We start from the raw sequence: 113839 nt of genomic DNA, 5'->3' as shown, positions 1-113839 counted from the left end.
ATGTGATCACGGCGCAGCCGGGTGCGTTCGGCGTCGGACAGGTCGGTGGCCTCGACGCCCGCCACGGTCACCTTTCCGGAGTCGGGACGCAACAGCAGGGCGGCGACGGCGAGCAGGGTGGACTTACCCGAACCGGAGGCGCCGGTGAGCGCCACAACCTCGCCGGGTTCGACGCTCAGTGATATCTCGTCGCAGATTGTCCGGGTGTCGCGCCCGTCGGGCACGGTCACGGTGACCGAATCGAGGTGCAGGTTCATGCCATCCGTCCTTCGTGGTGGCGGGCGCGATTCACGGCTGGCTCCGCAACGCCATGATCGGGTCGACCGAGGTGATCCGTCTGACGGCGATCAGACAGCCGATCATGCCGAAGAGGATGAGCAGGCCGATCGTGGAAAGGATGGGGCCGGCTGCCAGCCGGAACGGGGCGTTGGTGCTGACGAGCGAGCCGATGGCGACCGCCAGGAGCGACCCGAGCATCGCAGTGGACACCAAGACGATCGCCATCTGCCCGAGGGCGTCGCGCAGCACGTAGGACCTGGAGGCACCCAGTGCCCTGAGCAGCGCGATCTGGGAGGCCCGCTGCACGGTCCATACCGTGAAGAACGCCCCAACGATCAGGGCCGAGATCACCAACAGGAAGTTCTGGATCAGGCTCATCGTGGACGTTTCACCGGTGTAGCCGGGAGAGCCGGCGTAGGCGGCGTCCTTGGTCTCCGCCTCGGTGTCCGATGCCTGCTCGGCGGCGGCAAAGTTGGTCCCGTCGTCGGCCTTCAGGGCGATGGCGGAGAAGCGACCTTTGGCGTTGTCGCCGTACAGCAGGTCCTGCCAGGTCTCGAGCGACGTAAAGGCGATCGGCACGTGCCCGTACGACCCGGAGTAGGTGAACCCGAGCACCGGCAGTTCCTCGTCGATGCCGACGACGGTCAGCAGGTCGCCCACCTTGATGCCGTCGGTTTGGAACTCGTCGCTGAGCACCAGACCGGGTCGTCCCGCAAGCGCCTGTCGGGCTTCACCCCGGGGTGCAAGAAAGCTGTCCTCCGGGATGCCAAACAGTGCCATGTCGATCGTCGAGCCGTTGGCGCGCTTGGCGTTGAAGAACGACACGCCCAGCGCCGATGCCTCCACGCCGTCGAGCTTCTCGTACGGCTCGACGTTTACATCGGTCAGGGTCGAGCGACTGAACGTGCTGTCCGCACCGGGCTGGAAGGCCAGGTGCGTCAGGGGCAGCGCTCGCAACCCGGAGATGCCGTCGTCGACCAGCCCGTTGGCCAGGCCGGACAGCAGCGTGGCCATCAAAGCGACCAACCCGATCACCAGGCCGACCAAGGCGAAGCGGCCCCGGGCAAACTTCAGGTCTCGTAGGGCGAGGAACACAGGGCCTCCTCGGCAGGTGGGGGAATGAGTGGGGAGCCGGAGGTCGATCTGGCTCTGGCCGACGGCAACGCGACGAGGAGACTCTAACGATCTCGATCGCCCGGGTAGCCACGCGCCGGTCGAGCACCGTGCGGCGTTCGCTGGTTACCCTGCGGCAATGCGCCCAACCAAGTGGTTCGTTCCGTTCGTCGCTCTGCTGATGGTTGTCGCCGGGTGTTCCGACTCGGACGAGGCGGCGCCAGACAGCGCGAACTCCGGGGAAGCGGCTTCGACGACCAGCGCAGCGGACGTTGGCGCCGACGCGGCCTACGCCGAGCGTGGTCCGAACGAGGTGGGTACCATCGCATTCAAGCTGGACGACGGCCGCCGAGTGCAGGCCTGGTACCCGGCCGCCGACAGCGCCACCGACCTGCCGCTCGAGTCATTTGACCTCGCCGGGCTGCTCAACCCAGGGCTGCAGGCCCAGATCCCCGCCGACAAGCGCCCCCTGTATGAGATCGCCGCCCACCCCGACGCCGATGCCGGCGCAGACGGCCCCTATCCGGTCGTGCTGTTCAGCCACGGCTTCGCCGGCTTTCCCGAGCAGTCCGCCGACCTGGTCACCCACCTGGCGTCCTGGGGCTTTGTCGTCGTTGCACCCGACCACGTCGAGCGCAGCCTGGGCGGACAGCTGGGGACGGCGGCCGAGGGGGTTGCAGAGCGGGAGGATCCCGAGGTGCTGTCCGCCTCACTCGATGCAGCGCTGGCGCTGAAGGACTCGCCCCTCACCGGCCTGCTCGACGAGGACATGGTGACCGTGGCCGGCCACTCGGCGGGCGCGGGCGCCGCCTACCGTGAGGCGAGCGCCGAGCCGCGCGTGAAGGCATTCATCGCCTACTCGATCGGCAACCGCACTGAGGACGGTGAAGCGCCACCGCCGGTGCCCGACGTCCCGGGCATGGTGATGGCCGGCACCAAGGACAACATCATCCCGTTCACCGCCAGTGAAGAGGTGTACGACGGAATGCGGCCGCCCAAATACTTGGTGAAGATCGAAGGTGCGGGGCACCTGGTGTTCTCCGACATCTGCCTGATCGGGAAGGACCAGGGCGGGTTGGTCGGGCTGGTCGGCGAGATCGGCTTGGACCTGCCCGACAACCTGCTGGCTCTGGCCTCCGACGGCTGCGAGGACGATCAGCTCGACCCCGCCAAGGCGTTCGAGGCGATCGATCACTTCAGCGTGGCCTTCCTGCGCTACAGCCTGGGGATCGACCCCGAGCCGGTGGGGCTCGACCCGGCGGTCACCGAGAACTTCACCGACGCCACCGTCATCCTGACCGCCGACCCCGGGTAGAGGGGATCCACAACGACAGAGCGGCCCGGCCGACGAATCGACCGGGCCGCTTCATGGTCTTGGATTGCTCGTTCCGTTCGGCAACGGACGGAACGGCCTTGGGTCAGCTGGCTGGTTCTGAGATCGTACCGACCAGGAAGCTGAGGTTGACCGAGTTGTCCGGTCCTCCGAGCAGGTCACCGAAGATGCCACCCAGTCCACCGCAGTCCGTCTCGGCAGGGGGGTTGACACCAAAGCCGTCCCGGCCCACGTCGAGCATTCCGGTGTCGGGGTCGATCTGTCCGCCGAGCGACATGCCGAATTCCAGGTCACACGGTTGAGAGATCGGGCCCAGAGCGTCGACCTCGTCGACGGTGAAGACGATGCTCGTGTCAAAGCCGCCAATGCCCGTTTGCGGTTGGAACTGACCGTACCCGGTGGCAACGTTGTTGATGCTGTAGGTGACCGTCAGGGTTCCGAGGCCCGGGACCTCCAGCGGGAACGAACCGCCGTCGAGAGCAAGTTCCACGTCGAAAAAGCCTGTGTCCGCTTGGTCCCAAGCGCCGGTTGCCTGGCCGGTGACAGGGATGTCGACGGGAATGATCTCATCTGCGGTCGGCGGCTCGGCGTCCGGATCGCCCGGCACCGTTACGTCGATGTGGATATTCCCGGAAACGGCGGAGTCGAACCCCGGTGCCGGCGCCGGTGCACACGCTGCGGCAATGAGCGTCAACAGTGCCAGTACGGTCACCGCCAAGCCGGTTCGCGTGGACGTAAGCCTTCGTTGTTTCATGTGGTCTCCCCTGATGGGCCGGCGAGCACATCCCGCTCGCACAACGATCGCTCTGACCGTTGTCCAACGATCAGTGTGATCGTTGGACAGCACGGGCGACCATAGGAATGGAGGTACTGGGTGTCAAGCGACCCGATCGGCCAGGGTGAGGATTAGCCGACGAGGAAGCTGACGGTGACCGAGTTGTCCGGTGCGCCGAACAGTAGGGCGACGAGCCTCTGGAGTTCGCCGCAGTCCGACGGACCCGGGGGCGTGACGTCGAAGCCGTTCTGGCTTGCGTTCAGCATGCCGGTATTCGGATCGATCTGGCCGACGAGCGACATATCGTAGGTCAGGTCGCATGGCGGTCGGATCACGCCGCTCAACGCGGTGAGATCGGTGACGGTGAAGACGATGCTGGTGTCAAAGCCGCCGGTGCCCGTTTGCGGGTCGAAGGTCCCCGTCCCGATTGCGGCGTCGGCGATGCGGTAATGGAACCATAAGGTTGGGAGGCCCGGGCCATCGATCGGGAACGCGCCGTCGTCCATCGCCAGGTTCACATCGAGCTGGCCGGTGTCCCCCGCGTTCCAGCTTCCCACCGCCTGGCCGGCCAACGGGATGTCGAAGTGGAGCGGCTGATCGGCGGTCGGTGGATTGGCGTTTGGGTTGCCGGGCACCGTCACATCGATGTGGATGTTCATGGTGACGGCGGAGTCGAACGTCGCAGGCGGTGCCGGTGAACACGCTGTGGCGACGAGTGTGAGCACCGCCAGCACGGCCACTGCCATCCCGCTTCGCGTCGAAGTCAGCCTTCGCTTGCTCATGCCATTTCCCCCTGTTTGGCTGTCACGGAAGCCCCCGCTTGCTCAACGAACCCTCCGATCGTCAAGCAGCAATCGAGATCCCTGGGCAGCGTCTCTGACAGTAGGAAGAGACCTCAATAATGTCAACGGCCCGATCGGACCGCCGAAGCACACGGCCGAACTCGCACAGGGGTCGCCCCCATGACGAAGCGGCCCGGCCGACGAATCGACCGGGCCGCTTCTTGACAGTGGTTTTCCTGGTTCCATTCGACAACGGATGGAACGGCCTCGGATCAGCTCCCTGGTTCCAGGACCGGACCAACCTGGAAGCTGAGGGTGACCGAGTTGTCCGGTCCGCCCAGCAGGTCACCGAAGATGCCACCCAGTCCACCGCAGTCCGTCTCGGCAGGGGGCGTGACAGCAAAGCCGTCCTGGCCCACGCCGAGCATCCCGGTGCCGGGGTCGATCATTCCGTTGAGCGACATGCCGAATGCCAGGTCGCACGGTGGAGGGATCGGGCCCAGAAGGTCGACCGAGTCGACGGTGAAGACGATGCTGGTGCCAAAGCCGCCGATGCCCGTTTGTGGGTCAAAGCTCCCCGACCCGGTTGCGACGTCGTTGATGCTGTAGGTGATCGTCAGGGTGCCGATGCCCGGGACGTCAAGCGGGAACGAGCCGCTGTCGAGCGCCAGGTCCACATCGAACTGGCCGGTGTCTCCCGTGTCCCAGGTGCCCGATGCCACGCCGGTGAGCGGGATGTCGACGGGGAGCGTCTGATCCTGGGTCGGTGGATCGGCGTCCGGGTCGCCCGGCACCGTCACGTTGATACGGATGCTACCTAACGCATCCGAGGAGAAAACGGTCGCCGCTGTAGGTGCCGGCGCACACGCTGCGGCAATCAGTGTGAGCAACGCAAGAACGGTCACCGCCATACCGGTTCGAGTCGAAGTAAGCCTTTGCTTGTTCATGTATTCCCCCTTGTTGTGCTGGTGCGCAAGCCCCGCTTGCGCAACGATCGCTGTGATCGTTGAACAACAACCTTCTTGGTCGTCGCACAGCGCGCCTGACATTAGGAATCACTTTCAGGTCTGCCAAATGAGACACGACGGCACTCGGGGCGGCCCGCGTCACGACAGGTCGGCGAGGTCGACGGTGCGGGTGATCTCGATCGCCTCCAGAAACCGGCGGTCGTGCGTGATCAGCAGCAGCGTCCCATCCCACGACTCCAGCGCCGACTCGAGCTGTTCGATGGCGGGCAGGTCCAAGTGGTTGGTCGGCTCATCGAGCACCAGGCAGTTCACCTGTCGGGCCATCAACAGCGCCAGCGCTGCCCTGGTTCGTTCACCCGGCGATAGCTCGACGGAGCGTCGCTCGACGTCGCCCGCACCGAGGTCAAACTTGGCCAGTAACGACCGAGCCTCGGAGATCGCCAGGCCCGAGGCATTGATGAAGCCGTCGAGCAGCGTGGCGGGGCTACTGCTGTTGGTCTCCCCCTCGTCGTCGTCGCCGCCGAACTGATCGCGCGCCTGGTTCAGCTCGCCGACCACGACCGACCGCCCCAGCCGGGACTCGCCGGATTCGAGCGGAAGCCGCCCGAGAAGCGCGTTCAACAGGGTGGTCTTGCCCGATCCGTTGGGCCCCACGATCGCCACCCGTTCGGCCCAGGAGATCTCGAGGTCAACGGGTCCAAGCACGAAGTCGTCGCGACGGATCGTGGCGTGGCTCAGCATGGCCACCATGTCGCCGCTGCGAGCGGTCGACGTCAGGTTCATCCGCAGGTCCCAGCCCTCCCACGGCTTGTCGACGACATCGAGACGCTCAAGGGCCCGGTCCAGCCGGGCCGCCTTCCCAGCCAACTTCTCGCTCTGGGCCAGGTTGTGGGCCTTGATGAACTTGTCGCCGTCCCGGGGGTTGCGCCCGGCGCGCCTGGCACCGTCGGTGGCCCAGTCGCGCGTGCGTTGGGCGCGCTGCACCAGGTCGGCGCGGGTGGAGTCGTAGGTGGAAAACGCCTGCTCGGCGTGGCGTCGCTCGACGGCGCGTTCGGTCAGGTAGCCGGTCCATCCGCCGGCGAAATACGAGCCGGTGTGGGCATGCTCGTCCAGTTCGAGCACACCGGTGATCGTCCGCTCCAGAAATGAGCGATCGTGGCTGACGATCACGATGGCGCTGTCGCTGCCTTCGACGTAGGCCTCAAGAAAGTCCAAACCATCGAAGTCGAGGTCGTTGGTCGGTTCGTCGAGCAGGACAACGTCGGCGCGCGTGAGCAGGATCGACGCCAGCGCTGCCCGACCGGCTTGGCCACCCGACAACGTCGAAGTCGCCTGATCGAGGAGCGCTGCGCTGTGGCCGAGCCTGGCCCAGGTCTCCACGCAGCGGGTCGGAAAGTCTGCGGCGCCCACCTCCATCCAACGGTCGTAGGCCGCCTGGTAGGCGTCGTCCGCGCCGGGCCTCCCCTCGGCGAGGAGGGCGGTGGCCGCCTGAAACCTCGCCTCGGCTTCGGCAGTGCCCGAACGCCGGGCCAGCATCGCCCGTACGGTTTCGCCCGTTCGGCGCTCCCGTTCCTGGGCGAGCAGCGCGATGCTGGCGTTGGGCGGAGCCGGCGTCACGGTGCCGGAGTCGGGGCGCAAGGAGCCCGACAGTGCGGCGAGCAGCGTTGATTTGCCCACACCGTTGGGTCCGACGATGCCGAGGCGGTCGCCGGTCGAGACGCTCAGATCGATCGCGTCGAGCACGGCGATGCCGCCACGTTCGGCCGACAGGTTGCGCGCCGTGAGGGTGACATGGCGAATTGGGGGATGAACAGGCATGAAGCGGCTTTCGACGAGTGGTACCGGGAGGGGCATCGGCCCGGAGGAACCGGGCATGGGTCGTTGCGCTGCTCACTTCACGTGGGCGAATCTACCCCACCACGCTGGGTCGGGCGAGCGAATTTGTCGGCCCGCCGCCGCCGGAGGCAGCGGTCGCTCTCAGCGGGTGGCCGACCGGTAGCGGAACGACTCGGCGATGCGGTCGGCCAGTGCCTCGGGGTTGTCCCACAGCGAATCGTCGACCCCCAGTATGGCGACGTGATCGTCGACCGACGGGCCGCCGGTCGCTTCCGGCGGGGCCTCACCGGACTCGACAATGGTGAGGACGCCGTTCGTGCGGTCCGGGTGTTGGACGGTCAGCCTGGCTACCAGCAGGGCGCTCCGTCCGGCGCCGACGTAGGAGGCCCACGGCAGCTCCAAGTGCCGCAGCAGCGCAAACACGTCCTCGGTCGTCAGCGCACGCGTGAAGTCATCTGCGGTCCAGGCGGTGATCGCCCGGAAGCCGTCGAACGCAAGCGCCGCCAACACGTTGCGCCATTCGACGTCTCGGCCCGGGGGCGTGCCCAACAGGACGACCGCGTCGCGATCGAACGGGCCGCGCTCCTGGTAACCCACTGCGCCGTCGTTGTGCTCGATCGTCCCGCCGGTCGCCGGGTACAGGTCGTCGAGGTCGGCCTCGAACCCGGTCACGGTGGCCCCGCCGACGGCGACGGGCGAGAAGTCGGCGCGGTCCTCTTCCGGCGCCGCAGCGCGGATGAACATCCGCGCGACGGCGAAGAGTCCGGCGGTGCTGTAGGCGACGGCCATCGAGACGAACAGTGCTCCCGGGCCCACCCGGCCCACCAACGCCGCGCCGACAACCGGCCCGGCAATCGCTCCGACGCCCTGCAACAGCACCATGCGGGCGCCGGCGGCAACGGTGAGGTGATCGTCCAAGTAGTCGTTAGCGTGCGCCAGCGTGAGGGAGTACAGCGAGAAGGTGGCGCCGCCGGCCACGGTGGTGAGGGCGATGATGATCAACCGGTGGGTCGGCCCCACTACGGCCACAGCCAGGCTCGCAGCGGCCCCACCCGCCGTCGCGACGGCGATTACCAAGCGGCGGTCGACCCGGTCCGACCATCGGCCCAACGGCACCTGAAGGGCCACGCCACCCAGGAGCGCGGCTCCGATGAACGCACCGGTGGCCTGGCGGTCCAGCCCCGCTTCGGCGGCGTACACCACCCCGCCGCTCAGCATGGCCGCGACGACAAACCCCGAGGCGATCGCGCCAACCGGGGCAAGCGGGGCTACCTCGATGAGGTGGCCCCAAGGCATGCGGCTCGGCTCCGGCGCCTCTGGGGCTTTGAAGCTGGCCAACGACACGGGAACTACCGCCAATGACACCAGCACCGATGCCATCACGAACGCGCCTACCCCGGCGGGATCGGACGCTGCGTAGAGCATCTGCCCGGAAAACACCCCGGCGCCAACCACCGCCATGTAGGTAGCGAGCAACGTGCCACGCGACTCGTTGGTCGCTGCGCCGTTCAGCCAGGTCTCGGACACGACATACAGGCCGGCGATGCACAGCCCCGAGACGGCACGGAGCGCAAACCACGTGACGGCGTCCGGAGTGACCAGGTGAATCAGCAGTGCGCCCGAACCCAACGAGGCCAGGCCGGCGAACACCCGCACGTGCCCCACCCGCTCGATCGCCCCGGGGGTGGTCATCGAGCCGACCACGAACCCGACGTAGTAGCCGGACAACACGATGCCGATGACGGTCGGAGAGAAGCCGATCAGTCCGGCCCGGGTGCCGAGGAGGGTTGAGCTGAGCCCGTTGCCCACCATCAGCAGGGCCACGCCGATCAGAAGCGGGGCGGCGTTTCGCAGGGCGGCGTTCGTGCCCGTCGGGCTGGTGGTGGCGATGGCGGTCACGGCCCGATCCTGGCACTCGGGCGGGCCCGACGGGCCGACTGCCAGGCGTGGCCTGGGCCAACACCCGACCAAACTCGGCGCTGACCGGCCCGTACGTTGGTCCGATGTCACGCTCCCGGTTCAGATTCCTCGGCCTGTTTGTTCTCGTTGCGCTCGTCGGCGCGGCCTGCGGCGACTCAGGCGACGCGAGCTCCGGGGATACAGCCTCCGGTGACAGCGCCAACGGGGCTGCGGCCGCAACCAGCGGCGAGCGAATCGACACCGGCGCCGGCGAGGCAGTCCTCTGGGGCGACGGCAGCTACGGGGTGGTGCTCGCCCACGGTGCGGCGTTCGACGCTGCGAGCTGGGAGGACCAGGCCACGGCGATCGCCGCCCAGGACGCCACCGTTGTTGCGGTCGAGGACATCAGCCCCGAGGGCATCGAGGCTGCGGTCACCTACCTCAACGAGGAGCGCAACATCGCCGACGTGGCGCTGCTCGGAGCGAGCGCAGGGGCCGGCGGGACGATGGGACTCGTTTCCCAGCAGCCCGACCTGCCCGATCAGATCATCTTGTTGTCGCCCAACTCGGTGGTCGACGGGCTGGGCGCCTCCCCGAAGCTGTTCATCGCCAGCGAGGACGAGCCGGTGGCCGACGTCTCCACCCAGATGGCAGACACCGCCGAGGGCGACGACAATGAGGCGATCATTCTGCCCGGGTCTGCTCACGCCCAGAACATCTTCGACACCGACCAGGCCGAGCCCACCATGACCGCCATCCTCGACCGGCTGAACGAGTTCGCCAACTGACCCCCTCCACCGTTCGGTGACGCTCGCCACCTCCGGTGCACTGCCAACTCCGGAAGCACTGCCAACTCGGGAGTGCAGGTGACCGTCTGGGCGCGCTGTGGGCTCCCCGGTTCGGGCAGGGTGGGGGTGCTGCCGGCAACTCGGGAGTGCAGGTGACCGTCAGACCGCGCTGTGGGCTCCCCGGTTCGGGGGTGTTGGTGAACTCGGACGGTCCCCGTTACGAGCCCAGCGCTCGGTCGAGCGCGCCGACGATCTCGTCCCTAGGCACGCCGATGGAGCGGGCGCCGTCGACGTAGGTGCGAACCAGTTCTTCGAGGCGCTGCGTTCGGGCGTCGGGCACCACGTCGGTCGCTTGGTCGCGCACGAACGTGCCTCGCCGACCCCGGACTCGAGCACGCCGTCGGCCAGTAGCTCACGGTAGGCCCGGGCAACGGTGTTGTTTGCCAGCCCCAGGTCGCCTGCCAGCTGACGGATCGTCGGCAGCCGGGTGCCAGGTGGCAGCGCACCGGTGGCGATGGCATCCAGTATCTGGCTGCGCACCTGGGCATAGGGCGGAATCTCCGCTGCCGCATCGACGGTGATGATCATGCGCCGACCGATTTCGTGGTCGGATCCGGGTGGGTCTTCGGTGCGAGCTGTAGCGGCCGTCGCCACGTCGGTGCCCACGGTTGTTGAGTGATGATGGCGGCGAAGACGATGTAGGTGAGTCCTCCGACGATCACCATCGCCGGCAACCCCACCCAGGCCCGTTGCCCTGAACCCAACGAGACTCGAATCGCCGAACCGAGCGTGATGAGCGACATCATGATGGCCGAGGCGACGGCTGCCGTGGCGCCGGTGGACCGCAGCGCGTCGTCGGCCGCCCTCCTGGTGGCGCTTCCGGTCATTTGGGGTTGGCGCCCGATCACCCGAAGCGCCACCTCGGCCAGCGCGGCGACCGCCACTGCAGTCAACAGTTGGGGGACCTGCGCCCGCACCGACAACGCATACATGGGTGGAAACGCTTTGGCCAGCCCGAAGAGGATAATGGCAGTGGACAGCACGAGCCACGGAGCCAGCCGGGCTCGGGGTTGGGCGTATCGGGACGGTAAACGGGGGGATAGCTCGGCGGCACGGACGTTGCCTGGCTTTTCCGGCTGTGAGACGGCGGCCAACATGGAGCCGAGCATGTACCCGGTGAGCGGAATCCAGGCGGCGCCGTCAATCCAACCGGGAAGGGGCTTCGTCAGGATCGTGGGAAGGGCGAAGATCCACCAGAAGGGGAGGCTGACCAGGGACCGGTAGCGACGCGCTCGACCGAGTCGGTCCCGGATCATGTCGTCGTTGTGCGTGGTGATCGTGACCTGCGCCTGCGTGGCCCAGCGGGTCATCTGCTTCCAGGTCGGGCTTCGAAACGCCAGGACGAGCAGGACTCCGGGCACCAGGATGCCGGGAACTGCGAACCAGAACAGGGAGGCAACGTCGGTGTCCATCGTGCTCCTTCGCTGGTCCCTTAGGGTTGTTCGCTCAATGTATCAAATGTGGCGATACAAACAAGACGGCATATCGGTCGGCCGGCCTAGCGCCAGCATGCGTCCCCGGCAACTCGGGAGTGCAGATGACCGTCTGGGCGCGCTTTGGGCTCCCCGGTTCGGGCAGGGTGGGGGTGCTGCCGGCAACTCGGGAGTGCAGACGACCGTCTGAGCGCGCTTTGGGCTCCCCGGTTCGGGCAGGGTGGGGGTGCTGCCGGCAACTCGGGAGTGGAAACGACCGTCTGAGCGCGCTTTGGGCTCCCGACTTCGGGGGTGGGGGGTGGGGTGGGGTGGGGTGGTGGTAAGGGTGTTCTAGGGCTCGATGATGTTTGCGGTCTGGAACACGTCGAGGGCCGAAAGGAACTCGGCGGCGACCGCGGCGTCGCCGGACTCGATCGTGATCGTGCCGTCGTCGACCAGCGGGCCGAAGCGCTCGGCCTCGTCGGTGATCGTCACCATCGTCGCCCGATCGAGGCCGACGACCACGTCCACCGCTGGGACGCCGGCGCCGCCCGGCACGGCATCGAGGGGGAGACGCCGCTGCGAGATGGCGTGGTTGCTCACCTCGATCAGCTGCGTCTCGTCCAGGTCGGTCAACCGCCACAGGATTGAGGCTCGATCCCGAAACCTGGCCGGGTTGAAGCGGACGCCCATCGCATCGATCAGCAGGTCGCCGGTCATCGCCCGGGCCATCGCCGGCTGGCGGGCACGGCCGAGCTGGAGCGAGCCGTGGCGCAGTTCGAAGGCTCCCCACAGGTAGGCGTTGCGCCAGGTGGCCGACTCGGACTGGTAGCCCAGCTGCTCCATCGCGTCGGCGGACAGCCGCCGCGCCTCGGCGTTGGCGGGATCGTCGAAGACCACGTGGTTGAGCACCTGGGCCACCCAGCGGTACTCGCCCTCCGAGTAGGCCCGACGGGCACCCGCGATCACATTGTCGGCGCCGCCCATCATCTCGACGTAGCGACCAGCGGCCTCGACCGGGGGCAGCGGGTGCAGGTTGGCCGGGTTGCCGTCGTACCAACCCAGGTAGCGGTTGTACACCGAGCGCACGTTGTGGCTGACCGTGCCGTAGTAGCCCTGCACGTGGCTCTGGTGGGAGAAGCACTCGGGCAGGCTGAGTTCGTCGGCGATCTCGTCGGGGGTGTGGCCGTGGTTGGCCAAGCGCAGCGTCTGGTCGTGCATCCAGCGGTAGACGTCGCGTTGCAGGGCGATGAACGCGCGGGCGTCGTCGCCGCCGAAGCGTGGCCAGTGGTGGCTGGCGAAGCAGATGTCGGTGTGGTCGCCCCACATCACCAGCGCCTCCTGGAGGTATTTGCTCCAGGCGAGCGCGTCTCGGGTTTGGGCGCCGCGGATCGGATACAGGTTGTGCAGGTTGTGGGTGCAGTTCTCGGCCAGGCACAAGAGCGACTTGTCGGGGAAGAAGAAGTTCATTTCCGCTGGCGCCTCGGCGTCGGGGGTGTTCTGGAACACGATGCGGATACCGTCGACGTTGAGCTCCTCGCCGGTGGCGGCGATCGTCTCGGTGGGGGCCAACAGGTTGGAGGCCCCGAGGGGGAGCGCCTGACCCAACCCGGCGTCCACCTGGCCCCGGGGGCCCGGGGCCAGTAGCGGACCGAACTGGTACAGCGCCCGGCGCGACATGATCGGCCCGGCGTGGCCGTTCTCCTTCACCGCCTCCTCGAGGAACCCGTCGGGGGCGATGATGCGCACGTCGCCGGCGTTGACCGCGTCCTCCGTGGTGACGCCGAGCACGCCGCCGAAGTGGTCGACGTGGCTGTGGGTGTAGATCACAGCGGTCACCGGTCGCTCGCCCAGGGTGTCGTTGGCGAGGGCCAGGCAGGCGGCGGCGGTCGCCTCGGTGGTGAGCGGGTCGATTATCAGCCAGCCGGAGTCGGCCGCCATGAAGGTGATGTTGGAGATGTCGTAGCCGCGGGCCTGCCACACGCCGTCGGCCACCTCGAACAGGCCGTGATTGGAGTTGAGGCGGCCCTGGCGCCACAGGCCAGGATGCACGGTCGCAGGCGGCGCCTCATCGGTGCGCAGAAAGTCGTGGCTGGCGACGTCCCACACGGCATTGCCGTCCTGTTCGACCCGGCCGCCGGGCAGCTGCGCCACCAGGCCGCGCCGAGCGGCTGCGAAGTCGACCTCGTCGTCGAAGTTGACGACGGCGGCGGAGTTGGCCGCCTCGGTGAACCCGCTGGCCGGGTGCGGATCGAGATCGCTCACGTGGTTTCCCCCCTTGGTGGGTACCCCGAGGGGAGGGTAGCGGCCCGGCCGTTCGCTTAGCGCTGCGTTTTGGTGCGCCCCGGAGCGACCGACTTGGTGCCGGCCGCCTTCCTGGCGTTCACCGCCTGCCAGATGGCGGTGACGATGAGGGCGCCGACCAGCGAACCGATCAGCCCGCTCGGGCCGAGCTTGAGCCCGTCGCCGTTGATCAGGTTGATGATCAGGCCGCCGATGAACGATCCGGCGATGCCGGCGACGAAGGCCATCGTCCAGTCGACCTGGCCGCCTTCGCGTCCGAGGATGAACTGCGCCGCAGCGCCGACGACCATGCCTGTGATGATGATTCCGATGAGGAGCACCCGGACACGCTACCGGCTCAGCCTCCTCGTCGGGGAGAGCGGCCGAAGGTGGTGCGCCATTCTCGACAGGTCGGCCGACCTGCGGGCGGTCAGCTCAGGATCAGATCGACCGCAACCACCACGCTGACGGCGGTGAACGCAACCGTGGTCCACCCGACCGCTCGGGCCGCACCCGGGTGGACCACTCGGTCCCCGCCGTGTTCGATCGGGCCGTGCAGGTGGCGGTAATGGAACCCGGCCCAGACGAGCACCGCCGAACCGATCACGGTCTGAACCAGCCCGGCCAGAGCGATCGCCCAGTGCCCGCCCTTCGATCCGGCTCGTGCCAGCACAACGCCGAGCAGCAGCATCGAGATGGCGGTGCGCTCCCAGGCCAGGGCGTTCCGCTCGGGCTGAAGCCCCGGCTTGTCCAGTTCGGGGGCGAGCCGCGGTTTCTGGCTCACAGCTTGCCCACGATGACGAGCACGCTGGCAGCGATCGCCACCAGCGCCGTGCCGATCGTCATCACCTGGGGGAGGATCGATGGGGGCAGCGGCCGCTCGAGGCGAATCGATCGTTCGTTGGCCGACCAGCGCCGATACGAGGTGGCGGCGGTGATGAAGCTGAGGCCGAGCAACATGAGGCCCAATAACTCCTGGCCGTAAAATGTATCGATCACCGTGATCGTTCCCAGCCCGCCGGCCGCCAGTGCGAGGGCCGTGCGGATCCAGGCGAGGTACGTGCGCTCGTTGGCCAGCGTGAACCTGTAGTCGGGTTCGGATCCCACCAGCCTGGGGTCGGTTCCGAAGCTGTTGGTGATCGCCTGGCGGGTGGGTCCGACCCGCCGGCGAGGCCGGGATGGTGCTGGGGTCGTCATTGCGCCCGACGCTACCCGGCCACGTCGTAGGTTGGTGTTTATGGGGACCTCCGAGTTCGATGGCGGCGGCGGCGGCGACGCCGACGACGCTGCGCCCAGCCGCGATGACCGTGACCTTGGAGGGGACACGGCGCGCCGAGATGGCGCAGCGCCCCGAGATGGCGCGGAGCCCCCGGATGCGATGGCGGCTCGGCGCAACGCGATGGTGCAGCGCCAACTGGTGGATCGAGGGCTCGTCGACCAGCGCGTGCTCAAAGCGATGGGTGAGGTGCCCCGGGAGCGCTTCGTGCCGAGGAACCTGCGCCGCCGGTCCTACGACGACGGTCCGCTGCCGATCGCCGAGGGCCAGACGATCTCTCAGCCCTTCATCGTGGCGGCGATGACCGAGAGCGCCCAGGTGGCCCCGTCCGATCGTGCCCTGGAGATCGGCACCGGCTCGGGGTACGGGGCCGCGGTGCTCAGCCGGGTGGCCGCCGACGTGGTGAGCGTCGAGCGCCATGGCCTGCTGGCGAAGAGCGCTGCGGACCTACTGGCTTCGCTCGGCTACGACAACGTCACGGTGGTGACCGACGACGGGTCGCTCGGGTACGCCGACGGGGCGCCCTACGACGCCATCATCGTCACGGCGGCCGGACCGAGCGTGCCCGACGCCCTCCTCGAGCAGCTGGCCGACGGCGGCCGGCTGGTGATGCCGGTCGAGCGGGAGCCTGGCGACCAGCGGCTGGTGCAGGTCACCCGACACGGCGATGAGTTGGTGGAGGCAGACCTGGGGGCGGTGCGCTTCGTGCCGTTGATCGGCGATCAGGGGTGGCCCGACCAGGGTGGTCAGCGCTGATCGGCGCCGGGATGTGCCGGGACACGTTCCTCCGGGGCCGAAGCGGACGAGGGGTTCCTCACCCGCATCGCTCGAACCGTGCAACGCATCGGTGACGAGGGCCGCATTCTCCATTGTCGATCTGTAGAACGAACACATCCGAGCGTCCTCACAGCGATGGGCGCGGCAGCGCCGGCGTTTAACCTGTCCTGATGGCGGGCATTGGGCAGGAACCGATGGCGGCCGAAGCCGACCAGCGAGGCATGAAGGAATGACATGAGCGAACACAAGAAGACCTCACCACTTGATCCGGCCGCTGTGCTGGGTGAACACGACGATCGGGTGTTCGGGATTATCGATAACCCCGACGTCGACGTTCCCGAGCTGATGTCCAAACTGGCCGACCTCGACGTCGACCCCGAACTGGTTCACGTCTATCAAGGACAAAAGGGACTGGAACAGTTGTCTCCCGGCTTTGACGGCGCTGACGGTGGCGTTGGTGTTGGTGGTGGCGGTGGCGTGCTGCGGGGCATCAAGCGCGCCATCCAGAGCCTCGGCGAGGAAGGTCGGTACGTCGAACGGATTCAGGAGGAACTGAAGGCGGGCCATGGTCTGGTCACGGTCTCGGTTGGCGAGAACAACCGGTCTCGGGTCATCGCAGCGATGAAGGAGCAGGGCGCTCACCACATGTACCGATACGGCAAACTGACGATCATCGATCTCTGAGAACGGACGCAACTATGAACGCATGGGCCTGGGTCATCGTCGCCGTGGTGGTCGCCATCATCTTGATCATTGCGGTGCTGATGATCCTGCGGTCGCGCCGACGGGGTTCGGTGTTGGCCGCCTCCGCAAGCAAGGGGGAACGGCGATGACGCACCTGCTGAGGGCGGGCGATCTGATCGGACTCCCGGTGGTGTCGATCGCCACCGGCGAGGACCTCGCCGAAGTTCGAGACGTCATCTACGACGGCAGCGAACACCGGCTGCTCGGGTTCACGCTGAACAAGCGAGGAATGTTTGCGGGACGCCTCAAGGAGGTGCTCACCGCCGAGTCGGTCACCGGCATCGGTGCCGATGCGCTGATGATCGATGACACGACGGCGATCGACGAGGCGGCAGCCGACGAGGAGTCGCTTCGCCATCTCAAGGCGGCCAAGCCGGTCGTCGGCAACCGGGTGGTGTCCTCCGACGGCAATGCCCTGGGCGAGGTCGTCGGTGTGGTGTTGAGCACCGGGCGCCGGCCGGAGGCGGTGGGCTACGAGGTGAGCGCACCCGACTTGGACGGCACCGCCTTCGTGCCGATCAGCGACCAGATGGCGCTGTCGGGCGACAACCTGTTGGTCCCGGTGGAATCGACCGAGTTCATACGCAACGACCTGGCCGGCTTCGGGGCGGCGGTGACGGAGTATCGAGAGCGGATGATGAACGCATCGCCCGTCACCGAACGTCCCACCGACGAGGGAGGCCCTCAGTGATCGATACCTTCAACGCGGCGGACAAGCGCACGGTGGTTGCCGGAGACTCGGCCGACAACATCGGCAAGATCCGTGGCTTCATCATCGACCCGGGTGCTAACCGGGTCGAAGCGGTGCACATCTCCGGTCGAGGAAAGAACGCCGACATCGTCGAGTGGGGTCGGCTTCGCTTCGGTGGCGACGCGGTGATCGTCGACTCCGAGGATGCCGTCGAGCGGGTGGATGAGGAACGCGAGGTGCTTGCGGTCAAGGGCAAGCTGGCGATCCGGGGCAGCCGGGTGCTGGACACGGCCGGTTTCGAGCTGGGCACCGTCGAGGATGTGAGCTTCGACAGCGACACCGGCCAGCTGATGACCGTGCGGACAACCACCGGCGAGGTGGATGCTGCGCGCCTGTGCTCCCTGGGCTCCTACGCGCTTGTGGTCGACGCCGAGGAGTAGTCCGACGGCCGACCGTGGCCAGGAAGCTTGCCGCCGACACGGCGACAAGCATCCAGCCGCTCACACCTTGTCGCTCACACGCTGGCGGTCGCGCCCGGGTTGACGAGCACGCAGCGGGTACCCGAGTAGATCGTCGGCAGACACTTGTTGCAGTGAACGCACAGGCCGTTGTGATGTTTGGGCTCGTCCCGCATCAGGTTGGGCAGGTCGGGCTGGCGCAGCAGCGCCCGGGCCATCGCCGTCATCTCGAACCCCTCGTCGAGCGCGTTCTCGATCGTGTCGCGCCGGTTGATGCCACCGAGCAGCACCAGCGGCATCGACAGGGCCTCACGGAACTGCCGGGCGAACGGCAGGAAGAAGGCTTCCTCGAAGGGCAGCTCGGGAAAGATCCTGCTGCCGAGCACCCGCAGACCCAGGCCGACCACCTTGGACTGGGTGGCGATGAACTCCTCCATCGGCACGTCACCCCGGAAGAAGTACATGCCGTTGAGCAGCGAGCTGCCGCCGGTGAGAACGAGTGCGTCGAGCTGACCGTCCTCCTCGAGCATCGATGCGAACTGCAGGGACTCCTCCAGCCACAGGCCCCTTTCGACGCCGTCGGCCATGTTGAACTTGGCGATCACCGCCACGCGGTCGTCGACAGCACCGCGCACGGCATCGATGATCTGGCGGATGAAGCGCAGCCGGTTCTCCAGGCTGCCGCCGTAGCGGTCGGTGCGCTTGTTGAGGTTGGGGCTGAGGAAGGACGACGGCAGGTAGTTGTGGCCGAGGTGGATCTCGACGGCGTCGAAGCCGGCGTTCTCGGCGACGGTGGCGGCGGCAGCGAACTGCGCGGTCACCTCGTCCAGCTGGGCCACGGTTGCGCCCTTGACGATGCTCATGGCCGGGTTGCTCCAGCGGGTGGAGGGGGCCAGGGTGTGGGCGCGGTTGGAGTGAACGTTGGCCACCATGCCGGCGTGACCGAGCTGAGCGGAGACGGCGGCCCCCTCTTCGTGCACAGCGTTGGTGAGCCGCTCGAGGTCGGCGGTGACCTCGGGGCGCATCACCAACGTGTTGCGATGCACCCGGCCGCCCATCGAGACCGAGCAGTACGCCACCGTCGACATGGCGGCGCCGCCGGCGGCCACCTGACGATGGAACTCGATCAGCTCGTCGGTCACGGCCCCACGGGGCATGACCCCCTCGAAGGTGGCCGCCTTGATGATGCGGTTGCGCAGGCGGATCGGCCCGAGCTGGTAGGGATCGAACGGGCTCGGCGTCGGATCGGGCGCAGTGCCGGTGGTCGAGGGTGCGGTCGAGGGTGATGTCATCGGCTCAGCCTTCCAGGTGGACTCGGTCGCCTACTGCGATCGTGCCAGGGTTGACGACCTGAAGGTACAGGCCGAGGTGGTTGGGATGGTCGGGGTTGAGTTCGTTCATGGCGGCGAACAGCCCCGGTTGACGGGCCAACCCATCGGGTTGGGCCCGCAGCGGCATGGCACAGCGTACGGTTGGTGACCCGACCGACAACACCGCGGTGCCCACCCTCAGGCGGCGGTTCAGCCAGGCCTGTTCCCCAAAGGGCTCGATGTGGTCGGCGACGTCGACGACCAGGTTGGGGCGGAACCGCCGCACGTCCCAGTTGAGGTCGGGCCGGGCTTCGGCGCAGCCGGCCAGGGTGGCCGAGCTGATCAGGTGGACGGCTGCCAGGTCGAGGAACGTCCCCGGCGGGGTGGGGATCTCAAAATATTCGGCGTCGTCGTCGGGGGGATCGAAGGTCATCTCGTAGCCGGTGTCGGGTACCTCCCCGGCCCGGCACAGCTCGACCGGTCGGCCCAGCCAGTCCGACAGCACCCGGGAGGCATCCGGGGCGCCGATGTCAACCTGCCGTCCGTCGTCGAGGGTGATCGTATTGTCATCTGCGCTGGCATTGAGCAGGCGGCTGTACCGCTTGGCGGTCATCAGCTTGCCGGAGTCGCGATCGATGAGGCCCCAGGTGCGGTCACCGACCGCAGCGTCGACGGTGAACTCGAGGGAGTCCACCTCGAGGCCCTGCATCGACTTGACCGGGGCGCGGAAGCAGGAGGTGACGGTGGCGACGACGTCGGTCATCGTCCGAGTTCATCACATGGGGCGGGCCGAGGGGGACGCTGCGCCCACGCTCGTCGATGCGGAACGTTCACTCGGACGGGTGCCCCGCCGTCCGGTTGGGTACCGTGCCCGGGATGGACGCTCAGCAACCTTTGACCTCGGTCGTCACCCGTCTGCGCGAGGCAGGGTGGTGGTCGTGGTTGGCGACGGCGGTCGTGTTTGGTTCTGCGGGCGGGCGTCGGGGACGGCGGGCCGCACTGCGGGGGCTGCTCGCCGTCGCCGGCTCACGTGGCATGGTCCGGGCCATCACGGTCCTGACCCACCGGGGCGAACGCGCCGGGGACGCACGCTCGATGGGGGCGCGTTCGGCCGCCCTGGCGCTGCTCCCCGGTGGACGCTCGGCCGACGCCGGTTGGTCCCAACCCTCCGCCGAAGCGGCGTCCGCCGCCGCCTTCGTCACCGCTGCTGCGCTGGAATCGGCTCCGTGGACCGCCGTCGCCTCGGTGGTCGGCCTGGTGGGCACGTGGGACCTGCCGGAGCGTCAGGGCGCGCGCTCGGTCACCCTCGGCGCAGCGGTCGGAGCGGCTGCGGCGGTCGCCACCCTGCGATGGTGGCCCCGCATCGACACGTCGCCGGCCGAGGCACCCCCGGCGCCGGAGCGTTTTGCGGGCGAACTTGGGCCGGAGGGTGAAGGGCTTGCCGTCGTCGTCAACCCCGGTTCAGGCGGAGGCGGCGATGAGGCCGAGGGCCAGATCGAGGAGATTCGCCAGGGGCTGCCCGGGGCCACCATCGTCAGGTTTGAGGACGGCGACGACCTGTTGGAGCTGCTCGACGGTGCGACGGAGACGGCCAAGGCACTGGGCGTACTCGGTGGCGACGGCAGCATCAACGCAGCGGCCGAGGTGGCGTTGGCCCACGGGATTGCGCTGGCGGTATTTCCCGGCGGGACCCTGAACCACTTCGCACGTGACCTGGGCGTCGACACGATCGCCGAGGCGGTTGATGCGGTGCTCGAAGGCACGGTTGTGGAGGTGGATACCGCCTTGATCGCCGACCGTCCGTTTCTCAACACCGCCAGCCTGGGCAGCTACTCGGAGCTGGTGGTGGCCCGGGAGAAGCTGGAGGATCGCATCGGCAAATGGCCGGCCATGCTCGTGGCGATGGTGAAGGTGCTCCGGCACTCCACCCCGACGAAAATCGTCATGGACGGCAAGCCCCGCCGGGTGTGGATGATCTTCCTCGGCAACTGTGCCTACGACCCGCCCGGTTTTGCGCCGGCTACCCGGGCCCGCCTCGACGACGGCCTGATCGACCTGCGGCTGGTCGACGGCTCGGCCCCGGCGGCGCGGCTGCGCCTGATGCTGGCGCTGCTGACCGGAACACTCGGCAAAAGCCGCGTCTACCGTCGCCGGCTGGTGAAGCGCCTCAACATCGCCTCCGAGGAGAAGAACCCGATGCTCGCCGTCGATGGCGAGGTGTTCGAGGGGCCATCCAACTTCGTGGTGGCCACGCGCCCCGGCTCGCTGCGGGTGTATGCGCCGACCCGCTGATCGCGGACCGTTGCCGGTGTCGGGCCGGCGATGGCTGACCGCAGTGGCTGGCGTGTACGCGCTCGGGATGGCGCTGGCGGCCGTCATCACCCGAGGTGCGGTCGATCGATTCGACGAACGAACGACGGCGGAGCTGCGCCGCTGGGTGGCGTCGCACCCGGCGGTCGGCGAGGTGGCGGCGAAGCTGACCATCATCGGCTCGCCGATCGTGCTGGTGGCGGTCGTGCTTGCGGGCGCCGTCTGGCTGGAAGGACGGGGTGATCGGCGCGCTGCGATCACCCTGGTGCTGATCGGTGGGCTGGGCGCCATGGTGGAAACCGCGCTCAAGGTGACGATCGCCCGTGCCCGTCCCGAACTCGACCCGCTTGTCTTCGCCCGCGGGTCCAGCTTTCCCTCCGGTCATGCGATGAACTCGATGATCGTGTTGGTGGCCACCGCCCGGCTGGTCGCAGGCGCCCGGAGCACGCCGACCGATGGCGCCGCCCCACGGCGGCGGGTCGGCATCGCGACGGGCGCAGCGCTGGCGGTGGCGATCCCGATCGGCGTCAGCCGGGTGGCCCTGGGCGTCCATCACCCGGGCGACGTCGTCTCCGGTTGGGTGCTGGCCGCGTTGTGGCTGACGCTCACGCTGGGGGAGGCTCGGCTCCCCTCCGAAGCGTCGCCGCTAGCCGCGGGGGAGCGCCTTGCCGACCGCACGCACGGTGAAGCCGGCCAGCATCAACGTGATGCCGCGGGAGATCGCTGCGATGCCGATCCACAACACCAACAGGACGACCGACCGGCCCGGATAGCGGACGGCCCAGATAGCCACGGCGATCTCGAGCAGGGCGAGCAGCAGGGGGAACCACCACAGGTCCACCCCGGCGCTCTTGGATTCGAAGGCGCCGACGATGCCGATGATGCCCCGCAGCAACAGCAGCCAGGCCACCAGCGTGGCGATGACGGCAAATGTGGCGGCCGGCCAGACGAAGGCGATGATTCCGGCGCCGACTCCGAGCACCCCGAGGACCAAGGCCAGTAGGCGGGTGGAGCCCTTCGAGTCGAAGGCGGTCGCCAGGTCGGCCAGGCCGGTGAGCATGAACCCGATGCCGGCGGCGATCGTGACAGCCCACAGGGTCGTGTAGTTGAACGACAGGACGAGGAACCCGAAGACGATGGCGATCACGCCGCCGACGACCGGGATCCACCAGCCGGCGGTGATGCTCTGCAGTCCGGGACTGCCCGGCCGATCGGGGCTGAGGGTTGACGTGGCGTTCATGGGCACTCCTGATCGTTGGGTGGCACACGGTTCCGAGGCGACCGGTCGGAGGCCCTGGCGCACCCGGCGTTGAACGGGCGACTGTACACATCCGCACCCTCTGTGCGCCGGGACCGTGTCGCGCGCACCAGACTGGACCGATGAGCACCACGTCACCAAGCGCCGGGTTTCATGCGATGACCGAGGGCACCCAGGAGGACTGGGACCGCATCGTCGCCGCCCAACTCGAGTTCTATCCCCGTCTCGCCGACCGGGTGATGACCCACCTGGGCCTGCTGGCCGGTGACTACGGCGGGTTCGTCGTCGACCGACTGGTGCACTCCACCCAGACCGCCACCCGGGCGATGCGGGCCAACCGCAGCGACGACTACATCGCCTGTGCCCTGCTGCACGACATCGGCGACACGCTGGGCAGCTTCAACCATCCCGACATCGGCGCAGCGATCGTGTGGCCCTTCGTCGATGACGACCTGCATTGGATGGTGCAACAGCACGGCATCTTCCAGGGGTACTACTTCTTCGACTATCTCGGCCTCGATCCCAACCTGCGGGACCGCTTCGAGGGCCATCCCCACTACGACCTGTGCGCCGAGTTCTGCGCCGACTTCGACCAGGCCGCCTTCGATCCCGCCTACCCGACGATGGAGCTCGAGGAGTTCCGGCCGCTGCTCGAGGGGTTCTTCGCCCGCCCGAAGCGCTCGATCTACATGCGCGGTGACCAGTCATGATCTGGACCCAGGACGACATAGGCGACCTGAGCGGACGCGTTGCCGTCGTCACCGGGGCCAACGGTGGCCTCGGGCTGGAGACGACGAAGGCGCTGGCCGGCGCCGGTGCGCACGTGGTGATGGCGGCCCGCGACCAGGCCAAGGCATCGGCGGCCGAGGTCGAGATCCTCGCGGAGCACCCGAAGGCCTCCCTGGAGATCGTCGAGCTGGATCTTGCCGACCTGGCGTCGGTGCGCAGCGCGGCCGACAGCGTGCTGGCGGCCCACGCCACCATCGACCTGCTCGTCAACAACGCCGGGCTGATGGCGATGCCCGAGCGGACGACCAGCGACGGCTTCGAGATGCAGTTTGGCGTCAACCACCTGGGCCATTGGGCGTTGACGTCGCATCTGCTCGTGCCGCTGCTGCGGGCGCCTGCAGCCCGCGTGGTGACCGTCACCAGCATCGCCCGCCTGCAGGGGCGACCGGTGGACCCGGACAACCCCCACCTGCGGGGCACCTACGCGCCGTGGAAGGCCTACGGCCAGGCGAAGCTGGCCAACTACCACTTCGGCCTGGGACTTCAGCGGCGCTTCGAGCGGGCGGGGGCGAATGCGATCAGCCTGCTGGCCCACCCGGGGCTGTCCAACACCGGGCTTCAGTCCCACACCGCCGCCGAGGGCGGCGGCGGCCTGTTGGGCGTGATCGCCCAGCCCCTCACCGCCGTGGTCGGCATGTCGGCGGTCGTGGGCGCTCGGCCGCAGCTACGGGCAGCTACCGACCCGGGCGCGTCCGGCGGTGACATGTACGCGCCGCTGTTCTCCTCCAATGGTCCGGCGTTCAAACGCCCGGTGATCACCCCGCCCGGCACCGACCGGGCGATTGCGACGCTGTGGGAGGTGTCCGAACGCGAGACCGGCGTGGCTCTCGACGTCGCAGCGGCGCTCGTCAAGGCAATGCCGGACGACTGACGGCACCCGGGTCCGTCGGCGGGTGCCCGCCGGTGAGCGGGTGGGCATGTCCAACGGCTGCTCCGGGTCAACGGCTGAGCCGGGTTGACGGGAGCGCCGGGTTTACAGGTTCGCCAGGTCAACGAGTACCCGGGTCAACGGGTACCCGGGTCGACGGGTGCGCCGGGTTGACGGGTGCGCCAGGTCAACGGGTGCGGAGGGCGAGGGGCAGCACCGGACCGCTCCCCGCCCCGGTGAGCAGCCAGGTGGCCACGGTGACCGTCCAGCGGCTGTCGACCTCGTCGTCGATCAACAGCACCGGCCCGGATGCGGTGTCGCCCGGTGGCAGCGCCTCGGCGTCGACGGTGAAGCGGTCCCACACGTTCAGCACCTGGTGGGCCGAGTTGGCCTGATCGGCCTGGAAGCCTCGGTTGGCCCCGGCATCACCGGCCCAATCGGTCCGGGCGACCAAGGCTCGGTGCACCGGCAGCTTGCCGAGCGCGCCGAGCCCGTCGGCGACAGCGTCGATCAGGGGCTGGCGACGTCGGGAGGGCACCGGACAGATCCACGTGGGTCGCTGCCCCCAGTCCCAGCGCTTCAAGATGCCGGCCAGCGCCCACAGCAGGTCCTCGGGGAGGACCAGGGGCTGTCCGTCAGCGCCCTCCCCGGCCACGGTTGCCGGGGCCACCGTGCCGCTGTCCGTTGTGCCGCTGTCCGTTGTGCCGCTGCCCGTCGTGCTCGCGTCCGTCGTGCCGCTGCCCGTCGTGCCGCCATCCACCGTGCCCGCGTCCGCCGTGTGGCTACCCGTGGTCCGACTGCGAGCGTCGGCGTCGGCCCGGGCGACCAGCGCGCCGATCGTCTGGTCCCAGCCGCCGTCGCCCACCCGGGCCAAGGCCCGGCCAGGCCGCGCTTGGCGCTCGGCGGCGATGTGGCCCCTTGGCTCGCCCAGGCCGCTGGGCCATTGCTTGCGGGGCGCCAGGATCAGGTCGCCGCCGCGCAGCAAGGTCTGGGCCCGCTGGACGACCGCTTGGTCGGGGTCGCGCTGCCAGGTGGAGCCGGTGCAGTTGTCGCAGCGGCCGCAGTCGTCCGCCTCCGGATCATCGAGCGCCTCGCGCAGGTCGCGCAACCGGCATGTGTCGAGGTCGGCCCAGGCGAGCATGTGGCCGGACTCCGTCCGGCGCAGCTGCGACAGCGTCGACGCCAGCTCGTGGTTGTAGGCCCAGTCGGCCCGGGTGCGGATCCAGCCGCCACCCACCCGTTCGACCGCCCCGTCCACCTCCAGGATGTTCATCAGGGTGCCCAGGCGGTTGCGTCCCAGGTTGACGCTGTGCTCGAGCAAGGCGATCGAGGTGGGCTCGTCGTAGTCGAGCTGATCGAGAGCGCTGCGGCACACCTCCTCGGAGGGCAGGGACACCGATTCGAACCAGCGCCAGACGGCGGCGTCCTCCACCGGGCGGGGCAGCGCGATCACCTCGGCGACCTCGAGCGACCGGCCGGCGCGTCCGATCTGCTGGTAGTAGGCCACCGGCGACGGTGGCAGGCCGAGGTGGACGCAGAAGGCCAGGTCGCCCTTGTCGAAGCCCATGCCGAGGGCAGAGGTGGCCACCAGCGCCTTGAGCTCGTTGGCCCGCAGCGCCGTCTCAAGCCGAAGTCGTTCGTCGGGATCGACCGAGCCGGTGTAGGCGGCGGCGTCGTGGCCCTCCTCGCGCAGCCACCGGGCAGTCGTCTCGGCCTGGTCGACCGTGAGGCAGTAGACGATCCCCGAGCCGGGCAGCTCCTCAAACACTTCGCTCAGCCAGGCCAGGCGATGGGCGTCGTCGGGCAGGTCGACCACCGACAAACGCAGCGACTCGCGGTCGAGCGACGTGCGCAGCACCAGGGTGTCGTTGCCGAGTTGGGCGGCGACGTCGTCGGTGACCCGGGCGTTGGCGGTGGCGGTGGTCGCCAGCACCGGGGTCCACGGCGGCAGCTCGGCGAGCAGCGTGCCCAAGCGGCGGTAGTCGGGGCGGAAGTCATGGCCCCAGTCGGAGATGCAGTGGGCCTCGTCGCACACCAGGGTGAAGGCGCGGGACCGCAGCGAGTCGAACACCCGGCGGCGGAAGCCGGGGTTGGCCAGACGCTCGGGGGCAATCAACAACAGATCGACCTCGTCGGCGGCGATCCGGGCCTCCAGGTCGTCCCAGGCGTCGACGTTGGAGGAGTTGATCGTCACCGCAGCCAGACCGAGCCGTTCGGCGGCGGCCACCTGGTCGCGCATCAGGGCGAGCAGTGGGGAGATGACGACGGTGGGCCCCCAGCCCCGGTCGCGCAGCATGCGGGTGGCCGAGAAGTACACCGCCGACTTGCCGAAGCCGGTGCGGGCGACCAGCAGGGTGCGCTGTCGCCCGGCGACGACTGCGGTCACCGCGTCGAGTTGCTCGGGGCGGGGGTTGGCGTCGGGCCCGGCGAGCGCCCGAACGTGGGCGGTGAGCTCGTCGGCGACCTCGGCGGGGGAGGGGCGGGGCGGTTCGGTGAGCGTGGTCACCTCAGCACCGTACCGATGCCGGGTGACAGCCGGGCCGGCGGACGACGCCGCCCGGCGTCCACACTCCTCACCTCTGCACCCTTGCGCCCCTACCTCCAGGGTCGAGAGGCGAACTCTGCCGCTATCGCGTCGTATACAACGCGATAGCGGCAGAGTTCGCAGATGCATCGACTCCGGCGTGCTTGGTGTCGCGGCTCGGGCTCGGGCTTGGTGCTTGGTGCTTGGGGCTCGGGGCTCGGGGCTCGGGGCTTGGTGCGGAGCCAACCGGCTCAGGCCGGGGTGGCCACTTCGCCGTTCGCTTCGTTGTCCGGTTCGCCGTCAGCTCCGGTATCCAGGTCTCCGGCGGCCCAGCTGCGCAGGGCGGCACGGGTGAGGCGGGCAGCGTGCTGTTGGATCACGTTGCCGTTGGTCTGGTCGCCGCGTGGGAAGCCGCGAAAGCGGGCGTTGGTGGCGTCGTCCACCTCGATCAGCACGGTCGCCAGCCCCGCCTCCCGCAGCTGGGTCAGCTCTGTGTCCAAGCGACGGCGGGCCTGCATCCGGGTGGCTCGCAGCCCGGGACGGCTCTGCACGCTGACCAGGACCACCAGGTCGGTCGGCGTTTCGAGGGCCAGCTCGGCGTGGTTGGGCGACAACAACCCGCCGTCGACGTAACGCTCGCCGTCGATCTCAACCGGCGCAAACGCCCCGGGGATGGCCTGGCTGGCCTGGGCCGCCTGGGCGAGCGGAACCTCGAGGTCGTCACGGCCGAACACGACGAGGGCGCCGTCGTCGAGACGGGTGGCAGTGATCCACAGCGAGGGCGGCCAAGGGTGGTTGGCGTGGATTGACGCAGCCCGGGACAACCCGACGGTGGGAATCCTGCCGGCGGGTAACAGGCCGGAACCGGCCAGCAAGGGGTTGCGAAGCACCTGCGAGGCCAGCTGGGGCGCCACCGGCATCAGCCGCTCCAGCCCCCGGTCGCGGTTGGCCTCCCTGGCCTCGACGAACTCGGTGCGCTCTTCACCGGAGGGGGGCGACATCAAGATGTCGCCGGTGTCCTCCAGGCTGGTGCCGGTGAGCACCGCCGCTGCGACGCCGGCCCCGGCTGAGGTGGCGATCACTCGTTGGGCGTCGACGAGGTTGAAGTCGGCCTCCGCCCGCAGCGCCCGGAGCGCCCCGAGGTGGAACATCCAACCACCGGCACCGCCCGAGCCGAGCACGACGGTGACACTGGGTGGAAGTTCGATCATGGGCGACACCAGTCGGGGGGCAGGGGCACGAGGCACGGGCGGTAGGTAGAGCAGCCGGGGTTGCGGTGCTCGATCGGCGCCGTCGGATCGCTCGAACCAGGAGGACAGGATACGAGGTATGCGTCAACTCGATGCGTCGGCCATGATCGGGCAGACTCGAACGGCTTGACCGGACCCGCTTGCGAGCCCGTCTCCACCGGCCGGTCGACAGCGCAAACCAACGGGTGGCTTCGGGCTCAGCTGCTGAGCCGGAGGGACCCAATCGAGGGAGGGGACAGATGAGCGAGGACACCGCCACCGGTGCGTACCGCAACTTCGAGGGACGGGCGGGCCGCACGGTGGCCGGGTCCGACCCTTGGTGGCCGGGCGAGGCCACCGCACCCGAGGGCGCCCCCAACGTGATCGTGATCATGGCCGACGACCTGGGGTACTCCGACCTGGGTTGCTACGGCTCGGAGATCGCCACCCCCAACCTGGATGCGCTGGCCGCCGGCGCGCTGCGGTTCTCCAACTACCACGCCACCCCGATGTGTTCGCCGACCCGGGCGGCGCTGCTCACCGGCATCAACTCGCATCTGGCCGGGGTGGGCCATGTGGCCCACTCCGATCCCGGGTTTCCCGGCTATGCCATGGAGCTGGCCGATGACGTGGCCACCGCCGCCGAGGTCTTCTCCGATGCGGGCTACTTCACCGCCATGGTGGGCAAGTGGCACCTGACCAAGGACAGCCACTGCTCCGATGCCGGGCCGTTCGACTCCTGGCCGACCCAGCGTGGGTTCGATCGCTTCTACGGGTTTCTCGACGGCTTCACCAACCTGCACCAGCCCCACCGACTGATCGACGGCAACTCGCCGGTGAACGTCGACACCTACCCCGACGACTACTACTTCACCGACGACATCACCGATCGGGCGATCGAGATGGTGCGAGGCTCCAAGGCCTCCAACCCGGCGAAACCGTTCTTCATGTACTTCAGCCACGGCTCGGTGCACGCGCCCCTGCACGCCAAGGTGGCCGACATCGAGGCCCAGCGGGGCCGCTACGACGCCGGTTGGGACGTGCTGCGGGAGGAGCGGTTCGCCCGGATGAAGGCGCTCGGGTTGGTCTCTGAGTCGATCGAGCTGCCGCCTCGCAACGCCGAACCGGGCCAGGAGGTGGCGCCGTGGGACTCGCTCAGCGCCGACGAGCAGAGGCTGTTCGCCCGGTACATGGAGGTGTATGCCGCCATGGTCACCTCGATCGACGACAGCTTCGGTCGCCTGCGCACCGCGTTGGACCAGATGGGGGAGCTCGATAACACGATCATTGTGTTCACCTCGGACAACGGCGCCTCACGAGAGGGCGAGGCCGAGGGGACGACGGCGTACTTCGTGCACCTGCTCGGGGCGACCGACACCGCCGCCGATCTGGCCCGCATCGACGAGATCGGCGGACCGAGGTCGATGCCGCACTACCCGCGCGGCTGGGCGGCGTGCGGCAACACGCCCTTTCGCCTATACAAGATCAACACCCATGCCGGCGGCCACCAGGTGCCGATGATCATGGCGGGGCCGGGCGTGGCGGCAGATGCGGCCGGGCGGGGCGTGGCGGCAGATGCGGCCGGGCCGGGGGAGTGGTGCGACCAGTACGTGCACGTCATCGACCTGTTGCCGACGCTGCTGGAGCTGACCGGCGTGAAGGCGCCCGATCACCGCAACGGGAAGCGGTTGCTGCCGATGCAGGGGCTGAGCTTCGCCCCGGTGCTCGCCGACGCGGCAGCACCCTCGGTGCGCACCGAGCAGTACTACGAGATGCTCGGCCACCGGGGGTACTACCGCGACGGCTGGGAGGTGGTCACGCTGCACTACCCGCTCACCGAGTTCTCCGACGAGGAGTGGGAGCTGTACGACCTGACCAGCGACCCGACCGAGTCCCACAACCTGGCCGGCGCGCATCCCGACCTGGTCGCCGAGCTGTCGGAGGCCTGGGACACGGCGGCCCGGGACAACCAGGTGTACCCCCTCGACGAGGGCAGCGGGCTGAAATACCTTCAACGACCCCCGTGGAACGAGGTGTACGAGCGGCCGGTCACGCTGCTGCCGGGCACACCGACGCTCGAGCGGTGGCGTTCGTTGCAGCTGATGATGATCCGCAGCTTCACCGTCACCGCCCGGGTGCGGATCGACGCAGAGGACGAGGGGATCATCGTGGCCCATGGCGACCAGGGCGGCGGCTACGTGATGTGGCTGGACGCCGCCGGGGTGCACCTGGGCTACAACGATGGTCGCGGCACGCTGGCCACGATCGACGGACCACGGCCGGCGGCGGGCGAGCACACCATCGTCGCCGACTTCGATGCGCCCGGGGGCAACGTGTGGAACAACACCCTGGCGCTCGACGGCGTCGAGGTCGGCTCGGCCCAGGGGTGGACCTGCCTGTTCCCGATGGCGCCCTTTGAAGGCATCGACGTGGGCCTCGACCGGCGTTCGCCCGTGCACTGGGGGCTCTACGAGGCTCACGGCGCCTACCCGTTCACCGGCAGGATCGACGGTGTCGACTACCGGCCGGGCCCTGCCCCCGCCGACTCGCCCAACTCGCTGATCGAGGTGCTGCGCCAGATGGGGTCCAAGTTCGAGTAGCCCAACTGCGGGCGTCCAAGCGTGCTGTCCTACCATCGACCCATGGCCGAAGTGTCCACCTCAAAACGAGAAGAGAAGAAGCAGGCCACCCACCGGGCGATCACCGACGCCGCCTGGGACCTGTTCGCCCGCAACGGCTACGACGACACGACCGTCGACGACATCGCCGCCGCCGCCGACGTGTCGCAACGCACCTTCTTTCGCTACTTCGATTCAAAGGAGGCGGTGCTCTTCGGCGCCTGGCGCGACGAGTTCGACGAGCTGGCCCGGCGCATGCGGGAACGCCCGGCCGACGAATCGCCGATGGCCGCCATGCTCGGTGCTCTGATCAGCCTGGCCGGGTATTACAAGCGTCAGCGGGCCCTGCGGATCGAGCGGGCCCGCCTGGTGGCGACCTCGCCCAACGTGGGCCGCTACCAGCAGGTGACGATCTCGCCGGCTTTTCAGGCGATGTTGACCGATGCCCTCGCCGACCGCCTCGGCGTCGATCCGGCCGACGACATACGCCCGGCCCTGTACGCCGCGGTGGGCATGGCGGTCACCCGCACCGCCACCGACCGCTGGTTGGAGGATCCCGATCGGATCGACCTGGCCGAACTGGTGCGCGCCGGGTTTGCGGCGCTGCCCGGCCCAACCAGCTGACCGCACCACAGCGTCCAGCGAAACGCACCGCCGGCAGGTGGGCCGTCATCCAGAACGGCGTCGGGCGACGAACGAACACCATGATGAAGCAGCTGATCGACCGAGCCGAAACCGGGCGGTTGCCCGCCCAGGCGGTGCGGCTGGGCATCCGGGCCCGCATCGCCCGCCGGGTGGCCGTGCTGAACGAGGGCACGATTGAGGAGTTCTCCCAGCGACAGCGGGCGTTGATCGCCGAGCGGGCCGACGGCCCGATCACCACCCACACTGCGGAGGCCAACGAGCAGCACTATGAGGTGCCCACCGAGTACTTCCGGGCCGTGCTCGGCCCCCGGCTGAAGTACTCCTCGGCCTACTGGCCCGATGGCGTCGAGTCGTTGGCCGATGCCGAGGAGGCGATGCTGGCGCTCACGTGCGAGCGGGCGCAGTTGGCCGACGGCCAGCGGATCCTCGAGCTGGGCTGCGGGTGGGGATCGCTCACCTTGTGGATGGCCGAGCGCTACCCGTGCGCCGAGATCGTGGCCGTGTCCAACTCGGCCACCCAGCGGGACCACATCGTCGCCGAGGCGCAGCAGCGGTACTTGAACAACGTCACCGTGCACACTGCCGACGTGGCCGACTTCGAACCCGACGGGCGCTTCGACCGGGTGGTGTCGGTCGAGATGTTCGAACACGTCAACAACCATCGGGCGCTGATGGAACGCATCGCCCGTTGGTTGGCGCCGGACGGCCTGGCGTTCGTGCACATCTTCAGCAACCGCAGTGGATCGTGGCCCTTCGAGGCCACGTCCGAACAGGATTGGATGGGCCGGTTCTTCTTCTCGGGTGGGGTGATGCCGGCCGATGACCTGTTGTTGCATGAGCAGCGCCACCTGGTGGCGCTTGATCACTGGCGCCTCGACGGCACCCACTACGCCAAAACGCTGGCCGCCTGGCGGGAGACCCACGAGGCCAAACGCTCCGAGATCATCGAGATGTTCTCGGCGCCGGAGGCCTACGGCGGATCCTCCTCAGCGGACGATGCCGAGCGCTGGTACTGGCGCTGGTGGTTGTTCCACCTGGCCTGCGAGGAACTGTTCGCCTTTCGGGGTGGCTCGGAGTTTTGGGTGTCGCACTACCTGTTTGCGCCCCGTGACCTCGGTCGGCCCGAGCCCGCCTCGGGCTGAGTTCGACCGGCTGGCAAGCGCCGCCCACGAGGCGCTGTGGCGTTCACGGCCGAGCGGACGCGAACGACCCCCGGCCACTCAGCGGCGCCGGGGGTCGTGTCTCGTGGTGGTGCGAGGCTCCGCTGGAGCTCACCCCGCCCGAAGGGCCGTCAACGCACTCAGACGGGCCGAACGTTGAGGGCCTCGGGGCCCTTGCGGCCGGGGCCGATCTCGAAGTCGACGACCTGACCCTCTTCGAGGGACTTGTAGCCCGCGACGTCGATGTTGGAGTAGTGGACGAACACGTCTTCGCCGTCTTCGCGGGAGATGAAGCCATATCCCTTGTCGGCGTTGAAGAATTTGACGGTGCCTTGGGGCATTCGTTTGCCTTTCTTTCTGCGTTGAACCGTCCGCTCAGCGGGCGGGTATTGGATGATGCGAGCGGCCGTTGTGGACATCTGAACGATGCCGGGATTCACCATACCCGCCTGACACGCGGTCGTGTGTCACACCTGGCGCATCTCGACATGCCACGATGTGGCTCATCGCTGGCGCACGATCCCGCCGGTGCGCGCGCAACGATCGGAGGACTCATGGAGAAGCTGGTCTACCTGGGCTGGGACGCCAGCGGAGGCGATGGGGATGCGCTGCGCGACCGTCTGCTCGGCGAGCTGGCGCCTGCGTTGTCCGCCGGCGGCGCCGTCGCCGTGCAGGTGTCGGTCGCCGACGGTGCGGTCGGCGGAGAGGGTGTGTTTGCCTTCTCCTCAGAGGGGAGCCCCAAGGACGCCGTCGTGTCGTTCTGGTTGGAGGCGTCGGCCGATCGCGCCTGGGCCGAGGCGCTGCTGGCCGAGGCCTTCGCCACGATGCACGGCTACCTGGTGTGCGAGTCCCGACCGATCGTCGCCCCTGGTCCGGTCCAGCCCGGCGACCGCAGCGCTGGCGCCAGCCAGATCACCTGCATCGCCGCTCGCGACGACCTCACCCACGCCGAGTTCGTCGCCCGCTGGCAGGGCGAGTTCTGCGCGGCGGCCATCGAGTGCCAGGACACCATGGCCTACGTCCGCAACGAGGTGGTTCGCCCGCTCACCGATGACGCCCCCGACTGGTGGGCGATCGTCGAGGAGACCTTTCCCCTGGCGGCGCTGACCGATCCGGAGGTGTTCTACGACGCCGTCGGCGACCCCGAGCGGCTGGCCGCCAACCAGGCCCGCCTGTTCGAGGCGGTCGGCGAGCTGATCGATTTGTCCCGCGTCGACGCCCGCTTCTATTCCGAGTACCGCTTCGACACCGATAACCGTCGGGTTCCTCGCTGAACTCGACGTACCGCTTCGACATCGACGACCGTCGGGTTCCTCGCTGAACTCGACGATGCCCTGCCGTCGCGCACCGGACGACGCCCCGGCTGCCCGGATCGAGCCGGTGTGCAACGATCGGTGATGGTGCTGGTGCTTACCCAGCGGAGGCGGTGGTGGCCTCGTGGACGATGCGGGCACGGATGAACTCGCCCAGCGACTTGGCCTGGGTGTCCTGGCGGGAATTTTGGGCGACCCCCCGGCCGAGCAGCCCGACGATGACGAAGTTGAGCGCCCGCAGGTTGTCGAGGCGGTAGCGGTGCACGACCAGGCCGTCGGTCTCGGCCGGTGCGAGTTGGCGCAGCCGGTCGGTGGTCAGCCAGGCCTGCAGCCACTGCCAGGCCTCGTCGCTGCGGGCGAAGACCCCGACGTTGGCCGACCCGCCCTTGTCGCCGGAGCGGGCGCCGATCAGCGACGCCAGGCCGTCGGGCAGGTTGGGCAGGTTGGGGAGGGCCGGATCCGCCGGATCGTCGGCGGCGGGATCGGCGGTCGGTGAGATCGGTGACGTGATCGACGGTGATGCCGCTCGGGCCGACGGAAGCGTGGGCGTCCATCGCGTCGATGTCGTCCCCGTCGATGTGCTGATCGAGCGCCGCCTGGTCCTCGGGGTCGACCGCACCGGGCATGGGCACGTCCCAGGTGCGGTCGCCGAGCGTCACCCGCTGGGTGATGAGCGATGCGGGGATCAGCGCCGGCCAGTAGACGCCGTAGGCGGAGGCCGAACCGGGCGGGGTGGAGGCGTAGAAGCCGGGGATCGAGGACAACGCCAGCTCGGTGGCCGCTCCGGAGAACGCCCGCCCCGCCCGCTTTTCGTCGTCGTCCCACACGGTGACGCGCAGCCAGGCGGTGGCGGCCTCGTTGCCGGTGGCGTCGGGCGAGTCGGTTCGCACCAGCCGGGTTTCGGTCTCGTCGAAGGCGTCCCGTCCGCCGGCGACGGTGGCCCACAGCTGGTTGGTCACCACCTCGGCCTTGGCCTCGATGTCCAGGCCGCACAGGCCGACCGCCATCGAGTTGCGCCAGCCGCCCGCGTAGTTGATCGCCACCTTGGTCGTCGGCGGAGCGGGCAGCCCGACCGTGCCCGAGATGCGCACCCGATCGGGCCCCTCCTCGGTCACGGTCGTCGTGTCGAAGCGGCTCATCACGTCGGGGTTGGCGTAGGTGGGTTCGCCGATCTCGTACAGCAGCTGGCTGGTGACCGTGCCGACGGTGACGCCACCTGCGGTGCCGTCGTGCTTGGAGATCACCGACGAGCCGTCGGCTGCGATCTCGGCCCAGGGGAAGCCGGGCAGGCGGCCCTCGGCCAGGCCGGGCAGCTCGGTGAAGAAGCTGTAGTTGCCGCCGGTGGCCTGGGCGCCGCACTCGATGACGTGTCCGGCGGCGACCGCGCCGGCCAGGGCGTCCCAGTCGTCGCGGGCCCATCCGTGGTGCCAGGCGGCGGGGCCCATGACGACGGCGGCGTCGGTCACCCGACCGGTCACCACGACGTCGGCGCCGGCCTCGAGGGCCTCGACGATGCCCCAACAACCCAGGTAGGCGTTGGCGGTGACGACGCGGTCGACTACGTCGCCGAGGGGTTCGCCGGTGTCGATGTTGGACAGCGAATGCCCGGCGGCGGTCAGCACCTCGAGGCGGTCGATCAGGTCGTCGCCGTCGACGATGGCCACCGACACCTCACGGCCCGCCGCCCGGGCCACCTTTCGCACCGCTTCGGCGCAGCCGTGGGGGTCGAGTCCGCCGGCGTTGGACACCACCTTGATGCCACGGTCGAGGCAGGTGGTGAGCACCTGGCTCATCTGGTAGACGAACGTGCGGGCGTAGCCGCCGTCGGCGCGTCGTTGCTTGGTGCGGCTGAGCACGTACATCGTCAGCTCGGCCAGCCAGTCGCCGGTGAGCACGTCGATCGGCCCGCCCTCGACCATTTCCCGGGCGCCGTCGAGGCGGTCGCCGTAGAAGCCGGAGCAGTTGGCAATACGAATTGGCCCCGAGGGCGTGCGAATTGGGGCCGAGGGCGTAGGAATGGGCTGGCCTGGCGATGCGGTCATCACCCGATCATCTCAGATGTGCCCGGTGGTCGGCCTACCCGTTCGCGCCGGCGCCGGTCGCCGGGCCCTTCACACCGGGTCGTGCTCGTTCAGTCCTTCTGGAGGCTCTTGTCGCTGAACAGGTACTTCTTCAGTTGCTCGTCGAAGATCGGATCGCGGCGGCGGATCCACTCGAGCACCATGGCGGCGTGCTCCTTTTCCTCGTCGCGGTTGTGGACGAGCAGGCCCTTGAGCTCGTCGTCGGTGGTCACCTGAATCCGCTGGTTGTACCAGTCGACCGCCTCGAGCTCCTCCATCAGCGACTCGATCGCCCGGTGCATGTCCCGGGTCTCGGCGGTGAGTTCCTCGTACGGCTCGTGGTAGCTCTCGCTGCTCATGGTTCCAACGGTAACCTCGCCCCGACAAGTTCTCGAACCCGTCCGCCGGTGCCACCGCCGGCGGCCACCACGCGACGAGGTTGCCGTGTCCGAAACGATTACCGACCGGGAGACCGGCGCTTCACGACCCCACGCGGTCGAACCGTCCGACGACCGCGGTGCGGATCTGGGCTACCGCCCCTTCGATGCCGACAACCACTACTACGAGGCGATCGACGCGTTCACCCGCCACCTCGATCCCCGGCTGGGGTCCCGGGTGTTTCAGTGGGCGACGATCAACGGCCGCCAGTACCCGGTGATCGGCGGTCAGGTGTTTCGCGGCGTGAGCAACGCCACGTTCGACCCGGTGTCCAAGCCGGGCGTGCTCGCCGACTACTTCCGGGGTAATCCCAACGACGACGACCCGGTGGCCCTGCTGCGCGACCACGAGCCGATCCGGGCCGAGTACCGCAACAGCGACGCCCGGCTGGCGACGATGGACGCCCATGGGTTGGCAGCGGTGTGGATGTTCCCCACGCTGGGCATGCTCTACGAGGAGGCGCTGAAGCACGACCCCGAGGCGGTCACGATCATGTTTCGGGCCTTCAACCGGTGGCTGGTGGAGGACTGGGGTTTCGCCCGCGAGAACCGGATCTACGCCGCGCCCTACCTCACCCTCGCCGATGTCGACTGGGCGTGCGAGGAGCTGGATTGGGCGCTGGCCCAGGGGGCGCGCAGCATCGTGATGCGGGCGGCCGCACCGACGACGGCATCGGGCCAGGTGGCACCCGGGCATCCATCCAACGATCGCTTCTGGGCCCGGGTGGCCGAGGCGCACGTCACCTGCGTCGTCCACGCCGGCGACGCCGGGTACACGTCGCACGGCTACGCCAACGACGGGTTCACGACCGACTTCGCCGGAGTGCCCCAGCCGATCCGCATGCTGCAGCTCGAGCGGCCGATCGAGGACTTCCTGTCGTCGTTGGTGTGCGACCACCTGTTCGTGCGCCACCCCAACCTGCGCATCGCCTCCGTCGAGAACGGCTCGAAGTTTCTCGGAGGTCTGTTCGACAAGCTTCGGATCACCGCCAGGAAGATGGAGGGGTGGTGGGCCGAGGACCCGGTGGAGACGTTCCGTCGCCACATCTGGATCAACCCGTTCTGGGAGGACGATGTCGACGACGTGATCGAGCTGATGGGGGCCGACCGGGTGATCTTCGGTTCGGACTGGCCCCACATCGAGGCGCTGCCCCGGCCGCTGGACTACCTGGCCGACGTGGCCCACCTCGACGAGGTCACCCGCCGCAAGGTGCTGCTCGACAACGTGACCGAACTGAACACCCCGTGACCGAATCGAACGATCAGTGACCGTGTTCATCCGCCAGTGGCCGAGCTGAACGCCCAGTGACCGTGCTGAACATCCAGTGAGCGAGTTGACGTCGACGTGAGCGAGCTGGGCGCATGCGGGTAGGTCGGTGGGGGCGCCGTGGCGCGCCCTCCAAGCGCGGACGCGTTGTCGATCGGCGGGCGCTGCCGGCGTTGGCGCTCGGCGCGGTTGCGCTGTTGGCGCTCGGCGTCATCGTCGTGACGAGCTCCACCGGTGTGGCCACGACACCCGGGGTGATCGACGGAGGCCCCAGGCTGATCGCCGACAGCTTTCGCGCCCCCGGGGTGCTCAATCCGGGCGGCGCCTTCCAATGGGCGACCGAGCAGGGCAGCTGGTCGCTAAGCGGCACCGCCCTGGTGGCCGATGAGGCACCGGCCCAACTTGTTTCACAACGGGAGCTGCCTCCCAGCTACCGCGTCGGTGTCATCTGGGAGGAGGAGGCCGAGGGCGGCCGGGTCGACCTGCAGTGGGACGAGGGCGAATTCTGGGTGTTTCGCCTCACCGCTGAGGGATACGAGTTTGTTCATGCGGTCGACGGCCGCGAGTCGGTGATCGCCAGCGGGGCCCTTTCGGCAACCTCTGGGGCCGGTCCCGCGGTGCTGCTGACCCGAACGTCGCGTTCGGTTTCGGTCGAGTTGACCGGGGCCAACCTCGGGGATCGGCGTCGGGTGGCATCGGTCGATCACCTCGAGGCGCCGACGACCACTGCCTTTTCGATCGGCTCCGACCGGGCAGGGGTTCGTTTTGCCCGCATCGAGCTGGAGCTGGCCTCGTGAGGTGGCCCTGGGCGCCCGGAAAGGTCCTCGGTGTGGTGACCTTGGCGTGCTTCCTCGCCGTCGCCGTGCTGGCCCGCGTCGACGCTGCTCGGGATCCCGAACGGGAGTGGAAGCCGTCGCTGGCCGAGCTGCCCAACCCGTCGGCGGTGCGCCTGCCCAAGCTGGTCACCTCGGCGGTTCCGGTCGAGCCGGTCGGCGATTCGCTCCGCATCGAGTTTGGGGCCGGGCTGTCCCAGCCGGGCGACGCGGCGACGGTGACGCTGCCCGAGGTTCCCTCCCAGCTGATGATCGTGCTCACCGGATCCGAAGCGGAGGGCCGCATGGCACGGAATGCGGCCACGGGCGACTACTCCCTGTCGACGTTCGACGCCGCTGGGCGCCTGGCCACGATCGAGCGGTATCCAAGTCGTGCGCCGACGGGTGAGGTGGCCATTTCGCTGGTGCAGGTCGACGACGTGCTCGCGGTGTGGGTGGGGTCCGAGCGCATCGGGGCGCTCGCTTTGGGCTCGGTGAGCTCGTCAACGCTCACGCCCGCCGATGGGCTGGGCGATGTTCGGGCACGGTTGGGTCGGGTGCGATGACGAGCGCGGGACCCGACGCCGAGGATCGCCCGACGCCGGCCTGGCGCCTGCTGCGCGGTCGGATCGGCCGGCGGATGCCGACCGATCCGCAGGTGGCGGCCATCGTGCGGGTGGCCGGTCTGGCCTACGTGTTGTTGGCGGCGATCAACGTCGCCCGCGCGACCACCTATCTGCCGGCCGGTCGGTTGCCGTACTTCTCGGATTCGCTGGTCTTTCTGCGCACCGGGGCGAGTGCGCCGTGGTCCCTCGACCTGTGGGCCGGCACGTACCCGTTTGGATACCCGCTGGCCATCCGCATCCTGGGTGAGGGCGTGTGGTTGCACGTCGGCCAGGCGGCGTTGGCGGCTGCGGCCTGGCTGTGGCTGGCGCGGGAGGCGGCGGCCTCAACGCAGCGGCCGGGCCTGAAGCTGGTGGCCTTTGGCTGGATCCTCGGCATCAGCCTGGCACCGGAGGTGGCGGGGCAGCACCAGTTGGTGATGACGGAATCGCTGTCGTTCAGCGCCTTGGTGGGCCTGGTGGCGCTGGCGCTGCGCTGGCGTCGCACCGGCGACGTCAACCTGCTGTGGTGGTCGGTGCCGCTGGTGATCATGTGGGTGGAGCTGAGAAAGTCCAACGTCGTCGTGTTGGCGGCGCTCGTCGGGGTCGCCGCGCTGTGGTGGCTGTTCAGCCGCCGCCGTCAGGCGCTGGCGGTGGGCGCGGTGGCGCTGCTGGTGATCGTCGGTTCGTCCTGGTTGGGTTCACGAACCAACCAGAGCAGCCAGACGATCACCAAGTGGGTGCTCGACGTGGGCATTCCCGACCCGGATGCCCGTGAGTTTCTGGCCGAGCGGGGTATGCCGACCAGCGAGGCGGTGCTCGACCTGGGCGGCATGGCCTATTCGGCGTCGGATCGTCTGGCGGTCGACCCACGGCTGAAGGATTTTCGGGCGTGGATGGCCACCGAGGCGTCCGGCGCCTATGCGGCCTGGCTGTTGTCGCACCCTTCGGAGCTGGTCGTACAGTCCGGTCGGGCGTTGTCCCAGTCCTTCAGCGACATCGACATCGTCGAGGCCCACCAGAAGGATCTGTCCCTCGCCGTGCTCGGCCTGCCGGGCGCCGGTCCGCTCGTCCTGCCCGCAGGGATACGCGTCGGTGGCCTGGTGTGGCTGCGGCCCCACTGCTGGCTGGTCGGTTGGGTGGGCATCACGATCGTGGCGGCCACGGTGGCGCTGGCCCGCCGTCCCGACGGCTGGCGTGACGGTCGTTGGCAGATCGGTTGGTTCCTGCTGGCCACAGCGCCCCTTCACGGCGCGGTGAGCTTCTACGGGGACATCGTGGCCCAGAGCCGTCACGGTCTGGGTGCGGCCGTGCAGCTGCGCGTGGCGCTCATCCTGGTGGGGGTGTGGGCCTGTGAGGAGCTGTTGGCCGGCCGTGACGCGTCGAGGACCGGTGGTGGCCGGTCAGCCGTCGCCGGTGACGAGGACGCTTCCGAAACCGCCCTGACCGCCCGAGCCGGCGAAGACTCCGGCCCGGCGGAGATCGGCTAGCTCGGGATGGGCCCACGAGCCCAGGATGTGGTCGTCGACCGCGACGATCACCTGGTCGCCGACCCGTTGGATGTGCAGTGCGTCGCCGGGGTTCACCCCGGCCGGCCCGTACAACCCCAGTTGTTGGGGCTGCCCGTCGGTCACCCGGTTGACGACGATGGCGGCGTTGCTCGTCGCCAGGCGCACCTCCCAGTAGTTGTCGGCGTCGGCCACCGCCCAGGTGAGGCCCATGTTGTCGGCCGGGCGGGCGACCCTGGCGAACAGGTCCCAACGGGCACCCAACGACGGCGGTGGCACCATCACCGCCACCGCAGCGCCCTCCGACCCGGGCGCGGCGCTGGCCACCCGATCGGCGCCGTCGTCGCCGAGGGTCCAGTCGCCGGCGAGCGTCGTCCACCCGAGGTCGCCCCCGTCGATGCGGTCCCGGTCGAAGCGGTCGACCAGCGCCGGCTCGCCCGGTGGGTCGAGCCTGGCGATCACCGCCTGGGGCGACTCGATCGCCTCGACCGGTGCGGCACCCTGGTCCTGTGCGTCCGGGGCGAACCATGTGTCCGGAGCGATGCTGACATCGTCACCGGCCGTGGCGTTGGTGATCACCAAGGCGGCCACGATCAGGGCGGTCACCGCCACCATCGCGATCATGGCCAGGCGCTCGGTTCGGCCCTGATCGGGCCGAAACCCCAACGCTCCCATGGGCGGCGAAGCTACCAGGGCCGGTTGGTCCCACGGCGGTGGGCGGCGACGCCGACGGCGACGCCACCGGCGCTGGCAGGGCCGGGGTGAGCCGCCGGGTGCGCAGCGCCTCGCCGCTGGGCGACGGGGCGTCGCTGGGCGCCGGTGCGGTCCTCAACGGGCTGCTCGCCTATGGCTTCCTGCTGGTCGGCAACCGGGCCTACGGCGCCGGGTTTGCCCCGGTCTCCTCGGTGTGGAGCGTCTGGGCGGTCACTGCGGCAGCGGTCACCGTGCCGGTCCACCACGCGGTGCTGCGCCGCGCCGTCGGCACGGGCCGAGGCACCGGTCTGGGTCGGTTGCTCGCCCCCGCCGCGGCCATCGGGGTCGTCGTCGCCGTCATCGGGTACTCGGTGCGAACCCAGCTGTTCTCGGTGGGCTCGGTGGTGCCGCCGCTGGTGTGCGGGGCACTGGTTCCGGCGGCCACCCTGCTCGGCTGGTGGCGCGGCCGCGCCTCGGCGGCGGGCCGATACTCCCAGGTGGGGACCAACCTGGCGCTGGAGGGAGCGGCCCGGCTGATCGTCGCGCTCGTGTTGATCGGCGCCGGGGCCCCGGCGGTGGCGCTGACGGTGGCCATCCTCGCCGGATACCTGCCGACCGTGCTCACCCTCGCCGTCGGCGGGCGCGCCGGGCTGGATTCGAGCCCGGTCGGGTCGAGGCCGGGAAGCGGCGGCGACGTCGCCTTCTCCGCCGGGGTGGCCGCTGTCGCCCTGGCCGTCCAGGTCGCCCAGGCGGTGCCGGTGTTGGCCACGTCGGCCCGGTCCGATCGGGCCGACGTCGTCGGGTTGTTCAACCTGATCGCCATCGGGCGCATCCCGCTGCTCGTCGGCGGCGCCATGCTCTTTCGGCTCACCCACTGGTTGGCCGAGGCGGATCTGGGCGACCGCAGCGCCCGGGTGAACCGCATCCTGGGGTGGTCGGCGCTCCCGGTGACCGCGCTGGGCGCAGCGCTCGGGGCCGTGCTGGCGCCGCCGCTGTTGCCGGTGCTGTTTGGCGACTCGTCCCAGACCACACCTGCGCTCGGGGGCCTGATCGGCGCCGCCTCCGCAGCGGCGCTGATGGCCACCGCCGGCGCGGTCCTGGTCGCCGTGCAGGGTCGGGGATGGCCGCTGGTTGGCTGGGCGGGTGGTGCGGTGGCCGTCGGCGTGGTGGCGGCGCTGGGGATACCGGCGGAGGTGGCCGTGCGCGGGGCGTCCGGCTACCTGGTGGTCACGGCCGTCCTGCTGCTGGGAACGATCACCTCGGCGGCCCGGCCGGCGTTGGGCCCCACGGCAGGCTCCGACCGAGCAGCTCCTCCAGCGGGGCCTGGAGCGGCCGGTAGTACTCGCCGAGGGCGTCCCTGACCGACTGGGGGACCGGGGTGTCGTCCAGGGAGGCGTTGACCGACCCGGCCGGGGCGGACGCCTCGGGCGACAGGCCCAGTGCCCGGCACAGCCGCGTCCCCTCGTCGGCGTCGGCGAGCAGTTCCTCGAGCACGACGACGTGCAGGCGGTGGCCGAAGGCCACCATCCATGGTTGGAGCAGCTCGGCGAAGCGCCCGCGCTGGAGATACCTGCGGGGCCGCACCGTGCCGGCGTCATCGGTGGCGTCATCGGTGGCGTCATCGGTGGCGTCGACGGCCCGCTCGGGATCGAGGGCGACCGCGACGTCGCGGTGCTCCAGGCCGTTGGCCACCGAGAACCGCCAGTTGGAGATCGCCCGCTCCACCGGGTCGCGCAGCACGACGACCACCCGAACGCCGGACAGGTGCCGTTCGATCCTGGCGATCGTCTCGGGTCGTTCCAGGTACGACGTCGACTTCTCGAGCACCCACTGCGGCGCCGGTAGGCCGGTCCGGTCATTGCCGTCGGGTTCGGCCGGGAGCATCGGCGCCACCAGGTGCCGGCGTCGGCGTTTGGGTCGAGGAACACCTTGGGTTCGGGACGGCGGGGCCGGGCCAGGCTCACCCGGGGGTGGGAGTCGAGGTAGCTGGCCAACCAGGTGGAGCCGCATCGCTGACCGCCGGGGATGATCAGGGGCCTGGGTGCATCGGCGCCCACTAGACCGCGCCCGGGCGGTGCGGCGGAGACGGACGGGTCGTCACGTTCGCCCGAGCGTTCGGCTGATCGCGTAGGTCGGGGCGCTCGACACCTGCTGGAGCACCCGCACCGTGTACTCGCCGATCATCGAGACGATCAGCACGGTCATGCCGTTGGTGAACGCCATGGCGACCATCATCGACGCCCAACCGGGCACGTTGGTGCCCGAGATCAGCTTGTGCAGGATCACCCCGGTGCCCAGCGCGAAGGCGACAAACGACGTGAACAGGCCGGCCATGGACGCCAGTCGGAGCGGAGCCGGCGAATAGCTGAACAGGATGCGCATCACCAGGCTGAGGATGCGTCCGATCGTGTAGTTGGATCCGCCCACCGAGCGCGCCCGGTGCTCCACGGTGACGTTGGAGCGCCGTCGCGAGGCGAGCAGGGCCTGGCCGGTGATGTAGGGGAACGAGGTCTGGGCGACGGAGATGCGGTCGACGACGGCGGCGGTCATGATGCGGAAGTTGGAGACCACCAGGTCGTCGGGTTGGCCGAACACCCGCCGGTTGACCTGCCCGATCATCGCCGAGCCGACGCGGCGGAGCCCGCTGGCCTTCTTCGAGTCGAAGCGCCCAAACACGACGTCGTCGTCGCGTTCGACGATGGCGGCGATCAGCCGCAGCGTCTCGCCGGGCGGGTTCTGGCCGTCGTCGTCCATCGTGATCAGGTAGTCGCCGGTCGCCTCGCGCAGCCCGGCCAGGTTGGCGTTGTGCTGGCCGTAGTTGCGCAGCAGGTCCACCGCCACCACGTTGGGGTGGGCCTCGGCCAGCCCGGCGATCACGTCCCAGCTGCGATCGACCGATCCGTCGTTGACGCAGATCACCTCGAGTTGCAGCCCGGCGCCGGCGAACGTGTCGAGCAGCCCCTCGACGACGCCGCCGACCAGCTCCTCGCTGTTGAACACCGGGATCACCACCGAGTACGTGAACTCGACGGCCTGGCGTGGCAGCTCCACCGCAGCGTCGGTCACACCTCCTCCAGCGCCCGGGTGAGCGAGTCGAGCACCCGGTCGGCCTGGGCGGGGGCCAGCCGGTTGTGGAACGGCAGGCGCAGCAGCTGGTCGGCGACGCGGTCGGTGACCGGGCAGTGGGCCGTGCGGTCGGCCAGGCGGCGCCCGGCCGGGCTGGAGTGCAGCGGCTGGTAGTGGAAGGTGGCGCCGATGCCGTCGGCGTGGAGGCGGGCGAGCACCCGGTTGCGTCGATGCTCCCCGTCGATCAGCAGGTGGAACATGTGCCAGGCCGAGGTGTCGCCTTCGGGCACGACGGGCAGGGTGATGCCCAGGCGGTCGGCCACCGTCGACAGGGCGTCTCGGTAGCGGTGCCAGAGCGCCGAGCGCCGGCCGAGGATCTCGTCGCGGGCTTCGAGCTGGCCGGTGAGGTAGGCGGCCAGCACGTCGCTGAGCCCGAACGACGACCCGGTGAGCTGCCAGGTGTACTTGTCGACCTGGCCCCGGTCGAAGCGGCGCCGATCGGTGCCCTTGTGCAACAGGATCTCTGCCCGGTCGACGTCGGCGGGCCGGTTGATCACCAGAGCGCCCCCCTCGCCGCAGATGAAGTTTTTGGTCTCGTGGAAGCTCAGCGTCGACATGGCGCCGGTGGTGCCCAGGGGGCGACCGTTGTGGGTGCCGAACAGGCCGTGGGCGTTGTCCTCGATCACGGTTGCGCCCACGGTCGACGCCGCGTCGCACACCGCCTCGATCGAGGCGGCCCGCCCGGCGTAGTGCACGGGCACCACCGCCTTCACCCGCTCGTCGATCTGGTCGGCGAGATGGACTGGGTCCATGCCGAGCGTGTCAGGATCGACGTCGATGAAGCGCAGGGCCGCACCGTTGCGGGCGAAGGCGGAGGCGGTGGTGGGAAACGTGAAGCTGGGGACGGCGACGACGTCGCCGGGGCCCAGGTCGAGCGTGGCGGCGGCCAGCTCGAGCGCCGCGGTGCACGACGTGGTCAACAACACGGTTGCCCCGTCGTGGGCGTCGGACAGGGCGGCCTCGGCCCGTCGGCTGAAGGGGCCGGCCGCTGCGGTCCATCCACCGTCCATCGCTTCGGCCACCAGCGCCAGCTCTCGGCCCATCAGCGAGGGCCGGTTGAACCTGATCGGTTCGCTCGCCGATGAACGGCGTTCGTCACTGGGCATCATCGGGGTGGAGACTACCGCCCGGCTTCGGCCGCCCGGCCTTTCGCCGGAGGTGCCTGGCGGCGTGCGAGCACGATGGCCAGCGCCACGCTGAAGGCGTACATCGTGACGGCGGCGACCAACAGGGGCACGCTGAGGTCGCCCAGGCCGGCGTCGACACGGCCGACCGACGCCCCGGCGAGCACGAACGCCGTCAACCCGGGGATGAGGCCCAGCGCCGTTCCCGCCAGAAACGCACGGCGGGGGATGCGCAGCCCTCCGGCCAGCAGGTTGACCGGATCGAAGGGCAACATCACCAGGCGCATCGACAGGACGGTGACGAACCCGGCGTGTTGGATCCGGCGGGTCCAGGGGCTCACGGTGGGACGGTTGAGGGTGGCCTCGGTGGGACCGATCGTGCGTGCGATCTCGTAGCTGATGGCGGCCGAGATCACCGCGCCGAGCAGGGCGATGGGCACGCCCAGCCAGGCGCCGAAGAGCACCCCGGCGGCCACGGTGAGCAGCACGGCGGGGAACATCACCAGCGAGCGGGCGGCGTAGGCGGCGAGGTAGGCGGGCAGCGCCCACCAGGCGCCGCGGGCCACCTCGACCGCGTCGGAGAGCGCCTCGACCGTTCCCTTGCCGCTTCGCTGGATCGCCACCTGGGCGGCGACGATGAGCACCACCCAGGCGCCGAGCGCCACGAGGCGGTGTCGCATCCGTCGGCGGCGGGCCAGCGCCGGCGATCCGACGGTGGGAAGGGGCTCGATGCTCGAACGCCCCGGTTGCGGGCCGGGCCTGGTCCCCGGTGGCTGTTCGACGTCCCCGCTCGTGTTCACCGCGGGGCGTTCCGGGTGGCGATCACGTGAACGTCATCCCCGCCAGCCACCGGTCGAGGACGTCCCGGTCGCCAAAGATCTGAGCGCCGTGGTGCTCTGCGGTCTCGGCGCTTGCGCGTCCCAGGGTAAGCAGTTCCAGCGTGGCTGCGGACGCCTTGACCGCCACGTCGCCCTTGCCGTGGCCGTGGCTCGAGTCGTACCCGTGGGGCCCGAAGGTGATCATCCATTCGCCGTGGCCCGGGGCCAGCGAGTCGTCGGTGGCGTGCAGGTGCACGGTGCCGGCGCCGGCGAACGGCTCCTCGAGTTGGGTAAAGGTCGGGGAGGTGCGCCGGATCTCGAGCAGTTCGTCCAGGCCGTCGACGGCGACCGTGGGGTCGATGGCCGTTTCCGTCCCGACCGCCAGGTGGGCGTCGACCGCGTGGATCACGGTCTCGTGGGCCATCCGGCGGGCCCAGAAGGTGGCGTGTTGATCGTCTCCCCAGGACCACATCGGCGTGTCGGGTGTGGTGTCGTCGAACACGGCCAGGAGCTGTTCGGCCCCGCTGCGGTACCAGGCGATCCACGCCGACGGCTCGCCGTCGTCGGCGGGGCACCCGAAGTCGACGAGGTCCCGGGCCGGTGCTTCGGTCGCCCGCTGGGCGACCAGGGCGGCGACGTAGCGGTGCACCCGGCCGGTGTGGCGCACCAGCTTGCCCAGGTCCCACCCGGGACAGCTGGGCACCGGGGTGTCGAGCGGCGCCGATTCGGCGGCGACCGCCAGCCGCTCGGCCCAGTCGCGGACGGTGTCGAGCGCCGCCTGGTAGCCGAATGCGGGACGGCTGGCGTCGACCGACGTGGAGCTCTCGCTGTTCATGGCCACCAGTGTGACCCAGCCCGCCGTCCCGATGGAGGGTTCGGCCCGGCTCGGCGTGGCGACGTCGCTGATCGGGGATCTGGGTGCCCTGGCGGTCAGTGGTTGGTCATGCCGCCGTCGAGCACCATCACCTGGCCGGTCATGAACGACGAGGCGTCCGAGGCCAGAAACGCCGCCGCCGGCACCATCTCGTCGGGATCGGCCATGCGTTTGATCAGCTGGGCGTCCACCATCGCCTGCTGCACCTCGTCGGGGTTGTTGCGCACCATGTCGGTGGCCACCGTGCCCGGGGCGATGGCGTTGACGCGGATGTTGTCGCCGGCGAGCTCCATCGCCATCGAGCGGGTGAAGAACGCCATCGCCGACTTGGCGGCCAGGTACATCGACATCCAGCCGCCTCCGGTGTAGATGCCGGCGGTGACCATGTTGATGATCGCCGGGTGGGCGGATGCCCGCAGGTGGGGGAGCGCCTCCTGGACGAGGAACACCGGGCCCCGCAGGTTGGTCGAGAACGACTTCTCCCATGCCTCGGGCGTGATGTCACCCAGCGGTTGGGCCAGTGCGTTGGCGGCGTTGTTGACGACGATGTCGATGCCGCCAAACGCCTCGACGGCGGCCTCGACGACGACCGGGCCGTCCTCGAGGTGGCCCAGGTGAGCGGCCACGCCGACCGCCGAGCCCCCTGCGGCGTTGATCTCCTCGGCGGCGGCGCTGCAGGCGTCGCCCTTGCGGCTGGCGATCACCACGTTGGCGCCGAGCGCGGCAAATCCGCCTGCGATCGCCCGGCCGATGCCCCGGCTGCCGCCGGTGACGATGGCGGTGCGGCCGGTGAGATCGAATTGGTCGAGGAGGTCGCTGCGGTTCATGTCCCCATTGTGGACGCAGACGCCGCTCGTTCGCTCGGACGGTGCTGTCAGCTGCTGAGGGCCACGATCGCCGCGACCAGCGTGGCCAACGCCACCATGGCACTCAACAGTACGCCGTACATCTTGCGCAGCTCGGTCTGGAAGGCCGCTGTCTGTTCCGCCAGCGCCGTCGTCAGCGTCTGGTCGACCCGATCGAATCGGTCGTTGACGCGTTCAAATTGTTGGTCGACCCGATCGAATCGATCGTCGACGCGTTCAAATTGTTGGTCGACGCGTTCGAACCGTTGGTCGATGCCCACAAATCGCTGGTCGATGCCCACAAATCGATGGTCGATGCCGACGAAGCGTCGTTCGAACTGGGCGATCAGGCGTGCTTCAAGCTGGTCGAGGTCACGTTTCGTGGCGACGTCGGCCCAGCCCACTGGAGGGAGCAGTTCCATCAGCGTGGTGCCCTCCTTCCGTCCCACAACGTGGTTGGCTTTCGCCTGTAGATCGTAGCGGTCCTCATTGGTGATGCTCATCGGTCCTCCTGGTCGGACTCGTGAGCGGGCGATTGGGCCGCATCGCTGGGCTGGGAGATCAGCGTACGGATGGCGTGGGACATTTTTGGACGTGGGGCCTCACCCTCACGACGTGTTCTACGGTTGGTGGGTGCGTCGGGTGATGATCGTCGGGGGTTCGGGCCACGCATCCTGCGTCGTCGATGCGGCCCAGGCGGGTTCGACCCTCGAGGTGGTCGCCGTCGTCGATGACGGCGCAGCCGGGTCGGCGGGTGGTGCATCGACCAGCACCGTGCTGGGCGTTCCTGTCGTCGGTGGCACCGATGCGGTCGCCCCCTGGTGGAGCGAGGGCCGGATCGACGGCGTGGTCATCGGTGTCGGCGACAACCACACCCGGCTGGTCGTCGCCGAGCGGCTCGCCCGCACGGTTCCTGGCCTGGCGTTTGTCGCGGTCGTTCACCCGACGGCGTCGGTGGCAGCGTCGGCCCGGATCGGCGATGGTGCGGTCGTGCTGGCGGGGGCGTCGATCGGTCCACAGGCGGCCATCGACGTCCACGCCCTGCTCGGAGCTCAGGCCAATCTGGACCACGACGCCACGATGGCCGCCGGGTCCAGCCTGGGCCCGGGTGCGCTCACCGGCGGCACGGTGAGCATCGGCCGGGCGGCCGCGGTGGCGATGGGGGCGATCGTTCGTCATGGCCTGACGATCGGGGACGACTCGGTGTTGGGAGCGGGCGCCGTGCTCACCCGCAGCCTGCCCGACCGCGTGGTGGCGTGGGGCTCGCCGGCCGAGGTGATGCGAACCCGCCAACCGGGGGACCGTTACCTCTGAGCGGTGGGAACGGCCGTCGCGGTCTGGCAGGCTGTGGCGCACGATCGACGGGGGAGCGCTCATGGGGGAAACACGGCCAACGGCCATCGAGATCGCCGATACCGTCCGGTCGGGCGAGCGGTCCGCCCGCGAGGTGGTCGAGGACTGCCTGGCCCGCATCGACGCAGGTAACAGCGCGCTCAACGCCTTCGTTCACGTCGATGCCGATGCGGCCACGCGGGCCGCCGATCGCGTCGACGATCTGGTGGCCAACGGGGAGGACCCCGGGCCGTTCGCCGGCGTGCCGTTCGGCGTGAAGGACTTGGAGAACTGCGCCGGCATGCCCACCACGCATGGCTCGGTCGTGTACGCCGACCGTGGGCCGGTGGCCGAGGACTCGATCCACGTCGCCCGCCTGCGCGCCGCCGGTGGGGTGCCGGTGGGCAAGACGGCGGCGCCGGAGTTCGGGACGCTCAGCTTCACCCGCACCTTGGCCTTCGGGGTGACGACCAGCCCGTGGGGCGAGGGCCGCACGCCGGGTGGGTCGAGCGGCGGTTCGGCCGCTGCGGTGGCGGCCGGGTTGGTGCCGGTGTCGACCGCATCGGACGGCGGCGGGTCCACCCGCATTCCCGCCTCGTTCAGCGGGCTGGTCGGGATGAAACCCAGCCACGGGCGCATCCCGCTCGAGGGGCCCAGCGGCTCGCAGACCGCCGTGGTGGGGTTGCTCACCACCACGGTCGCCGAGTCGGCGCGCCACCTGGACGCGGTGGCCGGGCCCGACGACCGCGACCGCCTCTCGCTCCCCGCCACCGAGCTCCGCTACGCCGAGCTGATCGACTCGCTGGCCACCGGCGGGTTGCGTGCCCGCTGGTCGCCCGACCTGGGGTTCGGGGTGACCGATCCCGAGGTGGCGGCCCTGTGCCAGGCGGTGACCGAGGAGCTGGCCGAGCACGCCGGGTTGATCCTCGATGACGGCGAGGTCGATCTGGGCGATCCGGTCCGCCTGTGGTTCCAGGCCGGGGCCGCCGACCTGTGGCTCAGCCTGGAGCCGGGCATGTGGCCCCAGCTGGCCGACGAGCTGACGCCCTTCGTGCGACGCGGCCTCGAGGCGACCGAGAAGCTGGGGATGGCGCGCTACGCCGAGATCCTTCGGCTGCGCGAGCAACTCCAGGCCCACATGGCAGCCCTGTTCGACGAGGTGGACGTGGTGCTGTGCCCGACGACGGCGGTGCCGGCGTTCGCCGACAAGGGACCGCCGCCGACCGTGATCGACGGGCGGGAGGTGGCCATGGGCATGGCGACGCCCTACACGATGCCGGCCAACCTGTGTTGGAACCCGGCCATCTCGGTGCCGGCTGGCCTGACCGCCGACGGCTTGCCGGTGGGCCTCCAGATCATCGCCGGGCGCCACCGGGACGCGGTGCCGTTGCGCCTGGCCCGCATCCTCGAACAGGCCCGTCCGTGGCCCCGCCACGCGCCCGTTCGAGGGCTATGAGCGCAGCAGCACGGCTACGAGGAGCCCCGCCATGGTGGCCAACACGCCGATGACGGTGAGGAATGCGGTGAACATTTTGCTCTCGAGCTGACGAAGGCTTGACTCGAGGTCGGCCCGAAACTCAGACCGAAGCAGGGCTGTCTGAGCTTCGAGGTCCGTCTTGGTGGCGACGTCCGCCCAGCCGACCGGTGGGAGCAGTTCCATCAAGGTTGCGCCCTCCTTCTTGCCCAGCAGTTCGTTGGATCGTTGCTGCAGATTGTAGCGATCCTCGTTGGTGATGGACATCGGTCTGCCCCCATGGTCGTCGGACGTTGGGCAAGGCCTCCGGAGCCTGCGACCGGGCGGTGCCTCGCAGGGTCGCCGCAACGCCTTGAATGATACGCCCGGCCTGTGACGGCGAGGCCGGCCCCGGCGCGAGACTCGGACTGTGACCACCGACGACGATCGTTACGGCAACTTCAGCGGCTTCGGCGTGGACCGACCTTCCGACGGGGTGCTGCGGCTCACGTTGGATGCGCCCGGCCTCAACGCCGTGGACGCCGACGCCCACCGCAGCCTGGCCGACGTGTGGCGGGTGATCGACCGTGATCCCGACACGCGGGTGGCGCTGATCCGCGGCGCGGGCAAGGGGTTCTCGGCGGGCGGCAGCTTCGAGTTGCTCGACTCGATCATGTCGGACCGGGAGGTGCGCAGCCGGGTGCTGACCGAGGCCCGAGACCTGGTGTGGGGCATCATCGACTGCTCCAAGCCGGTCGTGTCGGCCATCCATGGCCCCGCGGTTGGTGCGGGGCTGGTGGCGGCGTTGCTCGCCGACGTGTCGGTGGTGGGCCGGTCCGCCAAGATCATCGATGGGCACACCCGGCTCGGCGTGGCGGCCGGCGACCATGCGGCGGTTGCTTGGCCGCTGCTGTGCGGCATGGCGAAGGCCAAGTACTACCTGCTGACCAACCGTCCGCTCAGCGGCGAGGAGGCCGAACGCATCGGGCTGGTGTCGCTGTGCGTCGACGACGACGCCGTGCAAGACGAGGCGATGAGCATCGCCGTCGACCTCGCCGCCGGGTCCGCCGAGGCGATCGCGTTCACCAAGCACACGCTCAACCACCATTACCGGTCGGCCGGCCCCGCTTTCGATGCATCGTTGTACGCCGAGTTCTACGGGTTTGGCGGTCCCGACGCGCGAGAGGGGTTGGCGTCCCACCGCGAGAAGCGGTCGCCCAACTTCCGCGGGTGAGGGGTCAGGGCCTCCTCGTCGCCGTGTTTCAGGTGCTCGAGTTCAGGTAGCGATGGAGATGATGCCGGTGATCGCGACGGCGAGCGTTGTCATCGTGCCCAACAGCACCGCCTGCATCCTGCGAAGGTCGGTCTGCACGCTGGCGTTGAACGCGTCGAATCGAGCGTCGATTCGCTCATCGATCTGTGACTCAAGCCGGTCAAATCGTCCGTCGACGCGCTTGAACTGCTCATCGATGTGCTTGAACCGTTCGTCAACGCGCTTGAACTGGTCGTCGATCCGGCGGAAATTGAGGTCGAGCGCATCGATATCGCGCTTGGTAGCGACGTCTGCCCATCCAACCGGGGGAAGCAGCTCCATCAAGGTGGTGCCCTCCTTCCTTCCCAAGACTTCGTTGGCCCGTTGTTGCAGATCATACCGGCCGGGTGCTGCGTTCCAGGTCGCCGTCTCTGACAGAGTTGCGCCGTGAGTGCCCGCCAATCCGACCCGAAAGCGCCACTGCGTCGGGAGCCGCCGCAGTTCCGGCTGGTCGCCGTCGATCGGATCGCGCCGCTGACCCCTCGCATGACGCGCGTCGTCCTCGCCGGGCCCGAGCTCGATGGGCTGGCGATCGACGAGCCGGCGGCGTCGGTGCGTCTGCTGTTGCCGCAGGCTGACGGCCGGTTGGAGCTGCCCACGTGGACGGGCAACCAGTTCGAGCTGTCGGACGGGTCGCGGGCCCCGATCCGCACGTTTACGCCTCGCCGCCACGATCCCGAGGCGGGCGAGCTGACCATCGACGTCGTCGCCCACGGCGAGGGCGCGGCCTCCGGCTGGGCGGCATCGGCCACGCCCGGGGACGAGGTGGCGGTCTCGGGGCCCGGCCGGGGCTACGAGATTCAGACCGGCGTTTCTTCGTACCTGCTCGCCGGGGACGAGACCGCTATCCCCGCCATCGATCAGCTCCTCGAGGCGATGCCCCCAACCCTGCCCGTCACGGTGCTGATCGAGGTCAGCGACCCCGCCGTCCGATTGGAACTGCACGCCGGTCCGGCGACGACGCTCCGCTGGCTCGACCTTCCGGAGGGGGCGGCTCCAGGGACGGCGATGGTCGAGGCGATCGAGAGCCTTGGCGCGATGCCGGCGGTGGTGTGGGTGGCCGGCGAGGCGGCGGCGATGCAGCGCATCCGCACCCACCTGTTCGACGGGCGTGGGCTCACCCGATCCCAGGCAACGGTTCGGGGCTACTGGAAGCTGGGTAGGTCGGCGACCTGAACCGGCCAACGGTGGGAGGTGACCCGGTCGGCGATCTCGCTCCGTGCGCTGCGCCGGCACCGTTTGGGAGGTCACTGCGTCGGGTACAGACGCTGGCCCCCGACCCGCAAAGGAAACCCCTCTGATGAGCACGGTCCCCAACATCACCCTCAACGACGGGGTGCAGATTCCTCAGCTGGGCTTCGGGGTGTTCCAGATCGACCCGGCCGACACCGTCGACGTCACGCTGACGGCGCTGCGCGCCGGGTATCGCCACATCGATACCGCTCAGATGTACGGCAACGAGGCCCAGGTGGGGGAGGCGCTGCGGCACTTCGGCGGGGACAGCTCCGAGGTGTTCGTCACCAGCAAGCTCAACAACTCCCACCACGGCCGCGACGACGCGCTGGCGTCGTTCGAAACCACGATCAACGACCTCGGCGTCGACGCGCTCGATCTGTTCCTCATCCATTGGCCGATGCCCGACGTCGGCGACTTTGTCGAGACGTGGCGGGCGATGGAGGAGATCAAGGCGACCGGCCGCTGCCGCTCGATCGGCGTGTCCAACTTCCAGCCCGCTCACCTGAGGCGGCTGGCGGACGAGACCGACACGGCGCCGTCGGTCAACCAGATCGAGGTGCATCCGTACTTCGTCCAGGACGACGTGCGCGCCGCCAACGCCGAGCGCGGCATCGCCACCGAGGCCTGGTCGCCGATCGCCCAGGGCAAGGTGCTCGACGACGACACGCTGATCGAGATCGGGAAGGCCCACCACAAGACCGCCGCCCAGGTGACGCTGCGCTGGCACATCCAGCGGGGCGACATCATCTTCCCCAAGTCGGTGACGCCCAGCCGGGTGGCGGAGAACTTCGACATCTTCGACGTCGACTTGACCGACGACGAGATGGCCCGGATCACGGGCCTCGACCGGGACCAGCGGAACGGACCGAACCCCGACGAGTTCAACATGATCCCCAAGTGAATATGATCCGTTGAGTGTCAGCCCCCCCTCTTCGCTACCAGCGTGTTCACGGCATGGTGTTTCGTGCCCTGCACGGCCGGGCGTGGGTCGGTGCGTCGGGGCGGGACACGGTGGGCATCGAGGGGTCGGCCCTCTTCGTCTGGCTGGTGCTCGATGAGGCGGCCTCGGCCGACGAGCTGACCGAGCGAATCGGTGAGCTCTGGCCCGAGCTGGGCGAGATACGGGTGGCCGAGGTGCAGGCCGCAGTCGATTCGTTGGTCGACGCGCAGCTGATCGAGGCGGTCGAGCAGGCCGTCGCCCCGGCGGGCCTCACGTGACCGCGCCGGTCGATGCCACCGAGGCCGCGCTTCGAGCCATCGCCGGCTGGGGCCTGCCCGGGGCGCCGGGCATCGAACTCCCCCCGGACAGCGACCAGGCGGGTTTTGCCGGTCGGCTGCAACAGACCCGGCTGATTGGGCCGCTGCTGGCCGCCGCTGCGTCCGGCGATGTCGAGTTGTCGCCGGAGCTCGAGGCCGACTTGGTGGAGCGCCAGCACGGTGCCCTGCTGTGGTGCATTCAGCTGGAGGTCCGGCTGCTGGAGGTGCGCGACGCCTTCGATGCGGCCGGCGGCATCGAGCACTTGGTGATCAAGGGCCCGGCGATCGCCCATCTCGATGCGCTCGACCCGTCGGTGCGTACGTTCGCCGACGTGGACCTGCTGGTGGCGGCGCGGGACATCGACCGGGCGGTCGCGGTCCTCACGGCGATGGGAGGCACGCTGCCGTGGGCGGAGCGGCGCAGGGGCTTCGACCGGCGGTTCGCCAAGTCGGTCACCCCCACCCTTCCCGACGGAGTCGAGTTCGACCTGCATCGCACGCCGGCCGACGGAGTCTTCGGGCATCGCATCCCCCTCGAACGGCTCTTCGCCCACCCGGATCATTTCGAGATCGGCGGGGTGAGCTTCGGAGCGCTCAGCCCGACCCACCGCCTGCTGCACTCGGCGTATCACCTGCTGTTGGGGTCGCCCCAGCCGGCGCTGATGAACCTGCGCGACCTGGCCGGTTACCTGGCCAACGGCGGCCTCGCCCCGGAGGTGGTCGCCCCCGAGGCGGCGCTGTGGCGCGGCGGCGCCGTGCTGGCGATGGCGGTCGACCTGGTCGCCGAGCGACTCGGCGTCAAGGTTCCGGCGTGGACGGAGTGGCGGGCCGGTTACCGGTTGGACCCCGACGAGGTCGTGATGGTTGAGCGGCATCGGCGGGAGGGCTCCAGCCTGGGTCGGGCCAAGCTGGACGTGGCCCGGGAGATGTCGCTTCGTGATCGTGCGGCCTACCTCACCGCCCTCGCCTGGCCATCCAAGGCCCATCTGGAGGACAGATCGCTGCGCCGCCGGGACGCCCTGGCGTCACTCATCGGTGTTATCAGGCCGCAGTTGCGCTGATCCGGTGGGGCCGCACGCCGAAAGCATGAGTGGGGGCTCTACGTCGAGTACACGTCCCGGCGATGGGCGATCCGCAGAACGAACACCGCATGTTTCGTCTCATCGATGCGGTACACGATTCGGTAGGTGCCTCGTCTGGCGCTTCGACAGCCTTCGAGCTCGCCATGCAGCGGGCCTCCAACTCGTTGCGGATTGTCGGACAGCGGACCGTTGATGAAGTCGATCGCCGCAACTGCAACCGCCTCAGGAAGCCGTTCTTCGAGCGCTCGTGCCGCGGGACGCGAAAGCACGACGTTGTAGCTACCCTCGGTCACCTTTGACGGAGGGCAGCGATGGCGTCGGCGCCAGCGACGACATCACCATCGAGGATCGACTGCTCGGCTTCCGCCAGCTCGGCCCGGGCACCGGGCTCCGACAGGATGGTGAGCGTTTCCTCCATCGAATCGAGGTCCTCGGGGCTGATGAGTACGGCTGCGGGCTCACCGTTTTTGGTGATGGTCACCCGTTCGTGATGCTGCTGCACCCGTCCGATGACATCGGAGAAGTTGTTGCGCACGGATCGCACCGATTCAGTCGCCATGACACAATTGTGTCACGTAGCATGGGGCTGGTCAACGTCGCCGATACTGCGTCAACGTCTGAGGAACTTGATCGCTTCGGAGACTGCGGGTCACTTGGGCCCGAACACCGAGAGCGCAGCGAGAAGGCTGGTGGCAGCGACGATTGCCGTGAGGAACACGCCCTGCATCCGACGACCCGACTCCGCAAGGTCGGCATGGAAACTCGAGACGGTTGCGTCGAAGCGCAGATCTATGCTTTCCGTTACCTTGTCGAAGCGGAGGTTCATGCTGTGCTCGACCTTGTCAATCCGCAGGTCCATGCGTTCCTCGAGCTGGTCGAGGTCGCGTTTGGGGCGACGTCGGCCCATCCCACCGGTGGGAGCAGTTCCATCATCGTGGTGGCCCCTCGTTGATCCAGCGCTCCTGCGAGCTGTTGGTGTAGATGGTGGCGGTCGTCTTCGGTGATCGTCAGCGGGTTGACCTGTCCTTAGGCAGCGATGTGCGTTGGTCTGGGGTCGGTTGCTGAGCGCTGCGGTGGCGGGTGAGTTCCTCCGGTGTGGATTTTGGGTCCATTTGGGGTTGGGACGATCTTCAGGTTGTGTTCGTGGACGAGGTGGTGGTGTTTGGAGCACAACAAGCAGAGGTTGTCGAGATCGGTGGTGCCGTGTTGAGACCACCAGGTGATGTGGTGGACTTGGCACCATTCGGCGGCGGTGGCGCAGCCGATGCAGCCGCGGTCGCGGGCGGTGACGGCGGCTCGTTGGGCGGGGGTGGCGAGGCGTTGTGTGCGGCCCAGCCAGAGCGGTTGGGCGTTCGTGTCGAAGATGGCGGGGAGGAGTTCGGCGTCGCAGGCCAGCTTGGCGACCGCTTCGGCGGACAGCGGGGTGCCGTCGGGCAGCGATCCCCCGGCGAGAGCCTGACGGAGCGCGTCGTAGTTGGCGATGACCATCAGTTGGGTCGGGTTGGGCGCCGGCACTACTGGTGCCGGGCCGGGATCATCGTGCTTGGTGGGTTGGGGAGTGGGACCAGCTGTGTCGCCGGTGGGACCGGTGTCGCCGGTGGGACCGAAGTCGAAGCTCGGCTGACCGGCGGGCGCGTCGGCCGGAGCAGGGTGTTCCTCGGGCGTCGACGTCGCACCGCCGGGCGTGCTGGTCCCGTTGCCGGTGCTGGTGCCGTTGCTGGTGCCGTTGCTGGTGCCGTCGCACCGGACGTCACCGTTGCTCCGGGCGTCGGTGGTGCCGGTCGTGGTGCCGGCGTTCTTGGTGGTGTTGCGGCAGATGAGCGCTTCGAGGGCATCGGCGCGTCGTTGGGCGACCGCCCGTTTGTTGCGGCGGGCGGCGCCGGGTAGGTGTTCGGCCCGCCACAGTTGGTCGACCATCGTGGCCAGTTGGGTGGAGATGCGGGCGCCGGTGATCGGATCGAACTCGGCAAACAGCAGATGCATGCCGGTGTCGCCGTCGATCCACGTCGACGCCTTCCGGGCCTGCCGCTGGCGTTGGGCGTGGGTGTTGCCGTGATCGGGTGACCCGGCAATGTCTTCCTGGCGCATGGTGCGAGCGAACTCGTCGACGTCTTGGGACTTGGCCTTCTCCAACAGTGAGTCCTCGTTGTTTCGGACGTTGCGGGCCTGTTCGGGCTTGTCCATCCGAGACGCCAACGCCTCGGCCTGCCCGGCACCGATCTCGCCGCGTTCCAACGCCTCGCGGGTCTTTGGCAAGTGTGCCAAACCCTGGGCGGTCTTCGCCGCCTTACGAGCCTGGCGAGACGACATGTTGCCGGATCTGCGCAGCTGCTCGGCCACATCCCCGTCACGACGAGCCAACTCGGTAACCACCGCCGAACGGCGGGCAACCACCAACGCGTCCACCCTGGAGAGCGCAGCGATCTCGGCCTTCAACGCCCCGACGTCCAACTCCGACACGCCCGAGTCGACCGTGAGGCCCCCACACAGACAGCCAGCGTCTCGTGTCCCAGCGTCTCGTGTCCCAGCGTCTCGTGCCCCGGCGTCTCGTGCCCCGGCGTCTCGTGTCCCAGCGTCTCGTGCCCCAACGTCTCCTCCGGCACGTTTCGCCGTGCGTGCGGAGCCTTGTGCCGCCGTGCCTCCCGCGCCGTTGGTCACCGTCGTTTCGACCATGGATGTTCACCTCCCCCAAAGGAGCCAGCAACCCCACAACGAGAGTCGCTCTTCGTACGTGGACGGCGCCGCCCCAAGCGTCCGCTTGGACAACACCTCAATCATCGCGGCCTGCGTATCCCGTGCGTCTCCCCACCCGACGAGATTGACCGGTCCTGCGATGACCTACACACCATGGTACCGAACAGGCGTTCGACCGTCAACGGATTATCGCAAAAGTTTGGTTTCCCGAGATAGTTCAGGCGCGGTTGAGGAACACGCCGATCGAGGTGAGCACCCGGTCGAAGTCGCCGTCGGTCATGCCGCTGCCGCTGGGCAGGCAGATGCCGTGGTCGAACAGCCGGTCGGACGTGCCGTTGAGCACGGTCGGAACGCCGGCAAACGAGCGCTGCTGGTGCATCGGCTTCCAGGTGGGGCGGGACTCGATGTCATCGCCGTCCAGGTGCTCGCGCAGGTCGGCGGAGCTGAAGCCCGCCAGCGCAGGGTCGATCAGCGCGCAGGTCAGCCAGCGGTTGCAGAACCCCTCGTCGATCTCGGGCTGGAAGGTCACCCCATCGACGTCGCCCAGTACTTCGACGTAGCGGTCGAAGTACCAGCGTCGCCGGGCGATCCGCTCGTCCAAAGTGGACAGCTGACCTCGGCCGAACGCGGCCAGCAGGTTGGACAGCCGGTAGTTGAAACCGATCTCGTGATGCTCGTAGTGGGGGCGGGCTCCTTGGCCTGCGTGGACAAAAACCTCGCCCGTTCGATCAGCGCCTCGTCGGCGCCGACCAGCATGCCGCCGCCGGACGTGGTGATCAGCTTGTTGCCGTTGAACGACAGCGCGGCCACCCTGCCGAACGATCCACCCGGCCGCCCGGCGAGTGACGAGCCGAGCGCCTCGGCGGCGTCCTCGATGAGCGGCACGCCGTAGCGCTCGCAGATCGGTTCGATCCGTCGGTAGTCGGCGGGCTGGCCGTACAGGTCGACCGAGATCACGGCGGCCGGCAGCCGGCCAACCGCAGCCCGCTCCGCCAGCGCCCGCTCGAGCAGTTCGGGGTCGAGGTTCCAGTCGTCGGCCGAGGAGTCGACGAACACGGGCGTGGCGCCCACGTAGGATACCGCGTTGGCCGAGGCGGCGAACGTGAACGTCGACACGATGACCTCGTCGCCGGGGCCGACCCCCAGGGCGTGCAACGCCAGGTGCAGCGCAGCGGTGCCGCTGGAGAGTGCCACTGCGTGATCGACGCCGGTGACCGCGGCGATCTCGGTTTCGAATGCGGCCAGGTCGGGCCCGGCGGGTGCCGCCCATCCCGAGTCGACTGCCGCCATCAGCAGGTCTTTTTCGGGCTGGCGAACGTCGGGGGCCGACAAGAAGATGCGCGTCACCCCGGAGAGGGTACGCGGCTGCCGGAGTAGGGTCCGATCCATGCCGGTTGGAGAAGATGCACCCGGCGGTCGGGAAGCGAGGCGGACGACGCCGCCGTGGTTGTCGAGCGGGCTTCGCAGGCTGAAGACCGCGGGGCTGTACGTGCTGGTGTGCGTGGTGAGCTTCGTCGCGGTCGTCGTGCTGTTCAGCGTCGCCGAAAACCTGTGGCTGGGCCGCTGAGACGTGGTCGAGCGCTATCACCTGGTGCTGGCGGCGTGGGCGGTGGGGGCGGGGCTGTTGCTTGCCGCCACAACCCGGTTTGCCCCGTCGTTCGTGCAGCGTCGCCTGGTGGCGCTGGCCGGGCTGACCGGAGCCGTCCTCGGTGCTTGGAACGACCCTCGACGGTGGCCGTGGCTGGTGGCCGCTGCGCTGGTGGTGGCCTGGTCGGACGACCCCACCCGGCCGCATCCGCTGGAGGAGTGGGCGGCGCCGCTGGCTGTCGTCAGCCTGGTCGGTGTGTGGGCCTCGGTCCCCGATACCGAGCCTGCCCTGGCGGCGGGTGCCGTGCTCGCCCCGTTGGCGCTGGCGTTGGCCGTCACGCGCCGCCCGGTTGGTCCGGCGGGCACCGTCGCGCTGGGGGTGGCCGTCCTCGGCCCGGTGTGGGTGGGCTCCGCGGGATGGGGCACGGCGCTGGCCACGGTCAGCGCCATCGGGGTCGTGGTGGCCGCGCCGCTCGTCGACGGATTTCGTCGCGCCACGCTGTCGAGGGCCGGCTGGGCGGTGGTCGTCGTCGCGCAGGTGCTGATCGCGCTGCCGTTGTCGCGGGTGATCATGCGCCAGAGCGTGGTGGTGGCGGTGATGCTGTCGGCGATGGGCCTCACCGCTTCGCTCCTGGTGATGACGGCGGTTGTGGTGCCTCGTGTGCGGCCGCCTTCCGGGGCCCGCCCAGAGGACAACTAACCTCGAACGGGTGCCTCCCTTTCCCGAGCGTTCCCCCGGCGTGCTGTTGTCACCGATGGGCGAGCGGGCGATCGCCTACGACCTGATCACCGAAACCGCCCACCAGCTCAACGCCACCGCCGGCACGCTGCTGGCCGCCTGCGACGGCGAGGGCGACGTCGATGCTGCGGTCACCGCCTGGGCTGAGGATGCCGGCATCGACCGGGCAAACGTCGCCGCCGACGTGTCCGCAGGGCTGGCCATGCTCACCGAGCTGGGGCTCATCGGCCGGGACGAGCCATTCGACGCTCCGAAGCCGCCGGCCGGTTCGACCGAGGAGGCGGCCGACGGCGCGGTGACCGGGGGAGCGGTGACCGGCAGAGTCCACCCGGTGATCGATCACAACATTGCGCTGCGGGGCCCGCAGACCGAGGTGCTGGAGGCCCTCGACACGTTCCTCGGCACGGGGACCGACGCCGAGAAGCCGACCATGTTCTTCGATGTCCACGAGACCCCCGAGGGCGAGCTGGTGCTCGTCACCGATTACGAGTGGCGCTTTCCCAGCCGGGAGGCGTGCCTGCGCCAGCTGACGTCGGTGGTCAACGAGTACGCAGTGTGGACCCACAGTTGCGCTGCGTTCCACGCCGGGGCCGTGCGCTCGCCGGATGGACAGCTGGTGCTGCTGCCCGCACCGTCGGGCAACGGCAAGTCGACGCTGACCGGCGCTTTTGTGGCCGCCGGCTGGGACTACCTGGGCGATGAGGCGATCGGCGTGCGGCCCGGATCCGGGATGGCGGTGGGCTACCCCAAGCGGCTGGCGATCGATGCGTCCAGCCGGGCGGTGCTCAACCTGCCCGAGAGCGACGGCGGCGATCTCGACCCGGCCGAAATCAACGCTGATGTCGTTCGTCTTGACGGTGACGTCGGACCGGTGAACAGGGTGGTGCTGCCCACCTACGAGGAGGGTGCCGAGGCGACGTTGCAGCGGTTGGAACCCCACGAGGCCGTGGTCGAGTTGCTGGCCAACACGCTCAATTTGGCCCGGGCCGGGCAGGCGGCGCTGGACGCCGTGTGTGATCTGGCCGCAACGGTTCCGGTCGAGCGGCTGACCCATGGCAACGCCCACCGGGCGGTCGCGCTTGTCAGTACTCCGCGCCCATAACCCCAGAGACAAGCTGCCGACGCCTGTCGCTGCGACCAAGCGGTGTTGCGTTCTAGGCCTGCAGAAGGACGGCGACCAGGAGCGCCGCCATCGTGGCCAGCACACCGATCATTGTCAGGAACGCTGTGAACATCCTGCTCTCGAGCCGACGGAGTCCTGACTCCAGTTCCGCTTGAAAATCAGACCGAAGCCCGGACGTCTTGTGCTCGAGGTCAGAACGAAGCCCGGAGGTCTTGCGCTCGAGGTCCGACCGAAGCCCGGAGAGCTGGGTGTCGAGGTCGGAGCGGAGCAGCGAGAGCTTGGCATCGAGCAAGGCGGTCTGGACGTCGAGGTCGTTCTTGGTTGCAACATCGGCCCAACCGACCGGTGGGAGCAGTTCCATCAAGGTCGTGCCCTCCTTCTTTCCCAACAGCTCGTTGGCTCGTTCCTGCAGATTGTAGCGGTCCTCGTTGGTGATAGACACGGCCTACCTCCCATGGTCGCTTGACGTGGGGCAAGGCCTCCGGGGCCTGCGACCGGGCAACTTCCCGTTTGAGGAGGATGCAACGAGGTCACCCTACGAGTGAGTTGGGACAACGAAACTGAGGGGAAGATCATCCCCGTCGGGCTCGCTTTCCTGCGCGAGTTTGTGCTGATCGCATCGTGCCCGCCATGAAAGTGGAGCCTGCTTGGCGTCCCTCGGCGCCAGCCCAAGCATGAGCCCGCTCGCTGAGGCCCGCGCACACTTGGCCAAAGCTGAAGGAGTTGCGACGTGCTGGACCGCAGACAGGCCGCTTGCTGCGCAGAACGAGTTCTCCTCTACCAGGCTTCGACCCGCAGCTCGCTCATGGGGAAGTCCTGCACGTTCGCTGTGGCGAGGGAAGCCGAGATTCCAACTGCGGCCGCAGCGATGAGGCAGTCGGCTTGGTGCAGGGTGGTCCCCGCTGCGGCAAAGTCGCGACGCCACGTCCCGGCGAGGCGGCCTTCGGGAACGCCGAGCGGTGCCAACCGAAGGCCGCGGAACAGCCGCACAGCGTGGGCTTCCTCCTCAGAGTGGAGCCCGCGCCAGATCTCCTCGACCGAGATGGCGCACACCCATGGTTGAGTTCCCAGGCGTCGCAATCCGGCGACTCGATCGGCGGCCGGACGGCCTCGAAGAGCGTCGATGAGCACGGTCGAGTCGAGCAGCAGTCGCGCCATTATCCGGCGCGCCGGCCGTCGGCTTCACGTTGTGCGCGCACCCATGTGGCCGGGTCGTCATCCCAGGCGTGCCCCGAATCGGGAAGTGAACCGAGGGCCGATTCCACATCCTCCCAACGCGGGTCGTCCTCGAGCGCCTGACGAAGTGCCGCCTCGATGTAGGCGCTTCGTTGGCGGGTCCCGGCGCGCCGGTCGAGCTCTGTGACGAGGTCGCCGTCCAACGATATGTGCAGACGCATGTGCTCAGATTAGCCCACGGGGTCGGGCATCACACCCGGCAAATCCCCAGGCACCGGAGGTAGGTGAGCGTCGCCGATCAGCCTTCGTCGGCCATCTCGGTTCTGATGACGTGCTTCATGATTTTGCCGGACGGGTTGCGGGGGATGGGCCGGACGATCAGGTCGTGGGGCACCTTGTAGTGCGAGAGGCGTTCCCGTCAGAACTCCTGAACCTGGGGGAGGGTGATCGTTGTACCCTCGACCGGGGTGACGATTGCGACGATGCTCTCGCCGTAGGTGGGGTGCGGCCTCGCCACGATGGCGCAGTCGGTCGCGGCGGGGTGCGCTGCCAGGGCGTTCTCCACTTCGATCGAGTACACGTTGTGCCCACCGGCGATGATCATGTCCTTGATGCGGTCGGTGAGGGTCATGTAGCCGTCGGCGTCGGGTCGGGCCTCCGCCTGGGCGGCCGTGCTGTAGATGCCGCCAGAGCCGGAAGCGGTTCCGGTCGCTCAGCCGATGAGATGGTGAGGAGGGGTCGTCTTGGAAGTACTGGCGAGCACGTACGTGCCGTTATCAGGAAGGAAGGTGGCCGCCCTCTCGAACGGTCGGCTCAGTCAAAAGGGAACCAGCCTCGCCCTGCGGCATTTAGCGGAGCATGGCATCGTCCTCGTCGAGGATCACCCTCCGTCGAAGCTCTACACCCTCAACGAGCAACACCTTGCGACCAGCGGCATCCGGGCGCTGGCCGGTATGCGGAGTCAACTGATTGCGCAATTGAAGGATCGTCTCTGTCGGTGGGAGTACCCGCCGAGTGGGGCATGGCTCTTCGGCTCGGTTGCGCGGGGAGACGGAGGGGTCGCCAGCGATATTGATCTTTTCGTGATCCGGCCGGATACCGCAGATGGGGGAGATCAATGGGATGCCCAGGTGGATGAACTGACGGAGGCCGTCCGGAGCTGGACGGGCAATCCGTGCTCCATCGTTGACCTGTCGGAGGCGGAGTTCAGAGCTGCTTTTGGCCACTTCAACGCAGCTGCAGGTGCGAAAGAAGTCCTGGCACCGAAGTAGTGCTGCTGCGACGCAGAAAGAAGTTCTGCAACGGAGATAGTCCCGATTCGCTGCTCACTCGGCCCCCGTGCTGTAGATGCCGCCACGGCCGGCTTCGGTCTCGCGAGATGGGGATAGCGCTCGTTCTGCTGGATCTCGCCGAAGAGGTCGTAGCCTGGACGCGCCGGAACTGTAGCGTAGGACGCGCCGGAACTGTAGCGTAGGACGCGCCGGAACTGTAGCGTAGGACGCGCCGGAACTGTAGCGTAGACGCTGTGAGTTCGCACTCCCTCGCTGCTGAGCACTACCTGCCCCGGACCGTCGACGGAGAGCTGGACGAGCTGTTCACAGGAGCGGCCGCCATCTCACTCGAGGGTGCCAAGGGCGTGGGCAAGAGCGCCACGGCAGCGGAGCGTGCCACCAGGACCTTCCTTATGGAGGATCCTGCAGTTCGTGAAGCGGTGGCCGCCGCGCGGAACTTGCGGGGCACCGGGCCGGTGCTGATCGACGAGTGGCAACACCTGCCGATGACCTGGGATGTTGTCCGGCGGGCGGTGGACGCCGGTGCGCCTCCGGGCCAGTTTCTGCTTACCGGCTCGGCTTCGTCGTTCAGCCCGGGTAGTCATAGTGGCGCCGGAAGGATCTTGAAGGTGCGCATGCGCCCACTCATCCTCGCCGAACGTGGCCTGAGTTCTCCGACGGTCTCCCTCGCCGCCATCCTGACCGGCACCCAACCCGATGTGTCCGGCGAGACATCGGTTGGGCTGCCGGAGTACGTCGAGGAGATCTGCGGTTCGGGCTTTCCCGGCATTCGGGGACTGCCACAACGGGTGCGGCGCGCGCAGTTGCGCGGCTACGTGGACCGCGTGGTGGATCGCGACATGGTGGAGGCGGGACTCAGGGTCCGAAAGGAGGCGGCGCTGCGGCGTTGGATGGCTGCGTACGCCGCTGCGACCTCAAGCGTTGCCTCCTACGAGAAAATCAGGGATGCGGCAACGCCGGGGGAGGGCAACAAGCCCGCCCGCAGCACCACCGAACCGTACAGAAACATGCTGGAACGGCTGTTCATCCTCGATCCGCTCCCGGCTTGGCAACCCACCCAGAGCCACCTGCGTCAGCTCGCAGCCGCTCCCAAGCACCACCTGACCGATCCGGCGCTGGCCACAACCCTGCTCGGTCTCGGACCTGCATCGCTGCTGCACGGCGACCAGGGGCCGGTGCCTCGACCACAGGACGGATCGTTGCTGGGGGCGTTGTTCGAGTCGCTGGTCACCCTGGGGGTCCGCACGTACGCGCAGCGCGCGGAAGCGTCGGTTGGACATCTCCGAACCCACCGCGGCGACCATGAGGTGGACCTGATCGTCGAACGCGATGACGGGCGCATTGTGGCGATCGAGACCAAGCTGGCGACCACCGTGAGCCAGGACGACACCGTGCACCTTCGCTGGCTTCGTGACCGGTTGGGTGACGACCTGCTCGACGCCGTGGTGGTGACCTCGGGGCGCTACGCGTACCGCCGCCCCGAAGACGGCGTGGCGGTGGTGCCTGCGGCTCTGCTGGGCCCGTGAGCACTGGTCCCGACAGCTGATTGGCGCTCAACCTGCCCGGGAGCGGCAGTGGCGATCTCCCCATCGACCCGCCAGCTACGAAGGAGACCCCCGACTCGCTGGGGGTTATCGGCCACGGTCCCGTGATGAATGCGATCGCCGCAGCCGGCGACTGCCTCGGGGAGCCGCTCCCGCAGTGCCCGTGTCGCGGAGCGCCTCCTCCATCGAGTCCAGGTCTTCGCGGCTGATCAGCACAGCCGCCGGAGCGCCGTCTTGGTGATGACCATCCGTTCGTGCTGCTGCTGCACGCGACAAATGATGTCGGAGACGTTGTTGCGGACGGTTCGCACGGACTCGGTGGACGTGACGTAGTCGTGTCACACGACACCCCGGCTCAGATGCTTGCTGGCCGGTTGCCGCCGAAGGTATTGCGAGAGGTTCAAGATTTGCTCTAGTCGCATCGTTCGCTGGCGACCATGGCATTCCATGCAACCCTTGACCACGCCTTCCCAGGTACGCTGGAGGAAATGCTGGATCGAGGCGACGGCCGATGAGAAGGGGATGGGATGAAGGGCACTGACGAGTACGTGCTGGTCGACGTGACCGATGTGCGGGTGCTGTCTCGTTACGTGACCGAGCTGACGTTTGATGATGGATCGGTGAAGGTCATCGACCTGGAGGATTGGCTGACCGGACCTGACTTCGGCTGGTTGCTGGAGGACTACCCGGCGTTCTGCGAAGTGGCGGTCGATTCCGAGTCCGGCACGATTCGATTCTCGAATGGCGCGGAGTTTTCTCCGGCTGGTCTGTACCTGGCCGCCAAGGCGGCCGTCCCGGCCTAGATAGTGGCGCCGGGAGGATCTTGAAGGTGCGTTTGCGCCCGCTCAGCCTCGTCCTGCATCGCTGCTGCACGGCGACCAGGGGCCGATCCCTCGGCCACAGGACAGCTTCGCACGGGTTCGGTGGACATGACGCGGTTGCGTCACACGGTGTGAGGAGTCTCAACGAGTCGATGCCAAGCGAAGCAGCGCTACCAGGCTTCGACCCGGACCTCGCTCATGGGGAAGTCCTGCACGTTTGCGGTGGCCAGGGAAGCAGAGATCCCAACTGCTGCCGCAGCGATGAGACAGTCGGCCTGGTGCAGTGTGGTTCCCGCTGCGGCAAAGTCGCGGCGCCAGGTTCCGGCGAGGCGGCCTTCGGGGACGCCGAGCGGAGCCAATCGAAGGCCGCGAAAAAGCCTCACCGCATGGGTTTCCTCGTCGGGGTGGAGCCCACGCCAGATCTCCTCGACCGAGATGGCGCATACCCACGGCTGAGTTCCCAGGCGTCGCAAGCCGGCGACCCGGTCGGCGGCCGGGCGCCCTCGAAGCGCGTCGATGAGCACGGTCGAGTCGAGGAGTAGGCGGGCCACTATCCGGTGCGCCGGCTGTCGGCTTCACGTTGTGCGCGCACCCATGTGGCCGGGTCGTCGTCCCATGGGTGCCCCGAATCGGCGAGTGAGCCGAGGGCCGATTCCACATCGTCCCAACGTCGTTCGTCGTCGAGGGTCTGGCGCACCGCTGCTTCGATGTACGCGCTTCGTTGGCGAGTCCCGGCGCGACGGTCGAGCTCTTCGACAAGTTCGTCGTCCAATGTTATGTGCAAACGCATGTGTGGAAGTTAGCCCACAGGAATGGCATACCGCCCCGGTGGAACTTCTGCACTTCGATGCGGGTGGAGGGGCCGGGGCCAGGTGCAGGCGGTCGTTCCGCTGCAGTTCGTGAGCGGTGGTCGCCGCGCCCGAGCTGCTGCGGTGCCATTTCTGCTCACCGGCTCGGCTTCATCGTTCAGCCCGGGTAATCACAGGAGTACGTCGTGGAGATCTGCGGTTCGGGCTTTCCTGACTTACGCGCGGGTCGCAGAAGCGTAGGTCGGTCATCTCCGAACCCACCGGGGCGACCATGAGGTGGACCTGATCGTCGAGTGCGATGACGGGCGTGTTGTGGCGCTGGCGTTGGGTGCCGGGGTGGTCACGCTGCTCGCCCCGCCGGGAGCGTTGGCATCGCGTGTTGATGTGGCCCGCCGGTGGACTCGGTGATCAGCCTGGGCCCCACACCGACATGGCTGTCAAGAACGCTACGGCTACCGCGATGATGGGCACCAGGATTGTCAGAAGCTTGCTGATGATCCGGTCGGCTTGTGCGTCGATTCGTTTCTCGACCTTCTCAAAGCGGAGGTTGGTGCTTTCGGCGGCCTGGTTGAAGCGGAGGTTGGTGCTTTCGGCGGCCTGGTCGAAACGGAGGTTGGTGCTTTCGGCGGCCTGGTCGAAACGGAGGTTGGTGCTTTCGGCGGCCTGGTCGAAACGGAGGTTGGTGGTTTCGGCGGCCTGGTTCAAGCGGAGACTTGTGTTTTCGGAAATCTCGTCCAGCCGCGAGTCGACGTTGTCGAAGCGGAGGTCCACGTTCTGAAAGCGCAGGTCCATGCGTTCCTCGAGTTGGTCGAGGTCGCGTTTGGTGGTGACGTCGGCCCATCCCACGGGTGGAAGCAGTTCCATCATGGTGTTGGCTCCTCGTTCGTCGAGTGCTTCTTCGAGCTGCTGGTGGAGATGGTACCGGTCGTCCTCGGTCATCGTCATGGCATGTGCCTCCGAATCGATGGGTGGGGTTGATTCACCATACGGACGGGCAGTGACAGCCAAGCCGAGCTGGGCTCTGACGGTCGGACGTGCCAACCCCTGAGGAAAGCGCCGACCGACTCGTGCACGCTGGTGAGGTCGACCGATCCCGACCGGGGGTACGCCACGACGGTCGTGCGACAAATGGAGGACTGCCTCGGCCTGGCGATGGACGCTGGCGTCAAGATCGTCGTCAACGCCGGTGGGCTCAACCCGGCCGGGCTGGCGGACCGGCTGCGTGAGCTGTCGAAACGTCTCGGGGTCACGGCCGAGAACGCCCACGTCGAAGGCGACCGCCTCTTGGGTCGGGCCGACGAGCTGGGGTACGGGTCCCCGCTCGCCGCCAACGCCTACCTGGGGGCGTTTGGAATCGCGACGGCGCTCAACGCCGGATCCGACGTGGTGGTGACCGGACGGGTGACCGATGCCTCGTCGGCGGTCCGGCCCGCCATAGCCCCTTCGGCCGGTGGATCGACGATCTCGACGCGCTGGGTCAGACGTGGCGGGCATCCGCACCACCGCGGTCCGCGACGGCGACCACTACCTGGTCAACGGGGCGAAGACGTTCACCACCTCCGGGGTGCGCCAGCTACGCCACCGCGGCGGTGCGCACCGGCGGCGCCGGGGCACACGGCATCTCACTCCTGGTCATCGACACCGATACCGACGGGGCCGACCTCGACGCCGAGCAGGCCACCGCGGTAGGTGGGGGCGGCCCCAAGTACGTCGAGCGGCATCGCAGCCGGGGCAAGCTGCCGGTGCGCGAACGCATCGAGTTGCTGTTGGACGAGGACTCGCCGTTCCTCGAGCAGTCGGCGCTGGCCGCCTGGGTGAGCGACTACGCCGTCGGCGCCAGCGTGGTCACCGGCATCGGAGTTGTGTCCGGCGTGGAAGCCATGATCAGCGCCAGCGCCAGCGCCAGCGCCAGCGACCCGACGGTGCGGGGCGGTGCGAGCAACCCGTGGATCCTCAAGAAGGTGCTGCGGGCCAACGAGATCGCGTTGACCAACCGGCTGCCGATGATCGGTCTGGCGGGCCCGCCGCTGATGAAGACGGCGACGGGGTCGGACGTCGACGAGTTCAAGGCCTCTACGGGTCGTCGCTGGTCACCGGCTGATGCGCAGCTCCATGGCTATCCCGTCGGCATTCTGGCCAAAGCACGGGGAGTGCCCTTCAGCGAGGAGCACAAGGGCCGCCCAGTTCATTCAGCTGGCCAACCAGATGGGCTCCAAGGCCGAGGCGAAGGCGCTGATGGCAGAAGCCGGCGTGCCCGTGCTCGATCGGCTGGACCCCGACGGGATCACCGACGCCGACCTTCCCGTGCTGATCAAGGCGTCGTCGGGGGGCGGTGGTCGGGGGATGCGCGTCGTGGGCGATCTGGCGTCGCTGGCCGACGAGGTCGAGCTCGCCTCGGCCGAGTTTCTCGCCGATGAGTCGGGGAGGTTCTACTTCCTGGAGATGAACACCCGCCTCCAGGTGGAACACCCGGTCACCGAGGTGACCACCGGCACCGACCTAGTCGCACTCCATCTGAACGTGGCCGACGGCGGCACCCTCGACGAACACCCGCCGTCGACCGCCGGGCATGCGATTGAGGTGCGGCTGTACGCGGAGGAACCGGCCGAGAACTACCAGCCCCAAAGCGGCACGCTGCATCGCTTTGCCGTGCCGGGTGTGGCCACCGAATTCAAGCTGCCGCCCGGCTTCGACGTCGGCGGCAGCTCGGGCATCCGCCTCGACAGCGGCGTTGAGGACGCCTCGGTCGTCGGCACCCACTACGACCCGATGCTGGCCAAGCTCATCGCCTGGGCCCCCACCCGCACCGAGACCACCCGCCGCCTGGCTGCGGCGCTCCGCAACGCCGCCATTCACGGCGTCCGCACCGACCGGGCACTGCTCGTGAGAATCCTGGATCACCCGGCGTTCCAGGCTGGCGACACAGACACGGCCTTCCTCGACCGTCATGAGCTGCCAGCGCTCAGCGTACCGCTCGCCGACGAGGAGGCCACGTCGCTGTCGGCCCTTGCGGGCGCCCTCGCGCTGGCGGCAGACAACCAGCGTGCCGCAACCGTGCTGGCGGGCCTGCCGAGCGGCTGGCGCAACGTCGTGTCCCAACCCCAGCACAAGTCGTTCCACCTCCTCGACAGGACGGTGGCCGGGACGGCCGAGCCGGACCGACACGATCGACGCATCGACGTGTTCTGCCGGGTCACGCGGGATGGACTGCAAGCCGACGCCTTCGATGCCGTGGAACTCGTCTCGATGGCTCCCGATCGGGTGGTGCTGCGAACCGCCGGCGTGCAGCGCCGCTTCGAGGTCGCCATCTACGGGGATGCTGCGACAGACGGGCGCCTCGTGTACGTCGACTCCCCGCTCGGACCCGTTGCGCTGGAGACGGCCAGCCGGTTCCCCAGCGCGGACGACCAGAGCGCTCCGGGGTCGCTGTTGGCGCCCATGCCGGGTTCGATCGTGCGCATCGCGGTCGCCGCGGACGACGAGGTCGTCGCCGGGCAGCCGCTGATGTGGCTGGAGGCGATGAAGATGCAGCACCAGATCTACGCGCCGGTCACCGGCACGATCACCGAAGTAGACGTCACCGAACAACGACAGGTCGAGGTGGGCGTCGTGCTTGCCGTCGTCGCTGAGGAGAACGCATGAGCTTTGCCGAAACAGCCGAACAGATGGCGCTTCGTCAGGCGGTCGCCCAGCTGGGTGGCTCCTACGGCTACGACTACATGGTCACCAAGGCCCGCGCCGGAGGTGACATGTCCGAGCTGTACGCCGAGGCGGGCAAGCTCGGGTACCTGGGGATCAACCTGCCCACCGAGTACGGCGGCGGTGGCGGCGGCATGTACGAGCTGGCGATCGTCGAGGAGGAGTTCGGCGCCGCACCGCATCACCACCACCGCCCGTCGCGACGGCGACGACTGGATACTCAACGGTGCCAAGACCTACATCTCCGGCGTCGACGTCGCCAGCAACGTGCTGGTGGTGGCCCGAACCGAGGACTCGACCACCGGCGCCCTCAAGCCGGTGCTCTTCGTCGTGCCCACCGGCGCCGCCGGGCTGGAGTACACCAAGATCGAGATGGACATCATCAGCGCCGATCGGCAGTTCAGCGTGTTTCTCGATGACGTCCGGCTGCCCGCCGACGCGCTGGTGGGCGCCGAGGACGCGGCGATCGACCAGCTGTTTGCGGGGCTCAACCCGGAACGGATCATGGCCTCGGCGTTTGCGGTCGGCATGGCTCGCTACGCGCTCGGGGTGGCCACCGAGTACGCGAAGGAGCGGGTGGTGTGGCGCGACAAACCGATCGGATCCCATCAAGGCGTTGCGCACCCGCTCGCGCAGGCCCACATCGAGGTGCAATTGGCGAAGCTGATGATGCAGAAGGCCGCGACGTTGTACGACCAGGGCGACCACATGGGTGCGGGTGAGGCGGCCAACATGGCGAAGCACGCGGCCGGTGAGGCCGGCACCCCGGGCGGTCGATCAGGCGGTGCAGACTCTGGGTGGCAACGGCCTGGCCAGCGAATACGGGCTGGGCGCACTTATCGCAGCATCCAAGCTGTCGCTCATCGCGCCGGTCAGTCGGGAGATGATCCTCAACTTCGTCGCCCAGCACAGCCTGGGCCTGCCAAAGTCGTACTGATGGACACCTCCCCAAGCACCGACCCGTCCTCAGCCGAGGCGCCGCTCGTGCTTCGTCACGACGCCGACCGGATTGCCACGCTCACGTTGGATTCGCCGGAGAACCGCAATGCGTTGAGTTCCCGGCTGGTCGGAGAACTCGCCGGGCATCTTCGCGACATCGAGGCCGACGACACCGTCCGCGCCGTCGTGCTGACCCACACGTCCAACACGTTCTGTGCCGGTGCCGACCTCGCCGAGGGTGCACGCGAGGGCGGACCGGCCAAGGGGGTGGCGCGTCTGGTGGCGTTGTTGCGCCAGATCGTCGAGCTGGACAAGCCGGTGGTGGCCAAGGTGGAGGGCAACGTTCGTGCGGGCGGTCTGGGACTGTTTTGCGGCCTGCGACGTCTCCGTCGCCGGGTTGACGTCGAGTTTTGCGCTCACCAAGGCCCGGCTGGGCCTGTCGCCCGCGGTGATCTCGCTGACGGTGTTGGCCCGCCTGACCGACCGGGCGGCGTCGCGGTACTACCTCACCGGCGACCGTTTCGACGCTGCCGAGGCGGAACGTATCGGGCTGGTCACGATCGCAACCGAGGATCCCGACGAGGCGGTCGCCGGGTTGGCGGCGTCGTTCCGGAAGTGTTCGCCGCAGGGCCTGGCCGCCTCCAAACAGCTCGCCACCCACCGGATCCTCGCAACGTTCGATTCCGATGCGGAGCGGCTGATCGAGAGGTCCGCTGCGTTGTTCTCGTCGGAGAATGCCCAGGAAGGCATCGCATCGCGTCTGGAGCGGCGGCCACCACGCTGGGCTGAGTGACCTACACTGAACCTTCGCTGAAGGGCCCGAAGCAGGATCGAAGCCGGGCGACCCGCCTGGCGTTGTTGGAGGCCGCCGTCGGCTCTCTTGCCGAGGTGGGCTGGTCGGGCAACACGGTGACGGTGGTGGCCGAGCGGCGCGGGGTGTCCAGGAGGGCGGCACAGCGCCATTTCCCCACCCGCGAGGACCTCTTCATCGCTGCGGTCGAACACATGACCGAAGCCCGCACCGGGGAGATCCGCCGCTACATCGAGGATCACGGCGACGATCCGATCTCCACTCGCAACGTGGTGCAACTGGTGGTGGACATGCACACCGGTGAGTTGTTCCGGGCGGCCCTGGCCCTGTGGGTGGCCTCGGCTGCGGAGCCGCAGCTGCGCGAACGGGTCGTCATCCTCGAGACACGGATCGGCCGTCAGGTACACCGGGCCACCGTCCAGTTGCTCGGCGTCGACGAGCAGGAGGCGGGGGTACGGCCGCTGATCCAGGGGATCCTCGACATGGCACGAGGCCTGGGGCTGGCCAACCTGCTCGGCGACGACCGCCAACGCCGCGCACCGATCATCGCCCAGTGGTCCGCATTGCTCGACGGCGCGCTCGACCGTTCAGGCTGAGATGTCGGGTCGGGCCTCCGCTTGGACGGCCGTGCTGTAGATGCCGCCAGAGCCGGAAGCGGTTCCGGTCGCTCAGCCGATGAGATGGTTGCGAGGGGTCGTCTTGGAAGTACTGGCGAGCACCTACGTGCCGTTGTTAGGAAGGAAGGTGGCCGCCCTCTCGAACGGTCGGCTCAGTCAAAAGGGAACCAGCCTCGCCCTGCGGTATCTAGCGGAGCATGGCATCGTCCTCGTGGAGGATCATCCTCCGTCGAAGCTCTACACCCTCAACGAGCAACACCTTGCGACCAGCAGCATCCGGGCGCTGGCCGGTATGCGGAGTCGACTGATTGCGCAGTTGAAGGATCGCCTCCGTCGGTGGGAATACCCGCCGAGTGGGGCATGGCTCTTCGGCTCGGTTGCGCGGGGAGACGGAGGGGCCGCCAGCGATATTGATCTTTTCGTGATCCGGCCGGATACCGCAGATGGTGGCGATCAATGGGATTCCCAGGTGGATGAACTGACGGAGGCCGTCCGGAGCTGGACGGGCAATCCGTGCTCCATCGTTGACCTGTCGGAGGCGGAGTTTGCTCGGTTGGATGCGAACGGCGAACGGTTGGTTGACGAGGTACGCCGAGACGGTATCCATTTGATCGGGGAGTGCGACCTTGGCGTTCCTCGGCACCAGCCCACGCATGAGCCCGCTCGCTGAGGCCCGCGCACACTTGGCCAAAGCAGAGGAGTTTCTGCAGGTGGCCGAGTTAAGCGTTGGTCTTGGCCACTTCAGCGCAGCTGCAGGTGCGAAGAAGTCCTGGCACCGAAGTAGTGCTGCCGGTGCCACGCAGGCAGAAGTTCTGTAGCGGAGATAGTCCCGATTCGCTACTCACTCTGCCCAGGCCCTGGCCATCTCGGAGAGATTCCGTTCACTGGCGTCGATTCGTTCCTCGACCTTGGCGAAGCGTTGGCTCCTCACTCAGTCGGCGTCGGCCATCTCCGAGCGGATGACGGGCTCCATGATCTTGCCGGAAGGGTTGCGGGGGATCGGACGGACGATCAGGTCGTGGGGCACCTTGTAGTGCGAGAGGCGTTCCCGACAGAACTCCTGTACCTGGGGGAGGGTGATCGTGTCCTTGATGCGGTCGGTGAGGGTCATGTACCCGTCAGGGTCGAGCCGGGCGAGGTCGCCGGTGTGCAGCCAGCCGTCGACGATGGTGACGGCGGTCTCCTCCGGTTTGTTCCGGTAGTTCTTCATGATCGTCTCGCCGCGCAGCAGCATCTCGCCGGTGTCGCCCGGTTTGATGTTGTTGCCGTCGGCGTCGGCGATGCGCCAAAGAGGCCGGTGCGCCAGGCGGTCAAGTCGCGGTCGGCGAGGTCGGACGGCGGCCAGCAGAAACTGGAACATCGTTGCCACGCCGAAGAACATCGTGATGTGCTCGGACACATCGTGTCGAGCACCTCGGTGGGATCGAAGCTGCCGAGCACCACGTGCTTGGCGCCGATCAGCGTGCCGGGCATCAACATCAGGCACAGCTCGGCAGCGTGGTACAGCGGGGCCACGTCATTCTGGCTGATGCTGCTCCTCGAATCCGAGCTGCCAGGGCGCTTGCCCGCGGTATCCTGACGTGATGGGCCCGAGGCGCAAGTTGGTCGAAGAGAACCGGGACGCGATTGCGGCCGCGGTCCGGCGGCACCGAGGCACGTCCGTGGCCATTTTCGGATCGGTCGCCCGCGGCGATGATGGCGAGGGGAGCGATATCGACTTCTTGGTCGAGTTCGCGACGGACAGCTCGCTGTTTGATCTGCTCCACCTGCAGGACGAGTTGGAGAGCATCCTCGATTGCCCGGTTGACGTGGTTTCCGCCGGGGGTCTCAAGGAACGCGATGATCACATCCGTCGCGAGGCGGTTGGCCTGTGAGTCGCAGCGACATGCAGCGCATCGCCGACATGCTCGAGGCGGCAGCCGAACTGGCTCAGATCGTGCGCCGAGGTCACGAGGAGTTCATGGCGAACACGATCCTCCAGCGTGCAGCTGAACGGCTTCTTGAGATCATCGGCGAGGCAGCGAACGTTATCGCCGACGATACGGCAGCGGATTTTCCGAGAGTTGCCTGGCGCGACATTGCGAGGCTGCGTATCGTTCTCGCCCACCACTACCACCGGGTCGACTCTGAGCAGGTGTGGGCCATTGCGAGTGACGAAGTGCCAAAAATGGTCGAACTCCTTGGCTCAGGGCCAAACCCTGGGACCCACCGGTAGCGGCGGTCGACGATGTGGCGATCGGTGCCGTCCACCCGGTGATCGACTACAACATCGCGTTCCGCGGCCCGACCCGAAGCTGCTCGACACGCTGGACGAGTTCCTGGGCACAGGAACCGTCGGCGAGAAGCCGACGATGTTCTTCGACGCCCATGAGGACGGCGACGGGCAGTTGGTGCTCGTCACCGACTACGAGTTGAAGTTCCTCAGCCTGGGGCCCCGCCTGCGTCAGCTCACGTCGGTGGTCAGCGAGTATGCGGTGTGGACTCACAGCTGTGCGGCGCTGCACACCGGTGTGGTCCGTTCGCCCGAGGGCGAGGTGGTGTTGTTGCCCACCCCATTGGGGGACGGCAAGTCGACGATCACCTGTGCGTTCGTGGCGGCCGGTTGGGACTATCTGGGCGACGAGGCCATCGGTGTTCGGCCCGAAACCGGGGTGGCCGTCGGGTACCCCGAAGCGGTTGGCGATCGACCCCGACAGTCGGGCGGTGCCCTGGGATGTGGTCCGGCGGGCGTTGGACGCCGGTGCGGCTCCGGGCCAGTTTCTGCTCACCGGCTCGGCTTCGTCGTTCAGCCACAGTGGCGCCGGAAGGATCTTGATGGTGCGCATGCGCCCACTCAGCCACACCGAACGTGGCCTGAGTTCTCCGACGGTCTCCCTCGTCGCCATCCTGACCGGCACCCAACCGGAGGTGTCCGGCGAGACATCGGTTGGGCTGCCGGAGTACGTCGAAGAGATCTGCGGTTCGGGCTTTCCTGGCATTCGGGGACTGCCACATCGGGTGCGGCGCGCGCAGCTGAGCGGCTACGTGGATCGCGTGGTGGATCGCGACATGGTGGAGGCGGGACTCAGGGTCCGAAGGGGGGCGACGCTGCGGCGTTGGATGGCTGCGTACGCTGCTGCGACCTCAAGCGTTGCCTCCTACGAGAAGATCAGGGATGCCGCAACACCGGGGGAGGGCAACAAGCCCGCCCGCAGCACCACCGAACCGTACAGAAGCATGCTGGAACGGCTGTTCATCCTCGATCCGCTCCCGGGTTGGCAACCCACCCAGAGCCACCTGCGTCAGCTCGCAGCCGCTCCCAAGCACCACCTGACAGATCCGGCGCTGGCCACTACCCTGCTCGGTCTCGGACCTGCATCGCTGCTGCACGGCGACCAGGGGCCGGTGCCTCGACCACAGGACGGATCGTTGCTGGGGGCGTTGTTCGAGTCGCTGGTCACCCTGGGGGTCCGCACGTACGCGCAGCGCGCGGAAGCGTCGGTTGGACATCTCCGAACCCACCGCGGCGACCATGAGGTGGACCTGATCGTCGAACGCGATGACGGGCGCATTGCGGCGATCGAGACCAAGCTGGCGACCACCGTGAGCCAGGACGACACCGTGCACCTCCGTTGGCTTCGTGACCGGTTGGGTGACGACCTGCTCGACGCCGTGGTGGTGACCTCAGGGCGCTACGCCTACCGCCGCCCCGAAGACGGCGTGGCGGTGGTGCCTGCTGCTCTGCTGGGCCCGTGAGCACTGGTCCCGACAGCTGATTGGCGCTCAACCTGCCCGAGAGCGGCAGTGGCGATCTCCCCATCGACCCGCCAGCTACGACGTCACCGTCCAGGATCGACTGCTCGGCTTCAGCCAGCTCAGCAACCCTTGACCACGCCTTCCCAGGTACGGTGGAGGAAATGCTGGATCGAGGCGACGGCCGATGAGAAGGGGATGGGATGATGGGCACTGACGAGTACGTGCTGGTCGACGTGACCGATGTGCGGGTGCTGTCTCGTTACGTGACCGAGCTGACGTTTGATGATGGATCGGTGAAGGTCATCGACCTGGAGGATTGGCTGACCGGATCTGACTTCGGCTGGTTGCTGGAGGACTACCCGGCGTTCTGCGAAGTGACGGTCGATTCCGAGTCCGGCACGATTCGATTCTCGAATGGCGCAGAGTTTTTCTCCGGCTGGTCTGTACCTGGCCGCCAAGGCGGCCGTCCCGGCCAGATAGTGGCGCCGGGAGGATCTTGAAGGTGCGTTTGCGCCCGCTCAGCCTCGTCCTGCATCGCTGCTGCACGGCGACCAGGGGCCGATCCTCGGCCACAGGACAGCTCGCACGGGTTCGGTGGACTGGCGCTTGGTTGTGACACGGTGAGGAGTCTCAACGAGTCGATGCCAAGCGAAGCAGCGCTACCAGGCTTCGACCCGGACCTCGCTCATGGGGAAGTCCTGCACGTTTGCGGTGGCCAGGGAAGCAGAGATCCCAACTGCTGCCGCAGCGATGAGACAGTCGGCCTGGTGCAGTGTGGTTCCCGCTGCGGCAAAGTCGCGGCGCCAGGTTCCGGCGAGGCGGCCTTCGGGGACGCCGAGCGGGGCCAATCGAAGGCCGCGAAACAGTCTTACCGCATGGTTTTCCTCGTCGGGGTGGAGCCCACGCCAGATCTCCTCGACCGAGATGGCGCACACCCACGGCTGAGTTCCCAGGCGTCGCAAGCCGGCGACCCGGTCGGCGGCCGGGCGCCCTCGAAGCGCGTCGATGAGCACGGTCGAGTCGAGGAGTAGGCGGGCCACTATCCGGTGCGCCGGCTGTCGGCTTCACGTTGTGCGCGACCCATGTGGCCGGGTCGTCGTCCCATGCGTGCCCCGAATCGGCGAGGGAGCCGAGGGCCGATTCCACATCGTCCCAACGTCGTTCGTCGTCGAGGGTCTGGCGCACCGCTGCTTCGATGTACGCGCTTCGTTGGCGAGTCCCGGCGACGGTCGAGCTCTTCGACAAGTTCGTCGTCCAATGTTATGTGCAAACGCATGTGTGGAAGTTAGCCCACAGGAATGGCATACCGCCCCGGTGGAACTCCTGCACTTCGATGCGGGTGAAGGGGGCCAGGTGCAGGCGGTCGTTCCGCTGCAGTTCGTGAAGCGTCGGTCGGTCATCTCCGAACCCACCGGGGCGACCATGAGGTGGACCTGATCGTCGAGCGTGATGACGGGTGTGTTGTGGCGATCGTGACCAAGGTGGCCACCACCGTGAGCCGCTGGCATCGCGTGTCGATGTGGCCCGCCGGTGGACTCGGTGATCAGCCTGGGCCCCACACCGACATGGCCGTCAAGAACGCTACGGCCACCGCGATGATGGGCACCAGGATTGTCAGAAGCTTGCTGATGATCCGGTCGGCTTGTGCGTCGATTCGTTTCTCGACCTTCTCAAAGCGGAGATTCGTGCTTTCGGCGGCCTTGTCGAAACGAAGATTTGTGCTGTCGGCGGCCTGGTTGAAGCGGAGATTTGTGTTTTCGGTGGCCTGGTTGAAACGGAGACCTGCGATTTCGGAAATTTCGTCCAGCCGCGAGTCGACGTTGTCGAATCGGAGGTCCACGTTCTGAAAGCGCAGGTCCATGCGTTCTTCGAGTTGGTCGAGGTCGCGTTTGGTGGTGACGTCGGCCCATCCCACGGGTGGAAGCAGTTCCATCATGGTGTTGGCTCCTCGCTCGTCGAGTACTTCTTCGAGCTGCTGGTGAAGATGGTACCGTTCGTGCTCGGCCATCGTCATGGCATATGCCTCCGAATCGCTGGGTGGGTTGATTCACCATACGAACGGGCAGTGACGGTCAAGCCTGCTGAGCTGGGCTCTGGCGGTCGGACGTGTCAACCGCTGAGGAAAGCGCAGACCGGCCGGAGCACGCTGGTGAGGTCGACCGATCCCGACCGGGGGTACGCCACGACGGTCGTGCGACAAATGGAGGACTGCCTCCACTCGCATGCCGCAGGTGGCGATGACGTTGACGCCCACCCACATGATGCGGTGGTGGTCGAACAGGGCACCCTTCGGTTTGCCGGTCGCCCCCGTCGTGTAGAGGATCAACGCATCGTCGACATCAGCGCCACCCGGTCGCCCTTGGCGACGCCGAGGCCTGCCAGGGCACGGGCGGCGCGGTCGACCGCCTCATCGAGTTGGGCATAGTTCAACTCGACCTGGCCAAACTTGAGCGCTTCGGCGTCGGGGATGCGGCGGGCGGTGGCGCGGAGTGCGCCGTCGATCGTGGGCATGGTGTGGCTCCTTGTCAGCGGTCGGCGCGCTGGTAGGCGGTGACGACGGCGGCGCCGCCCAGGCCGATGTTGTGTTGCAGGCCGGCCGTGACGTCGTCGACCTGCCGTGCTTCGGCGGTGCCGCGCAGTTGCCAGACCAGTTCTGAGCTCTGGGCCAGGCCGGTGGCGCCCAGCGGGTGGCCCTTGGAGATCAGCCCGCCGGAGGGGTTGACCACCCAGCGGCCGCCGTAGGTGGTGTCGTCGTTGTCGATCAGCTTGTGGCCTTCGCCCTCAGCGGCCAGGCCGAACGCCTCGTAGGTGAGCAGCTCGTTGGTCGAGAAGCAGTCATGCAGCTCGATCACCTGGAAGTCGTCGATGCCCAGGCCGGACTGCTCGAACACCTGGCGGCCGGCCTCCTTGGTCATGTCGTAGCCGACGAGGGCGGCGGCGGTGCCGGCGGTGAACGTGCTGGCCAGGTCGGTGACGATGGTCTGCCCGACGATCTCGATCGCCTGGTCCGCCAGGTCGTTGGCCTCGACAAACTCCTCGCTGGCGAGCACCGCAGCGCCGGAGCCATCGGAGGTGGGGGAGCACTGCAGCCGGGTGAGCAGCGGGTACACCATCTTGGCGTCGAGGATCTCCTGAAGCGTGTAGACGTCCTGGAACTGGGCGTAGGGGTTGTTGGCCGAGTGCCGGTGGTTCTTCTCGCCGATCTTGGCGAAGTGCTCCGGCGTGGAGCCGTACTTCTCCATGTGCTCCCGACCGGCCGCACCGAACATGTACGGCGCAGGCGGCATGGCGAACTCGTACAACTCGCCAAGGGCCATCATGTGCTTCATCAGCGGCTGCTCGCGGTCCTCCGCGCCGATCGCCAACGAGCCCTGCTGCATCTTTTCGAAGCCCACCGCCATCACGCAGTCGGCGCGACCGCCCCGGATCGCCTCGGCGCTCAGGTACAGGGCGGTCGACCCGGTGGAGCAGTTGTTGTTGACGTTGGTGATCGGGATGCCGGTCATGCCCAGCTCGTAGACCGCCCGCTCACCGCAGGTGGAGTCGCCGTACACGTAGCCGGCGTGCACCTGCTCGATCCGGTCGTAGCCGATGCCGGCGTCCTCGAGCGCTTTGGTTCCCGACTCCTTCACCATCTGCGGGTAGTCCCAGCCCTCGCGGGCTCCGGGCTTCTCAAACTTGGTCATCCCGACGCCGATCACGAAGACCCGCTCGTTGTGCTTGCTCATGTGTTGTTCCCCCTGGCCCGACGTTAGCGACCGCGTCGCCCGCCGTGGCGCCCGCTATGTCGTCGATCAGTTGCGAACGCGGTGCCGGGAGAACGAACATGTGTCGGCACCCGAAGAGCCCGTCCCCGCTCGACCGTCAGGGGGCGCGCGCAAGCTTGCTTCAACCCAACAGGAGTTCTGAAGACGTCCTTCGGCGGCTCAGACTTGAGTTGGCGCACTGCCATGTTGGCGAGGAGACGTTCAGCCAGAGCGGTCGAATCCGTGAACAATGCGACTGACCGGGACGGTCTCGGCCAGCTCGCACACAGCCCGCAATCCGTGCTCTCCGGCCTGCTTAGTTGATCGCTTGTCCGAGCAGCGCCCGAGCGCCGCGTCGACCAAGCCGGGACCCCGGTTGATGACCCGGTTGAAAGCCTGGGAAGTTGATCTCGCTCACCGCCCGGCAGGTTCTGTAAGCGAGGTTGCGTCGCTTCGCAAACTTCATGAGTGAAGGTGCGGTGGGATCGGTTACCGCCCCAACACGCGGCAACTCTCCTCGTCGAGTTCCAGCGGCTTTGGGGTAGGGGAGGGTCTCTGTTCGTTCGAGCGGACTCGATCATTTCATCGCCGAGGTAGGCGCACCCCTGTTGAACGAGCGCTCTGACCAGTGTTGGGATTCCCGGACGCCGAGTCACCGCTGATCGGCAACTCAGCCGACCTGTCGGTCGGTACTGCGCCGGCGTGAAGTACCGCCAACGTGTGCGACCGAGCAGCGAAGTCGTTCAGGACACCAGGCAGCTGAGCAAAGAGATTGTCGCGATTTGGGAAGTCCCACTCCTCTGCGGCCTGGAGGCAAACTCGGCCGGTGGGACCGGGTGAGATGTCGAAATTGTCCGTCGGAGGCAACGCTGTTGTCGAGTCCTTGAAGTAAGGAGTCGATGTCGTCGAGGAGGGCCTGGTCGATGAGCGGAAAACGATGGAGCGGTCGAGCACGGCGTGGGCTTGCTCGTTGGTAGATCGTCCTGTTGGAGTAGCGAGCCAGTGCCCGGGCTGAACCCAAAATGGCTCTCCGGCGATCGAGCAAGCCAAGTGAGCGCATCGATTCGATGCCCGCGAGCACAGCGCCTCTGCATCCCCCATGCGTCGTACCGGTCGCGGCCGCGACGTCGTCGACGAACGCGCCGACCGGGGTTGGTCTCATCATCGACCAGGAGGACGGCGCCCATCGAGCCGACACGATGGATCGTGTCGGTGACGGCGTCGTAGGCAACCGCCCCACCAGCCACTGAGGCAACGCCGACGCCGTGAGAACGTCGGACGTGTGAAGGTGCAACCTACGGCTGCGGGTAGCTGCAGAACGCTCCCGGTGTGTTGTTGCCCTGGCTGTCGAGGAATACCTTCACAAACCCTGCGCCACCTGGTGTTCCGGCGGTGTTGCTGGAGTTTGCGCCCGAGCCGCCGGTGGCGCCGCCGCCGGCAATTATCACCGTCGTGCCCGGAGACACCTCCGGACCCGTTGCCATCGGCGTACAGCCCGCCGCCCCCGCCGCCACCACCGCCGGGATTGAGCGTCACAGACCTGCCGGCTCCACCGCCACCGCCACCGCCTCCGATGCCAGCCGATTGGTTAGAACCGTTAGCCCCGTTGGATCCGCTCGTGCCACGAGCTCCGCCGCCACGTCCCCCGTTCCGGAGGCGCCACCCTGAGCTTTGCCAACACTGGAAGGCGCCGCTGCCCTGGCCTCCGGCGTTGTCGGCGTCGCCGCCCTCACCTCCATCCGGCCGCTGATAGATGCCCGTATTCCGTATTACCTCCACCACCACCACCACCACCACCACCACCACCCTTCCTCCGCCACCACCGCTAGCGACGACCAGAATGCTCGGACCGCTGAGCGTGCTGCGCCGCCACCACCTCGGCACCACCTTCGCTGTTGCCTCCGCTCGCACCCGACCCGCCGTTTCGATAGCCGCCGCCTGCGACACCCGGTGCGTTGTACCTGGGCCGCCACCGCCGCCGCCCGTGCCGACGTTGACGCTCAGGAGTAGGAGCTGAGTTGGCTGGCGATCTGTCCGGTAACGAGGGAGCCCCTACCACTGGGGTGCCCCGAGGATTTCGGACAGTGGGTGATTGATAACATCCACTGACACAAAGGAATCCAATATGGTACGCAAACGAACAAAATACTCTGACACTTTCAAGGCCGAGGCTGAAGATGGTGATCGACGGTTCCCGGCCGATCGCCACGGTCGCCAACGAGTTGGACATCAACCCGGGCACACTCGGTGTGTGGGTCAACAAGTACCGTGATGCCCACCCGATCGAGGAGGACCCTTTGACCCCAGCCGAACGTATCCAATTCCGCGAACTCCAAGCCGAGAACCGGGAACTTCGGATGAAAAACGAGTTCTTGGGAAAAGCGGCGTCCTTCTTCGCCCAGGAGTATCGGTGATCTCGAAGTACGAGTTCATCGACGGCGAGAAGGCGAACTACCCGGTCACCAAGATGTGTTTGTGGGCGGGCGTGTCGAAGTCCGGCTACTACGACTGGCGGAAACGTCCGCTGTCAGCAACCGCGGAACGACGCGAGGAACTGGCGGTCGATGTCCGCAAGGTCTTCGATGCGTCCGATGGCACCTACGGGCACCGTCGGGTCCATGCCGAGCTGGGCCGCAAGAAGATCGTTGCCGCCTTGAACTGGTCCGTCGGGTGATGGTCGAGGGTGACATGGTTGCCTGTCAGCCCAGGCCATACAGGCGAACGACCGACCCTGACGGTACGCCGAGCACGGCGGACTTGGTCGACCGGGACTTCACCGCCGCGGAGCCGGGCGGACGCTGGTCGGTGATATCACCTATATCCGCACGTGGGAAGGGTGGGTGTACTTGGCGACGGTGATCGATTGTTTCTCGAAGATGGTGGTCGGGTTCGCGATGGCCGACCATATGCGCACCGGTCTGGTGACCGACGCGTTGCAGGCCGCGATCGACGCTGGTGGCATTCAGTCGAATGCCATATTCCATTCGGATCATGGGGCGCAGTACACCTCTGAGGAGTTCAAAGCGTTCCTTGCGTCAAATGACATGGTTGGGTCGATGGGTAAGACCGGGGTGTGTTGGGATAATGCTATGGCGGAATCGTTTTTTGCTTCGTTGAAGAACGAGTTCGTTTATCGGACAGTGTTCCCGACACGAAGAAAGGCTGTTTCGGGTATTGCGCATTGGATCGAGATTTGTATAATCGTTCCAGGCTTCATTCGGGGATCGGTTACCGGACACCGGTTGAAGTGCATGACAGCTATCGCGACAAGGCACGGGCAGCGTAAGGGCTGCCACAGATCACTGTCCGAGAAACGCGGGGCTCACCAGAGAGCGTGGGCTGGCACCATCGACGGTGGACCGCTACGTGCGGATGGCCAAGGTCTTTCTGACCGAACGAGCGGCCCGTGTTGGGGGCACAGGGGCCGAGGGCCTCGAGGCAGCCGACGTGTTCACCTATCTGCTCGATTCGTGTGGTCGCCTCAGCGTGGCGTCGGCGAAACGCGAGGCGGGCGATCTTCGGTCGTTGCTGCGGTTCTTGTATTGGGACCGGATCATCGAGGTCGATTTGGGGACGGCCATGCCTCCCGTCGCGGGCTGGCGTAACACCGGGATTCCACAGAGCGTGTCACCGGTCGAGGTGAGGGCGTTGCTCGACGGCTGTGATCGGAGCAGGTCCGGCGGCCGGCGTGACTTCGCGATCTTGACGCTCGTTGCCCGTCTCGGGCTTCGCGCGTGCGAGGTCGCCCGTTTGGAGCTGGACGATATCGACTGGCGTGCCGGAGAGATCATGGTGCGGGGCAAGGGCCGTCGTGTCGACCGGCTACCGATTCCCGCCGATGTTGGGCAAGCACTGGTCGGATATCTCCAACAGGGCCGACCGGCCAGCAACGAGCGACACGTGTTCCTGACTGTGCGTGCGCCTCACGTGCCCATCCGTGCGTGCTTGCTCACCAAGGTTGTCTACCGGGCGTGCGGTCGTGCCGGGGTGAATCGGGTGGGTCCACACCGGCTACGACACGGTCTTGCCGCCGACCTGCTCGCCCATGGAGCCAAACTGGTTGAGGTCAGCCAGGTGTTACGTCACCGGGATCTGGCCACCACCGCCATCTACGCCAAAGTCGATTTCGTCAGGTTGGCTCAGGTCGCCCAGCCTTGGCCGGGAGCCCGACGATGAGCGCCTTGTCGGACATCGCAGATGAGTACCTGGCACTGCGCCGTTCGTTCGGCCATGACCTTGTCGAGGCACACCGGCTGCTGCCACGGTTTGTCGCCTACCTCGATTCGGTCGGTGAGCCGACCGTTACCGTGGCCGCCGCGCTGGCCTGGGCACAGGCCCCGGACGTATCACCCACCAGCACTGTTTGGTCCCATCGGATGATGGTGGCCCGAGGGTTCGCCCGCCACATGGCCGCCCTCGACGAGCGCACCGAAGTCCCACCGCCCGGTCTGATCCCGAACCATCAGCGGTGGCGGCCACCGTTCGTCTACAGCCCCGAGGACATCGCCGCGCTCATGGCCGAGACTCGCCGATGTCGTTGGCGGCTACCCGCGGCAACCTGGGAAACCGTGATCGGTCTTCTGGCCGCCACCGGCATGCGGGTCGGCGAGGTGATCGGGCTGAACCGCGACGACATCGCATGGGACGACGCCGTCCTCACCATCTCCACGGCCAAGTTCGGGAAGTCCCGCAACATCCCACTGCTGGGGTCCACCATGGCCGCGCTGGCGGACTACGCGGAGACCCGCGACCGGCTCTGCCTCCAACCGTCGACACCAGCATTCTTCGTTTCCATGCGGGGCACCAGGCTGCTCTACCAACCGTTCCGGCTGGCCTTCCGACGCTTCTGTGACCTCTCGGGGGTCGGAGCGGGATCGTCGATCCGGCCGAGAATTCATGATGTCAGACATACGTTCGCTGTCCGGACGTTGTTGAAGTGGTATCAGGAAGACGCAGACGTTGAGGCCCTCCTTCCGACCTTGTCGGTCTACTTGGGCCACGAAGATCCCCGCTCGACGTACTGGTATTTGTCCGCTGTCCCCGAACTGTTGGCGTTGGCCGTCACCCGTATGGACCTGAACCGGGAGGTGCTTTGCTAATGAGCCTGATCGCCCCCACCCTGGAAAGCTTCTTCACCGACCGGCTCGTCAAGCAACAACACGCAAGCCCGGCAACGATCGGCTCCTACCGTGATTCGTTGCGGATGCTCCTCACGTACGCACAGGAACACACCGGCAAGACCCCGGCCCGCCTTGACTGGGCCGACCTTGACGAGACACTGATCGGCGGTTTTCTCGACAGTCTCGAGACCGAACGTCACAACAGCCCCAGAACCCGGAACCTGCGTCTGACCGCTATCCGTTCACTGGTCAGCTACTCCTCCCTACAGCACCCCGAACACGCAGCAACGTTCCAACGCGTCCTGGCAATACCACCCAAACGCTTCGAACGGGCGCTGGTGTCGTTCCTCACCGCCGAGGAGATCGACGCGCTCGTTGACGCACCCGACCTGGACCGTTGGGAAGGCCGCAGAGACCGGTCGCTGCTCCTCGTCGCGGTCAGAACCGGTCTGCGTGTCTCCGAGCTCACCGGGTTGAACTGCGACAACGTCACCCTTGGCACCGGCGCGAGTGTCCACTGCGAGAACGGCAAAGGCCGCAAGCAACGAGCCGTGCCCCTCAACACCGGGACAGCGGCGACCCTCGCCGGTTGGATGGCAGAACGCGGCGGCCAACCCGGTGAACCGCTCTTCCCGACCCGCACAGGTCGACCGTTGAGCTCAGACGCTGTCCAGCGATTGGTCCGCAAACACGCCGATGTGGCCGCCGACCGGTGCCCGTCGCTGCGCAACAAACGGCTCCACCCCCACGCCCTGCGCCACAGCTGCGCCATGGCACTCCTCCAAGCCGGAGTCGACACCGCCGTCATCGCGCTCTGGCTCGGCCATGCCGACCTCCGCTCAACGAACGTCTACCTGCAGGCCGACATGACAACCAAACAAAGAGCACTCGAGCTGACCAAACCAGACTCAACACCGCCAGGGCGCTACCAGCCCCCCGACGCAGTGCTGGCGTTCCTCGAAAGCCTGTAACTATGCCGACCACACACACCTGGACAACACGCCACCACCAGCCACCCACCGAAAGGTCGGCATAGTCGCGGTGTCGGCATAGTGCGTGCTATGCCGATGTCGGCATAGCACGCCGACATGACCACCAAAGAAGAAGCCCTCGACCGGACCACACCACCCAACACCAGCCCCGGCCGCTACCAGCCCGACACCAGCACCCTCGACTTCCTCAAGAACCTGGGTTCTCCTGGCATTTCTGTGAAGCGAAAAGGGTCGGAAACAGCCTGAATCTGTTGGTATTGCAGGGAACTTCGCCGGGTTGAACGTGGTTGTGTGGCGTACACGGGTCGCGCATCTAGGTTCGGCGGTTCCTACGCCAACCGATCCCGGAGATACACGCCCGTGCGCGCCACCACTTCATTCAACAAGATGCTCGCCCTTCCCGCACTCACCGTCACCAATGTGACCGTCGGCAACGGCACCGTGATCCTCGATATTCGCCACACCCGACCGCTGCTGCGGTGCCCGTGCGGATGGTCCACCCGGGTGGTCCACAGCCGCTCGACACGCCGCTGGCGACACCTCGACTGCTTCGGCATGAAAACCGTTCTCCAAGGAGAGATCCGCAGGCTCTCATGCCGGTCGTGTGGCCGGGTGGTCATCGAGGACATCCCGTGGGCCAGGCCCCGCGCACGCCACACCATCGAGTTCGAACAACTCGTCGCCTGGTGGACCCAACGATCCGACCGGACCACCGTCGCAACCGCACTACGGGTCGACTGGGAGACCGTCACAACGATCATCAGCCGGGTTGTTGCCGAGCAGCTCACCGATGCCCGCTTCGACGGGCTCACCCGCCTCGGTGTCGACGAGATCTCCTATGCGAAAGGCCACCGGTTCCTCACCATCGTCGTCGACCAAACCTCGGGTGCGACCCTCTGGGTCGGGGAAGGCAAGAACGCTGCCACCCTCGGACGCTTCTACGAGCTGCTCGGCCCGGAACGCTGCAAGAAGATCGAAGCGGTCTCGATGGACATGGCCTACGCCTACCCCGCAGCGACCCGCAAAGCCACCAACGCGACGATCTGTTGGGACCCGTTCCATGTCGTCATGGTGCGCCACGAGGCGCTGTGTGTTCGGGGGAGGGTGAGAGACCCTCCCTGCTGGTCTGTCGTAGCAGATCGGTGAAGCTGACTGCAGCCTGATCCCAGAGGTGTGGGTGAGGGCGGGAAGCAGCGGTGACAAAGCCGGGGCGTAGCCAGTACTGCCAGATGGCAGCGGGTCCGGCAAGCGAGACAGAGAGGTGTAACGAGAGTGAACCAGTGGTTGAACCCGCTTAAGCGTGGAACCGGCTCGAACCTGGCGGATCTGGGCCGGGTAACAGTGCACGGTGATCTCCTTTCGGGAGGTCGTCGACTCCGAAGCCGATTATTGATGTCGGTGGGGAGGCCATCACCGCAGTGCTGCGGGTTCGGTGGTAGCGAGGCTGTAGCGGCAGAGCTGGGCGCCGGTCCTGTCAACCGAGACACAGTGAACGTGGGAACCATCTCGGGGTCGCCCTTCCCGGCCAGCATCGGTCTGGTCGGCGGGCAGGCTCACCGTCGGCTGACGGCTCCGGGTTGGGGCGGAGGGCCCGTAGTAGTCCGAGGGCGGGAAAGCCGTCTACATGGCGAAGGGGCCCAGCGAGTTCGCAGTCGATGCGACGGAATGCCAGGAGTGCGCCGGTGAATACTGGTGATCTGTGGCCGAGCCTCGATGAGGCTCGGATGCGGGTACTGGGTATCCAGACCAAGCTGCACCAATGGTCAAACGACGACGACGGTCGTCGGTTCGATGACCTGTTTAACCTTGTTGCCGATCCTGCGTTTCTGTTGGTTGCGTGGGATCGGGTGAGAGGGAATCGAGGAGCACGATCTGCTGGGGTCGATGGCGTCACTGCACGTTCCATTGTCTTCGGGGAAGCGATGCTGCACAGGCTGCGAGCGGAGCTCAAAGCCAGCAGTTTCGAACCGCTCCCGGTCAAGGAGCAGATGATCCCAAAGGCGTCGGGCAAGCTCCGGCGTTTGGGCATCCCTTCGGTCCGGGACCGGGTTGTGCAGGCCAGCTTGAAGCTGGTCCTCGAGCCGATCTTCGAGGCGGACTTCCACCCGTGTTCCTACGGGTTCCGTCCGTTTCGTCGACCCCATGACGCGATCGCTGAGATCCACATGCTGGCATCCAATCGTTACGAGTGGGTGCTCGAAGGTGACATCGAGGCGTGCTTCGACGAGATCTCGCATCGGGCCCTTCTGGGTCGGGTGCGGGAACGGATTGGAGACCGTCGTGTTGTGGCGTTGATCAAGGCGTTCTTGTGTGCCGGAGTTCTTTCCGAGGACGGCGTCACCAGGGACACCAAGATGGGCACACCCCAGGGCGGCATCTTGTCGCCGTTGCTGGCCAACATTGCGCTATCAGTTCTCGACGATCATTTCGCCGAGGCTTGGGAGCGTGACATGGCCACCCGAACCCAGCGGGCCACCCGCCGCAACCATGGAGGAGCCACATATCGTCTCGTGCGATATGCCGACGACTTCGTGGTGATGGTGGCTGGCACCGAGGCTCACGCCAAGGAACTGCGGGGTGAGGTTGCAGCGGTGCTCGCTCCGATGGGCTTACGCCTGTCGGAACACAAGACGCTGACCGCTCACATCGACGAGGGGTTCGACTTCCTGGGGTTCCGCATCCAGCGGCAACGCCAACAGGGCTCGAACAAGCGATACGTCTACACCTGGCCATCGTCGAAGTCTCTGGCTTCGATCCGGGCCAAAGTGAAGGCGATCACGAAAATGGGCACGAACCAGCCCCTGTCCGAAATGCTCCGTCGCATCAACCAGGTGCTGCGGGGCTGGACCGGCTACTTCCGGCACGGCGTGTCGAGTCGAACCTTTTCTCACCTGCACCAGTTCACCTGGCTCAGGATCGTGCATTGGCTACGACGGAAACACAAACGTGCCACCTGGCAGTGGCTGAAACGGCGCTACCTGGCCAACAATTGGTGGCCAGAGCACGACGGTGTCTCACTGTTCGATTGCCGAGCAGTGCCGATCACCCGTTACCGCTACCGCGGAACGAAGATCCCGACACCGTGGGACCAGACCATCATCGCCGCCTGACCAGCGGCACGGGCTCGTGGAGAGCCGGATGCGGTGGTTATGTCGAGTAGACGATTATGTCGAGTAGCGGTCTCGGCTGTTGGGTTCGCCCTGGTATCACCGGTGATCGTGGCGGGTCTGCTCGACATAATCAGAGGGCTTCGAGGAAGGCAAGGAGTGCGTCGCCGGGTCGGTATCGGCCAGCGACCGTGTTGGCCGGCGCGGTGCGGGCGAGTGCTCGTTCTTTCAGCGCGAGGTCGGCGTGAAGGTAGATCTGGGTTGTCTGGATGTGCTCGTGGCCCAGCCAGAGCGCTATCACCGACACGTCGACCCCGCTTTGGAGCAGATTCATGGCTGCGGTGTGGCGAAGCACGTGTGGGGTGACGTGCTTGCTGGCGATCGACGAGCCGGCATCGCTTGCCGCTTTCGCGTACTTGGCCGTGAGCCAGCCAACAGCGTCGGAACTGAGCGGCCCACCTCGTCGACTCGGGAACAACGGGTCGTCGGGATTGCCGCAGCTTTGCGGAGCCACACCCGGAGCGTGTCAACGGTTTGAGCAGTCAGTGGTGTGGCCCTGTGCTTGCGACCTTTGCCTCGGCAGCGGACGTGAGCGCCGACGCCGAGGTGCGCGCACCCCAGACCAGTCCGGTGATTTCCGAGACACGCAGCCCGGTCTGGACAGCAACGAGGAGCAAAGCGTGGTCACGCCGTCCGATCCAGGTGGTCTGGTCGGGTGCGGCGAGGAGCGCGTCGACCTCGCCCGAGGTGAGGTAGCACACGATGGTCTGATCGGAGCGTTTGGCTGGCATGGCAAGTACCCGCCGGATCAGCTCGGCGTGTTCGGGATGGCGCAGCGCGGCGTAGCCGAACATCGAGCGGATCGCCGACAGCCGGGCGTTTCGGGTGGCCACGCTGTTGTGTCGATCCCGCTCGAGGTGGGTCAGAAAGGCTGCGACGAGCGTGGCGTCAAGATCGACGAAATCGAGTTGTGACGGTGCCTTGCCGGTGCGGTCGTGGGCAAAGCCGAGCAGTAGACGAAACGTGTCCCGGTAGGAGCCAATGGTGTGCGGGCTGGCATCTCGTTGGGTGATGAGCCGGTCAGTGAAGAACGACTCGATGGTCGGGGCGACAGCGCTCATGAACACACCCCCACAGGCGCTTCGAGCCTTTGGGCCGCGAGTGAAAGCAGCTCGGGTGTGGCCTGCAAATACCAGTAGGTCGATGCCGGGCTCACATGGCCGAGGTAAGCGGACAGCAACGGCATCCTGGAGGCGACATCGGCCCCGTCGCGATACCAATCGAGGAGAGTGGCGACCGCGAAACTATGTCTCAGGCTGTGAATCGTCGGGCGGCCGGACCCGAAACGCGGTTTGAGGCCGGACTGGTCGACGAGGTCGGCGAAGACCGCCCGTACACGCCGGTCAGCGAGTCTGGTGCCGGTCGTGGAGACGAACAAGCTCGGCTGCACAGGCCGGGGATAGAGCCGGTCTCGCTCGTCGAGGTGGCCGCGAACAGCGGCGAGCGTGGAGCGATGCAACGGAACCCGACGGGATTTGTTGAACTTCGTCAGCCTGATGGTGAGCACACCGGTATCAAGATCGACATCGTCGCGGTCGAGGGCCAGAGCTTCACCGCAACGCATCCCCGTCGCCGCGATCAGCCCGAACAAGGTGCGGTAAGTCGCCGCACGCGGCGCGTTGCCGAGGTCGCCGGCGGCAGCCAACAACGCCGCGATGTCAGCATCGGAGAACAGGTAGGGCGTGGGGCGTTGACGCCGGTAGGCCAGCAGATCGGCTGGCGGCACCTCTGTGGCGGGGTCCAGTGCGTTCAGGTAGATGGCGAACCCGCGGATCACCGTGAGGCGTTGTTTCCAACGGTAGGGCTGCACTCCTTGGGGTTTGGTTGCCCAGGCCAAAGCGGCCTCGATGGTCAGTGCCGATGTCCCGGTCTGGTCCAGCTGGTCAACAAAGTCGACCAGCAGGTTGCCGTGCGCGACCAGCTTGAAACCCAACGCTCGACGCACGCTCAGATAGTCCTCAACTTGTTGGTAGAGCGAGTTCATGCGTCACCACCGAGCCACCCGCGAGCGACGACAGCCAAGGCGGCAACGTCGTCTCTGGCGTAGTGCGCGGTCGTCGGCAAGTGACGATGCCGGAGCACCTGGGCGATCTCGAAGAGTGGCGCACCGGCCCGGCGCATCGAGGTGGCAGCAGCGTGTCGCAGCCGATGCGCTCCGATGCGGGGCACCCCGACACGGTCACATGCCCGAGCGACCACCTCCCTCACCGCGCTCCCCGAGACCCCGACATAAGGGCCCCTTGCGTGGAGGAACAGACTGCGACAATCACCGTGGCGACGTCCGCGCGCGCAGTAGTCGGCGATGGCCTGTCCCACGTCAACGGGCAACGGCAGCCGATCGCGTCGATTGCCCTTGCCGGTCACGACAAGCTCACCCGCCCGCCAGTCGATGTCATCAACACCGAGCGCAGCCACCTCGCCTGCCCGCAACCCCAACCGGGCCAGCACAGTCAGGATCGCGAAGTCGCGACGCCCCGAACCGGTCCGCCGGTCACAGCTCGCCAAGAGTTGGGCGACCTGTGCTGATTCGACAGCGCGACACAACAGACCCCCATCACGCCAACCGGTAGCCGCAGGCACCGCCGTAGCCAAACACGTGGCCATGAAGCCCTGTAGGTGCAAGAACCTCAGGAACGCCCGGAGTCCGGTCGCGACGTTGCTGAGCGACCCGGCACTACGACTATTCGCCTCGCTCACCATGAACCCGATCACATCGCCAGCACGAAGATCGGACACGGTCGAGCGCCCCTCACCTGAACCACACAGCCGAGTTGTTGACAAGAACAGCTCGGCGACGCACCGGTAGTTGCCCACCGTGTTCTCAGCCAGGCCACGCTCATCACGCAAGTAGCCGACGAACTCCTCCATCAGTTGCGAGAACGGACCAGTCGACGCCAGCAACGCCGGTGGCGGCACCACCCCCACCTCACGAAGATAACTCAGCAGCGGGCTCAGCCCGCCCAGGCTGAGTTGTTGGTGCAACCGGCCCTGCGAGCGACGATGATCCAAGAACTCGTCAACCCGGGCCGCTGTCAGACCCTCCGGGCCCCGATTGTGATCGTCCAGCCAGCAGCTCAGATGCTCCATCAACTGAAGATGGCCCGCAGCCGGGCTCGACGAGTATCCCAACCGGGACAACTCCTGGCGGAATCCAACCGCATAGGGCTGAAGCGGGCCCGCGACACGCACACGAGTCGGTGACGGCATGTTCATGATCGTTCTCCTCCCGCCGGAACACCATGTTCCAGCGACAAGAAGCGTCCCTCAGTTCCTCACGATTATGCCGAGCAGACCCGCCACGACCACCGGTGATACCAGGGCGAAACCAACAGCCGAGACCGCTACTCGACATAATCGTCTACTCGACATAATCATCGTTATGCCGAACTCGGCATAGCGGTGGAAGCCGCACGTCCGGTTCGGGAGACGGGCCGGAGAAGCCCGCCAGCCGGAATGCTGGAAGGGCGCTCCGGCCCGATCTCACCACCTCAACAAGGCAGTCACAGCAACGATCCGCTGGTCCCAACTCACCAAGACCGGGCTTCCGTTGTCGGGCGACGACGCCCGCGATCTCCGGTGGGCGCTGTTGAAGAAACCGGGCGATCACACCGAAGCCCAAGCGGCGGTGTTGAAACGTCACCAGCGTGCCCACCACTCGATCTGGCGGGCCCAACAACTCAAGGAACGCTTCCGGGGCCTCTACCAACTCGACAACCCGACCCACGCCACCGCCTACCTTGACCGGTGGCTGACGTCCGCGTGCCGTTCCCGGATCCGGCCGATGGTCAAAGTGTCCCAGCTGGTCCGCGACCACAAGGCCGGGATCATCGCGTCGGTCGAGTTGGGCCTGTCGAACTCACGCCTCGAAAGGGACCAACTCGAAGATCCGGCTGCTCAACCACCGGGGCTACGGACACCACCGCGCCAACACGTTCATCCCCATCATCTACCTCGCGTGCGGGAACATCACCACGACCCTCCCATGGGAACCCCGACCGATCCTGGAGCCACCCCGGCCGACGACCTGAGGGCGTCTCAGACCAGCCACGCGAACCGGCTGTGAACCGCCTGGGGAGTGACACCAAACGCGGCCCCGACAGCCGCCCACGACCAACCCGCCCGGCGAGCCTCGCCAACCTGCACCAGACGCTCCTCGTCCAGCAGGTCCTTCAACTGGGCGACCGCCGCCATCCCAGCGTCCGGCCCGTCTCCCAGCCGTCCGATCAGCTCAACCATCTCATCGCGACGATCCATACGAACCAGTCTCACCCATCACAGAAATGCCAGGAGAACCAGAACCTGTGATTATGCCGAACGCGTCACCCCGTCCGCCGCCCCCACCAACGCATCCACCCCGCCATTCGGCATAATCACGGCCTCGGCATAACAGGTGTTATGCCGCATTCGGCATAACACCTGAAAGGAAGCGAGAGGGGAGGTACGATGCCTACTCGGAACTGAGAAAACCGCGTTGCGCAAGTGAGCCCGAGGATGCCGAATCGAGCTGGCGACCGATCTCCACGACAGCGTCCACCAGTTGCGCATCGCTGTCGGTGTCGACACCAACGTGATCGACCCCGAGCATCAGCTCCGCCACCTTCGCCCGGGCTGCTGGTGTGGGGCGTCGGTCGCGGTCCAGAAGCTGAACGAAGTGTGCAGCGACCAATGCCCGGCCATTGAGTGACAATCGGTTTGGGACGAGAATCGCCGTTGGCCGACCTCGTTCAGGAGACCCAACAGGCGCTCCGTTGCTCGACGGAGGTCGATACATCTCCGAACCGTCCTGACTTAAGAGCACTCGCTGCGAACGCAGCAGCGACCATCCGTGCCGTTGAAGCCGCCGCTCGAAGCGAAACAGTCGGCTGAACTCTTGCCATGGAAGAAGCATCAGACCCGATTGGCGCTCAACCAGCCCCGCATACATTGTTAGGAGACCTTGATGAGCGACGAGCCTGGAGGTGTCGAGAAACCCTCGGATCGATGCTACAAACGGGTCGGCCGTCCGGCTGGTACCCAGCAGGTGCCCGGTCACGGAGAACAGGTGGGCTCTGGTGCTGCCAACTACTCCGCCGACGAGGTGCAGTTGGGCCTTCCAAAAGCCATCATCAGGATCGTGGTCTGCCAATTCCCACGGCAGGTCGCCCAAGGCTGCGATGAGTTCGTGGCGCCAAGGTACTCCGGCTAGCCGAATCCTCAGAGGCTGCGGAGGTGGGCCTATGATGAGCAGTGCTCCGGGGTCGTCGAGGTCGAGGCGGTTCCATAGGCAACTCCCTCGCGCGCCGTATCCGATCGCTAGCGGGAATCCAGAACCAGCAAAGATCCGTTGTCCGCTCTCGAATAGCCGATATCGGATGTGGGTACCTGGCTGATACTCGGACCCCTCAGTCTCCAACTGCGGGAGGGCTTCGATGGCTTCCAGAACTTGCTGGAACTCTGATACGACACCTGCTGCTTCCTGACCGGCTCCGTGACTCATAGCAAGCGAAGTCGCAGCGTCGGTGTCGCAGCCGACCAAGGCACGGGCGATGTCGCGGCCCAGGTCATCGGTGGCCAAGGATGCCCTCGGGTTTGCCCCGAACATCAAGTGTTTGTCGCCGTGGCTCAGCGTAACCAGCTCTGGACCAGCGCTGAATGGTCTTGCGCCGGACGAGTTCACTGCCGTATTGTAGCGCCTTCACTGTTGGCGATCGAGGGGGCTCCAGTATGGATGAATCGGAAAACGCCGGCTTGGAGGCCGAATCCGAATCCGAATCCGAATCCGAAGCAGGCGACGGCAGCCAATCGCGTCGGGACATGCTGAGGAAGGCGGCCGTGGGCGCAACCACTGCCGGGATCGTGTGGTCGATGCCCAAGATCGAGGGCGGTTCCCTCGTACCGGATGCTGCCGGAGCGGCCACCTATTCGCCGAGCCCGTTCAACGGCAATCTGTCATGGGCTGTTTCGAATGCGCCCAATGGAACCTGCGTGACCGGGATGTCGCAGATGGACTTTTTCGGGATCACTCACTGTAGCAACACCGGGAACTATGTCGGGATGGTGGGTCCGTTCAACGCCAATTTCACCGTCCACGATCACTTGCTCGGATCCTCCCCGTTCAACGTCGATATCGCGTTCAACAACATCGACCCGCCGTTCCAGATGTGCACCGTCAACGGCGCCGACTGGACCGCCACATCAGGGCCAGGGGGGCCCATCTGCGACTTCATCACGACCACGCCGGTCCCGACCACTTGGACGAGCCCGGGCTCGATGACGATTGCGATTGATCCGAATTCCACCGGGGTCGGTTGCACCGATTTCCCGAACGCCGCCACGATCAACATCCACGTCACCTGCACCAGCACATGAGTGTGTTCCACGTTGGGTGGAACACACTTGGTTCTGAACACATCGGCCGCCTCCGGGTGCTTGATGCCACCGCCGAGGGCCTTGAAGCGGACCTCGCGGCAGCACGGGGTCGGGCCCGGGGGGCGGCGTCGGTTCGGCTTCAAGCGGCCTTTCCGGACTTCGATTTCGTCGCGATCGCGCGCCGGTCGGGGACCGCCGACCCGCGCACCGTCGAGTGCGACCCCGAATTCGTCAGCTGGCTCGATCCCGACGATGCGCTGGACGCAGTGCTGCTGGCCAACAACGTCGGCGATGCCATCGCGGCTAACTCGCCAGCCATCAAGCTGGCCCGGGATGGTGACTATCTCCCCCTCAGACCGATCGTGATGAGCCAAAAGCACCAGGCTCTTGACCCGTCGCTCTTGGCTGGCATCGTGAGGTCTGACGTCGGATTGGTCATCAACTCGGTGGATAGCCGCGTCCCCAAGTGGAGCCGTCTGGTGGACGATCTGCGAACGGTCACTGATTCGGACGTTCGGATCAACGCCTATGTCGCCGATGGGACCGCCAGCGGATTTGGCCCACATTGGGATGATCACGATGTGATCGTTGTACAGACCACGGGGGCGAAACTCTGGTCATTTCATCAACCATCAGGTCCGGCGCCACACCGGGCCGTCACCCCCTCCGAGGTTGGCCCGCTCGTCGGAGACCTCTACCGTCTGAAAGTGGGGGAGGGGGTTTTCGTCCCGCACGGGATCGGGCACAACGTCATCTGTGCCGACTCGCTAGCCGTTCACCTGACCATTGGCTTTCTTCGGCCGTCCCCACTGGACGTGCTTGAGGCTATGGCACAGCCCGCCCATCAGCTGCCGGCCATGCGGGTGCCCTTTGTGTTTCATCCCGACGGCCCGTTGGACTCGGATACCCCCTCGCTCGGTGACCCAGACGCATTCGGCGCTGCTGTCGGCGAACTCGGGGGAACCTTGTTCGAGTCCGCCGTTCAGGCGATTCGTCTTGGTGCATCCAGACCTCCCTTCGCGGGGCCGATCGCACTGCTCCGTGCCACTGCCGACCCGATGGAGCAAGAGCCCTGGGTGGCCTGCTCGTTCGGCCTCGGTCTCGGGTGGGTCGATGGAGCCGCCGACGACCGATTCTTGATCGCGGCACACGGTGGTGTCTTTGACCTTCCCGAGTCCCTTGGCCAGCTGGTGACTTCGCTCGCAGACGGTCGCTACCTAGCATGGAGGGACTTCGTCGCGGCGCTTCCTCGTGCCGAACGATCCCGGGCGCCTGAGGTGCTCGATGAGCTGGTTGCTATCGGGCTGATTGCGGATGCACGCGTCGGCGATGCGCCTCCGGAGACGCGGTATTGGTAGATGACCCAACCTTCCCATGGCAGGTCACGCCTTCAGGGGTCTCGATGGCCCGCGCAGATGGAACCGGCATCGTCGATGGCAGCAGGTTGGGGGCGGCCGAAGACCCGATCGGCGACATGCCAGCGTTCCCTGGGGCGACCAGAACTCCATTGATCTTCCACACGTCCCGTTGTGGCTCAACGCTGCTCTGTCGCATGCTGGCAACGGGGGGATCGATCGTCGGACTGGAGCCGCCGTTCCCCTTTGACCTTTGGGCATCCCCTGCACCGGTTCCCGTCAACGATGGGCAGGTCCGCTGGTTGGCCAAGCGGTGGCGGTCCTCCCAGGCGCCGGCGGTGTTGAAGCTCTCCTCCGTGTGTACCCCCCAGTTGCCAACGATCCGGACGGCGTTCGCCGGGTCGCTTCCCTCGGTTCTGATCACGCGGTCTCCGACGGCAACCGTCCGAAGTTGGCTCTATCAGCCACCACCCTGGGTTGATTTGGTTCGCACCTACCAGCCGTCGAATGGGCGTGCGAGGTTCAGTTCATTTCTGATCGAGCGATGGACCAGCGCTGTCGAGGCTGCTCTCGCCGAGCCGGACGACTCGGTCAAGGTGGTGACCTACGATCAGCTCGTGGATCGTCCGTTGGACATCGCAGATTCCTTGGCCACCATGTGGGGCCTTCCCCGTCCTGACCCCGCGGAATGCGAGCGCGAACTCACGTTGTACTCGAAGCGTCCGACCGGCACAGACGTCAAGTGGGCTCCCGCCAAAGAGCGATCCCGCCCGGAACTGAGCTGGCGGCTCCGCCTTCAGATCGAACGCTCGACGCGCGATCTGTGGGCTGAAGTCCGGCGCCGTGCCATCTCCAGCCCGTTGGTGGTTGAGCGCTGATGAGCCAGACCGGGATTCAGCCCAACTCCAACCTGTGCGCCGTCCAGCGTGAGCTGCTCTGGTCGAGCGAGCGATGCCAGGACATCGTGGACCGGGTATGCGCCGAGCGCCCGACCCCGGCCAGGGTCACTACCAGTGCCCCTATGCCTGGGTTTCCCGGCGGCTACAGCCACCACGGGACCAACCCCAGGGAGCGCCGCTGTGTGGAATACGAGGTCACCTCCCAGCTCCAAACCGAGTTATTCCCTGGGATGCTGGAGCGGCTGGCGCAGCTGAATGCTTCGCTGTATCACTTCAGCCTCGAGGGGTTTCACCGATCCGATCTGCCGCGAATCCTGGAGTATTCATCCAACGACGAGGGGCACTTCGCAGCTCACATGGACGTCGGTGGGGCCATGTCGACCCGAAAACTTAGCTTCGTGGTCATGCTGTCGAAACCTGATGAGTACCGCGGTGGAGAACTCGAGATGCTTCCCGGCAACGTCGTCCAAGTCGACCAAGGAATGATGATCGTATTCCCGTCTTTCTTGTTGCACCAGGTGCACCCGGTGACGCAAGGAACACGACGAGTTCTTGTCGGCTGGATCCATGGAAGTCCGTTTTCTTGAGCCAGACGAGGAGGCGTACCGCCCTATGACCCCGACGTCCAGCCGCAACATCCCCAGAGACGTCATCGGTTCCGAACGCCTCCGAAGTGCTACCGAGCACCGCGACCATGAGTCGGTATTGGCGGTGGCTGGCTTGCCCGAGGAAACAGGCGAGCTGCTCCGTCCTCTCATTCGCGCCAGCAACGGGATATCGGTCCACTCGGAAGCGGCGTCGGCCCGCCTGGGCGTTGCTACCACGTTGCTCCGCAGTTCGGTCGAGGACGAATCCCCGATGGCATCGCGTGTGCGGCTTCTCGACCGAATCGCAGTCAGCCTCGCTGACTACCTTGCGGCGTTCACCGGGTTGCCCGAGGTTCGCTGGCAGGTGAATGAGCGGATGGTTTTGCAACTCGACGGTTCGACGGCCCGGTTTTCGGTTCCGAACAGTGCCGTGGTCGTCTTCGCTCTGCTCGATGAGCATTCGATCGTTCAGCTGGAAGTGCGAAACCCGGCCGAGATGGTTCTTCAGTACCGCACCGAGCACCCGGGCGATCGCACCGACCTCGCGGTGGGAGTCAAGACCCAACTCCGACCCGACCTTTGGTACGTCCTTCCGGCGGCGTTGCCGATGCAGCTCCATACCGACCAACCCGGATCTAGTGTGCTGATGGTGACAGCCCGTCGCTTGCCTGACGGGACTCTGAACGACGGAAGGGGCATTGATGAGTGATGAACTCGCAGTCGGGACCGACCTGGTTCAAGGATTTGTCGACGTTCAACAGCTTCGGTGGTTCGGCAGGAGCGCCCACACTTTCACCTTCGATCCGGAACTGCTGGTGGGTATCGACCTGCAGGCTGCCACCGGATGGAGGTCAGCCAACCAGTTGCCAGCCGAACCTTTGGCGGCTATCGAGGATGTGGTAGCCGAGGCGTCTGCACACATTGTGGAATGGAGGTCGGGTTCGGATCTGACACGGATCTCGGGCGACCTCATCACCACTGTCGTGGGCGGGGAAGCAGTTGCCTACTCCTCCGGTGGTGCCTTGTGCGCGGTGATCCAGCTCGCCGGGTCGGACCCCGTCGAGATAGCGCAGGTACCCGATCTGGCGTTGGATGCATCTCTTTGGCCCGATTCCGGCGACTGGCAGGTATCGAGCGGCTCGATGCAACTGCGGCCGGGCACGTTGGTCATGCTTTCAGGTTCCTCCCGTTGGATACCCGCGTCCACGTCGCCTGCGGTCATCCTCGTTTTGCGCGTTGAGTACGTGGGGCCGGTCGGGGACGCTTCCTGGCGGCTCGCTTCCCCGGAGGAACCAGGAGCAGGCTGGTGAGAGGGACAGACCCTGCGACTAGCTACCGAGAGCGCGGCTACGTCGTGGCGAGGGGCGCAGTAGATCCCAGTTTGGTGCAGTTCCTGGTTGCGTGTGCCCACACGCTCAACTCCGGCAGGCAACTGGTCAGCGACCCAGCATTCGGCAACACGGTGGCGAAGTACGGCGACCCAGCGTTCGACACGTTGTGCGCTGGTTTTGTTGGTGCGCTGAGTGAAGTTGCTGCGACAGAGCTAGAGCCGACCTATTCGTATCTGCGGTGGTACCGTCCGCCTTGCGAGCTGATTCGCCATCGCGACCGAGACGCGTGCGGGCACACCGCCACCGTCCACCTAGCGAATTGGGGGGAGCCGTGGCCTTTCGAGTTGGAAGACGCTTGCGGTGCGAAGGTTCGGATCGAGCTTGACCCGGGTGACCTGCTGCTAGTCAAGGGGCGCGAGATACCTCATTCCCGCCCGCATCGCGAAGCTGGTGACTACCTCCAGGTATTTCTCCACTACGTGGAGCGCGACGGGCCGGAGGCCGAGTACCGGTTTGACCGACGGCCAGCCCTCGGGCTTTCCCCCGAGTCGAAAGTAAATCCTGGTGGCCGCTACAGCGGCGAGAACAGGTAGCCGACAGGCAACGGCGACCCCGGTAGCCCCAGGCTGTGACGAGGGCCTAGGCCGGGCCCAGCTTGTCGATAATCGCGGTAGCGAAGGCTCCGTCATCGTCGACCGGGTTCACGAAGAGTGGGGGCAGCTCGACGAACGTCCGGACCAACCGGACGAGGACGTCGAGAACGACCGCCGAATCCGAGTCGATCGCAGCGAAGGCCACAAGGGCGGCAACGATCGGGATGGCCTTCCGGAGGCGGTGCGGCACGATGATCCCGGCCGGTCGAACCCACAGATCCGGCCCTGTTCGGACGAGGGTGTTGCCGGGAACGCCTTCCTGCGAGGTTGCGTTCCTGATGAGCACACGATGCCCGCAATCGACCGAAATGCCAGCGCGGCCTAGGCGTCGGGAGAAGCGAACCAGGCGGTCACCGTCGATCCCGGGAATCAGCATCGGGCCGGACGCACAGGACAGCACTCTGAGGTTCGCTGAGGAGTGTGGGGCCGGTTGTTGCCCGCCCAGCTCCTCGACGAGGTCCAGCTCACAGGCGAGGGCTTGCCACGCTCCCTGGTGGTCCCGACCCTGACCGATCAACCGTCCTTCGCCGCTGAGGAGCTTCCACCGGTCTGAGCTGGCACTCGTCGAGAGTAGATGCAGGTGGGCTGTCGTCTGGGGTTCACGTCGGCGTAGTGGTCGACCACCGCTGCTCTCGACACGGTCGGGTAACAGAGGGTCGAACGGTTCCGAGCATCGGAGGGTCAGCTTCAGGCCGTTGCAGTCCACCTCTGCGGTTGGCAGTCGATGCCCGAACCTGAGCTGCTCCTGCACGCACACGGCGCTGTCTGAGGTCGGCCCTGCCAGTAGCCCGCGGGTGTCACCGAGGACCGGGAGGGGCGGGTTGAGAGTGCGCACCGGCCTGGACGCTGGCGGGAGCGTTCCCCTGGCGGCCCAAGCCTCGACGAACAACGGCCCTGCTTTCACGAGGCCAGCATCGTGGAGCGATGCCACCATCTGTCCGATGGACGCATCGGCCTCGGCTGGCGTCACCCGGAGGGCTGCGGCCAGATCGTGCGCCAGGCCTTGGACCGCCCCGGAAGAGAGCTGTCGAATCAGCTCGGCGCCGACGTCGTCAACGTACGCGAGCCGGCGGGGCCGAGCCGCGATCAGTAGCGCCCCACCCGGAACGTTCAGCCAAGCCCGGTCGTCGGAGACCCGAAGCGGCTCGGCGCCGAGCAGGTCTTCCCATTTATGGCTGCTCACGGATGGATAACATACCTCGGAGTGGACCGCAGACCTTCGGAGAGCCCTCGCAGCCCGGACGCTTCGCAAGAAGGGGACGACTACTTTGAACAGCTCGCCGCCCGCCAGCGCGAAGCTGACTCGTTCCGGGGCGTCGAACTCGCCTCGTTGTTCCAGCGTCCCAGCCACGGCATGTTTGCGTCGTTGGAGCCCAAGCTCGCTGATGTCGTCGTCGGGTCGTATCGAGGGGTCCTCGCTCACCCCGAGCCGACCGGACGGCCCAGCCCGGCGACGCGTCCATCGGACAACGCCGTCGCCCCGCCCGCTGCCACTCGGGCGCACCCGACCCAGGCACACCATGCCCGCGTGGCCAACGGCGAGGGGACGGAGCCAGCGTTCGAGTCGGGCGCAGCGTTGGCACGACGTTGCGGGTATCCCGAGGATCTGGTGGCCAGCGTGCCCCCAGGGGTCGTCGAGACCTTCGTGGGCCTTGGTAATCCGTTCATGCTGATGCCCGTTACCCAAGGGGAACGCGCTCGACCTCGCCTGTGGAACCGGCTTCGACCTCGCCGTCGCGGAGTCTGCTGGTGCCCTGGGTTGGGGCATCGACTTCACATTCGAGATGGCGGCCCGGTTCGCATCGGAGGCCCGCATGTCCGGCCGGACGCCGCGAGTTGCCCAGGCGAAGGCACAGTCACTCCCGATCGCTTCACGCTGCATGGACCGGGTGATTGCCAACGGCCTGTTCTGCCTGCTCCTGCCAGATATTTCGGCGTTCGCAGAGGCAAGCCGGGTGCTCCGGCCGGGTGGGCGACTGTGTATTGCAGACGTCGGACTCGACGATCACCGACCGTTGGCCGACATGGACGGCCCAAGTCGCCTGGCCGTGCTGCGGTGCCTTCGCTTTCCGGTTGGCGAATGGAGGCAGGTCCTCGCCAATGCCGGTTTCGTCGACATCAACGTCCGAGCGGGGATCAGTCCCCTCAAACAACGTGAATGGCGACTCGACGGCATCGTGATCGAGGCGCTGAAACCGACGTGATTGGGCCACCCTCCGACGGGCTCACGTGTGCGCACCTCGGGCCGGAGGCAGTCGTTTGGCACCCTGGCCTTCCGCTCCCGATCCTCTATGGCCCATTGCAACTCCGGGCCGCGGACGAGCTGGAGCGAACGGATGGGGAGATCGGCGCCGCGGCAGCTGCGATGACGACCGGGGGCGTTCCTGCGGAACGCGCCATGGCGATCGTCACCCTGGTGGCCGGTCAGCTCGGAAGCGTGGTTGCCACCCCGCAGCCAGCGGATCGTTACCGCCCCCCGGCGACCCTGGTGACGCCCCTTACCCAGGCGGTGTTTCTCGGGGCTGTTCACACGGTTTCGGTACGCGTGGGCGATCTCAACATGTCCGTTCTGTGCGATACGCGCGACGGAGCGGACGCGTTGGCTGCGGTTCTTCCCCAGGGACCGGACCCGAATCTGCCACTCGGCGAGAGCGTCCGATTTGTTCTCACCGAACGACTCGCTCTCGAACGATTCGGCTCCCCGCAGCCGGCATTGTGGAATGAACGCGCTCAACCGCTGGCGGTAGGAGACAGGCCCCTGGTGCTGGCGGCTTTGAATCGTCAGTTAGGTCGCATGACCCTTGCTCGCTCCGACCAATTCCGCGGAATCGGTCTTCGCTTGGTGCCGATCGTTCGAATGGGCCGTGTCACATTGGTGGAACCCGAAGCGCTGCCGTTCCTGGCTGACCGCAATGGGGTACCGGCGGCGTTTGACGAGCTCGCCCTTGTGGACGGCGAGGCCGGGTCACTGACCGACCCAAACGGAGGTTCGTCCCTGCCGATATCGGACATCGTGGTCGAGACCGGATCGCGGTTGCGCGTGTCGCCCGGCTGGCTCGCATGGAGGGTGGCCCTCTACGGCTTCCTCGGCAACGACCTACGAAACGATGGTCACCAGGTCGTCGAAGCGGCAGTAGCTGCCACCCGCCGGGGAACCGTCACTTCGGTGGCGCACATCTCCGACTCGAATGCACTCCGTTGGTAGGGACCGTGTTCTGGCCGGGCCGTGCTGAGCACGATTACGAGTCAGTGGCTTTGAGTCTGACGACCTTGAGACGGCTTCGAAGCCAACGTGTGGGCCAACCTGCCCACATGCGCAGCCAGCCAAGCCGCTTGATCAACCCAGAACCTGGTTCGGCCACCCGGCGAGCAAAGCCGCATGTTTCGAGTTCCTCCAAGAGCGATGACGCTGGCGTTCCAGGCACAACGGAAATGGGCGTCGCCCCCTGGATCAGCTTTGCGGCGTCGTCGTTGAGAACGACGACCTGCCGCGTCGACTGTTGAGCGAGCACGAGCTCGTCACCAACAAGAAGTACCGAAATCGAGGTGGCGAAGGCGAAGCGAGTGCAATTCGGTCGAGTGGGCTCGGATGTCCTGGGGATGCTCATAGGCACAACCGAAGGCGCCCCGGCTGGTAGCTCGTTGACGAGCGAATGGGCGAGATCCAGTAGCCGGATCGCAGCAAGGTCGGCGTCTCCGTGCACGATCTCGCTACACGGGACCGAGCCCAGAAGCGCGAGGAGCCGCGAGAGCACTTGCTCCTCGACGACGTCCGCACTGACACACTCACGCGCAAATCGAAGAAGTGCCTGACCCGGCTTCAGCGAGCGAATTGTCGGTGCGCCGCTGTGCGCTGAGTCGAATCGGGGAAACCAGATGTGCCCAAGCGGACTCGCCTCGGCAGGGCTGGTGACCGCAGAGATGGGCAAAAATGCCGATCCGATTGGTGCGTTGGGAAGTTCCGGGATGAACCCGGCAGATTCGGGTTCCAGCACCATGGGGCGGGCGATGCCCCGCACCGAAAGCGAGTCAAGGTCCAAGAGGACGGTCTCATCCCCGAACACCGGCGCTTTCCTGCTTGCCAGAGCTGCCACGAGGGTGGACTTTCCCGCACCGGATGGTCCGACAAGGATGTGAGCGCGTCCGTCAGCCTCGATCCCGCCAGCGTGAACGGCGATCTCGGACTCCGCTGTCCATACGGGGAGCAGCAGGGCGATGACGCCGAGCAACGTCCGGCACGCCTCCTCCACATCGTCGATACCGTCTCGTGTCTGGGCAACCGAACTCGTCAAGCAGAACTCCGGTGGTTCGCCCGAGACTCCGAGATCAATCCAACCGGCGCTCTCCGTCGCATCGAAGCCCTCGACGCGCAAGTCGTTCATCAGCCATCGAACGGCGTGAGCAGTCGGCTTCGCATGTGCTCCCGTCCCGCTGATCGACATCACCAGGATGTGGTCGAGAACGCTGATGCAAAATCGTTCGACTTGGTTCGCCGGCGGCGCGGACCTAGCAATCGAGTCAGCCACCCAGGAGGTCGTCCAAGTCGTCGAGCACGTCTTGTGCGTGATCCTCGGGGTTCGCCACGTTGTAGGCCTTGGCCACAGACCCGTCCGGTCGGACCAGGAAGCTCCGCCGCTCCGCGTGCTCCGAGTCGACCGCCCTCAGCACTCCGAACGCTGTGGCAACCAAGTTGTCCACGGAGAGCAGCGCAAATGGCATGTCGTGCTCGTCCCGAAACGAGCGGTTGTCCTGTGGGGTATCGAGTGAGAGGCCAAACACGGTACAACCCTGCTCGTCGAACTCGGGAGCGTGGTCGGCAAATGCGCGGCCTTCAGCTGCACATCCCGGCGTGCTGGCCTTCGGATACCACCAAAGGAGCGCCCAGGTGCCTTCGAGTTCCTTGCTCGACCAGCGCTCCCCGTCGTGGCGCGTGGCCGCGAACTCAGAAATTCTGCTGAGGTCTTCCACTGACCCTCCTCGTAGTCCGACGATGGCAAATCCTAGCCCCGTTTTCCGCAGTTGGGGAGGTCTTGTTCTTCCCATGGTGGGGTGATGTTGAGGTGGTTGAGGATGGTTCGTTGGGTGGTGGTGAGGCGGTCGAGTCGGATGCCGTGGTGGGTGTAGGTGAGTCCGAGTCCTTGGAACGCGGTGAGGGTGTTTCGGCCGGTGGGTAGGGCTGGCCGGTTTTCGGGGTAGAGGCCGGGGATTGGCTGGTTGTTGGTCGCGGTTCGGAGTTGGGTTTCGATGAGCCCGTAGACGAGGAGCGCGATCCCGACGATGGAGAGCATGGCGGTGATGCGGTCGTCGTTGTGGAGGAAGATCGGCCGGACTTTGAGGGGGCCTTTGGCTTCTCGGTGGCGGATCTCGACGAGTGGCTGGTCTTTGTAGATTTTGAGGATCCGGGTGGCGGTGATGTTGCCGGGAATGTTGGTGGCGAGCGCGTAGATGCCATCGGTTCGTGCGGTGTTGGTGATGGCATGGGTGTTGCGTTCCCAGCTGATGGTGGGTTTGTTGGTGTCGGGTTCGGTGCTGGTGGTGACGGTGAGGAACGGCCTGATTTTGTGGCCGATGACGACCGCGACCCGGTTGTCGACGTCTTTCTGGGTTTTGTAGTAGCGGCCGCCGAGCCCGTTACGGACTTTGGTGAGCAGCGTTTCGGCTTTGGCGAGCGCGCGTTCTCGTCCGTCGGCGACTGAGGTGGCTTCTTCGGATGACCAGATGTACGCGACCCGGCAGTTGAACGGTTGTTGGGTTTCGGGGTTGATCGTGTCGAATGGTGCGAGGGCCCCCAGGTATTGGGTGCGTTGGCCGGTGGGGAGGTTGGCTTCGCGTTTGGCGACGTATCGGAGGGGGACCATCTGGTCGGGTCCGATCTCGGTGAGGAATTTCTCGCGGAACCCGGTCGATGAGCGGAGGGGGACCACGAAACGGAGTCCGGCCTGATCGGCGGCGGCCAGGTTCTTGATGTGCCCCAGGGCGGAGTCCGCGCAGATGATCAGTCCGGGTTTGGAGTTCGCGGCGATCATCTCGAGGCTGTCGGCGATTGCTGAGAGTTCGGCGGTGTTGCCGGGGAACGGTCGGGTGTAGAGCGCAACACCTTTGGGGTTCGTAGCGCACAGCAGTTTGGTTTGGTGTTTCACACCGGTGGGTCCCCACCCTTTGGCGATCATCGTGGAGTCCTCGAAGGCGCCGGAGACCGGGATGCAGGTGAGGTCCAAATGGAGGCGTCCGGCGTCGATCCCGAACCGGTCGATCGCCTTCAGCATCAGCTCGGAACGGACAGTGTCCGAGATCGGCGCGAACTGTTCGAGGGCCCGTCCGAGCCGGTCGTCGTTGAGGAGCATCCCGGGGATCCCGAGGCGTTCGTGGATCGCAGCCGAGGTGGCCCATCCGGCGACGTCATAGAGCGGGGAGGGTCCACACATCCGGTTCGCGATGAGTGCTGTGATGACCTCACCGCAGGACAACATGGCGGTCCCGCGTTGGGGGACGTGACGGTCAACGGTCCGTTGAAGGTCGAGACGCTCCAAGAGGTCGGCGACGATCAGCAGGGCGCCGACATCTCGGCGGACCCCGACCATCGGCGGTTCGAGACGTGCGAACGATGCTGCCAACGCTTCGAGTTGTCCCGACGCTTTGAGGTCGTCCTCGCGACCCAAATTGGCGATCACGCGTTGACGGACCCGGCCGCCATCTCTGTAGGACTCGACCAGTTTCAGGTACACGTAGGTCTTATCGCCCCGTTTGACGGTGACACGCTTAGTGAACATGTTGTCCACACACTACCAGCACTCGACCTAAACTACAAGCCTGTCATTGCAACGGGAATCAGGCACGTCAACGTCCAAACCCACCCGAATGTTGTCCCCACAAACGCTCCCTGTCGTGTCCGCGTGAAGGACCATGAACGGCACCCAACCCGGCCTGGAACCCAGTCATAGCAACGAACCCGGCCCACCCAGACCGCCACAACCTCAACCCGACATCGACCCCATGTGGCCTCTACGTGCGGAAAACGGGCCTAGCCGGGGATCGCTGCAATGCCGATCAGAGTTCGGCCGAGAGGTACAGGGTCAAGAAGGGCTGCGCTCCGGCGGAGAGGCCGCCGATCACCCGGTTGATCCCACCCGACATCACCGAGTTGCAGAGCTGGCGAACCTCCGCCTCATCGAGCGCCGCTAACGAGCCCAATGCGACAAGGTAGGGGAGCCAGGTTTGGGCGTTCAGAACACTTCGTACCGACAGGTCAACCGAGCGGCGCCCCTGATCGTCTCGCACCCAAAAGAGGTGCAGTGGGCTTACGTCACTCTCCTCCTGGCCGCCTAGCGGCCAGAGGTCTGCCATACCAGCGATCACGGCCAGCCACGGGTGGGCCGTGCCCTCGAACGTTCCTGCCACAGCGTCAAGTCGATCGAGTGTGGCGGGTGGGTCCTTCCAATAGTGGGCGACTCGGACCGGTTCGTCGGGCCGCCACTTGAGGGCCGTCCAAGCCAGGGCTTCCCCCGGTTCGTTGCCGACCGCCGCGCTGTGCAGACCATCGGGCATGTACGGGCCTCTGACACCGGCGCGACGATGCCTCTGACGTGCCCCCGCTGAGCCGAGTGCTTCCCATTTCTGGGTGAAGTGCTCGTCCAGCACGGACAGGGCGATGTTGGCCAGCAGCGGTGAGAGGATGCCACCTTGTGGGGTGCCGGTGATCGTCGCCTTCGCGCTGCCGTCCTCGGTGAGGACACCAGCTTTCAGGAACGCCTTCACCAGGCCCAGAACCCGTTTGTCTCCGATGCGGTCTCGCAAACGACCCATCAGGGCGGTGTGGTCGATCTCATCGAAGCACGCCTTGATATCTGCCTCGAACACCCAATGATAATTCCTGTTGGGTGACCCAAGATGATGAATCTCAGCGATAGCGTCCTGGGCTCGGCGCTTCGGACGGAAACCATACGAACATGGTTTGAAGTCCGCCTCGAAGATCGGCTCGAGCACCAGCTTCAACGAGGCCTGAACGACCCGGTCTGCGACAGTCGGGATCCCCAGACGTCGGACTTTGCCCGACGCTTTGGGGATCGTCTTCTCCCGCACCCGTTGAGGCGTGAACCGGCGGGCCTTGAGGTCATCTCGCAGCCCGGACAGCAACTTCTCAACACCGAACACGATCGAGGCAGGTTTCACCCCGTCGACTCCGGCGGTTCGTCCCCCCTTGTTGCCCCGAACCCGACGCCCTGCAACAACAAGGAACGCCGGGTCATAGACGAGGTTGAACACATCATCGAAACGACGGCCACGATCGGCCATCGCCCATTGGTGCAGCTTCTGTTGCATCACGAGTACCCGATACTCGGCCTCATAGAGGTCGGGGAACGGTTCGCCGGTATTCACCAGCGGACTCCTCGGTCAGCATTGTGGCTGCGAACACACTGGGCCCCTTCGCCATGCGACCGGCTTTCCCGGCCTCGAACTACTACGGGCCCTCCGTCCCATCCCGCCGGCATCAGCCGGCAACGGGCCTTCCCCGAACGTTCTGGCTGGCTGCCGGAACGAACGGGGACCAACAGGATGGTTCCCACGTTCCCCCTTGAACCCCTCGACGGGGTCGGCGCCCAACTATGCCCCTGCAACCTCGCTGTGGCTACGCCGCAGGCATTCACCACAGCCTCCAGACCAACCCAGATGACCGGTCGAGGAGTTCCCCACACGGACGAGCCGCATAGGTGCGCGTCGCAACGCAGCCCTGATCTGTCAGGTTCGAGCTGCTGGATCTCTTGAGGGGCTTTCGGTCGCTGGTTCCTCACGTACGCCTTTCCGTCTTGCTAGCCGGACCCGGTGCCATCTGACAGTGCTGGCACGTCCCGTCGTTGTCAGGGCTGCTTCCCGCCCTCACCCCCGTTCCAGGGATCAGGCTGCCCTCAGCTTCAACACACCCGCTGCGACGAGCATGTGGCGGTGTCCTTTCATCACCGCAAGGTTCAATGGCGCCTCGTGGCGCACTGTGTCGTAGATCCAAATTGCGTTCGGTTTCTCCTCGGCCCAGTCCGGCCACGGCCGCCGCTTCGAACGACCCTCCCGGCGGGGCCGGCGGAACCTGAGGTCCCTGCGTTCAAGCACCCTTCGGACCGTAGAGGGGTCAGCCCAGAACCGCCCCAACCACGACCCTCGGTGGGCGAGTTTGCGGTGGGACCGGTCGATGTCGGCCCACTCGTCGAACACCGCGACGATCTCGTCCTCCTCAGCGGGGGTGAGCCCGTGGACTGGGTTCCCGCCCGGCGCCAGATTGTCCAAGGTCGCCCCGGAGGCGAGGCGGCCACGCCAGCGTTCAACACGTCGGGGTGACACCTCCAAATAGCGGCACGCAGCCCGGGCCGACCAGCCACCAGCGACTGCGCCGTCGACCAGACCGAGGAGCGCGTGTTTGGTGGCCGGATCGATCCGTCTCGGGACTCGGCCACTCAGCCCCAAGGCTCTTTTCCCTCCGCGAGGGTCAACCTGACCGCCATCTCCGCCAAAGCGGTCCGTAACCGCTCCGCCTCAGCTCTGGCGTCCTCCAGTTCGATGTCGCGTTGCTTCCCGCGACGGCCAGGCCGCGACGCCGCCAACGCTTCAAGGGCACCATCACGGGCGACCGTCTTCAGCTTCGCGACCGTGGCCCGATCCACCCGGGCACGCTCGGCCGCCTCGCTCACCGTGGTCTCCCCACGGACCAGCTGCATCCAGATCTCGTACTTCTCTTGCGGCGCCAGAAACCGCTTCTTCTTCCGGCTGGGTTCGGTACTCAACGGGCCTCCTCAGGCTCGAACGAGAACCCAACATGCTGGGGTGAAACGTCATGTGTGGGAAAAGGTGGTGGCGGACGCGTCAAAGTCCGGCCGTCGCTATGGGGACGCCGGTGAACTGTCAGGGTCTTGCTGGCGGGCGGGTTGTCGGTCCTCCTTTGGCGATCGGTGCCGAGGGAGGAACCGGATTCAGAATCTGTGGTCGTGCTCGCAGCACTTCACGGGTCCTGGGTCTGGTGCGGGCTGGCTCAGAAAGCGGCGCGCCGGCGAGACACGCCCAACGTTTCATCCCACCGGGTGGCCGCCCGGCCATAAAGACTGGGGTGAAATGAGGTGTAGTTGGCCCGGGTCTGGGCGCGTCATAGGGTGGGGCGAAGCCCCGAAGATTCTGATTTGGGGGCGGTTGGGTCAGGCAGCGGGGGTGAGGTTGACGGTGTATCCGGCTGCTTGGAGTTCCTTGACGTGCCGGTTCACTTTGGCTTTGGGGTCTTTGCGGTTGTCGTAGTAGCCGGAGCCCAGGTCGCGGTAGATCTCCCCGGTGATGGCCATGTGGTAGGCGGCGACCAGCATGCTGTGAGCGATCGCGACAGCGGCTTTGTTCGGTCCTCGCCGCCGAGCGATCCGCTTGTAGCGCTCGGAAAGGAACGTCCCTTTGGTTCTCGCCGCACGGGCGGCTTCCACAAGGGCGCGCCTTGGAGATGCTGGCTGCCTTGTCGTGTCCCGGCAGGCCGACGCTTCCCAGCCGATTCGTGTGAGGCCGGCGCTAGCCCGGCCCACGCAGCAAGATGCTTGGCAGAAGGGAACCGGCCCATATCGGCACCGATCTCAGCGACCATCATCTCAGCGGTCCGGGTCGACACCCCAGGGATCGTCGACCACAACCGGACCAGCTCGTCAAAAGGGCGGGTCGCCTCAACAATCTCATCTGACAGCTCGTCGATCGTGGTATCCAGGAAATCGATGTGGGCGATGATCGCTTTGGCGACCACGGAGTGTTGGCGGCCCCAGCGGCCCTCCAACGCCTCGACCAACGCGGGGATCTTCGGCCGCATCCGTCCCTTGGCCAGCTCGGCGAGAACCTCGGGGTCCACTTGCCCGGAGATGAGCATCTCGATCATCGCCCGAGACGACTTCGACCACACCTTCGATGCGACCGACGTCAACTTGATCCCGGCATCCTGGGAGAACCTTCTCCAGACGCTGCATCTCGACCCCACGGGCAACAATCTGGGTTTTCCGGTAGCGGGTCAACTCCCGTAACGCCCGGATCTCGGGCTCTGGGACCATCGACGCCCGAACCATCCCGTGTGCGGCCACATCGGCGAGCCACTCCGCATCGGACATGTCGGTCTTCCGACCCGGCACGTTTTTCACATGATGGGCGTTGACGAGCCACATGTCGTCGAAACGGCCCTCCAGCCCATAGAACACCGGTTTCCAATACACACCGGTCGATTCCATCACCACCAACTCAACGTCGGCATCCGCGAGCCACTCGCCCAGCCCACGGACCCCTTGACGGTGGTGGAGAACCGCTCCTTGATCACCGACACCTCGACGCCGTCGAATATCTCAACACACGCGGTCACCGAGTCCCGATGCACATCCAAACCGGCCACCCGGTTCGAAATCCGTCTCATAATGCTCACCCTCCCAGGTCATGCCCGCGTGATGCGGCCGCTGAGGGAAGACCAGGAACGAATCAAAATCTGGGGTTCGTGCTCGAAGCAACACTCCCCGGTCCTGGTGAGCCTGCACCAGTTTCTCGGACAGTGATCTGTGGCAGCCCTTACGCTGCCCGTGCCTTGTCGCGATAGCGTCATGCACTTCAACCGGTGTCCGGTAACCGATCCCCGAATGAAGCCTGGAACGATTATACTAAATCTCGATCCAATGCGCAATACCCGGAAACAGCCTTTCTTCGTGTCGGGGAACACTGTCCGAGAAACGAACTCGTTCTTCAACGAAGCAAAAACGATTCCGCCATAGCATTATCCCAACACACCCCGGTCTTACCCATCGACCCAACCATGTCATTTGACGCAAGGGAACGCTTGAACTCTCAGAGGTGTATGCGCCCCATGATCCGAATGGAATATGGCATTCGACTGAATGCCACCAGCGTCGATCGCGGCCTGCAACGCGCCGGTCACCAGACCGGTGCGCATATGGTCGGCCATCGCGAACCCGACCACCATCTTCGAGAAACAATCGAGCACCGTCGCCAAGTACAACCACCTTCCCACGTGCGGATATAGGTGATATCACTGACCAGCTTCACGCCCGGCCCGCGGTGGTGAAGTCCTCGGTCGACTCAAGTCCGCCGTGCTCGGCGTACCGTCGGGTTTGTCGTTCGCCTGTAAGGGCTGGGTGACAGGCAACCATGTCACCTCGACCATCACCTGACGGACCAGGTTCAAGGCCGGCAACGATCTTCTTGCGGCTCCAGCTCTGGGCATGGACCCGACGGTGCCCTGGGCGCCAGTCGGACGCATCGAAGACCTTGCGGACATCGACCGCCAGTCTCGCGTCCGTTCCGCGGTTGCTGATAGCGGACGTTTCCGCTAGTCGTAGTAGCCGGATCTTCGACACGCTCGCTCACAAACACATCTTGGTGACCGGGTAGTCTTCGCTTTCTCGCCGTCGATGAACTCGTACTGAGATCACCGATACTTCTGGGAAGAAGGACGCCGCTTCTTCCCAAGAACCGTTTTCATCCAACAGTTCCCTGGATCTAGGCTTGGAGTTCGCGTGAATTGGACAATGTTCGGCTGGGGTCAGCGGTCCTGATCGCGGTAGTATGGTACTTGTTGACCCACACACGAGTGTGCCCGGGCTGATGTCCAACTCGTTGTCGACCGTGGCGATTGGCCGGGAACTGTCGATCACTATCTTCACGGCCTCGGCCTTGAAAGTGTCAGTAGATTCTTGTTCGTTTGCGTACCATATTGA

Annotated in this window: 110 protein-coding genes and 14 pseudogenes (1 of these 124 cut by a window edge); 60 read left to right on the top strand and 64 right to left on the bottom strand. The window is 67.0% G+C overall.

What is annotated here, in order from left to right:
- Window positions 1–257 carry the start of an ABC transporter ATP-binding protein gene (locus tag IPN02_07260; GenBank protein MBK9296633.1) on the bottom strand. 430 nt of this gene lie to the left of the window's left edge, so the window shows 257 of its 687 coding nt (coding positions 1–257); it begins with the start codon at window positions 255–257; the stop codon falls past the left edge of the window.
- Between the two features lie 31 nt (window positions 258–288).
- On the bottom strand, window positions 289–1374 hold the full coding sequence (locus IPN02_07255) for an ABC transporter permease (protein MBK9296632.1): 1086 nt from the start codon (window positions 1372–1374) through the stop codon (window positions 289–291).
- A 157-nt stretch (window positions 1375–1531) separates the two neighbouring features.
- Between IPN02_07255 and IPN02_07250 the strand changes: the two genes are divergently transcribed.
- Entirely contained in the window at window positions 1532–2707 is a 1176-nt protein-coding gene (locus IPN02_07250; protein MBK9296631.1) for a dienelactone hydrolase family protein, read from the top strand.
- Window positions 2708–2810: 103 nt separating this feature from the next.
- On the opposite strand, the gene IPN02_07245 is transcribed toward IPN02_07250, so the two are convergent.
- From IPN02_07245 to IPN02_07225, 5 genes are all read right to left on the bottom strand, one after another.
- On the bottom strand, window positions 2811–3479 hold the full coding sequence (locus IPN02_07245) for a hypothetical protein (protein ID MBK9296630.1): 669 nt from the start codon (window positions 3477–3479) through the stop codon (window positions 2811–2813).
- A 152-nt stretch (window positions 3480–3631) separates the two neighbouring features.
- Complete coding sequence (locus tag IPN02_07240) at window positions 3632–4282, bottom strand: hypothetical protein (GenBank protein ID MBK9296629.1); 651 nt, start codon at window positions 4280–4282, stop codon at window positions 3632–3634.
- 272 nt (window positions 4283–4554) lie between these two features.
- On the bottom strand, window positions 4555–5229 hold the full coding sequence (locus tag IPN02_07235; protein MBK9296628.1) for a hypothetical protein: 675 nt from the start codon (window positions 5227–5229) through the stop codon (window positions 4555–4557).
- Between the two features lie 159 nt (window positions 5230–5388).
- A complete protein-coding gene (locus IPN02_07230; GenBank protein MBK9296627.1) occupies window positions 5389–7068 on the bottom strand; it encodes an ABC-F family ATP-binding cassette domain-containing protein in 1680 nt (559 codons plus the stop codon).
- 159 nt (window positions 7069–7227) lie between these two features.
- The gene (locus IPN02_07225; GenBank protein ID MBK9296626.1) at window positions 7228–8985 is read right to left on the bottom strand and encodes an MFS transporter; all 1758 of its coding nucleotides are present in this window, start codon (window positions 8983–8985) and stop codon (window positions 7228–7230) included.
- A gap of 548 nt (window positions 8986–9533) precedes the next feature.
- Between IPN02_07225 and IPN02_07220 the strand changes: the two genes are divergently transcribed.
- On the top strand, window positions 9534–9773 hold the full coding sequence (locus tag IPN02_07220; protein MBK9296625.1) for a hypothetical protein: 240 nt from the start codon (window positions 9534–9536) through the stop codon (window positions 9771–9773).
- A 217-nt stretch (window positions 9774–9990) separates the two neighbouring features.
- On the opposite strand, the pseudogene IPN02_07215 reads toward IPN02_07220, so the two are convergent.
- From IPN02_07215 to IPN02_07190, 6 genes and pseudogenes are all read right to left on the bottom strand, one after another.
- Window positions 9991–10361, bottom strand: a pseudogene (locus tag IPN02_07215) (GntR family transcriptional regulator).
- Entirely contained in the window at window positions 10358–11245 is an 888-nt protein-coding gene (locus tag IPN02_07210) for a hypothetical protein (protein MBK9296624.1), read from the bottom strand. The pseudogene IPN02_07215 and the gene IPN02_07210 overlap by 4 nt, the downstream one beginning before the upstream one ends.
- A gap of 351 nt (window positions 11246–11596) precedes the next feature.
- Window positions 11597–13510: an MBL fold metallo-hydrolase gene (locus tag IPN02_07205; protein ID MBK9296623.1), complete on the bottom strand. Its 1914-nt coding sequence runs from the start codon at window positions 13508–13510 to the stop codon at window positions 11597–11599.
- 56 nt (window positions 13511–13566) lie between these two features.
- Complete coding sequence (locus IPN02_07200; GenBank protein MBK9296622.1) at window positions 13567–13869, bottom strand: GlsB/YeaQ/YmgE family stress response membrane protein; 303 nt, start codon at window positions 13867–13869, stop codon at window positions 13567–13569.
- 89 nt (window positions 13870–13958) lie between these two features.
- Window positions 13959–14312, bottom strand: a complete 354-nt coding sequence (locus IPN02_07195; GenBank protein ID MBK9296621.1) for a DUF202 domain-containing protein — start codon at window positions 14310–14312, stop codon at window positions 13959–13961.
- A complete protein-coding gene (locus tag IPN02_07190) occupies window positions 14309–14725 on the bottom strand; it encodes a DUF202 domain-containing protein (protein ID MBK9296620.1) in 417 nt (138 codons plus the stop codon). The genes IPN02_07195 and IPN02_07190 overlap by 4 nt, the downstream gene beginning before the upstream one ends.
- A 181-nt stretch (window positions 14726–14906) precedes the next feature.
- On the opposite strand from IPN02_07190, the gene IPN02_07185 reads away from it, so the two are divergent.
- From IPN02_07185 to IPN02_07170, 4 genes are all read left to right on the top strand, one after another.
- Window positions 14907–15560 carry a protein-L-isoaspartate(D-aspartate) O-methyltransferase gene (locus tag IPN02_07185; GenBank protein MBK9296619.1) on the top strand — a complete coding sequence of 218 codons (654 nt, stop codon included), beginning with the start codon at window positions 14907–14909 and terminating at the stop codon, window positions 15558–15560.
- A 255-nt stretch (window positions 15561–15815) separates the two neighbouring features.
- Window positions 15816–16265 carry a hypothetical protein gene (locus tag IPN02_07180; GenBank protein MBK9296618.1) on the top strand — a complete coding sequence of 150 codons (450 nt, stop codon included), beginning with the start codon at window positions 15816–15818 and terminating at the stop codon, window positions 16263–16265.
- 145 nt (window positions 16266–16410) lie between these two features.
- Window positions 16411–17016, top strand: coding sequence for a PRC-barrel domain-containing protein (locus IPN02_07175; GenBank protein ID MBK9296617.1), 606 nt, complete (start codon window positions 16411–16413; stop codon window positions 17014–17016).
- Entirely contained in the window at window positions 17013–17456 is a 444-nt protein-coding gene (locus tag IPN02_07170) for a PRC-barrel domain-containing protein (protein ID MBK9296616.1), read from the top strand. The genes IPN02_07175 and IPN02_07170 overlap by 4 nt, the downstream gene beginning before the upstream one ends.
- A gap of 74 nt (window positions 17457–17530) precedes the next feature.
- On the opposite strand, the gene IPN02_07165 is transcribed toward IPN02_07170, so the two are convergent.
- Both IPN02_07165 and IPN02_07160 read right to left on the bottom strand, forming a co-directional pair.
- Window positions 17531–18766, bottom strand: coding sequence for an NADH:flavin oxidoreductase (locus IPN02_07165; GenBank protein MBK9296615.1), 1236 nt, complete (start codon window positions 18764–18766; stop codon window positions 17531–17533).
- A 4-nt stretch (window positions 18767–18770) separates the two neighbouring features.
- Entirely contained in the window at window positions 18771–19547 is a 777-nt protein-coding gene (locus IPN02_07160) for an MOSC domain-containing protein (protein ID MBK9296614.1), read from the bottom strand.
- A gap of 113 nt (window positions 19548–19660) precedes the next feature.
- Between IPN02_07160 and IPN02_07155 the strand changes: the two genes are divergently transcribed.
- From IPN02_07155 to IPN02_07140, 4 genes are all read left to right on the top strand, one after another.
- Window positions 19661–21076, top strand: coding sequence for a hypothetical protein (locus tag IPN02_07155; GenBank protein MBK9296613.1), 1416 nt, complete (start codon window positions 19661–19663; stop codon window positions 21074–21076).
- Complete coding sequence (locus IPN02_07150; protein MBK9296612.1) at window positions 21060–22097, top strand: phosphatase PAP2 family protein; 1038 nt, start codon at window positions 21060–21062, stop codon at window positions 22095–22097. Before IPN02_07155 ends, IPN02_07150 begins: the two co-directional genes overlap by 17 nt.
- 377 nt (window positions 22098–22474) lie before the next feature.
- Complete coding sequence (locus IPN02_07145; GenBank protein MBK9296611.1) at window positions 22475–23062, top strand: phosphohydrolase; 588 nt, start codon at window positions 22475–22477, stop codon at window positions 23060–23062.
- Window positions 23059–24012, top strand: coding sequence for an SDR family NAD(P)-dependent oxidoreductase (locus tag IPN02_07140; GenBank protein MBK9296610.1), 954 nt, complete (start codon window positions 23059–23061; stop codon window positions 24010–24012). The genes IPN02_07145 and IPN02_07140 overlap by 4 nt, the downstream gene beginning before the upstream one ends.
- A gap of 184 nt (window positions 24013–24196) precedes the next feature.
- Here the strand turns inward: IPN02_07140 and IPN02_07135 are convergent, their stop codons facing one another.
- Both IPN02_07135 and IPN02_07130 read right to left on the bottom strand, forming a co-directional pair.
- Window positions 24197–26683, bottom strand: coding sequence for an ATP-dependent DNA helicase RecQ (locus tag IPN02_07135; protein MBK9296609.1), 2487 nt, complete (start codon window positions 26681–26683; stop codon window positions 24197–24199).
- A gap of 101 nt (window positions 26684–26784) precedes the next feature.
- On the bottom strand, window positions 26785–27744 hold the full coding sequence (locus IPN02_07130; GenBank protein ID MBK9296608.1) for a patatin-like phospholipase family protein: 960 nt from the start codon (window positions 27742–27744) through the stop codon (window positions 26785–26787).
- Between the two features lie 278 nt (window positions 27745–28022).
- Between IPN02_07130 and IPN02_07125 the strand changes: the two genes are divergently transcribed.
- From IPN02_07125 to IPN02_07115, 3 genes are all read left to right on the top strand, one after another.
- The gene (locus IPN02_07125; protein MBK9296607.1) at window positions 28023–30362 is read left to right on the top strand and encodes an arylsulfatase; all 2340 of its coding nucleotides are present in this window, start codon (window positions 28023–28025) and stop codon (window positions 30360–30362) included.
- 42 nt (window positions 30363–30404) lie between these two features.
- Window positions 30405–31004 (top strand): TetR family transcriptional regulator, encoded by a 600-nt coding sequence (locus IPN02_07120; protein ID MBK9296606.1) that lies wholly within the window; start codon window positions 30405–30407, stop codon window positions 31002–31004.
- Window positions 31005–31087: 83 nt separating this feature from the next.
- Window positions 31088–32167: a class I SAM-dependent methyltransferase gene (locus IPN02_07115; GenBank protein MBK9296605.1), complete on the top strand. Its 1080-nt coding sequence runs from the start codon at window positions 31088–31090 to the stop codon at window positions 32165–32167.
- A 158-nt stretch (window positions 32168–32325) separates the two neighbouring features.
- Here the strand turns inward: IPN02_07115 and IPN02_07110 are convergent, their stop codons facing one another.
- Window positions 32326–32526, bottom strand: a complete 201-nt coding sequence (locus tag IPN02_07110; protein MBK9296604.1) for a cold-shock protein — start codon at window positions 32524–32526, stop codon at window positions 32326–32328.
- Window positions 32527–32739: 213 nt separating this feature from the next.
- Between IPN02_07110 and IPN02_07105 the strand changes: the two genes are divergently transcribed.
- A complete protein-coding gene (locus tag IPN02_07105; GenBank protein ID MBK9296603.1) occupies window positions 32740–33459 on the top strand; it encodes an EthD domain-containing protein in 720 nt (239 codons plus the stop codon).
- 136 nt (window positions 33460–33595) lie between these two features.
- Here IPN02_07105 and IPN02_07100 read toward each other — a convergent pair.
- Window positions 33596–35540, bottom strand: a pseudogene (locus IPN02_07100) (DUF1446 domain-containing protein).
- 89 nt (window positions 35541–35629) lie between these two features.
- Window positions 35630–35917: a ferritin gene (locus IPN02_07095; protein MBK9296602.1), complete on the bottom strand. Its 288-nt coding sequence runs from the start codon at window positions 35915–35917 to the stop codon at window positions 35630–35632.
- Between IPN02_07095 and IPN02_07090 the strand changes: the two genes are divergently transcribed.
- The 4 genes from IPN02_07090 to IPN02_07075 all read left to right on the top strand — a co-directional run bounded on the left by IPN02_07090 (window position 35916) and on the right by IPN02_07075 (window position 40166).
- Window positions 35916–37244 (top strand): amidohydrolase family protein, encoded by a 1329-nt coding sequence (locus IPN02_07090; protein ID MBK9296601.1) that lies wholly within the window; start codon window positions 35916–35918, stop codon window positions 37242–37244. The two genes, IPN02_07095 and IPN02_07090, sit on opposite strands and share 2 nt — an antisense overlap.
- 113 nt (window positions 37245–37357) lie before the next feature.
- On the top strand, window positions 37358–38059 hold the full coding sequence (locus IPN02_07085) for a hypothetical protein (protein ID MBK9296600.1): 702 nt from the start codon (window positions 37358–37360) through the stop codon (window positions 38057–38059).
- Window positions 38060–38094: 35 nt separating this feature from the next.
- The gene (locus IPN02_07080; protein MBK9296599.1) at window positions 38095–38640 is read left to right on the top strand and encodes a hypothetical protein; all 546 of its coding nucleotides are present in this window, start codon (window positions 38095–38097) and stop codon (window positions 38638–38640) included.
- Window positions 38637–40166, top strand: a complete 1530-nt coding sequence (locus tag IPN02_07075; GenBank protein ID MBK9296598.1) for a hypothetical protein — start codon at window positions 38637–38639, stop codon at window positions 40164–40166. The genes IPN02_07080 and IPN02_07075 overlap by 4 nt, the downstream gene beginning before the upstream one ends.
- Here IPN02_07075 and IPN02_07070 read toward each other — a convergent pair.
- The gene (locus IPN02_07070) at window positions 40080–40859 is read right to left on the bottom strand and encodes a hypothetical protein (protein MBK9296597.1); all 780 of its coding nucleotides are present in this window, start codon (window positions 40857–40859) and stop codon (window positions 40080–40082) included. The genes IPN02_07075 and IPN02_07070 overlap by 87 nt on opposite strands.
- A gap of 38 nt (window positions 40860–40897) precedes the next feature.
- Here IPN02_07070 and IPN02_07065 point away from each other — a divergent pair, with 38 nt between their 5' ends.
- Window positions 40898–42238 (top strand): hypothetical protein, encoded by a 1341-nt coding sequence (locus IPN02_07065; GenBank protein MBK9296596.1) that lies wholly within the window; start codon window positions 40898–40900, stop codon window positions 42236–42238.
- Here IPN02_07065 and IPN02_07060 read toward each other — a convergent pair.
- From IPN02_07060 to IPN02_07030, 7 genes are all read right to left on the bottom strand, one after another.
- Window positions 42132–42761, bottom strand: a complete 630-nt coding sequence (locus tag IPN02_07060; protein ID MBK9296595.1) for a hypothetical protein — start codon at window positions 42759–42761, stop codon at window positions 42132–42134. The two genes, IPN02_07065 and IPN02_07060, sit on opposite strands and share 107 nt — an antisense overlap.
- A 213-nt stretch (window positions 42762–42974) precedes the next feature.
- A complete protein-coding gene (locus IPN02_07055; GenBank protein ID MBK9296594.1) occupies window positions 42975–43943 on the bottom strand; it encodes a glycosyltransferase family 2 protein in 969 nt (322 codons plus the stop codon).
- Window positions 43940–45112: a dTDP-4-amino-4,6-dideoxygalactose transaminase gene (rffA, locus tag IPN02_07050; GenBank protein ID MBK9296593.1), complete on the bottom strand. Its 1173-nt coding sequence runs from the start codon at window positions 45110–45112 to the stop codon at window positions 43940–43942. Before rffA ends, IPN02_07055 begins: the two co-directional genes overlap by 4 nt.
- An 11-nt stretch (window positions 45113–45123) precedes the next feature.
- Window positions 45124–45807 carry a VTT domain-containing protein gene (locus IPN02_07045; GenBank protein ID MBK9296592.1) on the bottom strand — a complete coding sequence of 228 codons (684 nt, stop codon included), beginning with the start codon at window positions 45805–45807 and terminating at the stop codon, window positions 45124–45126.
- 142 nt (window positions 45808–45949) lie between these two features.
- Window positions 45950–46780, bottom strand: a complete 831-nt coding sequence (locus IPN02_07040) for a maleylpyruvate isomerase family mycothiol-dependent enzyme (protein ID MBK9296591.1) — start codon at window positions 46778–46780, stop codon at window positions 45950–45952.
- 95 nt (window positions 46781–46875) lie between these two features.
- Entirely contained in the window at window positions 46876–47646 is a 771-nt protein-coding gene (locus tag IPN02_07035) for a glucose 1-dehydrogenase (GenBank protein ID MBK9296590.1), read from the bottom strand.
- Window positions 47647–47693: 47 nt separating this feature from the next.
- Entirely contained in the window at window positions 47694–48167 is a 474-nt protein-coding gene (locus tag IPN02_07030; GenBank protein ID MBK9296589.1) for a hypothetical protein, read from the bottom strand.
- 112 nt (window positions 48168–48279) lie between these two features.
- Between IPN02_07030 and IPN02_07025 the strand changes: the two genes are divergently transcribed.
- Both IPN02_07025 and IPN02_07020 read left to right on the top strand, forming a co-directional pair.
- A complete protein-coding gene (locus IPN02_07025) occupies window positions 48280–48978 on the top strand; it encodes an acetyltransferase (GenBank protein ID MBK9296588.1) in 699 nt (232 codons plus the stop codon).
- Window positions 48979–49039: 61 nt separating this feature from the next.
- Window positions 49040–50452, top strand: a complete 1413-nt coding sequence (locus IPN02_07020; protein ID MBK9296587.1) for an amidase — start codon at window positions 49040–49042, stop codon at window positions 50450–50452.
- On the opposite strand, the gene IPN02_07015 is transcribed toward IPN02_07020, so the two are convergent.
- Window positions 50447–50656, bottom strand: a complete 210-nt coding sequence (locus IPN02_07015) for a hypothetical protein (protein MBK9296586.1) — start codon at window positions 50654–50656, stop codon at window positions 50447–50449. The genes IPN02_07020 and IPN02_07015 overlap by 6 nt on opposite strands.
- 223 nt (window positions 50657–50879) lie before the next feature.
- Here IPN02_07015 and IPN02_07010 point away from each other — a divergent pair, with 223 nt between their 5' ends.
- Window positions 50880–51683: an enoyl-CoA hydratase/isomerase family protein gene (locus IPN02_07010; protein ID MBK9296585.1), complete on the top strand. Its 804-nt coding sequence runs from the start codon at window positions 50880–50882 to the stop codon at window positions 51681–51683.
- Between the two features lie 42 nt (window positions 51684–51725).
- On the opposite strand, the gene IPN02_07005 is transcribed toward IPN02_07010, so the two are convergent.
- Window positions 51726–52163, bottom strand: coding sequence for a hypothetical protein (locus IPN02_07005; protein ID MBK9296584.1), 438 nt, complete (start codon window positions 52161–52163; stop codon window positions 51726–51728).
- On the opposite strand from IPN02_07005, the gene IPN02_07000 reads away from it, so the two are divergent.
- The 4 genes from IPN02_07000 to IPN02_06985 all read left to right on the top strand — a co-directional run bounded on the left by IPN02_07000 (window position 52149) and on the right by IPN02_06985 (window position 55315).
- On the top strand, window positions 52149–52937 hold the full coding sequence (locus IPN02_07000; GenBank protein ID MBK9296583.1) for a siderophore-interacting protein: 789 nt from the start codon (window positions 52149–52151) through the stop codon (window positions 52935–52937). The two genes, IPN02_07005 and IPN02_07000, sit on opposite strands and share 15 nt — an antisense overlap.
- Window positions 52938–53061: 124 nt before the next feature.
- The gene (locus tag IPN02_06995) at window positions 53062–53898 is read left to right on the top strand and encodes an aldo/keto reductase (protein ID MBK9296582.1); all 837 of its coding nucleotides are present in this window, start codon (window positions 53062–53064) and stop codon (window positions 53896–53898) included.
- Window positions 53899–53912: 14 nt separating this feature from the next.
- Window positions 53913–54215: a hypothetical protein gene (locus tag IPN02_06990; GenBank protein ID MBK9296581.1), complete on the top strand. Its 303-nt coding sequence runs from the start codon at window positions 53913–53915 to the stop codon at window positions 54213–54215.
- Complete coding sequence (locus tag IPN02_06985; protein MBK9296580.1) at window positions 54212–55315, top strand: nucleotidyltransferase family protein; 1104 nt, start codon at window positions 54212–54214, stop codon at window positions 55313–55315. The genes IPN02_06990 and IPN02_06985 overlap by 4 nt, the downstream gene beginning before the upstream one ends.
- Window positions 55316–55353: 38 nt before the next feature.
- Here IPN02_06985 and IPN02_06980 read toward each other — a convergent pair whose 3' ends face one another.
- The 5 genes and pseudogenes from IPN02_06980 to IPN02_06960 form a co-directional block, all read right to left on the bottom strand.
- Window positions 55354–55629: a type II toxin-antitoxin system RelE/ParE family toxin gene (locus tag IPN02_06980; protein ID MBK9296579.1), complete on the bottom strand. Its 276-nt coding sequence runs from the start codon at window positions 55627–55629 to the stop codon at window positions 55354–55356.
- Complete coding sequence (locus IPN02_06975; protein MBK9296578.1) at window positions 55626–55895, bottom strand: type II toxin-antitoxin system Phd/YefM family antitoxin; 270 nt, start codon at window positions 55893–55895, stop codon at window positions 55626–55628. The genes IPN02_06980 and IPN02_06975 overlap by 4 nt, the downstream gene beginning before the upstream one ends.
- Before the next feature lie 90 nt (window positions 55896–55985).
- Window positions 55986–56266: pseudogene (locus IPN02_06970) on the bottom strand (hypothetical protein).
- A gap of 96 nt (window positions 56267–56362) precedes the next feature.
- A complete protein-coding gene (locus IPN02_06965; GenBank protein MBK9296577.1) occupies window positions 56363–57796 on the bottom strand; it encodes a DUF222 domain-containing protein in 1434 nt (477 codons plus the stop codon).
- Between the two features lie 451 nt (window positions 57797–58247).
- Window positions 58248–59419, bottom strand: a pseudogene (locus IPN02_06960) (aminotransferase class I/II-fold pyridoxal phosphate-dependent enzyme).
- Here IPN02_06960 and IPN02_06955 point away from each other — a divergent pair.
- From IPN02_06955 to IPN02_06945, 3 genes are read left to right on the top strand one after another with little or no spacing between them, the layout of a single operon-like run.
- Window positions 59418–59597: a hypothetical protein gene (locus IPN02_06955; GenBank protein MBK9296576.1), complete on the top strand. Its 180-nt coding sequence runs from the start codon at window positions 59418–59420 to the stop codon at window positions 59595–59597. The pseudogene IPN02_06960 and the gene IPN02_06955 overlap by 2 nt on opposite strands.
- A 3-nt stretch (window positions 59598–59600) precedes the next feature.
- Window positions 59601–60317 (top strand): hypothetical protein, encoded by a 717-nt coding sequence (locus tag IPN02_06950; GenBank protein MBK9296575.1) that lies wholly within the window; start codon window positions 59601–59603, stop codon window positions 60315–60317.
- Window positions 60318–60327: 10 nt separating this feature from the next.
- On the top strand, window positions 60328–61458 hold the full coding sequence (locus tag IPN02_06945) for a PqqD family peptide modification chaperone (GenBank protein MBK9296574.1): 1131 nt from the start codon (window positions 60328–60330) through the stop codon (window positions 61456–61458).
- Window positions 61459–61510: 52 nt separating this feature from the next.
- Here IPN02_06945 and IPN02_06940 read toward each other — a convergent pair whose 3' ends face one another.
- The 4 genes and pseudogenes from IPN02_06940 to IPN02_06925 form a co-directional block, all read right to left on the bottom strand.
- Window positions 61511–61921, bottom strand: coding sequence for a hypothetical protein (locus IPN02_06940; protein MBK9296573.1), 411 nt, complete (start codon window positions 61919–61921; stop codon window positions 61511–61513).
- Window positions 61922–62256: 335 nt separating this feature from the next.
- Window positions 62257–62637, bottom strand: coding sequence for a PIN domain-containing protein (locus IPN02_06935; protein MBK9296572.1), 381 nt, complete (start codon window positions 62635–62637; stop codon window positions 62257–62259).
- Window positions 62637–62876: a hypothetical protein gene (locus IPN02_06930; protein MBK9296571.1), complete on the bottom strand. Its 240-nt coding sequence runs from the start codon at window positions 62874–62876 to the stop codon at window positions 62637–62639. The genes IPN02_06935 and IPN02_06930 overlap by 1 nt, the downstream gene beginning before the upstream one ends.
- 77 nt (window positions 62877–62953) lie before the next feature.
- Window positions 62954–63286 (bottom strand): annotated as a pseudogene (locus IPN02_06925) (hypothetical protein).
- Window positions 63287–63398: 112 nt separating this feature from the next.
- Between IPN02_06925 and IPN02_06920 the strand changes: the two are divergent.
- From IPN02_06920 to IPN02_06910, 3 genes are all read left to right on the top strand, one after another.
- The gene (locus IPN02_06920; protein ID MBK9296570.1) at window positions 63399–63926 is read left to right on the top strand and encodes a nucleotidyltransferase domain-containing protein; all 528 of its coding nucleotides are present in this window, start codon (window positions 63399–63401) and stop codon (window positions 63924–63926) included.
- A gap of 254 nt (window positions 63927–64180) precedes the next feature.
- Window positions 64181–65473, top strand: coding sequence for an ATP-binding protein (locus IPN02_06915; protein MBK9296569.1), 1293 nt, complete (start codon window positions 64181–64183; stop codon window positions 65471–65473).
- Window positions 65474–66018: 545 nt separating this feature from the next.
- Window positions 66019–66294, top strand: coding sequence for a DUF2442 domain-containing protein (locus IPN02_06910; protein MBK9296568.1), 276 nt, complete (start codon window positions 66019–66021; stop codon window positions 66292–66294).
- A gap of 188 nt (window positions 66295–66482) precedes the next feature.
- Here IPN02_06910 and IPN02_06905 read toward each other — a convergent pair whose 3' ends face one another.
- The 3 genes from IPN02_06905 to IPN02_06895 form a co-directional block, all read right to left on the bottom strand.
- Window positions 66483–66863, bottom strand: coding sequence for a PIN domain-containing protein (locus tag IPN02_06905; GenBank protein MBK9296567.1), 381 nt, complete (start codon window positions 66861–66863; stop codon window positions 66483–66485).
- Entirely contained in the window at window positions 66863–67102 is a 240-nt protein-coding gene (locus IPN02_06900) for a hypothetical protein (protein ID MBK9296566.1), read from the bottom strand. Before IPN02_06900 ends, IPN02_06905 begins: the two co-directional genes overlap by 1 nt.
- A gap of 427 nt (window positions 67103–67529) precedes the next feature.
- Window positions 67530–67913: a hypothetical protein gene (locus tag IPN02_06895; GenBank protein ID MBK9296565.1), complete on the bottom strand. Its 384-nt coding sequence runs from the start codon at window positions 67911–67913 to the stop codon at window positions 67530–67532.
- 192 nt (window positions 67914–68105) lie between these two features.
- Between IPN02_06895 and IPN02_06890 the strand changes: the two are divergent.
- Window positions 68106–68807, top strand: a pseudogene (locus IPN02_06890) (acyclic terpene utilization AtuA family protein).
- Window positions 68808–68943: 136 nt separating this feature from the next.
- Here the strand turns inward: IPN02_06890 and IPN02_06885 are convergent.
- On the bottom strand, window positions 68944–69189 hold the full coding sequence (locus IPN02_06885) for a hypothetical protein (protein ID MBK9296564.1): 246 nt from the start codon (window positions 69187–69189) through the stop codon (window positions 68944–68946).
- A 44-nt stretch (window positions 69190–69233) separates the two neighbouring features.
- Between IPN02_06885 and IPN02_06880 the strand changes: the two genes are divergently transcribed.
- The 5 genes and pseudogenes from IPN02_06880 to IPN02_06860 all read left to right on the top strand — a co-directional run bounded on the left by IPN02_06880 (window position 69234) and on the right by IPN02_06860 (window position 73857).
- On the top strand, window positions 69234–70763 hold the full coding sequence (locus IPN02_06880) for a hypothetical protein (protein ID MBK9296563.1): 1530 nt from the start codon (window positions 69234–69236) through the stop codon (window positions 70761–70763).
- A pseudogene (locus tag IPN02_06875) lies at window positions 70760–71757 on the top strand (acyl-CoA dehydrogenase family protein). The gene IPN02_06880 and the pseudogene IPN02_06875 overlap by 4 nt, the downstream one beginning before the upstream one ends.
- A pseudogene (locus IPN02_06870) lies at window positions 71757–72552 on the top strand (enoyl-CoA hydratase family protein). The pseudogenes IPN02_06875 and IPN02_06870 overlap by 1 nt, the downstream one beginning before the upstream one ends.
- Window positions 72549–73166 (top strand): TetR/AcrR family transcriptional regulator, encoded by a 618-nt coding sequence (locus tag IPN02_06865; GenBank protein MBK9296562.1) that lies wholly within the window; start codon window positions 72549–72551, stop codon window positions 73164–73166. The pseudogene IPN02_06870 and the gene IPN02_06865 overlap by 4 nt, the downstream one beginning before the upstream one ends.
- 103 nt (window positions 73167–73269) lie before the next feature.
- A complete protein-coding gene (locus IPN02_06860) occupies window positions 73270–73857 on the top strand; it encodes a nucleotidyltransferase domain-containing protein (GenBank protein MBK9296561.1) in 588 nt (195 codons plus the stop codon).
- Between the two features lie 261 nt (window positions 73858–74118).
- On the opposite strand, the gene IPN02_06855 is transcribed toward IPN02_06860, so the two are convergent.
- Entirely contained in the window at window positions 74119–74568 is a 450-nt protein-coding gene (locus IPN02_06855) for an AMP-binding protein (GenBank protein ID MBK9296560.1), read from the bottom strand.
- Window positions 74569–74770: 202 nt separating this feature from the next.
- Here IPN02_06855 and IPN02_06850 point away from each other — a divergent pair, with 202 nt between their 5' ends.
- The 4 genes and pseudogenes from IPN02_06850 (at window position 74771) to IPN02_06835 (ending at window position 77402) form a co-directional block, all read left to right on the top strand.
- Window positions 74771–75061, top strand: a complete 291-nt coding sequence (locus tag IPN02_06850; GenBank protein MBK9296559.1) for a nucleotidyltransferase family protein — start codon at window positions 74771–74773, stop codon at window positions 75059–75061.
- Entirely contained in the window at window positions 75058–75402 is a 345-nt protein-coding gene (locus IPN02_06845) for a DUF86 domain-containing protein (protein MBK9296558.1), read from the top strand. The genes IPN02_06850 and IPN02_06845 overlap by 4 nt, the downstream gene beginning before the upstream one ends.
- Before the next feature lie 488 nt (window positions 75403–75890).
- Window positions 75891–76922 (top strand): annotated as a pseudogene (locus IPN02_06840) (DUF4143 domain-containing protein).
- Between the two features lie 200 nt (window positions 76923–77122).
- A pseudogene (locus IPN02_06835) lies at window positions 77123–77402 on the top strand (DUF2442 domain-containing protein).
- 179 nt (window positions 77403–77581) lie between these two features.
- Here IPN02_06835 and IPN02_06830 read toward each other — a convergent pair.
- The 5 genes from IPN02_06830 to IPN02_06810 all read right to left on the bottom strand — a co-directional run bounded on the left by IPN02_06830 (window position 77582) and on the right by IPN02_06810 (window position 82152).
- Entirely contained in the window at window positions 77582–77962 is a 381-nt protein-coding gene (locus tag IPN02_06830) for a PIN domain-containing protein (GenBank protein MBK9296557.1), read from the bottom strand.
- Between the two features lie 503 nt (window positions 77963–78465).
- Window positions 78466–78930, bottom strand: a complete 465-nt coding sequence (locus IPN02_06825; protein ID MBK9296556.1) for a hypothetical protein — start codon at window positions 78928–78930, stop codon at window positions 78466–78468.
- A gap of 314 nt (window positions 78931–79244) precedes the next feature.
- Window positions 79245–79433 carry an AMP-binding protein gene (locus tag IPN02_06820; GenBank protein ID MBK9296555.1) on the bottom strand — a complete coding sequence of 63 codons (189 nt, stop codon included), beginning with the start codon at window positions 79431–79433 and terminating at the stop codon, window positions 79245–79247.
- 14 nt (window positions 79434–79447) lie between these two features.
- The gene (locus IPN02_06815; GenBank protein ID MBK9296554.1) at window positions 79448–80650 is read right to left on the bottom strand and encodes a lipid-transfer protein; all 1203 of its coding nucleotides are present in this window, start codon (window positions 80648–80650) and stop codon (window positions 79448–79450) included.
- A 1313-nt stretch (window positions 80651–81963) separates the two neighbouring features.
- Window positions 81964–82152, bottom strand: coding sequence for a hypothetical protein (locus IPN02_06810; GenBank protein MBK9296553.1), 189 nt, complete (start codon window positions 82150–82152; stop codon window positions 81964–81966).
- 641 nt (window positions 82153–82793) lie between these two features.
- Here IPN02_06810 and IPN02_06805 point away from each other — a divergent pair.
- The 7 genes and pseudogenes from IPN02_06805 (at window position 82794) to ltrA (ending at window position 89890) form a co-directional block, all read left to right on the top strand.
- A pseudogene (locus tag IPN02_06805) lies at window positions 82794–83954 on the top strand (IS3 family transposase).
- Window positions 83955–84022: 68 nt separating this feature from the next.
- On the top strand, window positions 84023–84844 hold the full coding sequence (locus IPN02_06800) for a tyrosine-type recombinase/integrase (protein ID MBK9296552.1): 822 nt from the start codon (window positions 84023–84025) through the stop codon (window positions 84842–84844).
- Window positions 84841–85767, top strand: a complete 927-nt coding sequence (locus tag IPN02_06795) for a tyrosine-type recombinase/integrase (protein MBK9296551.1) — start codon at window positions 84841–84843, stop codon at window positions 85765–85767. The genes IPN02_06800 and IPN02_06795 overlap by 4 nt, the downstream gene beginning before the upstream one ends.
- On the top strand, window positions 85767–86759 hold the full coding sequence (locus tag IPN02_06790) for a tyrosine-type recombinase/integrase (protein MBK9296550.1): 993 nt from the start codon (window positions 85767–85769) through the stop codon (window positions 86757–86759). The genes IPN02_06795 and IPN02_06790 overlap by 1 nt, the downstream gene beginning before the upstream one ends.
- 117 nt (window positions 86760–86876) lie before the next feature.
- Window positions 86877–87026 carry a hypothetical protein gene (locus tag IPN02_06785; protein MBK9296549.1) on the top strand — a complete coding sequence of 50 codons (150 nt, stop codon included), beginning with the start codon at window positions 86877–86879 and terminating at the stop codon, window positions 87024–87026.
- Between the two features lie 114 nt (window positions 87027–87140).
- Window positions 87141–87926, top strand: a complete 786-nt coding sequence (locus tag IPN02_06780; GenBank protein MBK9296548.1) for a transposase — start codon at window positions 87141–87143, stop codon at window positions 87924–87926.
- 536 nt (window positions 87927–88462) lie between these two features.
- Window positions 88463–89890, top strand: a complete 1428-nt coding sequence (gene ltrA, locus IPN02_06775; protein ID MBK9296547.1) for a group II intron reverse transcriptase/maturase — start codon at window positions 88463–88465, stop codon at window positions 89888–89890.
- A 130-nt stretch (window positions 89891–90020) separates the two neighbouring features.
- Here the strand turns inward: ltrA and IPN02_06770 are convergent.
- The 3 genes and pseudogenes from IPN02_06770 to IPN02_06760 all read right to left on the bottom strand — a co-directional run bounded on the left by IPN02_06770 (window position 90021) and on the right by IPN02_06760 (window position 93034).
- Window positions 90021–91008: pseudogene (locus IPN02_06770) on the bottom strand (tyrosine-type recombinase/integrase).
- A complete protein-coding gene (locus IPN02_06765; GenBank protein MBK9296546.1) occupies window positions 91005–91931 on the bottom strand; it encodes a tyrosine-type recombinase/integrase in 927 nt (308 codons plus the stop codon). The pseudogene IPN02_06770 and the gene IPN02_06765 overlap by 4 nt, the downstream one beginning before the upstream one ends.
- On the bottom strand, window positions 91928–93034 hold the full coding sequence (locus IPN02_06760; protein MBK9296545.1) for a tyrosine-type recombinase/integrase: 1107 nt from the start codon (window positions 93032–93034) through the stop codon (window positions 91928–91930). The genes IPN02_06765 and IPN02_06760 overlap by 4 nt, the downstream gene beginning before the upstream one ends.
- Before the next feature lie 424 nt (window positions 93035–93458).
- Here IPN02_06760 and IPN02_06755 point away from each other — a divergent pair, with 424 nt between their 5' ends.
- Entirely contained in the window at window positions 93459–94010 is a 552-nt protein-coding gene (locus IPN02_06755) for a transposase (GenBank protein MBK9296544.1), read from the top strand.
- On the opposite strand, the gene IPN02_06750 is transcribed toward IPN02_06755, so the two are convergent.
- Together IPN02_06750 and IPN02_06745 are read right to left on the bottom strand one after the other, a co-directional pair.
- A complete protein-coding gene (locus IPN02_06750; GenBank protein ID MBK9296543.1) occupies window positions 93983–94183 on the bottom strand; it encodes a hypothetical protein in 201 nt (66 codons plus the stop codon). The two genes, IPN02_06755 and IPN02_06750, sit on opposite strands and share 28 nt — an antisense overlap.
- A 211-nt stretch (window positions 94184–94394) precedes the next feature.
- Complete coding sequence (locus IPN02_06745) at window positions 94395–95603, bottom strand: hypothetical protein (protein ID MBK9296542.1); 1209 nt, start codon at window positions 95601–95603, stop codon at window positions 94395–94397.
- Between the two features lie 47 nt (window positions 95604–95650).
- Between IPN02_06745 and IPN02_06740 the strand changes: the two genes are divergently transcribed.
- The 6 genes from IPN02_06740 (at window position 95651) to IPN02_06715 (ending at window position 101060) form a co-directional block, all read left to right on the top strand.
- On the top strand, window positions 95651–96295 hold the full coding sequence (locus IPN02_06740) for a hypothetical protein (protein ID MBK9296541.1): 645 nt from the start codon (window positions 95651–95653) through the stop codon (window positions 96293–96295).
- Window positions 96292–97653, top strand: a complete 1362-nt coding sequence (locus tag IPN02_06735) for a hypothetical protein (protein MBK9296540.1) — start codon at window positions 96292–96294, stop codon at window positions 97651–97653. The genes IPN02_06740 and IPN02_06735 overlap by 4 nt, the downstream gene beginning before the upstream one ends.
- A 1018-nt stretch (window positions 97654–98671) precedes the next feature.
- Window positions 98672–99136 (top strand): 2OG-Fe(II) oxygenase, encoded by a 465-nt coding sequence (locus IPN02_06730; protein MBK9296539.1) that lies wholly within the window; start codon window positions 98672–98674, stop codon window positions 99134–99136.
- Entirely contained in the window at window positions 99117–99845 is a 729-nt protein-coding gene (locus tag IPN02_06725; protein MBK9296538.1) for a hypothetical protein, read from the top strand. Before IPN02_06730 ends, IPN02_06725 begins: the two co-directional genes overlap by 20 nt.
- Window positions 99838–100446, top strand: a complete 609-nt coding sequence (locus IPN02_06720) for a hypothetical protein (protein MBK9296537.1) — start codon at window positions 99838–99840, stop codon at window positions 100444–100446. The genes IPN02_06725 and IPN02_06720 overlap by 8 nt, the downstream gene beginning before the upstream one ends.
- Window positions 100447–100520: 74 nt before the next feature.
- Window positions 100521–101060, top strand: coding sequence for a hypothetical protein (locus tag IPN02_06715; protein MBK9296536.1), 540 nt, complete (start codon window positions 100521–100523; stop codon window positions 101058–101060).
- A gap of 46 nt (window positions 101061–101106) precedes the next feature.
- On the opposite strand, the gene IPN02_06710 is transcribed toward IPN02_06715, so the two are convergent.
- Complete coding sequence (locus IPN02_06710; protein MBK9296535.1) at window positions 101107–101310, bottom strand: hypothetical protein; 204 nt, start codon at window positions 101308–101310, stop codon at window positions 101107–101109.
- A gap of 726 nt (window positions 101311–102036) precedes the next feature.
- On the opposite strand from IPN02_06710, the gene IPN02_06705 reads away from it, so the two are divergent.
- The 3 genes and pseudogenes from IPN02_06705 (at window position 102037) to IPN02_06695 (ending at window position 104325) form a co-directional block, all read left to right on the top strand.
- Complete coding sequence (locus IPN02_06705) at window positions 102037–102213, top strand: hypothetical protein (GenBank protein MBK9296534.1); 177 nt, start codon at window positions 102037–102039, stop codon at window positions 102211–102213.
- Window positions 102214–102805: 592 nt separating this feature from the next.
- Window positions 102806–103324 (top strand): annotated as a pseudogene (locus tag IPN02_06700) (class I SAM-dependent methyltransferase).
- 194 nt (window positions 103325–103518) lie between these two features.
- The gene (locus tag IPN02_06695; GenBank protein MBK9296533.1) at window positions 103519–104325 is read left to right on the top strand and encodes a hypothetical protein; all 807 of its coding nucleotides are present in this window, start codon (window positions 103519–103521) and stop codon (window positions 104323–104325) included.
- A 34-nt stretch (window positions 104326–104359) separates the two neighbouring features.
- Here the strand turns inward: IPN02_06695 and IPN02_06690 are convergent, their stop codons facing one another.
- The 7 genes from IPN02_06690 to IPN02_06660 form a co-directional block, all read right to left on the bottom strand.
- Window positions 104360–105646 (bottom strand): hypothetical protein, encoded by a 1287-nt coding sequence (locus IPN02_06690; GenBank protein MBK9296532.1) that lies wholly within the window; start codon window positions 105644–105646, stop codon window positions 104360–104362.
- Window positions 105639–106088, bottom strand: a complete 450-nt coding sequence (locus IPN02_06685) for a peroxiredoxin (protein MBK9296531.1) — start codon at window positions 106086–106088, stop codon at window positions 105639–105641. The genes IPN02_06690 and IPN02_06685 overlap by 8 nt, the downstream gene beginning before the upstream one ends.
- A 32-nt stretch (window positions 106089–106120) precedes the next feature.
- Window positions 106121–107890, bottom strand: coding sequence for a DUF4277 domain-containing protein (locus tag IPN02_06680; protein MBK9296530.1), 1770 nt, complete (start codon window positions 107888–107890; stop codon window positions 106121–106123).
- A gap of 277 nt (window positions 107891–108167) precedes the next feature.
- Window positions 108168–109439, bottom strand: a complete 1272-nt coding sequence (locus tag IPN02_06675; protein MBK9296529.1) for a hypothetical protein — start codon at window positions 109437–109439, stop codon at window positions 108168–108170.
- A gap of 573 nt (window positions 109440–110012) precedes the next feature.
- Entirely contained in the window at window positions 110013–110222 is a 210-nt protein-coding gene (locus tag IPN02_06670; protein MBK9296528.1) for a hypothetical protein, read from the bottom strand.
- 341 nt (window positions 110223–110563) lie between these two features.
- A complete protein-coding gene (locus tag IPN02_06665) occupies window positions 110564–110854 on the bottom strand; it encodes a hypothetical protein (protein MBK9296527.1) in 291 nt (96 codons plus the stop codon).
- Window positions 110855–111357: 503 nt separating this feature from the next.
- Window positions 111358–112005, bottom strand: a complete 648-nt coding sequence (locus tag IPN02_06660) for an IS110 family transposase (GenBank protein ID MBK9296526.1) — start codon at window positions 112003–112005, stop codon at window positions 111358–111360.
- Here IPN02_06660 and IPN02_06655 point away from each other — a divergent pair.
- Window positions 111989–112147, top strand: coding sequence for a hypothetical protein (locus IPN02_06655; protein MBK9296525.1), 159 nt, complete (start codon window positions 111989–111991; stop codon window positions 112145–112147). The genes IPN02_06660 and IPN02_06655 overlap by 17 nt on opposite strands.
- Before the next feature lie 200 nt (window positions 112148–112347).
- On the opposite strand, the gene IPN02_06650 is transcribed toward IPN02_06655, so the two are convergent.
- Together IPN02_06650 and IPN02_06645 are read right to left on the bottom strand one after the other, a co-directional pair.
- The gene (locus IPN02_06650; GenBank protein MBK9296524.1) at window positions 112348–112527 is read right to left on the bottom strand and encodes a hypothetical protein; all 180 of its coding nucleotides are present in this window, start codon (window positions 112525–112527) and stop codon (window positions 112348–112350) included.
- 393 nt (window positions 112528–112920) lie between these two features.
- Window positions 112921–113139, bottom strand: a pseudogene (locus IPN02_06645) (DDE-type integrase/transposase/recombinase).
- Window positions 113140–113839: the final 700 nt, after the last annotated feature.

The organism is Candidatus Microthrix subdominans (assembly GCA_016719385.1).
Lineage (GTDB): Bacteria > Actinomycetota > Acidimicrobiia > Acidimicrobiales > Microtrichaceae > Microthrix > Microthrix subdominans.
Note: the sequence above shows the minus strand (reverse complement) of the source record. Positions and strands in the feature narration are given on the sequence as shown.

Coding starts and splice junctions, on each gene's coding strand:
- IPN02_06750 (MBK9296543.1), bottom strand. CDS start 94,183: ATGGTTGAGCTGATCGGACGGCTGGGAGACGGGCCGGACGCTGGGATG.
- IPN02_07095 (MBK9296602.1), bottom strand. CDS start 35,917: ATGAGCAGCGAGAGCTACCACGAGCCGTACGAGGAACTCACCGCCGAG.
- IPN02_06900 (MBK9296566.1), bottom strand. CDS start 67,102: ATGCGTTTGCACATAACATTGGACGACGAACTTGTCGAAGAGCTCGAC.
- IPN02_07070 (MBK9296597.1), bottom strand. CDS start 40,859: ATGGGAGCGTTGGGGTTTCGGCCCGATCAGGGCCGAACCGAGCGCCTG.
- IPN02_07090 (MBK9296601.1), top strand. CDS start 35,916: ATGGTTCCAACGGTAACCTCGCCCCGACAAGTTCTCGAACCCGTCCGC.
- IPN02_07180 (MBK9296618.1), top strand. CDS start 15,816: ATGAGCGAACACAAGAAGACCTCACCACTTGATCCGGCCGCTGTGCTG.
- IPN02_07135 (MBK9296609.1), bottom strand. CDS start 26,683: ATGCATCTGCGAACTCTGCCGCTATCGCGTTGTATACGACGCGATAGC.
- IPN02_06795 (MBK9296551.1), top strand. CDS start 84,841: ATGAGCGCCTTGTCGGACATCGCAGATGAGTACCTGGCACTGCGCCGT.
- IPN02_07045 (MBK9296592.1), bottom strand. CDS start 45,807: ATGCGACACCGCCTCGTGGCGCTCGGCGCCTGGGTGGTGCTCATCGTC.
- IPN02_07185 (MBK9296619.1), top strand. CDS start 14,907: ATGGCGGCTCGGCGCAACGCGATGGTGCAGCGCCAACTGGTGGATCGA.
- IPN02_06730 (MBK9296539.1), top strand. CDS start 98,672: ATGCCTGGGTTTCCCGGCGGCTACAGCCACCACGGGACCAACCCCAGG.
- IPN02_07245 (MBK9296630.1), bottom strand. CDS start 3,479: ATGAAACAACGAAGGCTTACGTCCACGCGAACCGGCTTGGCGGTGACC.
- IPN02_06765 (MBK9296546.1), bottom strand. CDS start 91,931: ATGAACTCGCTCTACCAACAAGTTGAGGACTATCTGAGCGTGCGTCGA.
- IPN02_07040 (MBK9296591.1), bottom strand. CDS start 46,780: ATGAACAGCGAGAGCTCCACGTCGGTCGACGCCAGCCGTCCCGCATTC.
- IPN02_07175 (MBK9296617.1), top strand. CDS start 16,411: ATGACGCACCTGCTGAGGGCGGGCGATCTGATCGGACTCCCGGTGGTG.
- IPN02_07015 (MBK9296586.1), bottom strand. CDS start 50,656: ATGGAACTGCTCCCACCGGTCGGCTGGGCGGACGTCGCCACCAAGACG.
- IPN02_07165 (MBK9296615.1), bottom strand. CDS start 18,766: ATGACATCACCCTCGACCGCACCCTCGACCACCGGCACTGCGCCCGAT.
- IPN02_06785 (MBK9296549.1), top strand. CDS start 86,877: ATGACCACCAAAGAAGAAGCCCTCGACCGGACCACACCACCCAACACC.
- IPN02_06850 (MBK9296559.1), top strand. CDS start 74,771: ATGGGCCCGAGGCGCAAGTTGGTCGAAGAGAACCGGGACGCGATTGCG.
- IPN02_06995 (MBK9296582.1), top strand. CDS start 53,062: ATGAGCACGGTCCCCAACATCACCCTCAACGACGGGGTGCAGATTCCT.
- IPN02_07235 (MBK9296628.1), bottom strand. CDS start 5,229: ATGAACAAGCAAAGGCTTACTTCGACTCGAACCGGTATGGCGGTGACC.
- IPN02_07085 (MBK9296600.1), top strand. CDS start 37,358: ATGCGGGTAGGTCGGTGGGGGCGCCGTGGCGCGCCCTCCAAGCGCGGA.
- IPN02_06810 (MBK9296553.1), bottom strand. CDS start 82,152: ATGGCAACGGGTCCGGAGGTGTCTCCGGGCACGACGGTGATAATTGCC.
- IPN02_06855 (MBK9296560.1), bottom strand. CDS start 74,568: ATGTTCTTCGGCGTGGCAACGATGTTCCAGTTTCTGCTGGCCGCCGTC.
- IPN02_06935 (MBK9296572.1), bottom strand. CDS start 62,637: ATGGCGCGACTGCTGCTCGACTCGACCGTGCTCATCGACGCTCTTCGA.
- IPN02_07190 (MBK9296620.1), bottom strand. CDS start 14,725: ATGACGACCCCAGCACCATCCCGGCCTCGCCGGCGGGTCGGACCCACC.
- IPN02_06760 (MBK9296545.1), bottom strand. CDS start 93,034: ATGGAGCATCTGAGCTGCTGGCTGGACGATCACAATCGGGGCCCGGAG.
- IPN02_06660 (MBK9296526.1), bottom strand. CDS start 112,005: ATGATCGAGATGCTCATCTCCGGGCAAGTGGACCCCGAGGTTCTCGCC.
- IPN02_07105 (MBK9296603.1), top strand. CDS start 32,740: ATGGAGAAGCTGGTCTACCTGGGCTGGGACGCCAGCGGAGGCGATGGG.
- IPN02_07060 (MBK9296595.1), bottom strand. CDS start 42,761: ATGCTCCCGGCCGAACCCGACGGCAATGACCGGACCGGCCTACCGGCG.
- IPN02_06910 (MBK9296568.1), top strand. CDS start 66,019: ATGAAGGGCACTGACGAGTACGTGCTGGTCGACGTGACCGATGTGCGG.
- IPN02_07240 (MBK9296629.1), bottom strand. CDS start 4,282: ATGAGCAAGCGAAGGCTGACTTCGACGCGAAGCGGGATGGCAGTGGCC.
- IPN02_07075 (MBK9296598.1), top strand. CDS start 38,637: ATGACGAGCGCGGGACCCGACGCCGAGGATCGCCCGACGCCGGCCTGG.
- IPN02_07120 (MBK9296606.1), top strand. CDS start 30,405: ATGGCCGAAGTGTCCACCTCAAAACGAGAAGAGAAGAAGCAGGCCACC.
- IPN02_07155 (MBK9296613.1), top strand. CDS start 19,661: ATGGACGCTCAGCAACCTTTGACCTCGGTCGTCACCCGTCTGCGCGAG.
- IPN02_07150 (MBK9296612.1), top strand. CDS start 21,060: ATGCGCCGACCCGCTGATCGCGGACCGTTGCCGGTGTCGGGCCGGCGA.
- IPN02_07145 (MBK9296611.1), top strand. CDS start 22,475: ATGAGCACCACGTCACCAAGCGCCGGGTTTCATGCGATGACCGAGGGC.
- IPN02_06695 (MBK9296533.1), top strand. CDS start 103,519: ATGGCGATCGTCACCCTGGTGGCCGGTCAGCTCGGAAGCGTGGTTGCC.
- IPN02_06680 (MBK9296530.1), bottom strand. CDS start 107,890: ATGTTCACTAAGCGTGTCACCGTCAAACGGGGCGATAAGACCTACGTG.
- IPN02_06740 (MBK9296541.1), top strand. CDS start 95,651: ATGGATGAATCGGAAAACGCCGGCTTGGAGGCCGAATCCGAATCCGAA.
- IPN02_06880 (MBK9296563.1), top strand. CDS start 69,234: ATGGCTATCCCGTCGGCATTCTGGCCAAAGCACGGGGAGTGCCCTTCA.
- IPN02_07110 (MBK9296604.1), bottom strand. CDS start 32,526: ATGCCCCAAGGCACCGTCAAATTCTTCAACGCCGACAAGGGATATGGC.
- IPN02_06895 (MBK9296565.1), bottom strand. CDS start 67,913: ATGGACCTGCGCTTTCAGAACGTGGACCTCCGCTTCGACAACGTCGAC.
- IPN02_07230 (MBK9296627.1), bottom strand. CDS start 7,068: ATGCCTGTTCATCCCCCAATTCGCCATGTCACCCTCACGGCGCGCAAC.
- IPN02_07210 (MBK9296624.1), bottom strand. CDS start 11,245: ATGGACACCGACGTTGCCTCCCTGTTCTGGTTCGCAGTTCCCGGCATC.
- IPN02_07250 (MBK9296631.1), top strand. CDS start 1,532: ATGCGCCCAACCAAGTGGTTCGTTCCGTTCGTCGCTCTGCTGATGGTT.
- IPN02_06720 (MBK9296537.1), top strand. CDS start 99,838: ATGAGTGATGAACTCGCAGTCGGGACCGACCTGGTTCAAGGATTTGTC.
- IPN02_07020 (MBK9296587.1), top strand. CDS start 49,040: ATGGGGGAAACACGGCCAACGGCCATCGAGATCGCCGATACCGTCCGG.
- IPN02_06735 (MBK9296540.1), top strand. CDS start 96,292: ATGAGTGTGTTCCACGTTGGGTGGAACACACTTGGTTCTGAACACATC.
- IPN02_06930 (MBK9296571.1), bottom strand. CDS start 62,876: ATGCGTCTGCACATATCGTTGGACGGCGACCTCGTCACAGAGCTCGAC.
- IPN02_06790 (MBK9296550.1), top strand. CDS start 85,767: ATGAGCCTGATCGCCCCCACCCTGGAAAGCTTCTTCACCGACCGGCTC.
- IPN02_07140 (MBK9296610.1), top strand. CDS start 23,059: ATGATCTGGACCCAGGACGACATAGGCGACCTGAGCGGACGCGTTGCC.
- IPN02_07030 (MBK9296589.1), bottom strand. CDS start 48,167: ATGAGCATCACCAATGAGGACCGCTACGATCTACAGGCGAAAGCCAAC.
- rffA (MBK9296593.1), bottom strand. CDS start 45,112: ATGATGCCCAGTGACGAACGCCGTTCATCGGCGAGCGAACCGATCAGG.
- IPN02_07115 (MBK9296605.1), top strand. CDS start 31,088: ATGAAGCAGCTGATCGACCGAGCCGAAACCGGGCGGTTGCCCGCCCAG.
- IPN02_06725 (MBK9296538.1), top strand. CDS start 99,117: ATGGAAGTCCGTTTTCTTGAGCCAGACGAGGAGGCGTACCGCCCTATG.
- IPN02_06825 (MBK9296556.1), bottom strand. CDS start 78,930: ATGGCCGAGCACGAACGGTACCATCTTCACCAGCAGCTCGAAGAAGTA.
- IPN02_06655 (MBK9296525.1), top strand. CDS start 111,989: ATGAGCATCTCGATCATCGCCCGAGACGACTTCGACCACACCTTCGAT.
- IPN02_06650 (MBK9296524.1), bottom strand. CDS start 112,527: ATGAGACGGATTTCGAACCGGGTGGCCGGTTTGGATGTGCATCGGGAC.
- IPN02_07160 (MBK9296614.1), bottom strand. CDS start 19,547: ATGACCGACGTCGTCGCCACCGTCACCTCCTGCTTCCGCGCCCCGGTC.
- IPN02_07125 (MBK9296607.1), top strand. CDS start 28,023: ATGAGCGAGGACACCGCCACCGGTGCGTACCGCAACTTCGAGGGACGG.
- IPN02_06820 (MBK9296555.1), bottom strand. CDS start 79,433: ATGCCCACGATCGACGGCGCACTCCGCGCCACCGCCCGCCGCATCCCC.
- IPN02_07130 (MBK9296608.1), bottom strand. CDS start 27,744: ATGATCGAACTTCCACCCAGTGTCACCGTCGTGCTCGGCTCGGGCGGT.
- IPN02_06675 (MBK9296529.1), bottom strand. CDS start 109,439: ATGCAACAGAAGCTGCACCAATGGGCGATGGCCGATCGTGGCCGTCGT.
- IPN02_06955 (MBK9296576.1), top strand. CDS start 59,418: ATGCCGGTTGGAGAAGATGCACCCGGCGGTCGGGAAGCGAGGCGGACG.
- IPN02_06815 (MBK9296554.1), bottom strand. CDS start 80,650: ATGAGCAAGCACAACGAGCGGGTCTTCGTGATCGGCGTCGGGATGACC.
- IPN02_07035 (MBK9296590.1), bottom strand. CDS start 47,646: ATGAACCGCAGCGACCTCCTCGACCAATTCGATCTCACCGGCCGCACC.
- IPN02_06975 (MBK9296578.1), bottom strand. CDS start 55,895: ATGGCGACTGAATCGGTGCGATCCGTGCGCAACAACTTCTCCGATGTC.